Source organism: Kitasatospora sp. NPDC091276 (genome assembly GCF_040684355.1).
In the GTDB taxonomy this organism is placed as follows: domain Bacteria; phylum Actinomycetota; class Actinomycetes; order Streptomycetales; family Streptomycetaceae; genus Kitasatospora.
In genome coordinates this window covers 1-86239 of the sequence record NZ_JBFBFU010000036.1, presented here as the reverse complement: position 1 = coordinate 86239, position 86239 = coordinate 1, and the positions used below count along the sequence as shown (strand labels likewise).

At 74.6% G+C, this 86239-nt stretch carries 71 protein-coding genes and 2 pseudogenes; 37 read left to right on the top strand and 36 right to left on the bottom strand.

Annotated elements, in window-relative coordinates; genetic code table 11:
- The first annotated feature begins 488 nt into the window (after positions 1–488).
- A complete protein-coding gene (locus tag AB0O19_RS32935) occupies positions 489–938 on the top strand; it encodes a PTS glucose transporter subunit IIA (RefSeq protein ID WP_363586840.1) in 450 nt (149 codons plus the stop codon).
- A gap of 99 nt (positions 939–1037) precedes the next feature.
- Complete coding sequence (gene ptsP / locus AB0O19_RS32930) at positions 1038–2708, top strand: phosphoenolpyruvate--protein phosphotransferase (protein WP_363586841.1); 1671 nt, start codon at positions 1038–1040, stop codon at positions 2706–2708.
- Between the two features lie 66 nt (positions 2709–2774).
- On the opposite strand, the gene AB0O19_RS32925 is transcribed toward ptsP, so the two are convergent.
- The 3 genes from AB0O19_RS32925 to AB0O19_RS32915 all read right to left on the bottom strand — a co-directional run bounded on the left by AB0O19_RS32925 (position 2775) and on the right by AB0O19_RS32915 (position 6438).
- Positions 2775–4799 (bottom strand): acetoacetate--CoA ligase, encoded by a 2025-nt coding sequence (locus AB0O19_RS32925; RefSeq protein WP_363624839.1) that lies wholly within the window; start codon positions 4797–4799, stop codon positions 2775–2777.
- A gap of 130 nt (positions 4800–4929) precedes the next feature.
- A complete protein-coding gene (locus AB0O19_RS32920; RefSeq protein ID WP_363624838.1) occupies positions 4930–5502 on the bottom strand; it encodes an NUDIX domain-containing protein in 573 nt (190 codons plus the stop codon).
- A gap of 33 nt (positions 5503–5535) precedes the next feature.
- Positions 5536–6438, bottom strand: coding sequence for an NUDIX domain-containing protein (locus AB0O19_RS32915; protein ID WP_363624836.1), 903 nt, complete (start codon positions 6436–6438; stop codon positions 5536–5538).
- 161 nt (positions 6439–6599) lie between these two features.
- Here AB0O19_RS32915 and mmuM point away from each other — a divergent pair, with 161 nt between their 5' ends.
- The 5 genes from mmuM to AB0O19_RS32890 all read left to right on the top strand — a co-directional run bounded on the left by mmuM (position 6600) and on the right by AB0O19_RS32890 (position 12882).
- Positions 6600–7544, top strand: coding sequence for a homocysteine S-methyltransferase (gene mmuM / locus AB0O19_RS32910; protein WP_363624834.1), 945 nt, complete (start codon positions 6600–6602; stop codon positions 7542–7544).
- A gap of 171 nt (positions 7545–7715) precedes the next feature.
- Positions 7716–8480: an IclR family transcriptional regulator gene (locus tag AB0O19_RS32905; protein WP_363586846.1), complete on the top strand. Its 765-nt coding sequence runs from the start codon at positions 7716–7718 to the stop codon at positions 8478–8480.
- Positions 8481–8778: 298 nt separating this feature from the next.
- A complete protein-coding gene (locus tag AB0O19_RS32900) occupies positions 8779–9498 on the top strand; it encodes an MIP/aquaporin family protein (protein ID WP_363586847.1) in 720 nt (239 codons plus the stop codon).
- A gap of 94 nt (positions 9499–9592) precedes the next feature.
- Positions 9593–11113, top strand: coding sequence for a glycerol kinase GlpK (gene glpK, locus AB0O19_RS32895; protein WP_363586848.1), 1521 nt, complete (start codon positions 9593–9595; stop codon positions 11111–11113).
- Positions 11114–11286: 173 nt separating this feature from the next.
- Positions 11287–12882: a glycerol-3-phosphate dehydrogenase/oxidase gene (locus AB0O19_RS32890; RefSeq protein WP_363586849.1), complete on the top strand. Its 1596-nt coding sequence runs from the start codon at positions 11287–11289 to the stop codon at positions 12880–12882.
- Positions 12883–13235: 353 nt separating this feature from the next.
- Here the strand turns inward: AB0O19_RS32890 and AB0O19_RS32885 are convergent, their stop codons facing one another.
- Together AB0O19_RS32885 and AB0O19_RS32880 are read right to left on the bottom strand one after the other, a co-directional pair.
- A complete protein-coding gene (locus AB0O19_RS32885; protein ID WP_363624848.1) occupies positions 13236–14624 on the bottom strand; it encodes a gluconate:H+ symporter in 1389 nt (462 codons plus the stop codon).
- A 2-nt stretch (positions 14625–14626) separates the two neighbouring features.
- Positions 14627–15181 (bottom strand): gluconokinase, encoded by a 555-nt coding sequence (locus tag AB0O19_RS32880; protein WP_350884259.1) that lies wholly within the window; start codon positions 15179–15181, stop codon positions 14627–14629.
- A 166-nt stretch (positions 15182–15347) separates the two neighbouring features.
- Between AB0O19_RS32880 and AB0O19_RS32875 the strand changes: the two genes are divergently transcribed.
- Entirely contained in the window at positions 15348–16043 is a 696-nt protein-coding gene (locus AB0O19_RS32875; RefSeq protein ID WP_063350185.1) for an FCD domain-containing protein, read from the top strand.
- A gap of 174 nt (positions 16044–16217) precedes the next feature.
- Positions 16218–16568, top strand: a complete 351-nt coding sequence (locus AB0O19_RS32870) for a hypothetical protein (RefSeq protein ID WP_350884255.1) — start codon at positions 16218–16220, stop codon at positions 16566–16568.
- 24 nt (positions 16569–16592) lie between these two features.
- Here AB0O19_RS32870 and AB0O19_RS32865 read toward each other — a convergent pair whose 3' ends face one another.
- The 4 genes from AB0O19_RS32865 to AB0O19_RS32850 form a co-directional block, all read right to left on the bottom strand.
- Complete coding sequence (locus AB0O19_RS32865; protein WP_363624832.1) at positions 16593–17357, bottom strand: metallophosphoesterase; 765 nt, start codon at positions 17355–17357, stop codon at positions 16593–16595.
- Positions 17358–17367: 10 nt separating this feature from the next.
- On the bottom strand, positions 17368–21960 hold the full coding sequence (locus AB0O19_RS32860) for a hypothetical protein (protein ID WP_363624830.1): 4593 nt from the start codon (positions 21958–21960) through the stop codon (positions 17368–17370).
- Positions 21961–22003: 43 nt separating this feature from the next.
- Positions 22004–22879 carry a hypothetical protein gene (locus AB0O19_RS32855; protein ID WP_350884249.1) on the bottom strand — a complete coding sequence of 292 codons (876 nt, stop codon included), beginning with the start codon at positions 22877–22879 and terminating at the stop codon, positions 22004–22006.
- 66 nt (positions 22880–22945) lie between these two features.
- Positions 22946–24490 carry a hypothetical protein gene (locus AB0O19_RS32850; protein WP_363624846.1) on the bottom strand — a complete coding sequence of 515 codons (1545 nt, stop codon included), beginning with the start codon at positions 24488–24490 and terminating at the stop codon, positions 22946–22948.
- Between the two features lie 194 nt (positions 24491–24684).
- Here AB0O19_RS32850 and AB0O19_RS32845 point away from each other — a divergent pair, with 194 nt between their 5' ends.
- From AB0O19_RS32845 to AB0O19_RS32825, 5 genes are all read left to right on the top strand, one after another.
- Positions 24685–25725 (top strand): IPT/TIG domain-containing protein, encoded by a 1041-nt coding sequence (locus tag AB0O19_RS32845; RefSeq protein ID WP_363624828.1) that lies wholly within the window; start codon positions 24685–24687, stop codon positions 25723–25725.
- Between the two features lie 234 nt (positions 25726–25959).
- Positions 25960–26496: a hypothetical protein gene (locus tag AB0O19_RS32840; RefSeq protein ID WP_363624826.1), complete on the top strand. Its 537-nt coding sequence runs from the start codon at positions 25960–25962 to the stop codon at positions 26494–26496.
- Between the two features lie 140 nt (positions 26497–26636).
- Positions 26637–27413, top strand: a complete 777-nt coding sequence (locus tag AB0O19_RS32835) for a 5-oxoprolinase subunit PxpA (RefSeq protein WP_244293516.1) — start codon at positions 26637–26639, stop codon at positions 27411–27413.
- On the top strand, positions 27410–28036 hold the full coding sequence (gene pxpB / locus AB0O19_RS32830; RefSeq protein ID WP_363624824.1) for a 5-oxoprolinase subunit PxpB: 627 nt from the start codon (positions 27410–27412) through the stop codon (positions 28034–28036). The genes AB0O19_RS32835 and pxpB overlap by 4 nt, the downstream gene beginning before the upstream one ends.
- 88 nt (positions 28037–28124) lie before the next feature.
- The gene (locus AB0O19_RS32825) at positions 28125–28988 is read left to right on the top strand and encodes a biotin-dependent carboxyltransferase family protein (protein WP_363624822.1); all 864 of its coding nucleotides are present in this window, start codon (positions 28125–28127) and stop codon (positions 28986–28988) included.
- An 83-nt stretch (positions 28989–29071) separates the two neighbouring features.
- Here AB0O19_RS32825 and rox read toward each other — a convergent pair whose 3' ends face one another.
- From rox to AB0O19_RS32810, 3 genes are all read right to left on the bottom strand, one after another.
- The gene (gene rox, locus AB0O19_RS32820; protein WP_363624820.1) at positions 29072–30499 is read right to left on the bottom strand and encodes a rifampin monooxygenase; all 1428 of its coding nucleotides are present in this window, start codon (positions 30497–30499) and stop codon (positions 29072–29074) included.
- 220 nt (positions 30500–30719) lie between these two features.
- A complete protein-coding gene (locus AB0O19_RS32815; protein ID WP_363624818.1) occupies positions 30720–31661 on the bottom strand; it encodes an aminoglycoside phosphotransferase family protein in 942 nt (313 codons plus the stop codon).
- Positions 31662–31690: 29 nt separating this feature from the next.
- Positions 31691–32455 (bottom strand): alpha/beta hydrolase, encoded by a 765-nt coding sequence (locus tag AB0O19_RS32810; protein ID WP_363624845.1) that lies wholly within the window; start codon positions 32453–32455, stop codon positions 31691–31693.
- Between the two features lie 130 nt (positions 32456–32585).
- On the opposite strand from AB0O19_RS32810, the gene AB0O19_RS32805 reads away from it, so the two are divergent.
- The 3 genes from AB0O19_RS32805 (at position 32586) to AB0O19_RS32795 (ending at position 35059) form a co-directional block, all read left to right on the top strand.
- Positions 32586–33122 (top strand): PadR family transcriptional regulator, encoded by a 537-nt coding sequence (locus AB0O19_RS32805; RefSeq protein WP_363624816.1) that lies wholly within the window; start codon positions 32586–32588, stop codon positions 33120–33122.
- Positions 33123–33228: 106 nt separating this feature from the next.
- Entirely contained in the window at positions 33229–33942 is a 714-nt protein-coding gene (locus tag AB0O19_RS32800) for a class I SAM-dependent methyltransferase (RefSeq protein WP_363624814.1), read from the top strand.
- 271 nt (positions 33943–34213) lie between these two features.
- A complete protein-coding gene (locus tag AB0O19_RS32795; protein WP_107452967.1) occupies positions 34214–35059 on the top strand; it encodes an undecaprenyl-diphosphate phosphatase in 846 nt (281 codons plus the stop codon).
- A gap of 125 nt (positions 35060–35184) precedes the next feature.
- On the opposite strand, the gene AB0O19_RS32790 is transcribed toward AB0O19_RS32795, so the two are convergent.
- Complete coding sequence (locus tag AB0O19_RS32790) at positions 35185–36696, bottom strand: HEAT repeat domain-containing protein (RefSeq protein WP_363624812.1); 1512 nt, start codon at positions 36694–36696, stop codon at positions 35185–35187.
- Between the two features lie 286 nt (positions 36697–36982).
- Between AB0O19_RS32790 and AB0O19_RS32785 the strand changes: the two genes are divergently transcribed.
- Complete coding sequence (locus tag AB0O19_RS32785) at positions 36983–37513, top strand: hypothetical protein (RefSeq protein WP_363586865.1); 531 nt, start codon at positions 36983–36985, stop codon at positions 37511–37513.
- A 129-nt stretch (positions 37514–37642) separates the two neighbouring features.
- On the opposite strand, the gene AB0O19_RS32780 is transcribed toward AB0O19_RS32785, so the two are convergent.
- Complete coding sequence (locus AB0O19_RS32780) at positions 37643–39124, bottom strand: hypothetical protein (protein ID WP_363624811.1); 1482 nt, start codon at positions 39122–39124, stop codon at positions 37643–37645.
- A 473-nt stretch (positions 39125–39597) separates the two neighbouring features.
- On the opposite strand from AB0O19_RS32780, the gene AB0O19_RS32775 reads away from it, so the two are divergent.
- Complete coding sequence (locus tag AB0O19_RS32775) at positions 39598–40815, top strand: phosphotransferase (RefSeq protein WP_363586867.1); 1218 nt, start codon at positions 39598–39600, stop codon at positions 40813–40815.
- 36 nt (positions 40816–40851) lie between these two features.
- Here the strand turns inward: AB0O19_RS32775 and AB0O19_RS32770 are convergent, their stop codons facing one another.
- The 3 genes from AB0O19_RS32770 to AB0O19_RS32760 all read right to left on the bottom strand — a co-directional run bounded on the left by AB0O19_RS32770 (position 40852) and on the right by AB0O19_RS32760 (position 43894).
- Complete coding sequence (locus AB0O19_RS32770; protein WP_363624809.1) at positions 40852–42123, bottom strand: acyl-CoA dehydrogenase family protein; 1272 nt, start codon at positions 42121–42123, stop codon at positions 40852–40854.
- 318 nt (positions 42124–42441) lie between these two features.
- Positions 42442–42936 (bottom strand): hypothetical protein, encoded by a 495-nt coding sequence (locus AB0O19_RS32765; protein WP_063350170.1) that lies wholly within the window; start codon positions 42934–42936, stop codon positions 42442–42444.
- Positions 42937–43654: 718 nt separating this feature from the next.
- Entirely contained in the window at positions 43655–43894 is a 240-nt protein-coding gene (locus AB0O19_RS32760; RefSeq protein ID WP_350884291.1) for a DUF397 domain-containing protein, read from the bottom strand.
- 467 nt (positions 43895–44361) lie between these two features.
- Between AB0O19_RS32760 and AB0O19_RS32755 the strand changes: the two genes are divergently transcribed.
- Positions 44362–44769, top strand: coding sequence for a PTS fructose transporter subunit IIA (locus tag AB0O19_RS32755; RefSeq protein ID WP_363586889.1), 408 nt, complete (start codon positions 44362–44364; stop codon positions 44767–44769).
- 119 nt (positions 44770–44888) lie between these two features.
- Here the strand turns inward: AB0O19_RS32755 and AB0O19_RS32750 are convergent, their stop codons facing one another.
- The 3 genes from AB0O19_RS32750 to AB0O19_RS32740 form a co-directional block, all read right to left on the bottom strand.
- Positions 44889–45377 (bottom strand): NUDIX domain-containing protein, encoded by a 489-nt coding sequence (locus AB0O19_RS32750; RefSeq protein WP_363624807.1) that lies wholly within the window; start codon positions 45375–45377, stop codon positions 44889–44891.
- A 73-nt stretch (positions 45378–45450) separates the two neighbouring features.
- Positions 45451–45960, bottom strand: coding sequence for a sugar transferase (locus AB0O19_RS32745; protein ID WP_363624805.1), 510 nt, complete (start codon positions 45958–45960; stop codon positions 45451–45453).
- Between the two features lie 323 nt (positions 45961–46283).
- Positions 46284–46556: a hypothetical protein gene (locus tag AB0O19_RS32740; RefSeq protein ID WP_350884215.1), complete on the bottom strand. Its 273-nt coding sequence runs from the start codon at positions 46554–46556 to the stop codon at positions 46284–46286.
- Positions 46557–46928: 372 nt separating this feature from the next.
- Between AB0O19_RS32740 and AB0O19_RS32735 the strand changes: the two genes are divergently transcribed.
- Complete coding sequence (locus AB0O19_RS32735; protein ID WP_363624803.1) at positions 46929–47954, top strand: polysaccharide deacetylase family protein; 1026 nt, start codon at positions 46929–46931, stop codon at positions 47952–47954.
- 339 nt (positions 47955–48293) lie between these two features.
- Here the strand turns inward: AB0O19_RS32735 and AB0O19_RS32730 are convergent, their stop codons facing one another.
- Positions 48294–49079, bottom strand: a complete 786-nt coding sequence (locus AB0O19_RS32730; RefSeq protein WP_363586872.1) for an aspartate/glutamate racemase family protein — start codon at positions 49077–49079, stop codon at positions 48294–48296.
- A 57-nt stretch (positions 49080–49136) separates the two neighbouring features.
- On the opposite strand from AB0O19_RS32730, the gene AB0O19_RS32725 reads away from it, so the two are divergent.
- The gene (locus AB0O19_RS32725; protein WP_363624801.1) at positions 49137–50285 is read left to right on the top strand and encodes a glycosyltransferase; all 1149 of its coding nucleotides are present in this window, start codon (positions 49137–49139) and stop codon (positions 50283–50285) included.
- Positions 50286–50342: 57 nt separating this feature from the next.
- A complete protein-coding gene (locus tag AB0O19_RS32720) occupies positions 50343–51089 on the top strand; it encodes a class I SAM-dependent methyltransferase (protein ID WP_363624799.1) in 747 nt (248 codons plus the stop codon).
- A gap of 54 nt (positions 51090–51143) precedes the next feature.
- Here the strand turns inward: AB0O19_RS32720 and AB0O19_RS32715 are convergent, their stop codons facing one another.
- Together AB0O19_RS32715 and AB0O19_RS32710 are read right to left on the bottom strand one after the other, a co-directional pair.
- Positions 51144–51818: a thiol:disulfide interchange protein DsbA/DsbL gene (locus AB0O19_RS32715; RefSeq protein ID WP_363586875.1), complete on the bottom strand. Its 675-nt coding sequence runs from the start codon at positions 51816–51818 to the stop codon at positions 51144–51146.
- 163 nt (positions 51819–51981) lie between these two features.
- Positions 51982–53232 carry a glycosyltransferase family 4 protein gene (locus AB0O19_RS32710; protein WP_363624797.1) on the bottom strand — a complete coding sequence of 417 codons (1251 nt, stop codon included), beginning with the start codon at positions 53230–53232 and terminating at the stop codon, positions 51982–51984.
- Positions 53233–53555: 323 nt separating this feature from the next.
- Between AB0O19_RS32710 and AB0O19_RS32705 the strand changes: the two genes are divergently transcribed.
- The 5 genes and pseudogenes from AB0O19_RS32705 to AB0O19_RS32685 all read left to right on the top strand — a co-directional run bounded on the left by AB0O19_RS32705 (position 53556) and on the right by AB0O19_RS32685 (position 60254).
- Complete coding sequence (locus tag AB0O19_RS32705) at positions 53556–54686, top strand: glycosyltransferase family 4 protein (protein WP_363586877.1); 1131 nt, start codon at positions 53556–53558, stop codon at positions 54684–54686.
- A gap of 206 nt (positions 54687–54892) precedes the next feature.
- Entirely contained in the window at positions 54893–55342 is a 450-nt protein-coding gene (gene mscL, locus AB0O19_RS32700; protein WP_363624795.1) for a large conductance mechanosensitive channel protein MscL, read from the top strand.
- A 345-nt stretch (positions 55343–55687) separates the two neighbouring features.
- Positions 55688–55960 (top strand): annotated as a pseudogene (locus AB0O19_RS32695) (DUF6643 family protein); the annotation flags it as partial.
- 718 nt (positions 55961–56678) lie between these two features.
- On the top strand, positions 56679–57557 hold the full coding sequence (locus AB0O19_RS32690; protein ID WP_363624793.1) for an MOSC N-terminal beta barrel domain-containing protein: 879 nt from the start codon (positions 56679–56681) through the stop codon (positions 57555–57557).
- 243 nt (positions 57558–57800) lie between these two features.
- A complete protein-coding gene (locus AB0O19_RS32685; protein ID WP_363624791.1) occupies positions 57801–60254 on the top strand; it encodes a right-handed parallel beta-helix repeat-containing protein in 2454 nt (817 codons plus the stop codon).
- A 51-nt stretch (positions 60255–60305) separates the two neighbouring features.
- Here the strand turns inward: AB0O19_RS32685 and AB0O19_RS32680 are convergent, their stop codons facing one another.
- Together AB0O19_RS32680 and AB0O19_RS32675 are read right to left on the bottom strand one after the other, a co-directional pair.
- A complete protein-coding gene (locus tag AB0O19_RS32680; RefSeq protein WP_363624789.1) occupies positions 60306–61487 on the bottom strand; it encodes a PLP-dependent cysteine synthase family protein in 1182 nt (393 codons plus the stop codon).
- Positions 61488–61628: 141 nt separating this feature from the next.
- Positions 61629–62807, bottom strand: a complete 1179-nt coding sequence (locus AB0O19_RS32675; protein WP_350884287.1) for an ROK family protein — start codon at positions 62805–62807, stop codon at positions 61629–61631.
- 116 nt (positions 62808–62923) lie between these two features.
- On the opposite strand from AB0O19_RS32675, the gene AB0O19_RS32670 reads away from it, so the two are divergent.
- Together AB0O19_RS32670 and AB0O19_RS32665 are read left to right on the top strand one after the other, a co-directional pair.
- Entirely contained in the window at positions 62924–64195 is a 1272-nt protein-coding gene (locus AB0O19_RS32670; RefSeq protein WP_363624787.1) for an MFS transporter, read from the top strand.
- 108 nt (positions 64196–64303) lie between these two features.
- Positions 64304–64885: a HutD family protein gene (locus AB0O19_RS32665; protein WP_363624785.1), complete on the top strand. Its 582-nt coding sequence runs from the start codon at positions 64304–64306 to the stop codon at positions 64883–64885.
- 96 nt (positions 64886–64981) lie between these two features.
- Here AB0O19_RS32665 and AB0O19_RS32660 read toward each other — a convergent pair whose 3' ends face one another.
- Positions 64982–65806 (bottom strand): alpha/beta fold hydrolase, encoded by an 825-nt coding sequence (locus AB0O19_RS32660; protein ID WP_363624843.1) that lies wholly within the window; start codon positions 65804–65806, stop codon positions 64982–64984.
- 276 nt (positions 65807–66082) lie between these two features.
- Between AB0O19_RS32660 and AB0O19_RS32655 the strand changes: the two genes are divergently transcribed.
- On the top strand, positions 66083–67513 hold the full coding sequence (locus AB0O19_RS32655) for a helix-turn-helix domain-containing protein (RefSeq protein ID WP_363624783.1): 1431 nt from the start codon (positions 66083–66085) through the stop codon (positions 67511–67513).
- 51 nt (positions 67514–67564) lie between these two features.
- On the opposite strand, the gene AB0O19_RS32650 is transcribed toward AB0O19_RS32655, so the two are convergent.
- Complete coding sequence (locus tag AB0O19_RS32650) at positions 67565–68320, bottom strand: DapH/DapD/GlmU-related protein (protein ID WP_363588732.1); 756 nt, start codon at positions 68318–68320, stop codon at positions 67565–67567.
- Between the two features lie 168 nt (positions 68321–68488).
- Here AB0O19_RS32650 and AB0O19_RS32645 point away from each other — a divergent pair, with 168 nt between their 5' ends.
- Entirely contained in the window at positions 68489–69250 is a 762-nt protein-coding gene (locus AB0O19_RS32645; RefSeq protein ID WP_363624781.1) for a maleylpyruvate isomerase family mycothiol-dependent enzyme, read from the top strand.
- A 114-nt stretch (positions 69251–69364) separates the two neighbouring features.
- Here AB0O19_RS32645 and AB0O19_RS32640 read toward each other — a convergent pair whose 3' ends face one another.
- Positions 69365–70138 carry an enoyl-CoA hydratase family protein gene (locus tag AB0O19_RS32640; RefSeq protein ID WP_063350153.1) on the bottom strand — a complete coding sequence of 258 codons (774 nt, stop codon included), beginning with the start codon at positions 70136–70138 and terminating at the stop codon, positions 69365–69367.
- A 169-nt stretch (positions 70139–70307) separates the two neighbouring features.
- Positions 70308–71555, bottom strand: coding sequence for an MFS transporter (locus AB0O19_RS32635; protein WP_363624779.1), 1248 nt, complete (start codon positions 71553–71555; stop codon positions 70308–70310).
- 100 nt (positions 71556–71655) lie between these two features.
- Between AB0O19_RS32635 and AB0O19_RS32630 the strand changes: the two genes are divergently transcribed.
- The 3 genes from AB0O19_RS32630 to AB0O19_RS32620 all read left to right on the top strand — a co-directional run bounded on the left by AB0O19_RS32630 (position 71656) and on the right by AB0O19_RS32620 (position 75415).
- Complete coding sequence (locus AB0O19_RS32630; RefSeq protein WP_363624777.1) at positions 71656–71802, top strand: hypothetical protein; 147 nt, start codon at positions 71656–71658, stop codon at positions 71800–71802.
- 112 nt (positions 71803–71914) lie between these two features.
- On the top strand, positions 71915–72901 hold the full coding sequence (locus tag AB0O19_RS32625; protein WP_363624775.1) for an ArsR family transcriptional regulator: 987 nt from the start codon (positions 71915–71917) through the stop codon (positions 72899–72901).
- A gap of 210 nt (positions 72902–73111) precedes the next feature.
- Positions 73112–75415, top strand: a complete 2304-nt coding sequence (locus AB0O19_RS32620) for a glycosyl hydrolase family 18 protein (RefSeq protein ID WP_363624773.1) — start codon at positions 73112–73114, stop codon at positions 75413–75415.
- Positions 75416–75578: 163 nt separating this feature from the next.
- Here the strand turns inward: AB0O19_RS32620 and AB0O19_RS32615 are convergent, their stop codons facing one another.
- Entirely contained in the window at positions 75579–76730 is a 1152-nt protein-coding gene (locus AB0O19_RS32615; RefSeq protein WP_363624841.1) for a geranylgeranyl reductase family protein, read from the bottom strand.
- 553 nt (positions 76731–77283) lie between these two features.
- Between AB0O19_RS32615 and AB0O19_RS32610 the strand changes: the two genes are divergently transcribed.
- The gene (locus tag AB0O19_RS32610; protein WP_363624772.1) at positions 77284–78648 is read left to right on the top strand and encodes a dipeptidase; all 1365 of its coding nucleotides are present in this window, start codon (positions 77284–77286) and stop codon (positions 78646–78648) included.
- Here the strand turns inward: AB0O19_RS32610 and AB0O19_RS32605 are convergent.
- Together AB0O19_RS32605 and AB0O19_RS32600 are read right to left on the bottom strand one after the other, a co-directional pair.
- Positions 78624–79463: a DUF4184 family protein gene (locus AB0O19_RS32605; RefSeq protein ID WP_363624770.1), complete on the bottom strand. Its 840-nt coding sequence runs from the start codon at positions 79461–79463 to the stop codon at positions 78624–78626. The genes AB0O19_RS32610 and AB0O19_RS32605 overlap by 25 nt on opposite strands.
- 144 nt (positions 79464–79607) lie before the next feature.
- Complete coding sequence (locus AB0O19_RS32600; protein WP_363624768.1) at positions 79608–80675, bottom strand: NUDIX domain-containing protein; 1068 nt, start codon at positions 80673–80675, stop codon at positions 79608–79610.
- Between the two features lie 465 nt (positions 80676–81140).
- On the opposite strand from AB0O19_RS32600, the gene AB0O19_RS32595 reads away from it, so the two are divergent.
- Complete coding sequence (locus AB0O19_RS32595; protein ID WP_363624766.1) at positions 81141–82043, top strand: PfkB family carbohydrate kinase; 903 nt, start codon at positions 81141–81143, stop codon at positions 82041–82043.
- A gap of 105 nt (positions 82044–82148) precedes the next feature.
- Here AB0O19_RS32595 and AB0O19_RS32590 read toward each other — a convergent pair whose 3' ends face one another.
- The 4 genes and pseudogenes from AB0O19_RS32590 to AB0O19_RS32575 form a co-directional block, all read right to left on the bottom strand.
- Positions 82149–83081 (bottom strand): C40 family peptidase, encoded by a 933-nt coding sequence (locus AB0O19_RS32590; RefSeq protein ID WP_363624764.1) that lies wholly within the window; start codon positions 83079–83081, stop codon positions 82149–82151.
- 311 nt (positions 83082–83392) lie between these two features.
- Positions 83393–84811, bottom strand: a complete 1419-nt coding sequence (locus AB0O19_RS32585; RefSeq protein WP_363624762.1) for an acyl-CoA synthetase — start codon at positions 84809–84811, stop codon at positions 83393–83395.
- A 180-nt stretch (positions 84812–84991) separates the two neighbouring features.
- Complete coding sequence (locus AB0O19_RS32580; RefSeq protein ID WP_363624760.1) at positions 84992–85954, bottom strand: electron transfer flavoprotein subunit alpha/FixB family protein; 963 nt, start codon at positions 85952–85954, stop codon at positions 84992–84994.
- A gap of 45 nt (positions 85955–85999) precedes the next feature.
- Positions 86000–86239 (bottom strand): annotated as a pseudogene (locus tag AB0O19_RS32575) (electron transfer flavoprotein subunit beta); the annotation flags it as partial.

Genomic DNA, 86239 nt, shown 5'->3' with positions numbered 1-86239 from the left:
CGCTGTTGAGTTCTCAAGGAACGGACACTTCCTTCGGACCGCCTTCCAGCGGGCCCTCCGGGCGCTTCGTTCTTTCGTGTTCCCAGCTTACCAGACGTTTTCCGCCCCGTTTACCGGAGGTTTTCGCATCTGAAATCTGGTGTTAACCGCCAAGTCGCGGCGACTCGGCCAACCATAGCGGGTCGCCCGCCGGAGTGCGAATCGGGGCGCTCCCGGTGTCACCCGGTCGGCGGCATGATTTGTTGCTCTCGCGAGCATATACAGCAATGGTCCCGATTCGCCAAGATGCCTGTAGAGTGCGGCGCATCGACTAAGAGGACTAGACCACTAAACGGTCGGTGAGCCGCCGGACGACGAGCCGGACTGGGTGTGGGTCTTCGCCCGGGAATGTCAGCAGATGTCCGAAGTTGACATGATTTAGGCTTCAGTCGATCGTCCTGCCGCTGCTCGCGGCCGCTCGCTGTACCGCTCACTTGGGAGGCAGAACCATGACCACTGTGACGTCGCCGCTGACCGGCAAGGTCGTCGGGCTCGCCGGCGTGCCCGACCCGGTGTTCTCCGGCGCGATGGTCGGCCCCGGCACCGCGATCGACCCGGAGCGCCGGCCGACCGAGGCGGTCGCTCCGGTGGACGGCGTCGTCGTCTCCATGCACCCGCACGCGTTCGTCGTGGTGGACGCCGAGGGCCACGGTGTACTGACCCACCTGGGGATCGACACCGTGCAGCTGAACGGCGAGGGCTTCGAGCTGCTGGTCAACAAGGGCGACACGGTGACCCGCGGTCAGGCCGTCATCAAGTGGGACCCGGCCGCCGTCGAGGCCGCGGGCAAGTCGCCCATCTCGCCGATCGTGGCGCTGGAGGCGAACGCCGACTCGCTCGGCGACCTGCGGGAGGACGGCGAGGCCGTCTCCGGCGAGGCCCTGTTCAGCTGGAGCTGACCTCTTACTTTGCACACACCCGCCCCGCAGGAGTTGTCGGGGCGGCCCGGCACACAGCGGTTCCCGGCGGGGCCGCTCCTCTCAGCGGAGACAGGTGACATGAAGAAGACGCTGCGCGGCGTGGGTGTCAGCCACGGGGTCGCGATCGGCCAGGTGCGGCACATGGGGACGGCGGTGCTGGAGCCCCCGGCCACCCAGATCCCGACCGAGGACGCCCCCCGCGAGCAGGCCCGTGCCCAGGCCGCCGTCGAGGCGGTCGCCGCGGACCTGATCGCCCGTGGCAACCTGGCCGGTGGCGAGGCGCAGGCCGTCCTGGAGGCCCAGGCGCTGATGGCTCAGGATCCGGAGCTGATGGCCGACGTGTCCCGCCGGATCGCCGTCGGCAGCAGCGCCGAGCGCGGTGTGTACGACGCCTTCGCCGCCTACCGGGCCCTGCTCGCCTCCGCCGGCGACTACCTGGCCGGGCGGGTCGCCGACCTGGACGACGTCCGCAACCGCATCGTGGCCCGGCTGCTGGGCGTGCCGATGCCGGGTGTGCCGGACAGCGACGAGCCGTACGTGCTGTTCGCGCGGGACCTGGCGCCGGCCGACACCGCGCTGCTCGACCCGACGCTGGTGCTCGGCTTCGTGACCGAGGAGGGCGGGCCGACCAGCCACAGCGCCATCCTGGCGCGGGCGTTGGGCGTGCCGGCCGTGGTCGCGCTGCCCGCCGCGACGGACGTCGCCGAGGGCACCGTCGTCGCCGTGGACGGCAGCTCCGGTGACGTGCTGCTGGACCCCTCGCAGGAGAAGCAGGACGAGCTGCGGGCGGTCGCCGCCCAGCGCAAGGCCGCGCTGGCCGCGTCCTCCGGCCCGGGGCAGACCTCCGACGGGCACCGCGTGCCGCTGCTGGCCAACGTGGGCGGCCCGGCGGACGTGCCGGCCGCGCTGGAGAACGGCGCCGAGGGCGTCGGCCTGTTCCGGACCGAGTTCCTCTTCCTGGACGACTCCGCGAAGGCGCCCACCGAGGAGAAGCAGGTCGAGGCGTATCGCAAGGTGCTGGAGGCGTTCCCGGAGGGCCGGGTCGTGGTCCGGGCGCTGGACGCGGGCGCGGACAAGCCGCTGGACTTCCTCACCCCGGCCGACGAGCCGAACCCGGCGCTGGGCGTGCGCGGTCTGCGCACCCTGCTGGAGCACCCGGAGGTGCTGCGGACGCAGCTGCGGGCGCTGGCCAGGGCCGCCGAGGGCCTGCCGGTGCACCTTGAGGTGATGGCCCCGATGGTGGCCGACCGCAAGGACGCCAAGGACTTCGCCCAGGCGTGTCGCGAGGCGGGGCTGGAGGCCAAGTTCGGCGCGATGGTGGAGATCCCGTCGGCCGCGCTGCGGGCCCGGTCGATCCTCCAGGAGGTCGAGTTCCTCTCGCTGGGGACCAACGACCTCGCGCAGTACACCTTCGCCGCCGACCGTCAGGTGGGCGCGCTGGCCCGGCTGCAGGACCCGTGGCAGCCGGCGCTGCTGGACCTGATCGCCGCGGCCGCCGAGGCGGCGCAGGCCACCGGCAAGAGCTGCGGCGTCTGCGGTGAGGCGGCCGCCGACCCGCTGCTGGCCGTGGTGCTGACCGGTCTGGGCGTCACCAGCCTCTCGATGGGCTCGGCCTCGATCCCCTACGTGCGGTCGACGCTGGCCAAGTACACGCTGGCGCAGTGCCGCCGGGCGGCCGAGGCGGCCCGGGCGACGGACAGCGCCGAGGAGGCGCGGGCCGCCGCACAGCAGGTGCTGTCGGGCGAGTAGGACAGGTGAACAGCAGGAAGGGGTGCTCCCACCGGGCCGGTGGGAGCACCCCTTCGGCGTGCCCGGTCAGGCGGGGCTCTGCCGGTCGCGGCGAAGCTGCTCGAAGAAGCGCAGGTGGTCGATGTCGTCGACGGAGCCGGGGTTGACGGCCTGCTCCAGCGGGGTGCCGGAGAGGATCCGCTTGACCGGGACCTCGATGCGCTTGCCGGTGAGGGTGTGCGGGAGGCCGCGCACCGCGATGACCTCGTCGGGGACGTGGCGCGGGGAGAGTTCGGTACGCAGCGAGGTGCGGATGCGGCCGATCAGCCCCTCGTCGAGCTCGGCGCCGGGGGCGAGGACGACGAACAGCGGCATCCAGTAGCCGCCGTCGGGCTCCTCCAGGCCGATGACCAGGGATTCGGCGATCTCGGGGAGGCGCTCGACGACCTCGTAGATGTCCGAGGAGCCCATCCGGACGCCCTGCCGGTTGAGCGTGGAGTCGGAACGGCCGTGGATGACGACGGTGCCGCGGGAGGTGACGGTGATCCAGTCACCGTGGCGCCAGACACCGGGGTACATGTCGAAGTAGCTGTCGTGGTACCGGGTGCCCTCGGGGTCGTTCCAGAAGCCGGTGGGCATGGACGGGATGGGCTTGGTGACGACGAGTTCGCCGACGGTGTCGGTGTGCGGGTGGCCCTGGACGTCCCAGGACTCGACGGCGGCGCCGAGGCAGGGGGCCTGGATCTCGCCGAGGTGGACGGGCAGGGTGGGGACGCCGCCGACGAAGCAGGAGCAGACGTCGGTGCCGCCGCTGACGGAGGCGAGCCAGACGTCCTCCTTGACCTCCTCGTAGATCCAGCGGAAGCCGTCGGGCGGGAGCGGGGAGCCGGTGGTGCCGATGCAGCGGACGGCGGAGAGGTCGAGGTCGCGGCCGGGGTGCAGCTCGGCCTTGCGGCTGGCGATCACGTAGGCGGCGGAGGTGCCGAGGACAGTGGCGCGGGTGCGGGCGGCGACCGACCAGAGGGCGCCGGTGTCGGGGTGGCCGGGGCTGCCGTCGTAGGTGACGATCGTGGCCCCGACCAGGAGGCCGGCCAGCAGGAAGTTCCACATCATCCAGCCGGTGGAGGTGTACCAGAGGAAGCGGTCCTGGGGGCCGAGGTCGAGGTGGAGGCCGGCCTGCTTGAGGTGTTCGAGCAGGATGCCGCCCTGGCTCTGGACGATGGCCTTGGGCAGGCCGGTGGTCCCGGAGGAGTAGAGCACCCAGAGCGGGTGGTCGAAGGGGACGGCCTCGTAGACCGGCTCGACGTCGTCGGCGACCAGGTCGTCCCAGTGCAGGGCGCCCTCGGGGGCGGGGGCGCCGAGCAGCGGGACGTGGACGACGGTGCGCAGGGTGGGGAGTTCGCGGCGCAGTTCGGCGACGACCTCGGTGCGGTCGTGGTCCTTGCCGCCGTAGTGGTAGCCGTCGACGGCGAAGAGGACGGCGGGTTCGATCTGCTGGAGGCGGTCCAGGACGCTGCGGGCACCGAAGTCGGGAGCGCAGCTGGTCCAGATCGCGCCGACGGCGGCGGTGGCGAGGAGGGCGACGGCGGCCTGCGGGATGTTGGGCAGGTAGGCGCTGACGCGGTCGCCGGGGCCGATGCCCCGGGCGCGCAGGGCGGCGGCCAACGAGCCGACCTGGCGGCGCAGTTCGGACCAGGTGAGGACGGCCGGCTGCTCGGTGGTCTCGTCGAGGTGCAGGACGGCCGGGCGGTCGGCGTTGGCCGGGTCCTCGGCGGCGCGCAGGGCGTGTTCGGCGTAGTTGAGGCGGGCGCCGGGGAACCAGCGGGCGCCGGGCATGGCGGGGTCGGCGAGGACGGCCTCGGGGGCCTGGGTGAAGCGGACGTCGAACCACTGGGTGATCGCGGTCCAGAAGCGGTCGAGGTCGGCGGTGGACCAGGCGTGCAGGTCGGCGTAGCGCTGGGCGGCCTGCTGGTCGTCGGCGGCCGGGGCGAGCGGGGCGGCCGGGGCGCCGTGGTGTTCGGCGGCCCAGGCCTGGAAGGCCACCAGGCTGGTGGCTGCGGCGCGAGCGGGGTTGGGGCGCCAGAGCGGTTGGTCCTGGGGTGGGGTGCTCACGGTGGTGGTCTCCCGGCCGGTGGTGGGGACGGGAGTGCTTGTGGCAGGCCCGTCCGGTTGGGCTGTCGGTGCAGACCATGCCATGCGAGCGGCCGCCGCGCCAGGGTCCGCCCGGTGGGTGCCGGGCCGGTCAGCGGCCGGAGATCCCGCCGCCGGACTCACCGCTGAACTCGCCGCCGAACCAGGAGCGGGAGACCCGGGTGTGGAAGGGGAAGGCGAGCGGGGTGTCGGGGGCGGCGAGCTGCCAGCCGTCGGTCTCGTCGGTGGGGCGCGAGGGCGGGAGTTCGGCGAGCGGACGGGCCGGGAGCAGGCCGAAGAGGCAGAGGAAGCCGCCCCTGGCGTCGGAGTCGGTGGCGACCAGGGTGATGTCGGCGGCGTCCGCCAGGATGCCGGTCTCCTCGCACAGTTCGCGCACGCACGCCTGCTGCCAGCTCTCGCCGTAGTCCACGTAGCCGCCGGGGAAGGCGAGTTGGCCGTAGCCGGGCTCGATGGTGCGGCGGATGACGACGAGGGTGGGGTCGGCGTCGGGGCGGGTGACCGGGAGGAGGGTGACCACGACGGGCAGCGGGTTGCGGTAGCTGATCTCGGCGCAGCCGGGGCAGGTGCGGGGCCAGTGGTCGGTGCCGGCCGGGTAGGGCGTGCCGCAGAAGTGGCAGTGGGAGAACGGCTGGTTGACCGCGCGTGTCGGGTCGTCAGTGGTCATGGCCGGATGGTAGCCGGGTGCGCGCGGCCGCCGTCAGCGGAGCTCGCCGTCGCGGGTGGGGCGGAGCAGGGCGGGGTGCAGGAGGCTGGCGTCGCCGGCGCGGTACGTGCGGGCCCGGGGGCCGCCGCGGGCGCCGCCGCGGGCGGTGGTGGCGCCGGTGCTCTCGACGAAGCCGGGGACGGAGAGGACCTTGCGGTGGAAGTTGCCGGGGTGGAGCTTCTCGTCCCAGACGGCCTCGTAGACGGCGCGCAGGTCGGGGATGGTGAAGTCGTAGGGCAGGAAGGCGGTGGCGAGCGGGCTGTACTCGAGTTTGGCCCGGACGCGGTCGAGGCCGTCGGCGAGGATGCGCGCGTGGTCGAAGGCGAGCGTGCGGGAGGACTGGCCGGTGGGCCCGCCGACACCACCCCCGTGGGTGTCGGCGGGCCCACCGGCGGCTCGGGGTCGGCCGCAGGGCCGTATGCCCAGGTCGAGGTCGGCGACGGGGTGCCAGGTGGCGGCCGCGGCGTCCGTGCCGGCCTGCGGGTCGGGCAGGTCGGGGGCGAAGGCGAGGTAGGCGACGGAGACGACGTGCATGCGCGGGTCTCGCTCGGGGGCGCCGTAGGTGCCGAGCTGTTCGAGGTGGACGCGGCAGAGCGCGGCCTCGACCTCGGAGCCGCCGAGCAGGCCGGTCTCCTCGGCGAGTTCGCGGGCGGCGGCCTCGTCCAGGCTCTCCTCCCCGGCGCGCAGGAAGCCGCCGGGCAGAGCCCAGCAGCCCTGGTGGGGCGGGGCGCCGCGCTGGACGAGCAGGACGTGCAGGCCGCCGTGGCGCAAGGTCAGGGCGACCACGTCGACGGTGACGGCGATCGGGGCGTAGGCGCGCGGGTCGTAGGCGGCGAGCCACTCCTGCTCACTCGCGGGCGTGGTCGGGGGCGGGGTGGACGGGTCGTCCGCTTCCATCACCGGCTCCTCTCCGCGCTCGCCGCCGTACGGGGTGCTGTCGTTCTCTGGCTGAGCACAACGTAGCGATTCCGTTCCCCGTCGGCAAATGGTTTTCCGGGTCCGCGGGGATGCCCGGCTTCTAGGCTGTGACCAGGAACGACCGCGCCCGAGGAGGCCCCATGCCCACTGCTCCCCCGCCGGACTTCGCCGCGGCGCTGGCGGCCGGTCCGCTGGTGCTGGACGGCGGGATGTCGAACCAGCTGGCGGCGGCCGGGCACGACCTCCTCGACGAGCTGTGGTCGGCGCGGCTGCTGGCGGACGCGCCGGAGGCGGTGGTGGCGGCGCACCGGGCGTACTTCGCGGCCGGTGCGGACGTCGCCATCACGGCGAGCTACCAGGCGAGCTTCGAGGGCTTCGCCCGGCGCGGAACGGGCCGGGCCCAGGCCGCGCGGCTGCTGGCGCGCAGCGTGGAGCTGGCCCGGGAGGCGGCGCGGGCCGAGCCGGGCGGGCGGCGGCGCTGGGTGGCGGCGTCGGTGGGGCCGTACGGGGCGGTGCTGGCGGACGGTTCGGAGTACCGGGGCCGGTACGGGCTGAGCACCGCGGAACTGGTGGCCTTCCACCGGCCACGGCTGGAGGCGCTGGCGGCGGCCGGGCCGGACGTGCTGGCGCTGGAGACGGTGCCGGACGCGGACGAGGCGCGGGCGCTGCTGGAGCTGGTGCGCGAGCTGGGCGTGCCGGCCTGGCTGTCGTTCAGCGTGGCGGGCGACCGGACCGGGGCGGGCCAGCCGCTGGCGGAGGCGTTCGCGCTGGCGGCCGGGGTGGACGAGGTGCTGGCGGTGGGCGTGAACTGCTGCACCCCGCAGGACGCGGACCGGGCGGTGGCGCTGGCGGCCGAGGTGACCGGCAAGCCGGTGGTGGTGTACCCGAACAGCGGGGAGGAATGGGACGCCACGCGCCGGGACTGGCGCGGCGAGCCGACGTTCCGCTCGGCCCGGGTGGGCGGCTGGCTGGCGGGCGGCGCACGGCTGGTGGGCGGCTGCTGCCGGGTGGGGCCGGACGGGATCGCCGCACTGGCGGCGGAGGTCGCGGTGCGGCGGGCGCGCTCGAGCGGCGTCGAGGAGTGAGGGACGTCCGGGGGTGAACGGCCCGGCGGGTCGGCGGGCGGGCGGAGGTTAACAAACGGCCGAGCGCGGGTTACCGAGGGGGAAGGTGCACGGACCGGCGACGGCCTGGCAGACTCGTCCCGTTACCACTGCGGTCGACAATGTCGACCGCCTGTCAGCGCGGAGGTCCCCATGCCCGGCCCGATCCAGTCGCTCTCCCGGGCCGCCGCGATCTTGCGCCTGCTGGCGGGCGGTGAGCGCCGCCTGGGCCTGTCCGAGGTCGCGACGTCGCTGGACCTCGCCAAGGGCACCGCGCACGGCATCCTGCGCACGCTCCAGCAGGAGGGGTTCGTCGAGCAGGACCCGGAGAGCGGCAAGTACCAGCTGGGCGCCGAACTGCTGCGGCTGGGGCAGAGCTACCTGGACGTGCACGAGCTGCGGGCGCGGGCGCTGGTCTGGGCGGACGACCTGGCCCGGGCGGCCGGCGAGACCGTCTACCTGGGGGTGCTGCACCAGCAGGGCGTGCTGGTCGTGCACCACGTCTTCCGGCCGGACGACACCCGGCAGGTGCTGGAGGTCGGCTCGATGCAGCCGCTGCACAGCACCGCGCTGGGCAAGGTGCTGGTGGCCTACGACCCGGTCGCGCGCGGCGAGTTGGGCGACGGGCCGTACGAGTCGTACACCCTGCGGACGCTGACCGAGGCGGCCGACGTGGACGCCGAGTGTGCGCTGATCCGCGAGCGCGGCTGGACGGACTCGATCGAGGAGACCTGGGAGGGCGTGGCCTCGATCGGCGCGCTGATCCAGGACCGGCGGCGCAACCCGGTGGGCGCGGTGTGCATCAGCGGCCCGGTGGAGCGGGTCTGCGAGGACGGCTTCGTGAAGCCGTCGCTGGTGGCCTCGGTGCGCAGCGCGGCACGGGCGATCTCCCGCGATCTGGGCGCCGGGCGCTTCTGAAACCCGAGGCCGCACCGGCGGCCACATCGTCACGCTGAGGCGCGGACGGGCATCGGCCTGTCCGCGCCTTGGCGTTTTGCCCCGGTTTGTCCCGCTCCGCTGGGTAACTTCGGGGGAAGGGTCACAGCTCCGTAACCCTGCCTTGACGTGAGGGCAACCAGGGGAGGAAGCTTCCGCATAACGGTCGACATTGTCGAACGATGGCCGGGAAGATCACTCCCCCGATGCGCTCACCCGCACAACGATCGGCCGGCCGCCCCCACCCACACCTCCGGGCCATATGGACAAGGGAGTCTTTGTGTCCGCGTTCTCCAACGGCGACGTCTTCGTCGGCGAAACCCTCGGCACCGCCGCCCTGATACTTCTCGGTGGCGGCGTCTGCGCCGCCGTGACCCTCAAGAAGTCGAAGGCCCTCAACGCCGGCTGGCTGGCGATCACCTTCGGCTGGGGCTTCGCGGTCCTGATCGCCGCGTACATCTCGGCTCCGAAGTCCGGCGCCCACCTCAACCCGGCCGTCACCGTCGCGCTCGCCATCAAGAGCGGTGACTGGAGCCAGGTGCCGCTCTACCTCGGCTCCCAGTTCCTCGGCGCGATGATCGGCGCCGTGCTGGTCTGGCTCACCTACCTCGGCCAGTTCCAGGCCAACGAGGAGCCCACCCTCGGCATCTTCTCGACCGGGCCCGAGATCCGGAACCCGATCCAGAACGTCGTCACCGAGGTCATCGGCACCTTCATCCTCTGCATGGCGATCCTCACCCTCGGCAAGAACGACGGTCTGGCCGCCGGCGGCCTCAGCACCCTGATCGTGGCCCTCACGGTCGTCGGCATCGGCCTCTCGCTGGGCGGCCCCACCGGCTACGCGATCAACCCGGTCCGCGACCTCGGCCCGCGCATCGTGCACTCGCTGCTGCCCATCCCGAACAAGGGCGGCTCCGACTGGTCGTACGCCTGGGTGCCGGTCGTCGGCCCGCTGATCGGCGGCGCACTGGCCGGCGGTCTGTACAACGCGATGTTCTGACGGGCCGGGTTCGAACCCGCCGAGCACGGGGACCGACCACTGTGTCGGGCCCACCCACCCCGTAACCCCCGAATCCTGAGCCGAGGACCCTCTGATGACCTCCACTGGCAACTACATCGCCGCGATCGACCAGGGCACCACCTCCAGCCGTTGCATCATCTTCGGCGCCGACGGCCGGATCGTCGCCGTCGACCAGCAGGAGCACCGGCAGATCTTCCCGCAGCCCGGCTACGTCGAGCACGACGCCGCCGAGATCTGGACCCGGGTGCAGTCGGTCGTCCGCGGCGCGCTGGAGAAGGCCGGCCTGACCAAGGACGACATCCGCGCGATCGGCATCACCAACCAGCGCGAGACCACCGTCCTGTGGGACAAGAACACCGGCGAGCCGGTCCACAACGCGCTGGTGTGGCAGGACACCCGCACCGAGGGCCTCTGCCGCGAACTCGGCCGCAACGTCGGCCAGGACCGCTTCCGCCGCGAGACCGGCCTCCCGCTCGCCAGCTACTTCGCCGGCCCGAAGATCCGCTGGCTGCTGGACAACGTCGAGGGCCTGCGCGAGCGCGCCGAGGCCGGCGACATCCTGTTCGGCACCATGGACACCTGGGTGATCTGGAACCTCACCGGCGGTGTCAACGGCGGCAAGCACGTCACGGACGTCACCAACGCCAGCCGCACCATGCTGATGAACCTGCACACCCTGCAGTGGGACGAGAAGATCGCCGAATCGATCGGCGTGCCGATGGCCGTCCTGCCGGAGATCCGCTCCTCCGCCGAGGTCTACGGCGAGGCCGTCGGCGACCTGGCCGGCGTCCCGGTCGCCTCCGCGCTCGGCGACCAGCAGGCCGCGCTGTTCGGCCAGACCTGCTTCGACGAGGGCGAGGCCAAGTCCACCTACGGCACCGGCACCTTCCTGCTGCTCAACACCGGCGAGAAGATCGTCAACTCGTACCACGGCCTGCTGACCACCGTCGGCTACCGGATCGGCGACCAGGCCCCGGTCTACGCCCTGGAAGGCTCGATCGCCGTCACCGGCTCGCTCGTCCAGTGGCTGCGCGACCAGCTCGGCATCATCTCCACCGCCGCCGAGATCGAGACCCTCGCCAACACCGTCGAGGACAACGGCGGCGCCTACTTCGTCCCGGCCTTCTCCGGCCTGTTCGCCCCGTACTGGCGTTCCGACGCCCGCGGCGTGATCGCCGGCCTGACCCGGTACGTCACCAAGGGCCACCTGGCCCGGGCCGTCCTGGAGGCCACCGCCTGGCAGACCCGCGAGGTCGTCGACGCCATGCAGAAGGACTCCGGCGTCGAGCTCACCGCCCTCAAGGTCGACGGCGGCATGACCAGCAACAACCTGCTCATGCAGAACATCGCCGACGTCCTGGACGCCCCGGTCGAGCGCCCGTACGTGGCCGAGACCACCGCCCTCGGCGCCGCCTACGCGGCCGGACTCGCCGTCGGCTTCTGGAACGACCTCGACACCCTGCGGGCCAACTGGCACCGCGCCGCCGAATGGACCCCGCGCATGGACGAGGCCACCCGGGAGCGCGAGTACAAGAAGTGGCTCAAGGCCGTGGAGCGCACCATGGGGTGGGTGGAGGAAGAAGAGACCGACTGACCGACAAGCCGGTCGGGGCCCCGAGCCCCGACCGGCCGCCCGCCGTTCCGGCAGCGGGTGTCACCGCGTTTCACCGGCCCGCCGCACCGGGCCGACCGGCCTCTCAGCAGAGGCCGCACCGCACACGAGAGGAGTAACGGCGCCGCCTGACCCGCGCGCCGTACACAACCACCATGGCAACCATCCCGACCCTGGGCGCCGAGCGCACCGCCGGCCACACCGCCTCCCGCGCCGAGACCCGTGAGCTGCTCGGCAAGGCCACCTACGACCTGCTGGTGATCGGGGGCGGCATCCTCGGCACGGCCGTCGCCTGGACCGCCTCCCAGGCCGGACTCAAGGTCGCCATGGTCGACGGCGGCGACTTCGCCGGCGCCACCTCCAGCGCTTCCTCCAAGCTCGTCCACGGCGGTCTGCGCTACCTGCAGACCGGCGCGGTCAAGCTCGTCGCCGAGAACCACAAGGAGCGCCGCGCGCTCGCCACCGATGTCGCGCCGCACCTGGTCAACCCGCTGACCTTCTTCGTGCCGGTCTACAAGGGCGGCCCGCACAGCGCGCCCAAGCTCGGCGCCGGCGTCTTCCTGTACTCCGCGCTGTCCGCCTTCCGCGACGGCATGGGCCGGGTCTCCACCGCCGCGCACGCCGCCCAGCAGGTGCCCGCGCTGCGCACCGAGGGACTGCGCTCGGTGGCCGTCTACGGCGACCACCAGATGAACGACTCGCGCGTCGCCGTGATGACGGTGCGCGCCGCCGTCGACGCCGGCGCCGTGGTGCTCAACCACGCCGAGGTCACCGGCCTGCGCTTCACCGCCGGCCGGGTCACCGGCGCCGAGCTGCGCGACCGCCTGGACGGCACCGAGTTCGGCATCGACGCCCGCCTGGTGCTCAACGCCACCGGCCCGTGGGTGGACCACCTGCGCAAGATGGAGGACGCCGGCGCCGCGCCGTCGATCCGCCTCTCCAAGGGCGCGCACGTCGTCGTCAAGCGCCGCTCGCCGTGGCGCGCCGCGCTGACCATCCCGATCGACAAGTACCGCGTCTCCTTCGCCATCCCGTGGGAGGACCACGTCCTGCTCGGCACCACCGACGAGGAGTACACCGGCGACCCGAAGGACGTCCGGGCCACCGAGGCGGACATCGACCAGATCATGGGCGAGGCCGCGCACGCCATCCGTGACGAGCACCTCGACCGCGACCTGATCACCTACTCCTTCGCCGGCCTGCGGGTGCTGCCCGGCGGCCCGGGCGACACCGCCGCCGCCAAGCGCGAGACGGTCGTCACCGAGGGCAAGGGCGGCATGCTGTCGGTCGCCGGCGGCAAGTGGACCACCTACCGCCACATCGGCCGCACCGTGCTGGAGAAGCTGGCGCACGTGCCCGGCACCAGCCTCGGCGAGGACATGTCCCCGATCGCGGCGACCGTGCCGCTGCCGGGCGTCGGCGCGCCGAACGCCGTCGCGCACCGGCTGCTGATCGACCGCGACCCGGGCTCCCGGATGGAGCCGCTGGTGGCCAAGCACCTGGCCAGCCACTACGGCACGCTGTCCTTCGAGATCGCCCGCATGATCGACGAGAACCCGGAGCTGGGCCGGCCGATCCACGAGGACGGCCCGGACGTCTGGGCGCAGGTCGCCTACGCGGCCGACAGCGAGTGGGCGTACACGGCGGACGACGTGCTGCGGCGCCGCACCACGATGACCGTGCGCGGGCTGGACACGCCGGAGATCCGGGACGAGGTCGAGGCCTTCCTCGCGAAGCGCGGAACCAAGTAAGCACAGCCTCGCGAAGCGCGGAACCAAGTAAGCACAGCCTCGCGAAGCGCGGAACCAAGTAGGCACAGCCTCGCGAAGCGCGGAACCAAGTAGGCACAGCCAGCTAGGCAGAGCCTCGCGAAGGGCGGGCACCCGGGTTCTCCGGGTGCCCGCCCTTCGTGCGCCCGGCTCGCGGGCGGGGTACGAAGGGCTCCCGGTCGGCCGCTCAGATCGGCGTGCCCGCCTTGATGACGTGGCGGAGGCGGCGGTCGGGGCTGCCGGGCTGAGTCCCGGTCGTCGGACACGCCCGAGGGGCGGCACCCGTACGGGTGCCGCCCCTCGGCGGATGTCGGCGGCGGCGGGCGCCGTCCGGCCTAGATGATCAGGCTGAGCGGCATGATCAGGGCGATGGCGACGACCGAGATCACCGTCTCCATCACCGACCAGGACTTCAGCGTCTGCCCGACGCTCATCCCGAAGTACTCCTTCACCAGCCAGAAGCCGGCGTCGTTGACGTGCGACAGGAAGAGCGAGCCGGCGCCGATCGCCAGGACCAGCAGGGCCGCGTGGGTGGAGGACATGTCGGCGGCGAGCGGGGCGACGATCCCGGCGGCGGTGATGGTGGCGACCGTCGCCGAGCCGGTGGCCAGGCGGATCAGCACCGCGATCAGCCAGCCGAGCAGCAGCGCCGAGATGTGCCACTTGCCGGACCACTCGCTCACCGCGTTGCCGACGCCCACGTCGATCAGGGTCTGCTTGAAGCCGCCGCCGGCGCCGACGATGAACACGATGCCGGCGATCGGGCCGAGCGACTTGCCGACGGTGTCGGAGATCCGGGCCTTGTCGAAGCCGGCCGCCTTGCCGAGGGTCAGCATGCCGAGCAGGGTCGCGGCGAGCAGCGCGATCAGCGGCGAACCGATGAAGTCGAAGACCCGCTGGGCCATCGCCTTCGGGTTGTCGACCACCACGTCGGTCAGGGCCTTGCCGAGCATCAGCACGACCGGCAGCAGGATCGTCGCCAGCACCGCGCCGAAGGACGGCGTGTGCTCGGGCTTGGTGGTCTCCTCGGGGGCGGTGGCCTTCGGGATCTCCAGCGGGCCGACCCAGCGCTCGGCCAGCCGGGAGAACAGCGGGCCGGCCACGATCAGGGTGGGCACGGCGATCAGCAGGCCGAGCGCCAGGGTGATGCCGAGGTCCGCCTTCAGGGCGTCGACGGCGACCAGCGGGCCCGGGTGCGGGGGCACCAGGCCGTGCAGCACGGACAGGCCGGCCAGCGCGGGGATGCCGATCCGCATCAGCGGCACGTTGCCGCGGCGGGCGACCAGCAGCACGATCGGGATCAGCAGGACGACGCCGACCTCGAAGAACAGCGGCAGGCCGAGGACGGCGGCGATCAGCGCCATCGCCCAGGGCAGCGCCTTGTTGCCCGACCGGGCCAGCACGGTGTCCGCGATGATGTTGGCGCCGCCGGAGTCGGCGAGCAGCTTGCCGAGCATCGCGCCCAGCCCGATCAGCAGGCCGACGCCGGCCACGGTGGAACCGAAGCCCGTGGAGAAGCTGTTGAGCAGCTTGTCGAACGGGGCGCCCGCGACGGCGGCCAGCAGGCCGGAGCCGAGCGTGAGGGCGAGGAAGGGGTGCAGCTTCAGCTTGGTGATCAGTAGGACGATCACACCGATGCTGAGCAGGACCGCGATCAGCAGTTGGGAGTCGCTGCTGGTGTGCGGCAGGGCCGGTGGGGCGGCCGCGAGCAGAGTGGGGGCAATACTCACGCGAGGTCTCCATTGACCGGCCGCAGCAGCGCCACGGCCATCTCGACGAGTTCTTCGGGGGACGGACCGACGTCCAGGACGGCGCCGCGCTCGTGCGCGCCCAGGGGTTCCAGGGCGGCGTACTGCGAGTCGAGCAGCGACGGCGGCATGAAGTGGCCGGTGCGGTGGGCGAGCCGGTCCTCGACCAGCTCGTGACCGCCGCTGAGGTGCAGGAAGTAGGCACCCGGGCAGGCCGCGCGCAGGGTGTCGCGGTAGCGGTGCTTCAGCGCCGAGCAGGTGACCACGCCGCCGGTGCCGTCCTCGGCCCGCTCCTTGAGCCAGGCGCCGAGGGCGCGCAGCCAGGGGGCGCGGTCCTCGTCGTCCAGCGGGATGCCGGCCGACATCTTGGCGATGTTGGCCGCCGGGTGGAAGTCGTCCGCCTCCGCGTAGGGGAGGTCGAGGCGTTCGGCCAGCAGGCGGGCCAGGGTGGTCTTGCCGACACCGGAGACGCCCATCACCACGATGGTGAGAGGAGTGTCCGGGAGGTCGTGGTTCTCGACGCTGAGAGCCATGGGTGGTGCTCCTTCGTTGCCTGGCCGCCACTATCGCCTCAAAGATATGACGTATTCAAGTGGCGGAAACCAAATCGTCATACTTTTGGACTGTGGGGTAGATCGCAGGGCGCAGGACCCGGTACGCGCCGGTGGTGGTGGCGGGGTGGGCGTCTACGCTGGGCGGATGGAGATCCAGGGGCTGCCCGGTCGGCTGCTTGACGAGCTCGGGCCGGCGATCGCGTCGGGGGAGATTCCCGAGGGCGCGGTGCTGCGCGGCGAGGAGCTGGAGGAGCGGTTCGGGGTGTCCCGGACGGTCGTCCGGGAGGCGGTGCGGATCCTGGAGGGGATGCGCCTGGTGGCGTCCCGGCGGCGGGTCGGGATCACCGTGCAGCCCAGGTCGCTCTGGGACGTCTTCGACCCGCTGGTGATCCGCTGGCGGCTGGCCGGCGCGGACCGCTCGGCCCAGCTGCGCTCGCTCGGCTCGCTGCGGGTGGCCGTCGAGCCGGCCGCGGCCGCGCTCGCCGCGGTGCACGCGAGCGACGACGACCGGCGCCAACTCGGCTCTCTGGCCGTGGAGTTGACCGTCTCGGCGCGGGCCGCCGACCTCACCACCTTCCTCCGGCACGACATCGACTTCCACGCCACCGTGCTGCGCGCCTCCGGCAACGAGATGTTCGCCCACCTCGGCGACACCGTGGGGGCGGTGCTCACCGGGCGGACCGAGTACCATCTGATGCCCCATCAGCCGGAGCCGTACGCGATCCGGCTGCACCGCGAAGTCGCCGACGCGATCTGCGCGGGGGACGCCGTCCAGGCCGAGCAGGCCATGCGGACGATCGTGGCGGGCGCCCTGGAGGAGCTCAACCAGCAGTTGGGCTGACCTCCCCCGGCGGCGGGCCGCCCGCTGCCTGCTGCCCGGATCACGCGCTTTGACGGCAGTTCGGTGGATTCGGACGCATAGTCCTGGTTCGACGGGGCAGAGTGAGGCGAGGGGGCGCTTTTCGCGTGCGCCCGTCCCGTGTCCGCCGCCGAGTCCGCGCCTGGGGGTCGATCGATGTCCGTGCCACGCCGCCGTCGCCGCCTGCCCGACGAGGTGCGCGCCGCCGCCGTCCGGGCGGTGCTCTGCCTGTCCTTCACCCTGGTCGGCGTGGTCGTCGCCACGCTCGCCTCGTACGCGGACAGCTGGCTGATGACGCCGGCGCTGATGGCGATGGGGCTCGGGGTGTTCGGCACGATGTGGTGCCTGCTGGAGATCCTGATCTCGCGCCAGGTCGCCGCCCAGCGGCAGCGCGCGCCCGGCTCCGCGCACCCGATGGCGGGCAGCCGGGCGCCCGACCCGCTGGCCGCCCGGCCGCTCCCCCGCCCCGGCGGGCCGCAGCGTCAGCCGCGGCTGCCGGCCGCGTAGGACACCCGCGGCCGGCGCCGCGGGTCAGTCCTCCGGGACGGCCCGGTAGTGGGTGGTGAGCCGGCCCGTGTCGTCCAGGACGTGGAAGGCGAGCATCGGCGGCTGGGTGAAGGAGATGCCGGGCCCGCCCTCGCAGGGCAGCGTGACGGTGGAGACCACCCCCGGGGCGACCAGCAGGGGCAGTCCGGCGAAGGTGGTGGCGGCGCCGGTGTGGGAGTGGCCGCAGAGCAGGCCGGCCACCCGCGGGTGCCGGGCCAGCACCGCGCCGAGCGCCTCCTCGCCGAACTGGCGGATCGGGTCGACGTTCGGCAGGTGCAGGACGGCCGGCGGGTGGTGGAAGGCCACCAGCGCGGGCAGGTCGGCGCGGCCGGCCGCCAGTTCGGCGTCCAGCCAGGCCAGCGTCTCCTCGTCCAGCAGGCCGTCGTCGCGGCCCGGGATCGAGGAGTCCAGCATCAGCACGTCGGCGCCGGGCAGTTGGTGCAGCCGGTTGGCCGGGCCGTCCACGGGGGCCTCGCCGAGCAGCACCTCCCGGTAGGGCGCCCGGCGGTCGTGGTTGCCGGGGCAAGTGAGCACCGGGTACCGGGAGTCCAGCACCTTGGCCACCTGCTCGTACTCGGCGGCCAGGCCGTGGTCGGCGAGGTCCCCGGTGACGAGCACGGCGTCCAGCGGGCCGGGCAGGGCGTCGAGGTACGCCATCACCTGCCCGGCCCGCCGCAGGGCGCGCCTGCCGCCGTCCCGGCGGTGCTCCTGCCCGAGGTGGATGTCACTGAAGTGCGCGATCGTCAGCATGGACGCCACGCTAGTCAGTTGCGGACTGCACCGGAACCTCGGCCGGACGCTTGAACATCCGGGTGGCGGTGATCTCGCCGTGGATGGCCGGGCCGTCCGGGTCCTGCGGGGCGGGCAGGCCGGGGCGCAGGTGCTCCTCGACCGAGATGTACTTGAGGCCCGCCCGCAGGTCGGCGTCGTTGCGCAGCCGGATGACCAGCGGGAACTCGGCGAGCGCGGTGGTGTCGAACAGACCGGTGGTGTAGATCAGTTGGACGCCGAGCGCATCGGCCACGGCCCGCTGGAGCTCCAGCAGGTAGGTGGCGTTCGCGCGGCCGATCGGGTTGTCCAGGAACAGCGTGCCGGCGTGCCGCAGCTGGGACTGGCCGCGGTCGTTGGCGCGCAGCGCGGCCATCGTACAGTACAGCGCGATGGCGGCGGTGAGCAGTTGGCCGCCGGAGAAGACGTCGGACATCTGGCCGACGCCGACCCGCTCGGCGCGCAGCACCGCGTCCGGCTTGAGGATCTCGACGCTGACGCCCTTCGGGCCGATCGCGGCGGCGACCCCGCGCAGCAGCAGGGACATGCCGTCGCGGCGCAGGTCGCTGTTCTTGCGGACGGCGGCGCGGGTGGCCTCGTCGATGACCTCGCCGAGGCGCTCGACCAGGGTGGCGTGGTCCGGGTCCTCGAAGCGGATCCGCAGGAACTCCTGGCCGGACCACTCCCCCAGGCCCTCGGGCAGCCGGGAGAGCCGCTGGGCGGCGCGCAGGGTGGTGAGCGAGGACTCGACCAGGCCACGCAGGCGGTCGACGATCGAGCCGCGGTTGCGCTCCAGCTGGGCGAGTTCGTCGGTCAGCACGCGCAGCCGGGGCGCGAAGGCGGCGGCCCAGGCGGCGGCGTGCTCGGGCAGCGCGGCGGCGGGCAGTTCGCGGATCTGCTGGCGGGCGGGGGTGCGGACGGCCTCGTAGCGGGCGGCGTTGGCGTGCCGGACGAGGGCGTCGGAGGCGTCGCGGACGGCGAGTTCGGCGGAGGACAGCTCGCCGGCGGCGGTGCGCAGGGCGCGGCGGGCCTCGGCGGCGGTGCCGCGCGCCTCCGGCAGCGAGCCGAGGTAGGGCTCGACGGACTGGCCGTCGTCCTCCTGCTGCTCGCGCAGGCCGTCGCGCAGCTGGCCGGCGAGTTCGTCGAAGTCGGCGGCGGCCGACTGGGCGGCGTCGAAGGTGCGTTGCAGGTCGGCGTGCGCGGTGCGGGCGGCGTCCAGGGCCTCCCGGCGCTCGGCGAGCCGGCTGGTGGCGGTGCGCAGCAGGACCTGGGCGTGCTCGGGGTCGGCGGGGACGAGGTCCTCGGGCAGTTCGGTGTGCGCCTCGCCGTCGGCGGGGGCGGAGCGCTCGGCCTCGCCGCGCAGGCGTCCGAGCTGCTCGCTGGCGGCGGCGGAGCGGGCCTCGATGGTGGCGACCAGGTCCTCGGCGCGGGCGGCCGCGGCCTGGCGGGCCGGGCCGTCGGCGCCGTCGGGGCTGCCGAGGAGTTCCTCGGCGCGGGAGCGGACCTTGTTGGTGAGGCGGTCGAGTTCGGTCGCGGCGGCGGCCTCGTCGCCCTCGGCGCGGGCCTGCTCGGCGCGCAGGTCGGCGCCGACGCCGACCTTCTCGTACAGCTGGGAGGCGGCGCGGTAGGCCTCGCGCAGGGCGGGCAGTGCGGCGGGGGCGGTCTCGGAGGGCTCGTCGGCCTGTTCGGCGGCGGGGATCTCGGCGCGTTCGGCGCGCACGGTACGGGCGGTGCGGCGGGCGTCGTCGGCGGCGCGCTGGGCGGCGCGGCGGTCCTCGTCGCAGGTGCGGGCGCGTTCGGCGCAGACGGCCTGGCGGCGGTCGCACTCGGCGGCGTCCTCGGCGAGTTCGCGCTGGCGGCGGGCCCAGTTGGCGCGCTCGCGCAGCCGGAAGGCGAGGCCGGAGAGGGCGTCGGCGCGGCGGCGGGCGCGCTGGGCGGCCTCGCGGTGCTCCTCGTGGGCGGCGGCCGCGGCGGCGTGGTCGGTCTCGGCCTCGTCGTGGTCGGCGCGCAGGGTGGCCAGGGCGGCGGCGGCCTGCTCGGCGTGCTCGCGGGCGGCCTCGGCGGCGGCGGCGAGTTCGGCGAGGGTGCCGGGCGGGCAGCTGGCGTGCCAGGAGGCGAGGCGGGCGGCGAGGGCGCGGTCGGCACCGAGGCGGGCGGCGAGTTCGCGGATGTGCTCCTCGCGGGCGCCCGCCCGGGCGCGCAGTTCGCGGCGCTCGTCGTCGGCGGCGGACTCGTCGTGCATGGCCGGGTTCGGCGGCACCAGGAAGAACGCGGGCTGGTCGGTGATCGGGGCGATCAGGGAGGCGGCGGCGCCGACGGCGACGGTGGAGCGGGGCAGCAGGGCGGCGGCCTGCAAGGCCTCGCGGGCCCGCTCCAGCGAGGCGGGGTCGGTGACGACGACGCCGTCGACGAGTTCGGGGCGGGCGGCGAGGATCGCCTCGTGGTCGGCCGGGTCGACGGACTGGGCGAGGTAGCGCCAGCCCGGCAGGGCGGGGATGCCGTGCTCGGCGAGGTACTCGACGGTGGCCAGGACGTCCGGGCCGGGCGGCAGCAGTCCGCCGTCGCCGAGGGCGGCGAGGATGCGGGAGTCGTCGGCGGCGGCGGTGCGCAGGTCGAACAGGGTGCGTTCGGCCGTGGCGATGGACTCGTCGAGGAGTTCGCGCAGGTACTCGGCGTTGCGGTCGAGGACGGCGGGGGTGAGGAAGCCGGCGTCCTCCTCGGCCCCCGACCCGTCGTCGCTCCAGTCGGTGGGTGCGGGGGTCAGGGAGAGCAGGTCGGAGAGGCGCTGCTCGGTGGCGAGCAGGGCGGCGGTGCGCTGCTCGGCGGCGAGGGCCCGGGCGGCGGCCGTGCGGGCGTCGCCGGCGCGCTCGGCGGCGAGTTCGGCGCGGCCGGTGGCGGCGGCGGCCTCGCGCAGCCTGGCGGCGCAGGCCTCGGCGGTCGTACGGGCCTGGGCGAGGGCGGCGCCGGCGGCCTTCTCGACGTCGGCGGCGTGCAGGGCGGCGCGGGCCGGGTCGACGTCGCCGTCGGCGTCGATGAAGCCGGCCTCGACGGCGGCGGCGGTCTCCTGCTCGACCTCGGCGAGGCGCTGGCGCAGGTGGTCGACCTCGCTGCGGGCCTTCTGGGCGGCGGTGGCGGCCTCGGTGGCGTCGGACTGGGCCTTGGCGCCGTCGTCCTGGAGCTCGCCGGCGCGCTGCTCCTCGGTGTCGGCGCGGGCCTCGGCGGCCGCGGCGGCGGCCTCCAGGGCGCGGGCCAGGGCGGTGGCGGCGCGGGCGCGGGCGGCGAGCGCGGGGGCGGCGTCGAGTTCGGCCTCGCGGATGGCGGCGGCGACCCGGGTGACCCGGTCGGCGGCGGCGCGCTGGCGCAGGACGGTCTCGGCGGCCTGCCAGGCAGCGTGCAGGGTGCGGGCGTCGATGAGTTCGCGGCGCAGCGCGGCGGCCTCGGCGGTGGCCGCCGCGAGGCCCAGGGTGGCGTGCCGGTGGGTGAGTTCGGCGGTGATGAGGGTGTGCCGGGTGCGGTCGGCCTCGGCGGCGGTGACGGCGCCCGCGGCGGCGGCGACCTCGATGGCGAGGTCCTGGGCGCGGTCGCGTTCGGCGGCGGCGCGGGAGGTGAGGGCGTGGGCGAGGCGGCGGGTGCGGCGTTCGGCGGTGCGGTGGGCCTCGCGGACGCTCTCGCGGGCGCCGGTGGCCTCGACGATGCGTTCCAGCAGGTCGAGGGAGCCGGCGGTGAAGTCGCGTTCGGCGGTGAGTTCGGCGCGGCGGCCGAGCTTGGCGGCGAAGCCGTGGACGAGGTCGGCGAGGCCGTCGGTGTCCCGGGTGTCGGTGACGGCGCGCAGCAGCAGGTCGGTGAAGTCACTGTCGTGCTTGACCGCGAAGAGGCCGGCGGCCTCGCCCTCGTCGGCGTTCATCTCGCGCTGGTAGCGGAAGAGTTCGGGGTCGAGGCCGAGTTCGCCGAGGTGCTCGGTCCAGCGGTCGTGGCCGTCCTCGAAGACCAGGTCGAGGTGCGGGTGGGCCTTGCCGGCCTCGGTGAGGGCGTCGCGGAAGCCCTTCATGGTGCGGCGGCGGCCTCGGGCCTTCTGGTCGCCGGCCAGGCTGATCCGTTCGGCGACCGGCAGCGAGTCCAGGGTGAGGCCGGGGCCGGGGCGGAAGGAGTACCAGGTCTCGGCGAACTTGCGCGGGTCGGAGGAGACCTGGCGGCCGCGCCACTCGCTGACCTTGCCGACCACGATCAGCTCGCCGGTGACGGTGTGCTGCCACTCCAGCGCGACGTGGCCGCAGTCGTCGGCGAGCAGGAACTTGCGCAGCACGCCGGAGCTGGCGCCGCCGAGGGTGTTGCGGTGGCCGGGGAGCATCACCGAGAAGATCAGCTTGAGCAGGACGGACTTGCCGCCGCCGTTCTCCAGGAAGAGCACGCCGGCCGGGGCGGGGCGGCGGACCGGGCCCTCGGCGTCCTCGCCGAACAGGCCGATCTGCTGCGGGGCCGGGTCGGCGACGGGCTCGCCGACGCCGCGCAGGTCGAGCACCGTGTCGGCGTAGCGGGCGCCGGCCGGTCCGATCGAGTAGAGGCGGACCCGGTTGAGCTCGTACATGTGCGGCGGTTCTCCGTGGCTGGGGGGTGGTCGGGACTCGGGCTCAGAGCGAGTGGAACGGCAGGCCTGCGTCGGCCACCAGTTCGTCGCCGGTGTCCGGCGGCAGCAGGCTGGCGGTGCCGTCGGAGACCGGGACGATGCCGAGGTCGAGCAGTTCGGCCATGGCCGCGCTGCCGGCCAGGTCGCGGACCTGGAGCTGGTAGCGGGCGGTGGTGCGGTAGGTGCCGCCGGCGTCGTCGGAGACCTTCTGCAGGAAGCCGGAGTCGACCAGGAACAGCACGGCCTTGGCGACGATGCCGATGGTGGAGCCGGAGAGCCGGCGGGCGTCCTTGGTGGCGCCGGTGGCGGTGCGCCGGGCCCACACCCGCCAGGCGGCCTCCAGGCCGGGGGCGTCGGACTGCGGGTCGGTGTTGTCGCCCTCGGTCGCGGCCTGCTCCTCCAGGCGGCGGCAGGCCTGGCGGACGAAGGCGTCGACGCCGTTGACGGTGATCCGGCCGAGGTAGCCGTCGTCGGCGAGGTCCTCGGGCCGGGGGAAGGCCATCGCGGCGACGGCGAGGTGGGCCAGGCCGTGCAGGAAGCGGTCGGTGGACTCGGTGGCGGCGCGGCGCGAGTAGTCGCCCATCCGGACGGCGAACAGCGAGTCCTCGGCGGCGGCGACGGCCATGCCGGCGCGCGGCGAGACCTCCAGGACGACCAGGCCCATGCCGGTGGCGACGGCGTCGGCGAGCCGGGCGAACGGCGGGTCCTCGCGGTGGCGGCGGACGAGTTCGGCGTACTCGGCGTCGCGGGCGGGGAGCAGCTTGGCCTGGAGGCCGAAGGAGACCAGCCGGGCTGCGTCGGCGACGTCGCCGGGGGTGATCGGGGCGGGGGCCGCGGGTTCGGTCTCGGCCGCCCAGGACGCGTCGTGGTGGGTCGTCACGGGCGGTGCTCCTCGGGGCTGTTGCTGGTACGGGCGATCTGGTGGTGCGTCAAGGCGGCGGCCTGGTCAGCCGGCGTCCTTGCGGTCGGCGGCCATGCCGGCCGCGTCGAGCAGGGCGCTGCCGACGATCAGGTCGGCGCCGCCGAACTGCGGGTCGCGCAGCGGGGTGCCGTCGTCCACGGCGAACAGCAGCCGCTCCTCGCCCTGCCGGTAGGCGGTGCCGACCGGCGGGCTGGCCGCGTGGACGGCCAGCAGGGCGACGAGGTACGGCAGCTCCGGGTCCTGCTCGCGGGCCTCGGCGAGCAGGCCGGAGAGCCGGCGGGGGGCGTCGGCGGGCAGGTCGAGCAGGAGCAGCGCGGCCTCCAGCTGGGCTTCGGAGAAGCGGCTGTCGTCCGGGGTGGCGACCAGGTCCGGGTCGGGCAGTTCGGCGCCGAGGTGCTCGCGCTCGACCGGCGGGGTGAGCAGCAGGTCGACCAGGTCGGCGATCCGGACGGAGACGGGGGTGCGCAGGCCGGCGCCGCGGGCGAAGAAGGCACCGGTGGGGCCGACGGCCTGCTCGACCGGCAGCCGCAGCACGGGGGCGAGCAGCTGGCCGTAGAGGTCGATGCCGCTGCGGGCGCCGGGGGTGGCGAAGGCCTGCCGGTCCTGCTCGGCGCGGAACAGCGGGCCGGCCTCCAGCAGGCGGGTCTGCAGCTTCGTGTGCCGGCGGATGCAGTCCTTGACGATGTCGAGCAGCTCGGCGGCGCGGCGCTTGTGCTCGGCCCCTTCGGGGGTGTGGGGCTCGGCCTCGTCGCGGGCCTTGCGGATGTTGGTGAGAATCGCGTTCTCGTGCCGGTAGCGGTCGGCGATGTGGTCCAGCGCCTCGTCGATGAGGTCGGGGATGGCGCGCATCCAGTCGACGGCGCGGACGTTGCGCCGGGTCGCGTCGAGGGCGCGGCGCAGCGTCTCGGCGTACTGGACGGTGCGGTAGCGGGCCTGCTCGGCGGCGAGCTGGGCGTCGGCCAGGCGGCCGCGGCGGATCAGCACCTCCAGCTTGACCTCGGCGGCGATCTGGGCCGAGGTGACGTCGGTGTCGAGCGCGCCGACCAGGACGTTGACCGCCTCGTCGGTGGTGCGCAGGTAGACGCCGCCGTCGGGGCCGGGGACCTCTTCGATCAGCTTGAAGTCGTAGTCGCGCCGGACGTACGCGCCGTCCGCGCCGAAGGTGCCGTAGACGGCGCGGAAGCCCCGGTCGACGCTGCCGACGTTGATCAGCGACTCCAGCACCCAGCGGGCGACCCGCTCGTGCTCGGCGGCGGGGCGGTCGGCGGCCTGGGCGGCGACCCGGGGCAGCAGGCGGGCGAGCACTATGTCGCGGTCGGCGCCGGTGTCGAAGTCCATGTGCAGGGTGACCAGGTCGATCGCGGCGAGACCGACCTCGGCCATCGCGTAGCCGCCGTACTCGCCCGCCAGGTTGACCTTGCGGTTGTCCAGGTCGTGCAGGGGGGCGGTGCAGGCCAGCGCCTTGAGCCGGCGGGCCAGGCCCTCGTCGGCGGCGGGGCCGGGCGCGGGCCTCGCCGCGACGGACCCGGCGGGCGGCCGGGGGCCGGGCAGGGTGGGCGGGTCAGCGATGGCGGTCACGGTGGACAAGATTAGAGGTTCGCACCGACATCGACCGAAACGGGCCTTGTGGGCGGGCTGCGCGGCAGGCCGGAGGGCGTGTCGGGGGTGAATTCAGAACGGGATTTCGACGGGATTCCGCCAAATCCGAACCGATATTCGGCAAACCCGTGAAGGTGGCGCGTCGCTACCGTGATGATCGGCCTATGATCACTCGACTGGTCAAAGCAGGCTTCGCCGCCGCGCTGTCCGTGACCACCCTCGCCACCGGTGCCGCTGCCTCGTCAGCCGCCCCCGCCGACGCCCCCGCCGTTCAGGGGCAGCACGTGACCGCGGCCCTGAACGGCTTCCTGCCGGGCACCACCCCTCCCGGACCGGGCAAGCTCTCGGTCGGCTGGACCTCCGCCGGCACCCAGGACCTCACCGGGCCGACCCACATCACCGTCGACCTGCCGCCCGGGCTCACCACCGAGCTCGGCATGTTCTTCTCCACCCCGTACGACTACACCTTCACCGAGTCCGTCTCGCCCGACGGGCGCCACCTGGACGCCGTCCTCATCGGCACCCGCAGGCCCGGGCGCTACGAGTTCATGAAGCTGAACGTGGGCCGCGACTACACCCGGCAGCTGACCGGCCAGATCGTCGTGACCGTGTCCAATCCGAACGACACCGACCCGACCGGCCACGTGACGGCCCTGTCGGTCGACGGGACCACCCCGGCGCCGGTCGTCCAGGCGCCGCCCACGGTCGACGGCCTCGACACCACCACCGGCCCGGGCGCGGGCGGCACCGCGGTGACCGTCAGCGGCGGCAACCTGGCGCACGGCATGGTGCTGGTCGGCGGCGTCCCGGCGGCCGGCACCTGCACCGACACCGCCTGCACGGTGACCACGCCCGGCGGCTCGGGCAGCGCACCCGTCTCCGTGGTGACCCCCGGCGGCACGGTCGCGGCGCCGGCCGCCTTCGACTACACGGGCGCCCCGCCCCCGCCGCCGCCCGCGCCGGCGGTCGGCAATCTGACCAACGCCGGCGGCCCGGCCGCCGGCGGCACCCAGGTGTACCTCCAGGGCACCAACCTGACGTACGGGACGGTCGCGTTCGGCGGGGTGCCGGCCGCGCACGTCTCCTGCGGCCCGTCCTTCTGCTCGGCCACCTCCCCGGCGGCGGCGGGCCCCGGCCCGGTGGACGTCACGGTGACCACGGCGGGCGGCACCAGTGCCCCGGTGACCTTCACGTACACCGCGTAGTCCCGACGTACACCGCGCGGTCCCGGCGGTTCCGATGCCCGGGTGCTCCGGCACCCGGGCATCGGCGTGTCCGGGGGCGCGCCGGCCCGGCGTCCGGGGGTGCGCGCCCGCCCGGCGTCCGGGGCGTGCCCGCACGCCAGGGGCAAGTTGAACGCGTTCAAAAGCAGGGTCTAGAGTCGGTTCCGTACAGACGGGACAAGGCCCCGCCTGCTCTTCGGCATGGAGGTTCGCACCATGGACACCAATCCGGGCACCGGTCCCGCGGCGGTACTGCGCAGAGTCCGGCGCTGGCTCTGGATCTTCGTGGTCTGCCTGGTGCTGAGCGGCCTGACGGCCTTCCCGCTGGAGACCGAGACCCGCTGGCTGGCCGACCTCGCGACCGGGCCGGCCGCGCCGCTGGCCGACCGCTTCCCGGCCGCACTGGACTGGATCGAACGCGTCCGCACCGGCGTCGCGGAGACCAATGACCGCTACCCCTTCCTGGCCTACGGCACCGACTGGCTCGCCTTCGCCCACCTGGTGATCGCCGCCGCCTTCTGGGGCCCGATCAAGGACCCGGTCCGCAACATCTGGGTGATCCGCTGGGCGGTGCTCGCCTGCGGCGCCGTCATCCCCCTGGCCCTGGTCTGCGGACCGCTGCGGGGGATTCCCCTGAGCTGGCGATTCATCGACATGTCGTTCGGAATCGTCGGCGTCGTCCCGCTGCTGATCGTGCTGCGGGCGCTGCGCCCGCTGGAACGTTCCTTCCAGGGGCCGGTGGCCGCGAGCTGAGCCGGAGCCGCCCGGCGCCGCCCCAGGGCGTGTGACCAGGGGTCGCACGCCGGTGGGCCCCCCGGGCCCGGGTCACGGGCAACGGCCTTCATCCGCAGGCCCTACCATCTGGCTCAACAGCTGCTGGAAGGCGGACGGGCGTGGCCGATGCGGTGATCGATCTCAATGCGGACCTCGGTGAGGGGTTCGGACGCTGGACGCTGACCGACGACGAAGCCCTGCTGTCCGTGGTGACCAGTGCCAACGTCGCCTGCGGCTTCCACGCGGGAGATCCGTCGACGATGCGCCGGGTCTGCGCGCTGGCCGCCGAACGCGGCGTCCGGATCGGCGCCCAGGTCTCCTACCGTGACCTGGCCGGCTTCGGCCGCCGGGCCATGGACGTCCCCCCGGAGGAGCTCGCCGACGAGATCGCGTACCAGATCGGCGCCCTCCAGGTCTTCGCCCGCGCGGCCGGCTCCCGGGTCTCCTACGTCAAACCGCACGGCGCCCTCTACAACCGGGTGGTCACCGACTCCGAACAGGCCGAGGCCGTGGTGGCCGGCGTGCTGCGGGCCGGGGCGGTCTGCGACGGACCGCTGCCGGTGCTCGGACTGCCCGGCTCCCGGCTGCTCGCCGTCGCCGAGGGCGTCGGCCTCGCGGTCGTCGCCGAGGCCTTCGCCGACCGCGCGTACACCTGGGCCGGCACCCTCGTCCCGCGCCGCGACCCGGACGCCGTGGTGCACGACCCCGAATCGGTGATCACCCGCGCCGTCGGCATCGCCCGGGACGCCTCGGTGGAGGCCGTCGGCGGCGAACGGATCGCCGTCGAGGCCCGCTCCCTGTGCGTCCACGGCGACACCCCCGGCGCCGCCCAGCTCGCCTGGCGGATCCGCGGCGCCCTCGCCTCCGCCGGGGTCCGGGTGGAGGCGTTCACGTGACGCCCGCCGCCGTCCGGCGGGTCGGCGAGCGGGCACTGCTGGTCGAACTCGACGACACGGCGCAGGTCGCCGCGCTGTACGGATGGCTGCGCGAGCGGCAGGAGAGCGGGGCGCTCGGCGCGGTCGAGGAGATCGTGCCGGCCGCGCGCACGGTACTGCTGGACGGCGTCGCGGACGTCGACGCGCTGGCGGCCCTGCTGCGCACGGCCCGTCCGTCGGCGGCCGCGGCGGCGACCGGGCCGCTGGTGGAGGTGCCGACGGTGTACGACGGCGCCGACCTCGCCGAGGTCGCCGCACTGTGGGGGGTGTCCGAGGAGGCCGCCGTACGGATCCACACCGGGCCCGAGTACGTGGTCGCCTTCTGCGGGTTCGCGCCCGGCTTCGGCTACCTGACCGGGCTGCCGCCCCGCTACGAGGTCCCGCGCCGGGCCACCCCGCGCAGCAGCGTCCCGGTCGGTTCGGTCGCCCTGGCCGGCCCGTACACCGGCGTCTACCCGGGCTCCTCCCCCGGCGGCTGGCAGCTGATCGGGCGCACCGGGCTCGTGCTCTGGGACACCGGGCGCGAGCCGGCGGCGCTCCTGGCGCCCGGGGTGCGGGTGCGGTTCACGGCGGAACGGGCGTAGCGGGGGTGCGGGCCCACGACGGGCGGCGCGCGGGCCCCGGACGGCGGGGGACGGGGCGGCGAGGGACGGGGCGGACGGGGTGGGGGCGTTGAGCGGTTTGCTGGTGGTGCGGCCCGGACCGTTGACCACCGTCCAGGACCTCGGACGGCGCGGCGTCGCCCACCTCGGAGTGCCCAGGGCCGGGGCGCTGGACGAGCCCGCGCTGCGGGCCGCGAACCGGCTCGTCGGCAACGAGCCGGGCTCCGCCGGACTGGAGACCACGCTCGGCGGGGTCGCCCTGCGCGCTCTCGGGCCGGTGGTCGTGGCCGTCACCGGAGCACCCTCGCCCGTCCGGGTGGACGGGCGGGCGGCCGCGTGGGGTGCGCCGGTCGCGGTGCCGGCCGGGGCGGTGCTGGAGGTGGGGGCGGCGACCGCCGGGGTGCGCGGCTACCTGGCGGTCGCGGGCGCGATCGCCGTCCCGCCGGTCCTGGGCAGCCGCTCGACGGACCTGCTCTCCGGGCTCGGACCGGCCCCGCTCGCCGCCGGCGACCGGCTTCCGGTCGGCCCGCCTCCGCCCGACCGCCCCCGGCCCGACCTGGTGCCGCTGCCCGCTCCCCCGGCCGAACTGGTGCTGCGGCTGCGGCTGGGCCCGCACGCGGACTGGTTCGAGCCTTCGGCGCTGACCCGGCTGGCCCGCGACGGGTACCTGGTCTCCCCGGCCGGCAACCGGATCGGACTGCGCACCGAGGGCCCGCCGGTCACCCGCGCCCGGGCGGGTGAACTACCCAGTGAGGGCATGGTGTTGGGCGCGGTGCAGATCCCGCCGGACGGGCGGCCGGTGGTCTTCCTGGCCGACCACCCGACCACCGGCGGCTACCCGGTGATCGGCGTCGTCCCCGCCGCCGACCTCGCGGCGGCCGCCCAGGCACGCCCGGGCACGCCGGTGCGCTTCGTGCCGCTGCGGGAGCGCTGAGCGTCCGCCCGCACGCCTCCCGGCGCTCCCGGCGCTCCCGGCGCGACGGCTGTTCGCACGCCGCCGAGGCCGCGGCGGTGCACTCAGGCGGCGGGGGCGCCGAACCACCTGGACAGGTGGCCGCGCAGGCCCTGCTGGTCCTCGCCGACCCACGCCACGTGGCCGTCCGGGCGCAGCAGCACCGCGGGCACGTCCAACTCGTCGCTGACGTCGACGACATGGTCGACCCGGTCCGCCCAGCCCGCCACCGAGAGCCCGCCGGTCTGGTCGAGCAGCAGCCCGCGGCCGCCGTGCATCAGCCCGTAGAGCCGGCCGCGCTTCAGCTCCACGTCGCGCAGCCGGCGGCCGAGCAGTTCATGCCCTTCGCCGAGGTCGTAGCGGACCCCGATCGCGATGATCTTCTCGATCAGGTACCGGTTCACCTCCTCGAATTCCGTCAGTTCCGCCAGCAGCCGGCGCACCGCCTGGGCTCCGGGTTCCAGGGACATCAGGTGGATCTGCGCGCGGGTGTTGTCCAGCACGTCGGCGGCCACCGGGTGCCGTTCCGCGTGGTAGCTGTCCAGCAGCCCCTCCGGCGCCCAGCCATCGACCTCGGCGGCCAGCTTCCAGCCGAGGTTGAACGCGTCCTGGACACCGAGGTTGAGCCCCTGCCCGCCGGTCGGCGGGTGGATGTGCGCCGCGTCGCCGGCCAGCAGCACCCGGCCGACCCGGTAGCGCTCGGCCAGCCGGGTGGCGTCGCCGAAGCGCGACAGCCAGCGCGGTGAGTGCGCCCCGAAGTCGGTGCCCGCGACGGCCCGCAGCTGCTGCTTGAACTCCTCGAAGGTCGGAGCGGCCGTCCGGTCCTCGGCCACCCCCTCGGCGGGCACGATGACGCGGTACCCCCCATCCCCCTCGCGAACGGCGCCGAACCGCAGCTGGGTCTTGCGGACCTCCGCGATGACGGCGGCGATCGTCTCCGGCTCCTCGGCCAGCTCCATGTCGCCCAGCAGCGTCTCCACCCTGGAGGGCTCGCCGGGGAAGCCGACGCCGAGCAGCTTGCGCACCGTACTGCGGCCTCCGTCGCAGCCGACGAGGTAGCGCGAGCGCAGCCGTGTGCCGTCGGCCAGTTCGGCGCTCACCCCGTCCTCGTCCTGGCTCAGCCCGACCAGTTCGCAGCCGCGCCGGAGCTCGGCGCCGAGTTCGGTGGCGTGCTCGGTCAGCAGCCGCTCGGTGACCGCCTGCGGGATGGCCAGGACGTACGCCTGGGTGGTGTCCAGCCGCTCCGGCCACTCCTTGCCGATGCCGGCGAAGAAGCCGCCGACCGCGAACTTCCGGCCGAGCGGGAGGAACCGCTCCAGCAGCCCGCGCTGGTCCATCACCTCAAGACTGCGCGCGTGCAGTCCGCGCGCCCGGGCCGGCAGGGGCGGCACCGTCTCCTTCTCCAGCACGAGCACCTGCACGCCGTGCAACCGCAACTCGCCGGCCAGCATCAACCCGGTCGGCCCGGCACCGACCACGATCACGTCAATCATCACAAACCCCCAGGTATGCCCGCAGATCCCGGCTTCGGCCGGTCATTCTGCGGCACGACCGGGGCCTTGCGGCAAGCCCCCCGGCGCGCTATACCTTGAGAGTGGCAAGGAGAGTCGACGACCTCCTTGCCTTCGTTGTTTGCCGGTCATTGTTTGCCGGTCATTGTTTGCCGGTCGCTGTTTTCCGCTCGCTGTTTTCCGCTCGCTGCGTGCGCTCCGCTCAACGCCCCGACAGCAGTTCCGCCACCGCCCGCTGCCCCGGGTCGAGCGCCGACTCCCCGTCCTCCGCCGCCCATACGGCGTTCTGCAGCACCCGGGCGAGCGTCCAGGCGAGCGCCGCCTCGCGGTCCAGTTCCAGTGCCTCCACCAGGACGTCGAACCGCCACCGCAGCGCCCGGGCGACGTCGCCGGTGGCCAGGACGTCGGCCCAGCGGTTGCGCAGCGCCGGAAGGAGTTCGAAGCCGGGGTGCCCGACGAGCGGTTTGGGGTCGATGGCGAGCCAGGGGGCGCGGCCGCCGCTTTCGGGCGGGGCGAGGACGTTGCCGTAGTGCAGGTCCCAGTGGAGCAGCCGGTCGCCGGGCTCGGTGCGGACCTCGCGCAGGGCCGCGGCGCAGTCGGCGAGCAAGCGCCGCTCGGCCGGGTCGGCGAGGGCCGCGGCCGCTACCGGGGCCCGCGCGAGCAGACCGTCGGCGAGGTCCGCCAGCCGGCGCAGGTCCGGGACTTCGACCTGAGGTCCAGTCAATTCCCTGAGCAGGCCTGCGATAACGTGCAGCGCCCCCCGGTCGTCCGCGACATCCAGCAGCGAACGCCCCGGGTCGAGGCGTTCCAGCAGCATCGAGCCCGAGGCCGGTTCGTGGTCGAGGAGTCGAACGGCCCCTCGCCCGTCCCAGGCCCGGAGGGCGACCGGCTCGCCCTCCGTCTCCTCGTCCACCGGCTGGAGCTTGAGCGCCGCGGGCGTGCCGTCGGCGCGCCGCACGGGCAGCACCAGCGCGTGAATGCCGTGCGCGGGCGGGCCGTCCAGGCGCAGCTCCCAGTGGTCGAGCAACTCGTCTGCCAGAGCGGGGAGTCGGGCCACCCAGGCGCGACCGTCCGGGCCGAGGGACTGCTCCAGCGACGCGGCCAGCCCGGGCGGGACCTCAACAGGCGGGACTTCAAAGGGCATTGTGCGGGCTCCTCTCCGGCTCCCCCAGCCTACGGTCGAGGTTCGAGGCCGGCCGCCGAAACGAAGCCGTCGAGGTTGTCGAGCATGATGTTGTGCCCGCAGTCCGGGACGGCCGCCAACCGGACGCCCGCCTCCCGGAGTTGGTCGGCGCCGCGCGGCTCGCCGCCCGCCTCCGGGTACAGGAAGGTGCGCGGGAGGTCGAGGCCGAGCAGCAGTTCGCGCATCGTCGGCACCGTCGCCCGGGCCAGGTGCACGGCACTGCGGTACAGCGCCTCGGGCCCGGCGAGGCGCATCGTGGACCACCAGGACGGGCCGACCCACGTGGCGACCTCGTCCCGGCCGCCGGCCAGGAACTCCTCCTCGGTGAAGCTCGCGATACCGCTGCTGCCGGGGCCGCGGCCGGGGGTGACCGGGTCCAGGTTGGCGTCGACCAGGACGAGCCGGGAGACCAACGCCGGATGCCGGTGGGCGAGGACGACGGCGATCGCGCCGCCCATGCTGTGGCCGATCACCTCGACTCCGGCGAGCCCGGCCTCCGCCAGGGCCTCGGCGACGGCGTCGGCGTGCCCCTCCAGGGTGTATCCGAAGTCGGCGGGTCGGTCGCTGAGGCCGAAGCCGAGCAGGTCGAGCAGCAGCGAGCGGCGCCCGGCGAGCCCCGGGTGGGCGGCAGCGGCCGCGAAGTAGGCGGGCGAGCTGGCGCCGAGGCCGTGCAGGTAGAGCCGGGCGGGCTCGACTCCAGGCAGCTCGACCCATCGGATCCGGTCGCCGTTCGGGGTGACGGGGGCGTGGCGCAGCACGGGGACTCCTCCTCCAGCGGGGGCTGGGACATCAGGGGCTGGGAACGCCCAGACCATACCTCGGCATCGAGGTATCACGGAACCGATATACCGAGGCTTCGAGGGACGAATCTGCGAGAGTGGCCCCATGCTGAAGCTCGCGATCCTCGGATTCCTCTACGACCGCCCGCTGCACGGCTACCAGCTGCGCCGCCACCTCGCCGCACTCACCGGGCACGTCCGCCCGATCAGCGACGGCACGCTCTACCCGGCGATCAAGCGCCTGGAGGCCGACGGCCTGCTGGTCCGCGAGACCGAGCCCGGCAGCGCCGCCGCACCCCGGCACACCCTCCACCTCACCGCGGCCGGCCGCACCGCACTGCTCGACCAGCTGCGCGCGCCCGAGCCGCTGGACATCAGCGACGAGAACCGCTGGTTCACCCTGCTCGCCTTCCTGCGCCACCTCGCCGACCCCTCCGCCCAGGCCGCCGTGCTCCGCCGCCGCCTGGCCTTCCTCTCCGAGCCGGCGAGCTTCTTCTACGACGGCGACCGCCCGGTCGGCGCCGAGGAGTTCGCCGACCCGTTCCGCCGCGGCCTGCTGCTGATCGCCCGCGCCACCAGCGAGGCCGAACTCGCCTGGCTGCACTCGACCCTGACCGAACTGGAGGACGTACCGACGGCCTGACGGACCCACGGGCCAACGAGACTCACGGGCTGACGGACTGACGGACTGACGGAAAACCCGCTGCGGCGCCTTCCCTCCCCGCCCTGCCCGTGTTCCGATGACGCCCATGGGTAACGACACGCACACCGGCAACGTACGACGCGAGGGGCACGACGGAACGGGCCCGGGCGCGATCACCCCGGACGGCTGCGCCGTCGAGCTCTGGGCCCGGCTCCCCGTCGGCGACGCCCCGGACGTGATCGAGGCCGCGGTGCCGGCCGGCGCCACCATCCTCGAACTGGGCTGCGGCGTCGGCCGGATGACGCACCCGCTGACCGACCGCGGCTTCACCGTGACGGCGGTGGACGAGTCCGCCGAGATGCTGGCCAGGGTGGGCGCGGGCATCCGCACCGTGCGCAGCCCGATCGAGCGGCTGAACCTCGGCGAGCGCTTCGACGTCGTCCTGCTCGCCTCCTTCCTGATCCACGCGGGCGACGAGGCGGTCCGCCAGGGCCTGCTGGAGACCTGCCGCCGCCACGTCGCCGCGGACGGCTGCGTGCTGATGCAGCGGGAGGGCGAGGACTGGCACCTCAACGTGCCGCGCGAGGGCAGGCTCGGCACCGACGGCGTGTCGCGCATCGTCTCCTCGACGCCGGTAGGGGACGGCGTGAACTCCGTCCACGCCGAGTACGAGTTCCCGGACGGCCGCTGGACGCACACCTTCCGCTCCCGGCCGCTCACCACCGCCGCGTTCGACCGGGCGCTGGCGGACGCCGGTCTGACGGTCGAGAGCTACCTGACGGAGGACCGCACCTGGGTCCGCGTCCGACCCGCCGGCTGAGCGGCGGAAGGGCAGGCGAAAGGGCAGGTGGAAGGGCAGGTGGAAGGGCAGGCGGACGAGTCGGCGGGGCATGGAAGCGCCGGCGGGCAAAGCCGGGTCAAAAGGTGAACAAAGAATAGTCATCTTCACCCCGTACCATCGGCCGCGCGCCCGCCCGTGCGCGGCCCGAGGGCCGTGCGGGTCGCGGCCTGCCCGCCTGCCCGCACGCCCGCTCCGACCTGCGAGGACCGCACATGTACGACGACCAACGGATACCCCCGGTGGGTCTCTGGTGATCGACTGGTTCCACGGGGCCGTCCTCGGCCTGATCCAGGGACTCACCGAGTTCCTGCCCGTCTCCTCCAGTGCCCACCTGCGGGTCTTCTCCGCCCTGCTGGGCTGGGACGACCCGGGTGCGGCCTTCACCGCCGTGACCCAGCTCGGCACCGAGACCGCGGTGCTGATCTACTTCCGCCGGGACATCGTCTCGATCGTGCGGACCTGGACGCTGTCACTGTTCCGCCCGGCGCTGCGCTCGGACCCGGACGCCCGGATGGGCTGGTTCGTGATCATCGGCACGCTGCCGATCGGCATCCTCGGCAAGCTGTTCCAGGACACCATCGAGACCCACCTGCGCGATCTGCGGATCATCGGCACCACGCTGATCGTCTTCGGCCTGCTGCTGGCCTTCGCCGACCGCACCCGCGCGGTCCGGCACGCCCGGCCGATCACCGACCTCACCCTGCCGCACGCGGGCGTCTACGGCCTCGCCCAGGCGCTCGCACTGATCCCGGGGGTGTCCCGCTCCGGCGGCACGATCAGCGCGGGCCTGCTGCTCGGCTACAGCCGGGAGGCGGCGGCCCGCTACTCCTTCCTGCTGGCGATCCCGGCGGTGCTCGCCTCGGGGGCGCTGGAGCTGTTCAAGATCGGCGAGGGCCCGGCACCGGCGTGGGGGCCGACCATCCTGGCCACCGCGATCGCCTTCGCGGTCGGCTATGCGGCGATCGCCTGGTTCCTCAAGTACATCTCGCACCACAGCTTTCTGCCGTTCGTGGTCTACCGGGTGCTGCTCGGCGTCCTGATCATCGGACTGGTGGCCGGCGGCGTGCTGGCCCCGGACGCGGGCGTCGTGAAGTAGAACCGCGTTCCACCAGGACCGCGTTCCAGCACGCCCCCGGAACAGCAGTGGGCCGGGACACCCGAGGGGGTGTCCCGGCCCGTCGTTCGCCAGAAGCGGGGAGGCAGCCACCGGACTACCGGGACCTACCGCCCGAACTCCCGGGCGGCGGTCAGCCGGCCGCGGACGGCGGCGTGGACCTCGGCCTCCTCGGCCGGATCGGCGGCGAGCCGGCGCAGGCGCTCCAGCACGCGCGCGTCACCCGTGGTGGCGACATGGCGCGCGGCGAGCTCCCGCGTGGACTCCTCGCAGTCCCAGAGGCACTCGACAGCGGGGCCCTCGGGGAAGTGCACATCGGTCACGGCGAGCGCCCGGGCGGCACGACCGCGCAGTTCGGAGGAGGCGGCCTCCCCGTAGATGTGGCGCAGCACGGGGACGGCGTCGGCGGCGACCAGCCGCCCCGCACCGTCGACCAGCGAGCCGAGCCCGGTACCGCTGACCCCGCGGACGGATACCCAGCGGCGCAGGCCGTCGACGACGAACGGCGCGTCGGCCGGCTCCCCGGCGTCGGCGAGCAGTTTGACGGCGGCCTCGCCGAGCGCGCTGTCCGCGCCCCCGGTGGCCGGGTCGGCCCAGCGGCGGGCCTGCGCCAGGACCTCGGGGCCGCGCATCCGGCCGACCAGTTCCAGGGCCGCGCGCACGATCCGGTCGTCGACGTCGACGGCGGCGGCCTCGATCAGCTCGACGGCGGCCGGGTCCCGCTGGTCGACCAGGTAGCGCAGTGCCGCCCGGCGGGCGCCGGGCAGGCCGCCGCGGGCGGCTTCCAGCACGGCGGGGCGGTCCTCGGGCCGGACGACGGCGGTCAGGCAGCGGGCGGCGGCGGCGGCCCGGCGGTCCACGGCGTCGGGCGCGGCCGGATCGGCGGCGTCGGGCGCGGGCTCGGGCCGGCTGTCGGCTCCGCCCAGGAAGGCGCCGGCCCCGAGGGCGCCCAGGCTCCCCTGGTCGGCCCAGGCCAGGACGTCGGCGGTGGACCAGCCCGGGGTGACGCCGCCGCGGTTGAGCTGGCGCTGCCAGAGGTCGAAGGGTGACTGCTCGCTGGCCGCCGCCACTCTCGGGTGGTAGGCCGCCCACAGCCGCCAGGGCCGGGGCTCGTAGGCGTTGCGGATGAACTCGCGCAGCTCGGCGTCGCCCTCGGGGCCCGGGGCGAAGCGGTCCAGGACGGCGGTGCCGAGCAGCAGCAGGCCGCGGTCGTCGTCGCGCAGGGCGAGCTCGTCGAGGGCCCAGGCCCAGTTGGCACCGGTGGCGGTGTACTCGCGCAGCATCAGCAGCGCGTCGCGCCGGCCGTACGCGGCGAGGTGGCCCAGGACGGAGAGGGCGAGGCCGGTGCGGTTCTCGTCGTCGCTGACGAGGTCCTCGGCGGAGTGGAGGTGGTCCTCGATGCCGTCGAGGGGCGCTTCCAGCTCCATGTAGAGGCGGGCGTAGTAGAGGGAGCGGCTCTCGACCTGCCAGTCGGCTCGCGGATCCCTGGTGACGCACTCCTCCAGCGCGGCGATGGCCTCGGTACGGTCGGCGGCCAGCGCGTGGAGCTGCCCGTCACCGCGGCCTCGCTGCAGGAGGCCGAGGAGGCTGGCACTGGGTGCTATCACTGGCTCGAACATGAGGTCAGCATCCGTTGCGGCGGTCGTAGTGGCAACGGGATTTCCGTCGCCGGGGTCTCTGGTCGGTACTGCGGTGGGCGCCCGGGCGCCGGAATCACCGAAGGTTACCGCCTCGCGCCCCCTTCCGCACACAGGGCGACTACGGCTGCTGCCACAGTGGCATATGCCAGGGGAATTTTGCCTGCGTTATGTCCAAATCGCCCGCAGGGGCGAGGGCGCTGTGCCACAGTCTTCTCACCACCGACGGCCCGCACGCGGCGGGCCACCCCCGAGCGATGGACCCGCCATGAAGATGCCCACAGGCGCCGCCCGCCCGCCGGACACCGCCACGGTGGACGGCGCCCCGGCGAGCGCGACGGACGACGGCGCGCGCGGCGAGCCGAGCGGCGACGCCGACAGCGGAACGGACGGCAGAGTGGACGGCACGGCGCAGGAGCCGTCCAAGAACCCCGACCTCGGCGACGGACCCGACGCCGGCGGCGTCCGCGACCACCTCATCGGCTCAGCCGAATGGGACCTCCTCACCGACCGCGTCCACTGGAACGCGGACACCTACCAGCTCCTCGGCTGCGACCCGGGCAACGGCCCGCTCAGCCTCGACCGGCTGCCCGACCGCCTCCCCGAGGCCGACCGGCCCGTGCTGCGCCGGATGATGACCGACGCCCTGGTCCACGGCCGCACCTCCGCCGGCACCCTGCGGATCCGCCGCGACGGCGCCCCGCACGCCAGCGTCGAGTGCGCGGGCGAGCCCGTCCTCGGCACGGACGGCACCGTCACCGCCCTGCGCATGCTGCTGCGGCCGGCACCCCCGAACTGACCGGGGCCCGCCGGGGCCTCAGAACCTCCGGGCCTCAGAACCTCCGGGCCTCGGGACCCCCAAGGCTCAGGACACCCAAGGCTCAGGCCTCCGGGCCTCCGGGCCTCCGGGCCTACGGGCCTCCGGGCCTCAGGACCGCTTCGGCCGCTTCTTCGCGTCCGCCGCCCGCAACTCCCGCCCCAGCTCGGCCCGCAGCTCGTCCACCACCGGCAGGCCCCGGTAGCGCGCGGTCAACCGGTACATCTCGCGCAACCGGTCCCAGGTCCGGTGCGAGGAGTTCTGGCCGATCAGGTTCATCACCATCTTGGCCTGGAACTCCGCCGCGTCCGGCTCGCCGCTCAGCCAGTGCACCGAGGCCAGGGTGATCCGGTCGAACAGCGCCGAGCGCAGCTGCCCGGTGCCCTCCCGCAGGGTGATCACCCGCTCCGCGTGCCGCTGCGCCTGCGCCGCCGCCGAGGGGTCGTGCTCCGCCAGCGTGCGCAGCACCAGCGCCTGCATGCCGCGCAGTTCGGCCTCGTCGAACACCTGCATCCAGGACGGCGGCGGCTCCGGCGCGCCCTCGGCGAACAGGTCCTCGGCCTCGCCGAGCAGCCGCCAGGTGTCCTGGGAGTGCCCGATCGAGGCGTGCGCCCAGGCCTCGACGGTGTTCAGCATCGCGCGCGTTCTCGGCAGCACCCGGCCGCCGGCCGCCTTGGCCGCCGACATCAGGTCGATCGCGTCGTCGGCCCGGCCCAGGTGGACCATCTGCCGTGCGGCCCGGGAGATCGCCTCGCCGGCCCGCGGCCGGTCGCCGGCCTCCTTGGCCGACTCCGCCGCGATCATGAAGTACCGCTGGGCGGTGGGCTCCAGGCCCACGTCGTGCGACATCCAGCCCGCCAGCACCGCCAGGTTGGCCGCGACCAGCCACAGCCGCTGCTCCACCGCCGGAGCGTGCCGGTGCGTCAGCAGGCCTCCCACCTCGTTCAGTTGACCGACCACCGCCTTGCGCTGGAGCCCGCCGCCGCGCGCCGCGTCCCAGGCGCGGAACACCTGGACCGAGCGCTCCAGCGACTCCACCTCGTCGAGCCCGACCGGGCCCGCGTCGTACACGTCCACCGCGGGGCGCGCCCCGCCCTGGGTGATCACCTGGCGCGGCCCGGGGACCGAGGCCGCGTACGCGACCGCGTCCCCCCCGAGCCAGCCCTTCAACGAATCGGCGATGACCGTTCCGGCCGTGAGCGCGGCACCCGCGCCCACCAATCCACGTCGGTTCAGCATGAGGTCCATTCCCGTGAACTCGGTGAGGACCGCGGCCGTTCGATCCGGCGACCATGGCACTGCTGCGGGCTGCGCCGCTCCGGACCTGGTGGGCCGGTGTCGTTCCAGACCGAGGTCCTCAGTGGTGACGACACGGCCGAGCCGCTCCGTGAACACGGCCGCCAGCACCCTCGGCACCGGATCCCGGGGGATCTCCCCCTGCTCGATCCAGCGCCGTACCCTCGACGTGTCGGTGGACAGCTGCTGCTGTCCCATCGCGGCACCCCGACGGTTGACCAGCCGCGCGAGTTCGCCCTTCGACCAACCGGTCAGGACGAACAAGTCAGCGAGTCGGGTGTTGGGTTCCCTGCTCAACGAAGCCCCCAGGTTCCTCGGCTGATTCGAGGCTAGAGGCTCCGGCAAGTGCCAGGCGAGCATTCGCCACCGTTCGCCAGGGCCCGCCAGACTACTAAGCCAGTGCGCCGCGGGTGTGTTGTAGGGGTGCGCCACCTCGCCCCCGGGTCGGGCGGCGTCCCACCGGCGTCGGGGCAGTCCCCCGACCGTGGCACGGGACGCTCCCGGTCCTCACCCGAGGGGGTGGCGCGGCCGGGTGGCGCGGGGGCGCCGGGCACGGCCACGGCAGTCCGGCCGACCGTACTCCCCAGGGTGCGGACGGCCGGAGCACCGCCGTCGTCCGGGTCTCACGACCCCGCGTCCGTGCCCGGCGCCCGCGCACCACCCACCGCACCGAGTCAGGGCCGCCGTCACGCCAGGAAGCACGCGGCACCGGCCCTCCCCGCACCGCGGGGCGCACCTGCCGACGGACAGAAAGGGACCACCCTCACCCCATGTACTCCTCAGCGACGACCCCCTCGCCGACCGCGACCCGCACCGCGCTGCGCCCCCCCACCGCAGCCGCCGGGCGCCCCGGGCCGAAGCAGGTGCCCCCGTCGAGCCGCCCGGTGGCTCCGCACGGCACCGACGGCCGGTCCACGGACGCCCGGGTCCCGTCCGGCCGTACGGCGCTGGGGCTCCGCGGCCCCGAAGCGGCCCCGCCCGTCGGCGGCCGGCTCCCGCTCGCCCGCCAGGCCGACGGCCGGGTGCTGCGCCCGCCGCACCGGCCCGGCCAGGTCGGCGCCGGCCCCGAGCGGATCGACCCGTCGGCGCTGCAGACCCCGGCGGTGCGGGCCGCGCTGGCGAGTGTCGCGCGGATATGTCCCGCGTTCACCCCGCGCCAGGTGCTGCGCGAGGGCAGCCGCCACATCCTGGTGGCGGGCACCATCGGGCGGGCCCCGGTGGTCGCCAAGTGCCTGGCGCCGCAGGCGGTGCGGAGTGGGTACTTCGAGCAGTTGGTGGCCGACTTCCACCACGAGGTCGCGGTCTACCGGGCATTCGTCCGGCACCGCCCGCCGGTGCGGCTGCCCCGGCTGGTCGCCGCCGACCACGACCGCTGCGTGCTCGTCATGGAGCGCGTTCCCGGGCGCCCGGCGGCGCGGGAGCGCCACCCGGTCAACGCGCCCACCCCGGGCGAGGTGCGGGCGCTGCTGACCGCCGTCCGGACGCTCAACCTGTGGCGGCCGCCGACCGACGTGTTCCAGCCACGCATGGACTACCCGATGGAGATCGCCCGTTACCACTCGGTGGGCCAGCTCACCGACCGGGACGCCGGCGACCTGCGCGGCCTGCTGCACGGCCTCGGCCACACCCCGCTCCAGCTCTGCCACGGCGACGCCCTGCTCAGCAACATGCTGCTGGCGCCGTCCGGCCCGGTGCTGGTCGACTGGGAGCAGGCCGGCTGGTACCTGCCCGGCTACGACCTGGCGGTGCTGTGGAGCGTGCTGTCCGGCGACACCGCGGCGCGCCGCCAGATCAGCCAACTCGCCCAGAGCGGCGGCACGCTGGCCCGGGACGCGTTCCTGGTCAACCTGGTGCTGGTGCTGATGCGGGAGATCCGGCTGTACGACGTGCCGGGCGCCGGCGAGGAGCAGCGGATCATGATCCGCCGGCTCTACGACGACGCCGCGCTCGCCCGCCGGGCCGTCCGGGCCGCGGTCGGCACCCGCTGAGATTCCGGGCCCCGAGCCCCCGGGGCCCGGAATCCGCTACGGCCGGCCGCCGCGCTCCAGGGCGGCCCGGCCGGCGGCCTCCAGGACGGCCTCGTCCGGGGCGAGGTGCACCCGGCTGCTCAGCACGTCCCGCAGGTAGCGCTCCAGCGGGTGACGCCGGCTCAGACCGGGGTTGCCGGTGAGCGAGACGGCCTGCTGGACCGCCGCCGTCGCGGCCCGGGTGGCCAGCAGGTGGGCCGGGCCGGTCCGCGCGACCGCGTCCGGCTCTCCCCGGTCCACCCGGGGGGCCAGCCCCTCGACCAGTTCCTCGGCGCCGATCAGCTGGGCCTCGATCTCGCCGAGGGCGCAGCGGTAGCGGGGCAGGGTGCCGAGCGGCTCGGTCAGATTGGCCGGAGTGCGCTGGTTGAGGAAGCGGATCAGCCAGGACTGGGCGGCGCGAGCCACCCCGATCGCCACCGCGGAGAGCGCCAGATCGTGCCAGGCGAGGGAGAGTTCGGCGGCCCCGGCCGCGTCCGCCGCGCCGCCCTTGGGAGCGGTGAGGCCGAGCGCGAGCTCGGCCGGCACCCGGACCTGCTCCAGCACCACGTCGTGGCTGGCGCTGGCCCGCAGGCCGACCTGGTCCCAGGTCGGGTCGATCTCCAGGCCCTCGCTCTCGCCGCGGACCAGGAACGTCCCGACCCTCGGCTCCGCCTCGTCGGTCCGCGCGGTCACCGCCATCCAGGCCAGCGCCTCGGCGCCGGTGCAGTACGTCTTCCGGCCCGTCAGCGACCAGCCCTCGCCGTCCCGCCGGGCCACCGTGTCCGGCAGCGCTCCGGGCCGGCCGCCGGGCTCCGCGCGCAGCGTGTTGACCAGGGCGGGCCCGCGCCGGGACTCGGTGAGCAGCCGCCGGTAGCCCGCCGTCGGCCAGGCCGCCCGGCGGGCCTGCTCGGCGTGCTGGAGCAGCGTGAAGGCGGTGACCACGGCCACCGAGGCGTCCCCGCGCCCGAGTTGGGCCAGCACCCGGACGGTGTCGGCGAGCGTGCCGCCCGGTCCGCCGTACCGCTGGGAGACGGTCAGGGTGAGCAGTCCGGCCTCGTGCACCGCCTCGATGCCCTGGTACGGGAAGGTGGCGTCGCGGTCGTGCTCCTCGGCGCGGGCGGAGAGCAGGTCGACCACCCGGGGCAGTCCGGCGAGGGCGGCGACGACGGCCGAGCGGTCGGGCGCGGGATCGGGCGCGGGGTGGCCGGAATCCGACGCTCCCGCGGCGGCGGCGGCCGCGGTGTCGGACGGGCGGTCCGCGGGCGAACGGTCAGCGGCGGTGGTCGTCATGGTGCTGGGGCCTCCGGGCGGCAGCGTGGGCGCGGCAGATGCGGGCGGCACGCCGGACGGGCGCGCGGTACCGGACGGGCGGCCTCGGAGGTCGGTTCACGGCCCGCCCCCGGATTCGGCGCCGGCCACGAACGGCCGGCCGCCCGCCGCCTCGGGGACGAATTCCCCCTCAGCGGCCCGGACACACCGCGCTGGCGGTGCGCCGCAGGTCCAGATAGCTGCGCCGGGTCAGCAGCGGGAGACGGCACGACATGTTCGCGACTGTACGAACCCGTGATCGAAACCGTCAAGCGACGTCCGAGCCCTGGTCGAGGCCGGTCAGCCCTGCTGGAACATGTCGGCCGGGAGCGGCTTCAACAGCTGATACAGGTCGTCCGAAATCGGTCGGTCCCAGGACGCGATGGTGACCTGGACGCCGTCGCTGCGCCCGAACTGGGCGCAGAACACCCGCTCCTCGCTGACCTTGACCTTCTTCACGATCAGCAGGTCGTCCCCGAGCATCACCGGGAAGTCCTCGGCCGAGACGAAGTCGACCGGCTCGTCGTTCTCCAGCGCCGCGAGCAGCTGCCGCACCTCGAAGGGCACGCTGTCGCCGGTCTCCCGGGCGGGCGAGCCCTCGGGGAGGTTGCCGATGAACATCGCCGGGCCTCTGCCGCCGAACAGGTCGTAGCGCAGGAAGATCCCCTGGCAGGAGCCGTCCGGGCCGGTCATCATGGCCGCACCGAAGTCGCCGGGCCAGTCACCCGGGTCCATCGCGAGCACGTCGAAGTCCGGGCCGGCGGGCTGTCCGGAGCGACGGCGGAGAAAAGACATGGGAACATCGTACGTGCCCGGCACACCACGCTCGCGAGGTGGGTGGGGCACCGTCGGGAGATCGACGCTCAGAGACCAATGTTGACTCTGAGCAACCGTCCGGGCTACGTTCGGTTCAGCACGACAGCCGTTCTGGGTTTCACCCTCCGGGGGGACGGCATGTCGCAACGCGGCCCTACACGCGTTTCCCTCACTGTGCACATTGTCGTGCCGAACTGCCGAGCACCCAGCTTCGTCGTCGCACACAGCACAGCACACAAGCCAACAGTTCCATCACCACAAGCCAGATCCGCGGGGCCCCGGCCCGTCGCTCCCGCGGATCTTGCTCGGGACGCCGCCGCGTGGGGGCGTGCGGGTCCCGAGCAAACGGTGTCGCCGCCGAGTCGCTCTCGGCGTCGACGCCAGCCTCCCGGCGACTGCCGGCCCCTCGTGGGCCGGGACCGGCCGACGCACCCCGGTGCGCAGGGGATGACTGGGAGGATGGCCTGGCAACACTGCCGGGTCGCACAGCAGGCGCCGTGTCTGGCCGCGTGGGGGCGGTGGGCACGGCGTCTGCCTGTGCTCATACTCTGAGCTGCGTTTGTCTAACAGTCAACAGAAATTCTGACGGGGCACGTTCAATAGATCATCAGTTGTGATGTTCGGGGCCGAAATCGACCGCGGAGCGGGCCCCGTTCCGACGGGGCCCGCTCCGCGGTCGTGCGACGGTCGCTCGGGCTCAGGTGAGGTCGAACTCGCCGTCCCGGGCGCCGAGCACGAAGGCCCGCCACTCCCCCGGCGTGAACACCAGGACCGGACCGTCCTCCTGACGGCCGTCCCGCATCCCGATGTACCCGTCCACGAACGCGATCTGGACATCCCCGACGCCCTGGCTGCTGCACAGCCACTTCGCCCCGGTGAAGTCCACCTTCGGCTTCCCGCTCGGCGCCAGCTGCGGCTCCGCGCCGCCCGCCTCCACGTCGATCCCGCTGTTGACTGCCACTACCCGGTCTCCTCCCGACGGCTTTCCGGGCCAGCCTAACCACACCCGCCCGCCCCGGTCAGCGGGTTGACGAGGACTCCACCAGCCGGGCCCGGACGCCGCCGGAGGCCCGCTCAACGCGTGTCCCGCCCGACGGGGACCACCGGAGCTGCCAGAGTGCTTGGCAACGCGGGGGACCACCCCCCGCCGGCCGTACGCGGGCCCTCGACGGCCCGTCCCGGCCCCGCCCCGGCCCCGCGGAACCCGATGCGCACCGGATGCGGCCCGCACCACCTCGCCCAGCACCGCCCACCACCGCCCAGAGGGAGCAGCCGATGAGCCGCCGGGACGGCACCCGCGCCGATGTCATCCCCATCTCCGACGCCCCCTCGGCCCACCCCCCTGCGCCCCGCACGCCACCCGCGCCCGCCACGCTGCCCCGGCCCGCCTCCGGCCGGCCCCCCGTGCACGGCCGGGTCGGGATCGTCCTGGTGTCGCACAGCCAGGAACTGGCCATCGCGGTGCGCACCCTCGCGCTCTCACTGACCGGATCCGACTCCCCCGCCCCGATCGCCGCGACCGGCGGGGACCAGGGCGGTCCCGGCATCAGCGCGGTCCTGGTGGCCGCCGCCACCCGCCGGGTCGACCAGGGCCACGGGGTCGTGGTGCTCGCCGACCTGGGCAGCGCCGTCACCACCGTGCGCGCCCTGCTGTCCGACGCCGACGAGCACGGCCTCCCGTTCCCGGTCCGCTTCGCGAACGCGCCGTTCGTCGAGGGCGCGGTGGCGGCCACCGCCACCGCCACCGCGGGCGGCGACCTCGCCGCCGTCCTGGACGCCGCCGAGGAGGCCTACCGGCAGCGCAAGGGCTGAGCGGCCTCGCGAACTCCCCCCACCTGGGGTGACCGGGCCGCCACCATCGGCTAAGGGCCCGGGCTCCCGGCCCGCCCGGGGTGGGGAGGCGGGGATGCGGGCCGTCCGCCGTGCGCCGGTCAGGGGCGCTCCTTGCCCTCCCACACGAAGACCGTCGACCCCTCGTACTCCAGCGCGTGGCGCAGCCGCTCGTGCTCGACCTCGATCATCGGCGGCAGCCCGTCCAGCGGGTACCAGCCGACCTCCAGCGACTCGTCGTCGTTCACCCTCGCCTCGCCGCCGACCGCCCGGCACCGGAAGGTCAGCACCAGGTACTGCGTCACGTCGCCGTTCGGGTAGGTGACCTGCGGCGAGACGGTGACCGAGGCGAGCAGTTCGGGCACCGCCACCACCCCGCTCTCCTCCAGGCACTCGCGCACCACGCCGTCGGCGGGCTGCTCTCCGGGGTCGAGGATGCCGCCGACCGGCGCCCACCTCCCGTCGTCGGCCCGTCGGGCCAGCAGCACCCGGCCGCGGTCGTCCAGGACGACGGCGACGACGGCGGTCAGCCAGAGCGGGCGGGTGCCCACCAGGGCTCGGAGATCGGCGAGGAACGGGGGAATGGCCATGCGCCGCAGCCTAGGCCCTGTCCGGCGGAGCACCGGGCCGACGCCACCGACGGGCGGCCCGCGGCGCGCAGGCTCATCGCGCGAGACCGCCCTCCGGGCGCAGCACGGCCAGCACGGTCAGCCCGAGGATCCGCAGGTCGAGCCGGAGCGAGCGGTGCTCCACGTACCAGAGGTCGAGTTCGGCCCAGTCCGGCCGGGCGAGCGGGTGGCGGGCCTGGAGTTGGGCCCAGCCGGTCAGTCCGGGCCGGACGTCGAGCCGGCCGCGCTCGCGGCGGGAGTAGCGGACCGCCTGGTCGGGGCGGACGGGCCGGGGGCCGATCACTCCCATCTCGCCGCGGGCGACGTTCCACAGCCGGGGCAACTCGTCCAGGCCGGTCCTGCGGAGCAGGGCGCCGAGCCGCCCTCCCCTGCTGGTCCGGAAGCGGAGGACCTGGAACTCCCGGCCGTGCCGTCCGGCCCGGGTCAGCCGCAGGAGCACCGGGCCGCGCGCCGTGCAGCGCAGCAGGGCGGCGATCACCAGGGCCAACGGGAGCGCGACGATCCCCGCCAGGGCGGCGAGGGCGAGGTCCCCGCCGCGCCTCATCCGGCGGGCACGGTGGTGCGCGGTGCGCCGTCCGGCTTCCCGCCGGGTCCTCCGCCCGGATCTCCGCCCGGATCGGACGTGGCGCTGCCGCCCATCTCTTCCCCTCCACGGCACCGTCGAGCCGCAAGAACGCATTCACAGTAGGGGCGCCTCGGAGCCGTCGCCCGGGAATGGTGAAAGAAGTGGGCAGAGGATTGTCCGACAGGCCGAAATTCGGTCGATCTGACCAATATTGCTCGATCTGCTGCTCGACCTGCCGCTTGGAATGCCGAGGGCAATCGAAGTACAGCCGTCCACCGAAGGCCGGCCGGCCGCCGAGGCGGTCAGAGCGCGGCGCGGCGGCGGTACCGCAGCAGCCCGAACGCGATCCGGCCGAGCAGCAGCACTCCCGCGGCCAGACAGCCCGCCACCGCCATCGCCCAGGCCGGACCGTCACTGTCCGGAACGATCACCGCCACCACAATGCCCAGCGCGAGGCAGGCCAAACCCACCATCGCCAGCGGAAGCTGGTGGGTGACCAGGGCACCACCACTCCACGCACGGGCCATCCTGGTCGCGCCGTGCAGGTGGAAGGGATCACGGTCCGCATCTGCCATGAGCCCAAGGTACCCCCGGCGAACGCCGGAGGCAGCCCGCGGGGAGTGAACGTTCGACCACCCGGTGCGACCGGCCCGCCGACCTCGCCCGAGCCCCCGCGGCCCGGCCCCGGTCGTGCATTCCGGCTCCACAATCAGTCCACATCAGTTCACATCAGTCCACGAAAAATCCTCGTCCCCCCGGTACAACCATCCGCTCGGTGCAGCGGTCTCAATGGCATTGAGCGATCCAGGAGCCGTTCGCGGGAAGGGTGCGAGCCCCCCACCGCGGACCGGAATACCCAGGAGGCGGAGCCGCCGCCTCCTGGGGTCGGAGGCCGGGCTCCGTCCTCCGGCGGTACCGCCACGCCGCTCGGCGACCGAGGGGGAACCGTGCCGCAGTCCCAGTCCACCACGTCGATCTCCATGGCCCCCACCAGGCCCGTCCCGTTCGTGCGCCCGCTGCCGACGGCCACCCGCCGCCACCCGACCGCCGACCGGGGCCGGGCAGACGCGCGGGGCGAATGGTTGCGGTTCGCCCCCGTCCAACCCCTGTTCCGCGCCCGCGCCGCACAACGCCTCGCCGTCCTCGCCTACCACGGCGTCACCGACCACCGGTCCTTCGGCGCCCAGCTCGACCGGCTCCGAAGACTCGCCACCCCGGTCTCGCTCACCGCCGTCCTCCAAGCCGTCACCGAACAACGGCCACTGCCGCCCCGCAGCGTCCTGGTCACCTTCGACGACGCCGACCGCAGCGTCCTCACCCACGCCCTGCCCGCCCTCGACGCCCGCGGCATCCCCGCCACCGCCTTCGTCATCTCCGAGCTCATCGGCACCGAACGCCCCTTCTGGTGGCACGAGGCCGACTTCCTCGCCCGGCACGGCGGCCGTGCCCGCTCGCTCGACTGCGGGCACCCCTCCCAGCTACTGCCCCGACTCAAGGCCATGCCCGACCCCGACCGGCGGCGCAGCCTGCACGAGCTCCGGGTGAGCGCCGACCGCCGCCCACCCCGCCAGGAGCAGCTCACCCCCGCCGACCTGCTCGCCCTGCGCGACGGCGGCGTCGCCATCGGCAACCACACCCAGGGGCACCCCTGCCTCGGCCGCTGCGACGACGCCACCGTCCGCGCCGAGATCACCGGCGCCCACGAAGCCCTCACCCGCTGGCTCGGCGAACCCCCCACCGCCTTCGCCTACCCGGACGGCGGGCACGACCCGCGTGCCGAAACCGTCCTCCAGGAACTCGGCTACCGCCTCGGCTTCCTCTCCGACCACCGGCTCGGCCCCCGCATCCCCTCCCACCCGCTCCAGATCAGCCGCCTCCAGGTCGACTCCACCACCAGCACCCGCCGCTTCGACACCATCCTCTCCGGCCTCGAACCCGCCTACCGCCGCTGGCGCCGCCAAGCCGTCGCCTGACCGGCCGGGGCACGCAAGGGGGACGCAGGGGCACTCAAAGACATTCGGGGGCAAAAATGAGCCCCGCCGGGGACCGGAACGGGACCTCTGGGGGCGAAATTTGGCCCTGCCTCAGCGGCCAATTACCCGCCCGTGGGGCAAAGCCCTGCCCCACGGGCATAGAGGGGCTCCTCGACCAACCCCCGGAAGTTGGAGGGCGAAGATTTGCCCCTCAACTCCTGACAGAGAACCTGCCCGCGGCTGCCCCGGATGGGGATCAGCCGCGGTGGCCTTCCGCCCGGGGCTGAAGGGCTGACCGCCGGCGGGCGAAACTTGGCCCGCCGGCGGTGAGGGTGGCGGTCACGCCGGCAGCGTGCTGCGCATCAGGGCGGCGAGGGTGCGCCCCTGGGGGTAGAGGAGTGCGGCCGGGGGGAGGGCGGCGGGGGCGCCGGCGTGGAGCACCGTGATGGTGCCGGCGCCGGTACGGGTGGGGTCGGTGACGCGGCGCAGGGCCTGGGCGGCGACGGCGTCGGCGGAGCCGTGCAGGGTGAGCGCCGGGGAGGCGGTGGGGGCGACGGCGGCACGGATGCGGTCGTCGACCAGTTCGTAGTGCGTGCAGCCGAGGACGATCGCCGCGGTGCCGGCGGGGGTGCGGGCGGCGGCGTCGGCGATGGCGTCGGTGATGCCGGCGTCGTCGCCGTGTTCGATGGCGTCGGCGAGGCCGGGGCAGGCGACCTCGGTCACGTCCGCGGTGCCGCCGAAGTCGCGGATCAGGCCGCGCTGGTACGCGCTGCCGGTGGTGGCCGGGGTGGCCCAGATGGCGACGGAGCCGCCGAGGGCGGCGGCGGGCTTGATCGCCGGGACGGTGCCGACGACGGGCAGCCCGGGTTCGAGTTCGGCCCGGAGGGTGGCGAGCGCGTGCACGGAGGCGGTGTTGCAGGCGATGACCAGCGCGTCCGGTTCGAGCTCCGCGGCGGCGAGCGAGCAGCCTCGGGCGAGGTCGGTGACCTCCTCGGGGGTGCGCGGCCCCCAGGGCATCGAGGCCGGGTCGGAGGAGAGCACCAGATCGACGTCCGGGCGCAGCTTCCGAAGGGCGGCGGCGGCGGCCAGCAGGCCGATTCCGGAGTCCATCAGTGCGATCTTCACGGGGCAAGACTTTAGTCGATCCGCCCGATCCGGCCGGTTCTGCGGCAAACTGCGGGAGTGACCGTCCTGTTGTGGATCGCCGCGTTCTCCCTGCTGGTCTGGCTCTGGTTGGCGTGCTGCCACGGGCTGTTCTGGCGCACCGACGTACGGCTTCCGCCGCGCCGTCCGCCGGTGCGCTGGCCGCGGGCGGTGGTGGTGGTGCCGGCCCGGGACGAGGCGCAGGTGCTGCCGGTGAGCCTGCCGACGCTGCTGGGGCAGAAGTACCCGGGGCGGGCCCGGGTGATCCTGGTGGACGACCACAGTTCGGACGGCACGGGCGCGGTGGCGGCGGAGCTGCGGACGATGGACGGGCTGGAGCTGACCGTCACGACTCCTCCCCCGCTGCCCCCGGGGTGGACGGGCAAGTTGTGGGCCCTGCGGCACGGGGTGGAGCTGGCCGGTCCGGACGTCGAGTACCTGCTGCTGACGGACGCGGACATCGCGCACGGGCCGGACTCGCTGGCGGAGCTGGTGGCCGCGGCGGAGAGCAACGGGCTGGACCTGGTGTCGCAGATGGCCCGGCTGCGGGTGGAGACCGGCTGGGAGCGGCTGATCGTGCCGGCCTTCGTCTACTTCTTCGCGCAGCTGTACCCGTTCCGCCGGAGCAACCGGCCCGGTGGGCGGACGGCGGCCGCGGCGGGCGGCTGCTCGCTGGTGCGGCGGGAGGCGCTGGAGCGGGCCGGCGGGGTGGCCGCGATCCGGGGCGCGGTGATCGACGACGTGTCGCTGGCGCGGGCGGTGAAGTCCTCGGGCGGGCGGACCTGGCTGGGGCTGGCCGGGGCGGTGGACAGCGTCCGGCCGTACCCGCGGCTGGAGCAGTTGTGGCGGATGGTGTCGCGCAGCGCCTACGCCCAGTTGCGGCATTCGCCGCTGCTGCTGCTCGGGACGGTGCTGGGGCTGGGGCTGGTGTACCTGGTGCCGCCGGTGGCCGTGGCGGCCGGGCTGGTCGCGGGGGCGCCGGCGGTGGCGGTGGCGGGCGGGGCGGCCTGGGCGCTGATGGCGGGCACCTACCTGCCGATGGTGCGGTACTACCGGCAGCCGGCGCCGGCCGTGCTGCTGCTGCCCTTCACAGCGGGGCTGTACCTGCTGATGACGGTGGACTCGGCGGTGCAGCACTGGCGGGGCCGGGGCGCGGCGTGGAAGGGCCGGACGTACTCACGGGCCTGAGCGTGCCGGGGCCCGAATTCGCGGGCGCGGCAGTCCGGTCGGCTCCATACTGCTCGGATGGACCGTCAGAGGATCTCTCGTCTCGCCCATGCCCACCACCCGATCGCGGCGCCGCTGACGGACGAGTCGGTGGCCCTGCTGCTGGAGCGCGCGACCGCCGGGGCGGCGGACGGCCGGGCGCTGGACCTCGGCTGCGGCGAGGGGGCGTGGCTGGTCCGGGCGCTGGCGGCGCGTCCGCGCTGGCGGGCGGTGGGGGTGGATCTGGACGCGGCGGCGCTGACCCGGGCCAGGGAGGCGGCGACCGCGCTCGGCGTGGTGCGCCGGATCGGCCTGCACCACGTGGACGCACGGCAGTTCAGCTCGGTCGAGCCCTTCGACCTGGTGCTGTGCGTGGGTGCCACCCACGCCTTCGGCGGGCTGCTGCCGACGCTGGCGGCGGCCCGCGAGCACCTGGCCCCGGGCGGGCGGGTGCTGGTCGGCGAGGGCTTCTGGGAGCGGGAGCCGTCCCGGGCGGCCCTGGACGGGCTGGGCGCGGCCCGGGACGACTACGCGGACCTGGCGACCACCACCGACCGGGTGCTGGCGGACGGTTGGACGCCGGTGTCCGGGTACGTGAGCAGCCGGCAGGAGTGGGACGACTACGAGTTCGCGTGGACGGGCGCGCTGGCCGAGTGGGCGCTGGAGCACCCGGAGGACCCCGACGCGGCGGCCGCCCGGGAGGCCGCGGACCGGCACCGGCGGGAGTGGCTGCACGGCTACCGGGGGACGCTCGGCTTCGTGACGTACCTGCTGCGCCGGGACTGACCGCCCGGCGGGGCGGGCCGCCGGAGGGCTGTTCGGTCCCGGCCCGCGGCGGGCTCAGTGCCCGCGCAACTGCTCCTGCTGGACCAGGTAGTCCAGCACCTCGGGCATCGCCTCGACGCCGCCGGCCTTGCTCGGCGAAGTCCGGTACTCGCCCTGGACGACCACCGTCGGCAGCTCGTTGACGCCGTAGCGGACGAACTCGACGGCGGCCTCGTCGACCGACCGCGCCACCTCGTCGGAGCGGTACGTCCGGCGGAAGAGCTGCGCGTCCACGCCGTGGCGCACCGCCCAGTCGGTGGCGGTGGCCTCGGTGGTGAGGTCGGTCTGGTCGGTGTGCACCGAGCGGAAGACGCTGCTCTGCAGGCGCTCGACCAGGCCCAGGCGCTCCAGCGTGTAGTACAGGCGCGCGTGGCCGCGCTGGGCGCCCTCGTCCGGGCTGCCCGGCCAGATCGCCGGGACGCGCCGCAGGGCGACGTCCGCGCGGTGCTTCTCGGCCCAGGCCTGCAAGGGCTGTTCGAGCTGCTGGGAGTGGACGCAGTCGTACCAGAAGAACTCGGCCGCCTCCGTGCGGACGCTCTCGCGCACCGGCTGCGGATGGTCGAGCTTGACGAACTGGGATCCCTCGGAGGGGGGTTGGTGACTCACCGCGCCGGCCTGGAGGGGGGATACGGCGATCCCGGCGGCGATGGCGAACAGGACGGTGGACCGCAGCAGCGACTTCGAGTTCACACCGGGCAGTGTGCTGGCGGCGGTTCGTTACCGTCGAGTTCGGCCGGGCGCACTGGCCCGGATTCGCCCGATCGGCCCAGCCCGGCGCCCGGCCCGGCGCCCGGCCCGGCGCGCGACTCGACGCCCGGCCCAGCCCGACGCCCGGCCCGCCGCCGCGGGTCTGTCACGGACCGGTGCGCACCCCCGGGCCACCCCCCGCCCACACCTCGGCGACCAGCCCCTGCCAGGCGTCCACCACGGCGCCGAGCTCGAAGTGCTCCAACGCGTGCGCCCGGGCGGCCGCGCCGAGGCCCGCACGGTTGCACGCCAGCACCTTGGCCAGCGCCTCGGCGAGGGCGAGCGGGTCCCCGGGGGCGACGAGCGCGCCGGTGGCACCGTCCCGGACCACCTCGCGCACCCACCCGACGTCGGTGGCGACGGCGGGCACGCCGGCCAGCGCCGCCTCGATCAGCGCGCCGGGCACGCCCTCGCTGTCGCTGGTGAGCAGCAGCGCGTCGGCGGCCCGGTAGAGCGGCGCCGGGTCGGGCAGGGCGCCGAGGAAGTGAGCGCGGGCGGCGGCCGGGTGGCGGGCCAGCGTCTCGCGCAGCGGGCCGTCCCCGGCGATGGCCAGCCGGACGTCCGGCAGCCGGTCCAGGACGTCGAGGGCGAGGTCGAGCCGCTTCTCCGGGGCAATCGCGCCGATCCAGGCGACCAGCAGGACGTCGGCGGGCAGGCCGAGCGCCCGCCGGGCGGCGCGCCGGTCGGCCCGGCCGTCGGCGGGCGGATAGCTCTCGGCAGCCCGGGAGTTGGAGATCACGTGGACCTTGCCGTCGGGCAGCCGGAACTGCCCCTCCAGGACGGCGCGGGCCTCGTCGGTGAGCGTGGTGACGGCGGCCGCGCGGTGCATCAGCGCGCCGCCGCGCACCCTGCGCAGCCGGTTCGCCGTCCAGTAGCGGGGGTGGCCGACGGAGACGTAGACGAAGGGGGTGCGGGTGCCGGCCAGGGCGAGGGCGCAGGCCGCCAGGGTGTCGGAGCCGTGGGCGAGGACCACGTCGGCGCCGCGGGCGGCCGCGCGCAGCGCCCGCAGGGTGCCGGGGCGCAGGCGGCCGGAGCCGAGGACGGCGGCGCGTAAGTCCTCCTCGTCGACGCAGGCGCCGGGGTGCGGGTCGGGCTGCCGGTCGAGCCCGTCGGGGCGGGCGCCCGGACCGGCGCCGGCGCGAACTCCGGTGCGGTCCGCGGCGCGGGGCCCGGGGAGGGCGGGCCCGGCGGCCGGGTGCGGGGCGAGGGCGCACAGCGCGGAGGCCTGGCCCCGGCGGCGCAGTTCCCGGTGGAGGTCACGGGCGAAGTTCTGGGCGCCGCCGCGGCGTGGATCACTGATCAGGTGCAGGACGCGGGGACGGGTTCCGGCCGGGTCGGCCGACGTATGGTCGGGCATGGACCGACCTTGGCACAGCGCCCCGCGCCGTACAGCCCCTTCGCGCAACCTGGTGGTGGCCCGTGCGCCCGCGTGAATACACCTGATGTGCGCTGGTCGACTGCGGCCGTGCGCCGGTTGCTCCCGTCGTACGCCCTGTTCCGCCCCCTCTCGCCCTGCCTCACCCCGCCTCGCCTCGCCGCACCCCGGCGTCCGACCCCGGCCGCCGTACGGCTGGCGGGCCTGACGGCCACCTGCGATGCTGATCACCAGTCAGGGGGCGTCCGGCACGGGAGAACGGACGCGCCCGCAGCGGGCGGGGGTGGCCGGTGCAGGTGCTTCTGGTGGTCGACAGCGTGAACCGGGCCGGCGGGGCGGAGCGCGCCCTGGTCTCGATGGCTCCCCAACTGGTGCGCGCCGGCGTCACGTTGGACGTCGCCTACCTCTACGACTCCCCCGGCGGCTGGCAGCCGGAGCTGACCGCGGCGGGCGCCGCCGTGTTCGGCGTCGGCCGACCGACCGGGGCCGCCACCGCCGCCGCGCTGCGCCGGCTGATCCGCGAACGCCGGCCCGATCTCGTCCACACCGCCCGCCACGCCTCGGACGTGCTCGGCCGGGCCGCCGCCCTGGCCGCCCGCACCCCGGTGGTTTCCAGCTTGCTCGACCCGGCGTACGGACCGGAGCAGTCGGCGGCGCACGGGGCGAGCCCCTGGCGGATGCGCACCGCGCAGGCCCTGGACGCGGCCACCGCCCAGGGCGCCCGCCGCTTCCACGCGCTCACCCGGCACGTGGCCGGCACGATGGCGCGGCGGCTGCGCATCCCCCGGCGGCGGATCGACGTGGTGCCGCGCGGGCTCGACCCGGAGCTGCTGGGCACGGCCACCCCGGAGCGGCGGGCCGCCGTGCGCGGTGCCCTGGAGCTGGCGCAGGACGTGCCGGTGGTGCTGGCCGCCGCCGGCCAGCACCACCGGAAGGGCCTGGACGTGCTGTTGGCGGCCTGGCCGGCGGTCCGGCGCGCGCAGCCGGGGGCCGTCCTGCTGCTCGCCGGCGCGGCGGGCCCGGAGAGCGCACGGCTGCGGGCGCTCGCCGAGTCCGCCGGGAGCGTCCGCCTGCTCGGGCCGCGCGAGGACGTGGCCGATCTGATGGCCGCTGCCGACGTGCTCGCCGTGCCGTCCCGCTGGGCGGGCCAGGGCGGCACGGCGATCGAGGCGATGGGCGTCGGGGTGCCGCTGGTCTGCGCGGACGTGCCGGCGTTGCGCGAGACGGTCGGCTCGGAGGACTACGCCCGGCTGGTGGCACCGGAGCGGCCGGCCGAACTGGCGGCGGCGGTCGTCGACACGCTGGACGACCGGGCGGCGGCGCGGGTGCGGGCGAAGGCCGCGCGGGCGCGGTTCCTGGCCTCGTTCACGCTGTCCCAGGTGTCCGCGCACATGGTCGAGTTCTACGAGCGCGCGCTGCGGGTGCGGCCGCTCTGACCCCTCCGGCCCGGCGGCGGCCGGATCGACCCGTACGCGGAGCGCCCGGGCTCCGCCCGGAACCGGCCGGCGCGTCCTGCGGCCCGTTACGCGGATCGGGTGAACGCGGTTGGACCTCGGCCCGGCCCGGTCGGCAGGATGTCCGGCCGGGGCGCCCGTCACGCTGCCTCATCTCCCCTTTCCCCGTACGGATTTGGAGTCACCCGGTGTTCAAGGGATTCCGCAGCTTCCTGCTGCGCGGCAACGTGGTGGACCTCGCAGTCGGCATCGTGATCGGCGCGGCCTTCACCGCCGTGGTCACCGGGTTCGTCACCGCCTTCCTCACCCCGCTCATCGGGGTCGCCACCGGCGCCGTCGGCGACTTCACCCAGAAGACCTTCGAGGTGGCCGGCGCCCGGTTCCCGTACGGGGTCTTCGTCAACGCGCTGATCGGGTTCGTGCTGGTCGCCGCGGTGATCTACTTCGCCGTGGTGCTGCCGGTCGGCAAGCTGCAGGCGCGCTTCGAGTCTGCCAAGCCGGCGCCGGTCGTGAAGATCGACTGCCCGGAGTGCCTGAGCCCGATTCCGGCCGCGGCGACCCGCTGCTCCTTCTGCACCTCGGAGGTCTCGGGCCGGCCGGGCCTCCCGGCGCAGGCGCAGGCGTTGCAGGCGAGCTGACCACGGGCCCGAGGCCGCTGACGGGGACTTTATTCCCGAAACATTCACGAGCCCTCGTCGGACCGTCGGCGGGGGCTCGAATGCGCCGGCGCACGCCCTGTCCGCAAAAGTTTCTCCGGCGGGCCCCGAACCGTCCACCGCCCGGTCACCGCAAGGGTTCGCCGCGCCGCCGTCCGGGTACTGTTCGATCACTGACGGCACGCCAAGGTTGTCCGGAACTGAACGCCGGTATGTCCGTTCTTCCTACTTTCGAAACCTTTGTGCGAGCGAAGACTGTGTAAACAGTCGAACTGCTCCCCCTCCCGCTCTCCTCAGCAGGCGCGTTGTGGGCTTACCGTATGCCCCATGACCTCGCCCCGCTCCTACGACGGAGTCGGCTACCCCTCTCCGTCCTTCTCCTCCGGCACGCCGATCTACGACAGCCTCGTGGCTGAGCGCGGCGTCCCCCAGATCGCACCCATCAACGTGCCGGCGGCCCTGCCGCCGGCCATGTCGTCCGGTTACGGGGCCAGCGCCGGCCCGTCCTACGAGAACCGGTACGGCAACGGGTACGAGAGCGCCGGCAGCAACCTCCCCGCGCTGCCGCCCGCCCGCCTCGCCCTGGGCCCCGGCCCGAGCAGCGGCCCCTCCGCCGGTCCCGCCACGGCGTACATCCCCGCGCAGCCGGCGCCGGCGTACGCCTCCGCGCCCCAGCCGCCCGTCCCCGGCTACGGCGCCCCCCAGCAGTACCAGCGGCCGCAGCCCGCCGCACCGGCCTTCGCGCAGACCGCCAGCGGCGGCTACCAGCCGACCGGCGGCCAGAGCTTCGGCGGCCAGAACACCTTCATCGGCGGCCAGGGCGGCCAGCAGTCCTTCGGCGCGCAGCCGATCGGCGGTCCGGGCGCGTTCGGCCCCGGGCAGCCGGGCGGCCAGCCGCAGGCCGGTCCGCAGAGCTTCGGCGGCCCCGGCCCGGCCGGCCCCGGCTTCCAGGGCCAGGGCGGCGACCAGGGCTTCGGCGGCGCCCAACTGCGCCCGGCCATGGCGCCGGTCCGCCCGATGCAGCCGCAGCGCCCGGGCCCGTACGGCGAGCCCGGCAACAACGCCTACAACGCGGGGGGCCAGCAGGGCGGCTACCAGCAGCAGGGCCAGGGCTACTGAGCCACTGACCTCCAGGGCCGGACCCCACCCGGCCCGCACCCGCACCACCTGAGCACCACCCGGCGCGCTCCCCGCGCCGGGCGTACGGAGAAACGGGTCATCCACGGACCGCCCGGAACGCCCCCCACGGCGTCCCGGGCGGTCCGTGCGCGTACGGGGCTCCTGCGGACCGCCGGGAACCGGCTGGCAGGATGGGGGGATGCAGCTCACCGGACTCCACGTCTACCCCGTCAAGTCCATGTACCGCCTGAGCCCGGACACCGCCGCCGTCGAACCCTGGGGCCTGGCCGGAGACCGCCGCTGGATGCTCGCCGACGCCACCGGACGCTTCGTCAGCCAGCGCGAGAACGCCGCCCTCGGCCAGATCAGGCCCGACCTGCTGCCCGACGGCGCGCTCTCCCTCACCGTCCCCGGCGGCTCCCGGATCGAGGTCCCCGCGCCCGCCGTCGCGGCCGGCGACCCGCTCGCCGAGGTCGAGGTCTGGGGCACCCGCTTCCGCGCCGCCGAGGCCGCCAAGGAGGTGCACCGGTGGATCGCCGAACACCTCGGCGACTACCGCCTGGTCCACCTGGACGACCCGCACGCCCGGCCGGCCGACCCCGACTACGCCGAGCCCGGCACCACCGTCTCGATGGCCGACGGCTTCCCCCTGCTGCTCACCACCACCGCCTCGCTGGAGCGGCTCAACGAGCTGATCGCCGCCGAGCACCCCGACGGCCACGAGTCGCTGCCGATGGAGCGCTTCCGCCCCAACGCCGTGGTGGGCGGCGCCGAGCCGTGGGCCGAGGACGGCTGGCGCCGGATCCGGATCGGCGACCTCACCTTCAAGGTGGTCAAGCCCTGCGGCCGCTGCGTCATCACCACCACCGACCAGGAGAGCGGCGAGCGGCGCGGCCCCGAACCGCTGCGCACCCTGGCCCGGCACCACCGGCTGCTGAAGAAGGCCGCGTTCGGGCAGAACCTGATCCCGGAACGGCCGGCCGGCACCACCGGCGACGTGCTCGGCACGCTGCGCGTCGGCGACCGGGTCGAGGTGCTGGAGGACGGGGCGCAGTGGCCCGCCGACGCGCGGGGGTGAACCGGCGGCGCGCCGGTTCACCGGCTCCCCCGGCCGCCCCCGCGGCGCCACCCCGGCTCGGAACCACGGGTGTGCGCGCTCGTTGAACATGTGGTCGGAACCTGTGGCGAAGGCGCGAGCCCCCGGTGCCCGCGCGACCGCGGCCGACCGGACCACCCGTGGAGGCGCGCTACGGTGGGCGGGCGGCCCGCGCGTACGGCCCGTTGAACGCCGGCTCGACGAAGGTGGGGACGACAGACCGTCATGGCAGAGCACAGGGTCCGGGTCACCCAGGACAGCGCATCCCGCTGGCGCCGCCGCGCAGGCGAGTACGACACCCTCGCGGAGGCCCTCGCGGCCGCCGAACCGGGCGACACCGTGACCGTCCGGCCGGGGACGTTCCGGGAGAACGTGCTGCTGGACAAGGCCGTGACGATCGTCCCGGCCCAGGGCCCGGGCACCGTCCGGATCGACCCGCCGTCCGGAGTGGCGCTGACCGTCACCGCCGACGCCACCGTCCGCGACCTCGTCGTCGAAGGCGGCGACAGCTCCACCCCGGCCGTCCTGATCACCGGGCCGCAGACCGCGCCCGCGCTCAGCGGCTGCCGGATCGAGACCCGCTCCGCCACCGGCATCGAGATCACCGACGGCGCCCGGCCCACCCTGCGCGGCTGCGTCGTGGCCAACCCGGCCGGACTCGGGCTGCGCCTGCGCGGCCCCGGCACCGCCGCCGCCCTGGAGGACTGCGAGGTCGCCGCCGCCGGGCAGGCCGGACTCGCCGTCCTCGGCGGCGCCACCGCCGCCCTCGACCGCTGCCGGGTCCACCACGCCGCCGGCGCCGGCGTCCTGCTCTCCGACCCTGGCAGCGCCGCCGAACTGACCGGCTGCGAGATCTACGAGATCCGCGGCAGCGGCGTCCAGGCCGAGTCGCAGGCCCGCGGGCGGCTCGTCGACTGCGAGATCCACCGGGTCACCGGCAACGGGCTGACCCTGGACGGCGAGGCCGAACTCGTCCTCACCGGCTGCCGGGTGCACGACCTGCCGGAGAACGGCGCCGACCTGCGCGGCCGCTCCCGGCTCAGCCTCGACCACAGCACCGTCCGGGACTTCGGGCGCGGGGCGCTCTCGGTCTGGGACCAGGGCACCGAGGCCGTCGCCGAGTCCTGCCAGATCCACGGCTCCACCGGCGAGTACCCGGCGCTGTGGGTCAGCGACGGTGCCCGGCTCACCCTCACCGACTGCTCGCTGTACGACCTGCCGGACGCGCTGTTCGTCCTCGACCGGGACTCCGCCGCGATCGCCGCGGACTGCTCCTTCAGCCGGATCCGCAGCTCGGCGGTATCGGTCAGCGGCGGCGCGGCGGTGACCCTCACCGGCTGCCGGGTCCAGGAGGCCGGCACCGGCCTGTGGTTCCGCGACCACGGCAGCGGCGGCCTGCTCACCGGCTGCGAGATCTCCGACGTGGCCACCGGGGTGATCGTCACCAAGGGCGCCGACCCGGTGCTGCGCGACTGCACCGTCCGGGCCAGCACCGACGCCGGCGTATACGTCTCGGCGCAGGGGCGGGGCACCTTCGAGGACTGCCGGGTCTCGCACGGCAAGGGCTTCGGCTTCCACATCATCGACGGCTGCCGCACCCAGCTGACCCGCTGCCGGGCCGAACAGAACGAGCGGGCCGGCTTCGAGTTCTCCGAGCCCGGGCCGGTCGCCGAGGGCTGCACCTCGGACGACGTCGGACCGGCGGCCGGCGCGGCCGAGGTACCGGGCCCGCGGACCGCCCAACTGGCCTCTGCCACCGCCCCGTTGGCCGGGAGGGCCGGTGTGGGCGGGGTGGCCGGCACCGCCGTCGCGACGTCCGCCGCGGCTGCCGCCACCTCGGCGATCGCCCCGATCCCGGACTGCCGGCCCGCCGACGAGGCGCTCGCCGAACTGGACGCACTGGTCGGGCTGGCCACCGTCAAGCAGGAGGTGCGCACGCTCATCGACCTGATCTCCGTCGGCAAGCGCCGCCGCCAGGCCGGGCTCAAGGCGCCCTCGCTGCGCCGGCACCTGGTGTTCACCGGCGCCCCCGGCACCGGCAAGACCACCGTCGCCCGGCTCTACGGCGAGATCCTCGCCTCGCTCGGGGTGCTCCAGCGCGGACACCTGGTCGAGGTGGCCCGGGTCGACCTGGTCGGCGAGCACATCGGCTCCACCGCGATCCGCACCGCCGCGGCCTTCGACCGCGCGCGCGGCGGGGTGCTCTTCATCGACGAGGCGTACGCGCTCGCCCCCGAGGACGGCGCGCGCGACTTCGGGCGGGAGGCCATCGACACCCTGGTCAAGCTGATGGAGGACCACCGGGACGAAGTGGTCGTCATCGTGGCCGGCTACACCCTGGAGATGGAGCGCTTCCTCTCCGCCAACCCCGGCGTCTCGTCCCGCTTCTCACGCACCATCACCTTTCCCGACTACACGGCGGACGAGCTGCTGGAGATCGCCCGGGCCCAGTGCGCCGAGCACGAGTACGCGCTCGCCGAGGCGACCGAGGGCGTGCTGCTGGACCACTTCGCCCGGCTGGAGCGCGGCCCCAACTTCGGCAACGGGCGCACCGCGCGGCAGGTCTTCGAGACCATGGTCGAGCGGCACGCGATGCGGGTCGCCCACCTCGCGGACCCGTCGACGGAGGAGCTCCAACTCCTCGTCCCGGCCGACCTGCCGGGCGCACCGCTGCCCTGACGCCGGGGACTCGGCGCCGTGGCGTCGGGCGGGCGGGCGACGACCTCGGCGTCAGCCCGCCCAGGCGCCGCCGGCGAGGAAGGACTCCAGCACGGCCCGGTACGGCGCGATGTCGATCCGCTCGTCGGCCAGCCAGTCGTCCGAGTAGTACTTGTCCAGGTAGCGGTCGCCCGGGTCGCAGATCAGACCGACCACGCTGCCCCGCCGCCCCGCCGCCCGCATCTCGGCGACGATCTTCAGCGCGCTCCACAGTCCCGTCCCGGTGGACGCCCCCGCCTTCTTCCCGAGCACCTGCTCCAGCACCCGCACGGCGGCGACGGAGGCGGCGTCCGGCACCTTCATCATCCGGTCGATCGCCCCCGGGACGAAGCTCGGCTCCATCCGGGGCCGTCCGATGCCCTCGATCCGCGAGCCCCGCTCGCAGACGGCGTCCGGGTCGTGGTGCACCCAGCCGTCGAAGAAACAGGAGTTCTCCGGGTCGGCGACGCAGATCCGGGTGTCGTACTGCATGTAGTGCACGTACCGGGCGATGGTCGCCGAGGTGCCGCCCGTCCCGGCGGTGGCGACGATCCAGGCCGGCTCGGGGTGCGGCTCCAGGCGCAGCTGGGCGAAGACCGACTCGGCGATGTTGTTGTTGCCGCGCCAGTCGGTGGCCCGCTCGGCGTAGGTGAACTGGTCCATGTAGTGCCCGCCGGTGCTCTCGGCGAGCCGGGCGGAGGCCTCGTACACCTCGTCCGAGCGGTCGACCAGGTGGCACTCGCCGCCGTGGAACTCGATCAGGTCGATCTTGGCCTGGCTGGTGCTCTTGGCCATGACCGCGATGAACGGCACCCCGACGAGCTGCGCGAAGTACGCCTCCGAGACGGCCGTGGAGCCGCTGGAGGCCTCGATCACCGGCTTTCCGGGGCGGATCCAGCCGTTGCAGAGCCCGTGGAGGAAGAGCGAGCGGGCCAGGCGGTGCTTGAGCGAGCCGGTCGGGTGGGTGGACTCGTCCTTGAGGTAGAGGTCGATCCCCCACTCACCCGGCAGCGGGAAGCGCAGCAGGTGGGTGTCGGCGGAGCGGTTGGCGTCGGCCTGGACCTTGCGCACCGCCTCCTTGAGCCAGGCGCGGTACTGCGGGTCGGTCCGGTCGACGTCGACGGTCGGCTCGACGCCCGCAATCGGCTCGACGCAGACGGTCGGCTCGATGCCGCCCGCTCCGCCGGACTGGGTCCCGCCGGGTTGGGTGCTCATGGCCACTCTCCCTCGTTACGACCCCCCACTGCTCACTACGAGTGTAGGAGAATCACGATAAGTGACCGTTTTCGCAGTCCCAGCTTCCGCTTATCGCCCTGGTCCGACCCGTCGCCCCCAGCCCGACGCCCGGCCCCGGAATCAGCCCGCCGTCACCGACTGCGGGTCCGCCAGGTACGGCCCCCAGCCCAGCTCCGCCGCACCCGCGAGTGCACCGTGCGCCAGCTCCGCGCCGACGATCGGCACCCGTCCGCTGCGCCCCCACAGGCTGCGCTCGGCGACCACCGCGCGCAGCCGCTCGGGCGCGGCCTCCAGCAGGTCGAGGTGGAGCCCGCTGAGGACCACCCGGTCCGGGTTGAGGATGTTGGCGACGCCCGCGAGTCCGAGCCCGAGCCGGTCGATGACGTGTTCCACGGCGGCCCGCGCGCGTTCGTCGGTGGCGGCCGCCCGGCACAGCTCGCGCGCCTGGTCGAGCAGCGGGCGCCCCGGTTCGGGGGTGAGCCCGGCGGCGGCGAACAGGGCGTCGGGGTCGGTCTCGGAGTTCAGGCAGCCCCGGTTGCCGCACGGGCAGAGCCGACCCTGCGGGTCGACGGTGAGGTGGCCGACCTCCAGGGCCAGCCCGGCGCTGCCGGTGTGCAGGTGGCCGTCGATCACCAGCGCGCCGCCGACGCCGCGATGGCCGGAGGTGACGAGGAGCAGGTGCCGGGCGCCGCGCCCGGCACCGTGCCGGTACTCGGCGAGCGCGGCGAGGTTGGCGTCGTTGGCGAGGGCGGTGGGCAGCGGCCGACGGGCGCCGGGGCCGTGGTCGGCACGGCCCACCTCGACGTCGTACAGGTCGGCGACCGGGGTGCCGCTGGGCCAGGCGAAGTGCAGGGCGGCGAGCGCGGCGCCGTCGGGTTCGGTGACCGGGTTGGGCAGGGCGAGCGCGGCGGCGAGGCAGCGCCGGCTGGTCGCGCGGGCGAGTTCGGCGCCCGCCTCGGCGACGGCGCGCAGCATCCGGACCGGGTCGGTGGCGGCGGGCAGCGGCAGGTGGACGGGCGGGTCGAGCAGCCCGCCGAGGCCGGCCAGGGTGACGCTCAGCCCGTCGGCGTGGATCTGCCCGGCGACCACGACCGGGCCTTGCGGGTCGATCGCCAGCCGGTGCGAGGGGCGTCCGCGTCCGCCGCCGGCCGGGCGCGAGTCGACGGTGATCAGCCCGAGCGCCTCCAGTTCGGCCGTGACGGCCCCGGCGGTGGCCCGGGTGACGTCCAGCGCGCGGGTGAGCGCCGAGCGGGTGGGCGTCTGTCCGGTGTGGATGAGCGAGAGCGCGGGGCCGAGCAGCGTCCGACCGCGATCGGGGGCCGCGCGGCGGTGGGCGTCGCGCTGCGCTTCGAGGTCGGTTCCGGAACCTGGTCGCGGACTTGAAGGTGAGAGCTGCACGCCCCTATTGTGACTTTGTGCCGCTTCGAAACAAAATCCGCCCGCGTCCTCGACCCGACCAGACCTCCCCCCAGTCTCGCAGCACACCCCCCGGAACGGACAGCCCCTGGGGCTCGGCACGGCTCGCGCTCACCGCGTTCTTCGCCGTCGACGGCTTCCTCTTCGCCGCCTGGGTGGTCCGCATCCCGGACATCCGCAGCCAGGTCAACGCCTCGCACAGCGCCCTCGGGCTGGCCCTGCTCTGCCTGTCGATCGGCGCCGTCCTCACCATGCCGCTCGTCGGACGGCTGTGCCTGCGGTACGGCTCGCGCCCGGTGACCGTCGGCTCGCTCGCCCTGCTCAGCCTCGCCGTCCCGCTGCCCGCACACGCCCACTCGGTCGCCGCGCTCGGCGGCGTGCTGCTGCTCTTCGGCGCCGGATACGGCGGCGCCAACGTCGCGATGAACAGCGCCGCCGTCGACCTGGTGGCGCAACTGCGACGGCCCGTCATGCCGAGCTTCCACGCCGGGTACAGCCTCGGCGGCCTGCTCGGCGCGGGCCTCGGCGGGCTCCTCGCCGGTGCGCTGAGCACCGCCTGGGCGCTCGTGCTCGGCGGTCTGCTGGGCCTCGCCGTCACCGCCGCCGCGGGCGTCGTCCTGCTGCGCAGCCCGGCCGCGCCGCTGGTCGCGCCCGGCCGCACGGGCGACGGCGGCACCACCGGCGACACCACGAGCGACCACGGCACCCGCACCACGGCCGGCCGCGCCGCCCCGCACCTGCGGCTGCTCGTCCTGCTGCTCGGCCTCACCGCCCTGTGCACCGCGTACGGCGAGGGCGCGATCGCCGACTGGACCACCCTCCACCTCACCGACGACGTCCACGCCAGCCCCGGGACGGCCGCCGCCGGGTACGCCGCGTACGCCTTCGCCATGACCAGCGGACGGGTCGGCGGCACCTGGCTGTCCATCCGGCTCGGCCAGACCCGGCTGATGCTGCTCGGCGGCCTGACCGCGGCGGCCGGCATGCTGGTCGCCGCCCTCGCCCCGGTGGTGCCGCTGGCCGTCTGCGGGTTCGTCCTGGCCGGCCTCGGCCTCGCCAACCTCTTCCCCCTCGCGATCGCCCGGGCCGGTGCGGCGGGCGGCCCGCAGGGCGTCGCGTTCGCCTCGACGCTCGGGTACGGCGGCATGCTGATCGGCCCGGTGGTGATCGGCTTCCTCGCCGACGCGGCGGGGCTGCCGATGGCCCTGACCACCGTCGCGGTGGCGGCCACGGCGGGGGCGCTCCTGCCGCTGGCCGTCCGTCGGCGCTGACGGGAGCGCCCGGGTCGTCGGCACGGCCGGTCCGGCCGACCCCACCGCCGACGGCCCCGGGCGGCTCCCGACGCGGCCGCGCGCGGACGTGGTGGCAGGATGCGGGCCATGACGAGCAGCGGACGGATCCAGGTACTGCGGGCGGACGAGCGCCCGGCCACGGCGTGGCTCAACGGGGGCGGGGTGACCAGGGAGGTCGCCGGTTTCCCGGCCGGGGCCGGGCTGGACGCCTTCGACTGGCGGGTCAGCCTCGCGGACGTCGCGTCGGCCGGGCCGTTCTCGCCGTTCCCCGGCGTCGACCGGGTGATCACCCTGGTCGAGGGCCCCGGCATGACGCTCACCGTCGACGGCGCCGAGCACCTGGTCGACGAACCCTTCCGCCCCTTCGCCTTCTCCGGTGACGCCGTGACGGACTGTCGACTGTCGGCCGGCCCGGTGGTCGACTTCAACGTGATGACCCGTCGCGGCCGGATCGACGCCGCCGTGGGCGTGCTGACCGCACCGGCCGCCGTGGATGTCCCGCCGGGGGCGACCGTCCTGCTGGTCTGCCTCACCGGTTCGGCCGCCGTCGACGGCGACGCGGCGCTGGAGCGCTACGACGCCGCCCTGCTGGAGGGGGCCGGCCCGCGCGAGGTGCGGGTCCGGACCGGCGGCGTCACCGCCGTGGTCACGCTCCGCCCGTCGCGCTGACGCCGGGGAAGCGGGGCGCGCGCGAGCGCCCGGACACCGGAACGCCGCGGCCCGGGAGGTCTCCCTCCCGGGCCGCGGCGTTCCGACGGGTGTGGCTCAACCGCAGAACACGGGTGTGGCGTGCGCCGGATCCAGGGCGTTGGTCACCAGGTGCAGCGCCGTCGGCGAGAACGCGATCGCCACGTGCTCGGCGAGCGTGATCGGGCAGTGGTTCTGCAGCACCTCGTTGTCGACGGCCGGGCCGGTCAGGAACTGGGTCCGCCACGGGGTGACGACCTCGTCGTACACGGTCGAGATCACCGTGTAGGTCACGCCCGGCACGGTGTCCGGGCGGGAGGCCATCGTGCGGTTGAAGTCGGAGCCCACCGCCTGGTCGCGGCAGGCCTGGCAGACGGTGTAGATCAGGTCCGCGACGCCGGGGAAGTACGGCACGAGCTTGGTGATCCCGTCGAGCGTCGTGCCGTGGTTGGACGGCGCCAGGCCGACCAGCCGGCCGACCTTCGCGGCGCCGCCGAGGAACTTCAGGTAGTAGTTCGGCAGCATGCCGCCCTGCGAGTGCCCGACGATGTCGACCTTGGCCGCGCCGGTCGCCTTCAGCACCAGGTCGACGAACCGCCCGAGTTGGGCGGCCGACTCGGGCACCGGACCCAGGCCGCCGATCGGCAGCAGCAGGCCGCTGCCGCTGGAGGTGACGCCCGGGATGGTGCCGTAGTCGAGCGCGAAGACGCAGTACCCGAGGCCCTTCAGCAGCGGGGAGAGGGCGAGCCAGTTCTCGTAGCGGTTGGCGAAGGTGCCGTGCACGAGGACCACCGGATCGGGGTGCGCGGCGCTCGGGCGGCAGTTCCAGTCGTTGGCGCCGGGCGGCGAGGCCACCGAGTCACCGTCGGGCGGCAGTTCGGCGGAGGCGGCGGCGGGGGTGATGGAGCGGGCGGCGGCGGGCACGACGGAGGGGGACGTCGCGGCGCTCGCCGGGGCGGCCGACGCGCCGGCCAGCAGCGCGCCCGCCAGGACGGTAGCGCCGATGGCCCCGCCGAGCCTGTGGCGCACGGGAGTTGCGGAGAAGCGGAGAAGTGGGGTTCTCAACTGTTGCCTCCACGGCGGAAGTTTGTTACCAACAGGTAACCCGAGTGGCTCCATCATGCGGTCGCCCCTCCGGCCCGGCCCTTGGGCGTTCCCCAGACCTGGACGGTGTTCTCTGTGACCGGTCACAACGCACCCGCCGCCTCGCCCGGCCGCTCACCCGACGCCACACCCCGCTCCGAGCCGCACTCCGCGCCCACCGCCACCCCCGACCGCATGCCCGACCGCACACCCGTCCGCGCGCCCGACCACACCGCCGACCGGACGCCCGGCTGGCGCGTCCCGGTGATCGGCGGCCGGCCCGCCGACCAGCGACTCCTGGGCGGTGTAAGCGAGTTGGCCGAGAGCGTGGTCGCCGCGCTGCTGGACCGCGTGCCCGTGTACCACCGCCTGCCCCGCGAACAGCTCACCGGCGAACTCACCCGCGACACCGAGCGCCGGATCCGCGCCCTGGCCCACGCCGTCCGCACCGGACTCCCCTCCCCCGACGAGGAGTTCGCCGCCGTCCGGGAGGCCGCCGCCCGCCGCGCCGAGGAGGGCCTGCCGCTGGACGCCGTCCTGCTCGCCCACCACCTCGGGCTGGAGGTCTGCTGGGAGTTCGTCACCCGGCACGCCCGCGACGGCGACGCCGCCGACCTGCTCGTCCTCAACCGGCTGCTGCTCGACCAGCTCCGCCAGGCCACCACCGCCGCCGGCGCCGGCTACCTCGACGAACGCCGCCCGGCCGGCGACCGGCACGCAGCCGCCCGGCAGTCGCTGCTCACCGCACTGCTCGCCGGCGCCCCGGCGGACGAGGCCGCCGCCCGGGCCGGACTCCGACTACCGCCCCGGTACGCCGTCCTGTGCCTGTCCGTCGCCGACCACCCCGACGAGCACGACCCCGGCGTCGACCCGGGCATCGCCGGCCGCCGCAAGCTCCGCCGGCTCGTCGCCGAACTCGACCACCGGACGCGGCAGTCGGCGATCACCGCGCTCACCCCCTCGGGCGGCCTCGCGCTCGTCCCGCTCGACTCGCCCCCGCAGGCCCGGCCGGAGCGAGCGCCCGGGCGACCCGGCACGCCCGCCGAGCTCCCGTGGCAGCACCTGGCCGCCACCGTCGCCGCGGCCGCCCGGGCCGGGGGCGTCCCCGTCCTGGCCGCAGCGGCGGTCGCCGCACCTGGCGAAGTGCCGAGCGCGGCCGCGCTCGCGTACGAAGTCCTGGACGTGGCCCGCGCGTTCGACCGTCCACCCGGCCTGTACCGGCTCGACGACGTCCTGCTCGAATACCAGCTCACCCGCCCCAGCCAGGCCCGCTCCCGGCTCGCCGCACTGCTCGAACCGCTGGCCGACGGCGGCGAGTTGCTCACCACCCTGCGCACCCACCTGGCCGGCGGGCTCAACCGGCGACACACCGCGGGCGCCCTGCACCTGCACCCGAACACCGTCGACTACCGGCTGCGCCGGATCGCCGCCCTCACCGGCCTCGACCCCGCCCGCCCCGCCGACGTCCTGCGGATCACCGCCGCCATCGCCGCCCGCGCCGCCGAACAGGCCCCCGCAGTCCGCTAGGGCGTGTCCGGCCGACGACACCCGCGCCACCGGGACGGCGGCGCGGGTGCATCAGTCCCGCTCCCCCGGCAACCGCAGGTCCCACCCCACCAGGGCCCGCAGTTGCTCCGCCGTCACGCCGTCCGGCACCGGCTGGGGCGCGTCGTGGCGCAGCGGCGGCTGCCAGCCCTCCTCGGCCGTCCACCGGCGGACCACCTTGGCCGGCGCTCCGGCCACCACGCTGTGGTCGGGCACCTCGCCGCGCACCACCGCGCCCGCCGCGACCACCACGTTGCGGCCGATCCGGGCCCCCGGCAGGATCACCGCGCCGGTGCCGATCCAGCTCCCGGCGCCGATCTCCACCGGTTCGTTGCGCGGCCACTGCTTGCCGATCGGCAGGTCGGTGGACCGGTACTCGTGTGCCTGGTCGGAGATGTAGACGCCGGGCCCGGTCCACACGTCGTCGCCGAGGACGATCGACTGGTGGCCCACGATGTGGCTGTCCCGGCCGATCACGCAGCCGCCGCCGATCCGCACGATCGGCTCGGGCCCGAGGTCGAGGCCGGGCAGGAAACCGGCGCTGATGGTGACCCGCTCGCCGATGATCGAGAACGGCCCGATGGTGATCCACTGCTCGTTGAAGACCGCGCCGAGCGGGAACGCCAGTGTCGTACCGTCGCCCAACTCGCCGAACCGGTACGGGCCCGGGCTCTGCCGGGTGACCGCGCCGGTCCGCTGTACCCAGCGCCAGCCCCGGTGGACGAGGCGGCCGGCGGCACGGCGGCCACCGGCTCGGACCGCGGAGAGCAGCGAACGGGTTATCGGCATGAGCTCACGTTACCGGCCCGTAGGGTCCGACCGGCGGCCGGGCGGTCAACATCACACCGGTCCCGCACCCGCCCTGGCCTGCGGCCTCCCACGGCCAGGCCTGGCCCTCCGCCCGGGCGGGTCCGAAAACCGCGACCGACGGCGGGCTCCGGTGCCACACTCCCTCCCATGGAGATCACCGAACACATTGACGCCCTGCGCCGCGAGGGCAGCCTGCTCGCCGAGGCGGCCGCCCGGACCGACCTCGCCGCCCCCGTACCGACCTGCCCGGACTGGAGCCTGAACGACCTGCTGAGGCACGTCGGGAACGTCCACCGCTGGGCCGCCGCCTACCCCTCCCAAGGCCTGCGCGCGCCCCTCGACGAGGACGGCAGCCGGGCCGTGATCGGGCCGGCGCCGTCCGACGCGGCACTGCTGGACTGGTTCCGCGAAGGCCACGCCGCCCTGGTGGACACGCTCACCCGGGCCCCGGCCGACGTCGAGTGCTGGACCTTCCTGCCGTCGCCCAGCCCGCTCGGGTTCTGGGCCCGCCGCCAGGCGCACGAGACCGCCGTCCACCGCGCCGACGCCGACGCGGCGGCCGGCACCGAGGGCCCCCGGGTGGACACCGCCCTCGCCCTCGACGGCATCGACGAACTGCTGAGCGGCTTCGTGGCCAGCAGCCGCTCCCGGCTGCGCAGCGAACGGACCCGCACCATCGGGGTCCGGACCACCGACGGCCCCGGCTCCTGGCAGCTGACCATCACCCAGGAGCCGCCGGCCGTCGGCACGGGCGGCGCCGCCGAACCGGCCGACCTCACCCTCACCGGCCCCGCCCACGACCTGTACCTGCTGCTGTGGAACCGGCTCCCGGTCGGGCCCGCGCAGGTCGAACTCGACGGCGACGAGGCGCTGCTCGAACTCTGGCGGACCAGCGCGGTCATCGGCTGAGGCCGCGCCGCACGTAGCTCGCGGCGCGCCGCGCGCTGGGAGCGGCCAGGGGTGGAGTGGCCCGGGGTGCGCAGTGGCCAGGGGTGGAGCGGCCCAGGGTGGAGCGGCCCGGGGTCAGCGCACCCAGCGCGCGGGCCGCTTCTCCAGGAACGCCCGCATTCCCTCCTGCGCCTCCGCCGACCCGAACAGCCGCGCCGACAGCTCCACCAGCCCCTCCGCGTCCCGCTCGAAGGACCGCACCACCTCGGCGTTGGCCAGCCGCTTGGACTCCGCCAGCCCCTGCGGGGAGCCCTGGCGCAGCGCGTCCAGCAGGCCCTTCAACGCGACCCCGGTGTCCTCGGCGGACTCGGTGGCGCGGGTGATCAGGCCGATCCGGGCGGCCTCGGCGGCGTCGAAGACCTCGCCGGTGAGGTAGTAGCGGGAGGCGGCGCGCGGGTCCAGCTTGGGGCGCAGCGGCAGCGAGATCACGGCGGGCGCGAGGCCGAGCCGGACCTCGGTGAACGCGAAGGTCGCGGCCGGCCCGGCGAGGGCGAGGTCCGCCGCGCCGATCAGGCCGAGGCCGCCGGCCCGGGCGTGCCCGTCGATCACGGCGATCACCGGCTTGGTGCAGTCGACGATCGCCCGCTGCAGCTCGACCAGGCCGCGCGGGCCGACCGTCGGGTCCGCGCCGGTCGCCTCGGACAGGTCCGCACCCGCGCAGAACACCTTGCCGGTGTGCCCGAGCACCACGGCCCGGACCTCCGGGTCGGCCGCGGCGACCGCCAGACCGGCGTGCAGTTCGGCCATCAGCCGGGTGGAGAGTGCGTTGCGGTTGTGCGGCGAGTCGAGGGTGATCGTGGTGACGGCGTCGGCGGTGGTGACGCGGACGAGGGGCTCTGCGCTGGTCATCGGCGGGGCCTGCCTTCCGGCTGAGGGTGGGTCGGACTGCGGTGCCGCCCGGGTGCCCGGGCCGCGCCCGGACGACTCTGGCACGCCCACCCGCCCCTCGGCCAGAGCCAATCCTGCCCGAGGTGCCGATCGGGATCGAGGCCCTCGCGCCCGTCCGGGAGCAGCCGTGTCACCGGCCCCCGGCGTACCCTCCCCGTCGCCCGGCCCACCGGACGGCGGGGCCCATCGCCAGGCCCGCCGCCGCCAGCACCGCGCCCAGGACGACCCAACCGGCCAGACCGAACCCGATCACGGCGGTGCTGACCAACGCCGGACCGGCCATCATCGCCGCCGCCGAACCCGCGTTGTACACGCCCTGATAGGCGCCGTGGTCACGCTCCCCCGCGAGGTCGTAGCTGAGCGCCCAGCCGCCGGCCTGGCCGAACACCTCGCCCAGCGACTGCAGCGCGATGCCGCCGAGCACCACCACGGCGGCGACGATCGCGGGCAGGCCGTGCGCGAGGCCGATGACCAGGCACGAGGCGGCGAGCAGCAGCCCCCCGCGGCCGCAGAGCCGGGCGGCCGTCGACCGGTCCTCCGTCCCCCGGGTGGCCCGCACCTGGAGGGCGATCACCAGCAGGGTGTTGACGATCAGGGTGCCCGCGACGGTGATCCGGGGCGCCTCGGTGTCATGGATGATCCACAGCGGCACGCCGACCTCCAGGACGGCGAACTGCAGGGCGAGGACGGCGTTCAGCACCGTCACGACCAGGAACGGGCCGTCCCGCAGCGCCGGATTGCGCCGCTTGCCCCGCCCGGCACCGTCGGCCTCCGGTCCCACGGGCGGCGCGACCGGGGCCGCATGCGCGAGGACGGGGAGACGGTGGAACAGCACGGCGACGACCACGAAGGAGGCGGCGTCGGCCAGAATCGCCGTCAGATAGGCCGGCCTGGTGTCCACCTGGAGCGCGATCGCGCCGACGGCCGTCCCCAGGCAGAGGCCCACGTTGGTCACCACCCGCAGGTAGGCCCGGCCCGCCACCCGGCGGTCGGGCGGCAGCACCTCGGCGTAGAGCGCGTTCCGTACGGCTGCGGACCCGCGGTCGGCGGCCGAGACCCCGCAGGCCAGCACCACGAAGGCCGGATAGCTGTGCACGAGCGTGTACCCGGCGGTGCCGACCGCCTGCGCCGCGACCAGCACGACCAGCACCGGCCGGGCGCCCCAACGGTCGGCGGCCCGCCCGGCCGGCACGCTCGCGACGACCCCGCACAGGCCGGCGGCGGTCAGCCCGAGCCCCAGCTGGCCGGCGCTCAGACCGAGCACCCGGGTGAAGAACAGCACCGCGACGGACAGGGACAGGCCGCTGCCCACCGTGTTGACCAGGGTGAGCCCGGCCAGCCGCCGGACCATCGGGTCGGGGTGCAGCCGCCGTCGCACGGCGCTGACGAGCCCGCCGCCGGCCCGCGGGCCTGCGGGGTCTCCTGGGCCCGCGACGTCTCCGGGGTCCGCGGTCGTTGCGGTGCTTCCGGTCGTTGCGGTGCTTGCGATCGTTGCGGTGCTTGCGATCGTTGCGGTGCTTGCGATCGTTGCGGTGCTTGCGGTGGTTGCCGTGATGGCGGCGCCTCCGGGCATGGCGGGGCCGGGTCCGGACGTCTCCGCCGGCAAGGTGGTGGTCATGTGCTGATCACACCGCCTGGCGGCCCGGGTCCGGTACTCCTTTAGGCTCTGGCTAAAACCACGCGCCCCACGCGCCCCAGCCCCGGCGCCCATGCGCCGCGTCGCAGGAGACCGCCCCCGTGCACCGCTTCACGCTCGGCCTGGCCGACCTCGCCACCACCTGGTTCGCCGTCTCCCCGATCCAGGAGGCCTCGCTCAGCCTGCGCATGTGGACCCACCCCGGCGTCTACCAGCTCCAGACCCCGGCCTTCGAACGGCTCCGGCCCGCCTTCGAACGGCTGGACTCCACGCTGCTGCTGTCACTCATCGCCGGGAACCGCTGGATCCCCGACTTCCTGACGCCTCGCCCGGCCTCGCCCGCCGCCGACTTCCGCACCGAGCTGGCCACCGTCCGCGCGCTGCCGCCGGAGCGGCTGCGCCCCGAACTGGAGCAGGTCTTCCTGCCGCACGGGCGGCCCCTGCCCGCCGCGCTCGCCGCCGGACTGGCCGACCCGGCGCGGCTGTTGCAGCGGATCGCCGACGCGCTGGAGGAGTACTGGGAGGTCTGCCTCGCGCCGTCCTGGTGGCCGCAGGCCCGTGCGGTCCTGGACGCCGACCTGGTCTACCGGGCCCGGCTGCTCTCCCGGCACGGCGCGGCGGCGCTCTTCGCCGACCTGGACCACCGGCTGCACTGGGAGGACGGCGTCCTGTCGATCAACCGCCGGTGGACGGACTGGGACGCGGAGACCGCCGTGGACGGCCGCGGCCTCGTCCTCATCCCGACCTTCTTCGCCCGCGGCGCGATCACGATGATCAGCAACGAGCGTGCGCCGCAGATCAGTTACCCGGCGCGCGGCCAGGCGGGCATGGCCGGCCCGGGGACGCCGGTGCCGCCGCGCGCTCTGGAGGCGCTGGTCGGCGCGCCGAAGGCCCGGCTGCTGGCCCTGCTCACCGAACCCGCCTCCACCACCGACCTCGCCTACCGGCTGGGCGTCACCCCCGGCGCGGTCAGCCAGCACCTGTCCGTCCTCGCCGCCACCGGCCTGGTCACCCGGGCCCGGCACGGCCGCTCGGTGCTGTACCTGCGCAGCCCGCTCGGGGACGAGCTGACGGGGGCGAACAGGTGACGGAGTTCACCCCCGCCATCCCCCCGACCGGCCCGCACCACCGCGACTGATCACTCAACTCCCAAGTGGTACAGACCTGTTGACGCATTGGTCCAGTCCTCCTACAGTGCCCATGCCCCGCCTCCCCACGGCGCGGGCACCCATCGCACACGCACCAAGCACCGCGGTTCTACGTCACCCTGTCCAACCCCCACAGCCACAGGGAGAACCATGTCCGCTCGATCCCGGGCCAGGCGCCCGCGCGTGCGCAGCAGACTGCTGGCACTGCTCTCCGTCCTGCTCCTGCCCCTCGCCGCGCTCACCGCGCTGGCCGCCCCGGCGAACGCCGCCGGAAAACTCACCGCCTCCTTCACCACCGCCGACAACGGCTCCTGGTGGCAGGGCACCTACATCGTCCACAACGACAACGCCACCGCCGTGACCGGCTGGACCCTGGAGTTCGACCTGCCGGCCGGCGTCACCATCGGCAACAGCTACAACGGCACCGCCACCGTCAACGGCCGACACGTCACCGCGACCAACGCGTTCTACAACGCCACCGTCAACGCTCACAGCACCACCGAGCCGTACAGCTTCTGGTTCGTCGGCAACGGACCGGTCGCCACCCCCACCAACTGCCGCATCAACGGCGACAAGTGCGACGGCACCGCCGACGTCCCGCCGTCCGCGCCGGGCACCCCGGCGGTCACCGAGTCCACCGCGCACACGCTCGCCCTGACCTGGCCGGTCGCCACCGGCGGGGACTTCCCGGTCGCCTCCTACGACGTGCTCAACGGCGCCGTCGTGGTCGGCTCCAGCACCACCACCAGCGTCCTGCTCACCGGGCTCACCCCGGCCACCACCTACACGCTGACCGTCCGGGCCAAGGACAGCCGCGGCAACACCGGACCGCTCAGCGCCCCCGTCACCGCCGCCACCTTCGACCCGTCGACCGACCCGGTCCCGCCCACCGCGCCGACCGACCTCCGGACCACGGCGATCAGTTCGTCGGACGTCACGCTCGCGTGGAACGCCGCGACCGACAACGTCCGGGTCGCCGCGTACGACGTCTACCAGGGCGGCACGCTGGTGGCGACGGTCAGCGGCAGCACCCTCACCGCGACGGTCGGCAGCCTGTCCCCGTCCACCACCTACACGTTCACCGTGAAGGCCCGCGACCCCGCCGACAACGCCTCTCCCGCCTCCGCCCCGCTCACCGCCACCACCTCGGACCTGGTCGGCGCCGGAAAGTACGCCCGGGTCGGCTACTTCGTCCAGTGGGGCATCTACGGCCGCCAGTACTTCGTCAAGAACCTCGACACCTCCGGCAGCGCGGCCAAGCTCGACGTCGTCAACTACGCCTTCGAGAACATCGATCCGGTCAACCTGACCTGTCTGGCGGGCGTCACCAAGGGCACCACCGCCAACCCGCAGGACCCGGACCAGGGCACCGGCGCCGGTGACGCCGACGCCGACTACGCCCGCCCGATGAGCGCCGACCAGTCGGTGGACGGCGTGGCCGACGACGGCTGGGGCAAACTCCGCGGCAACCTCAACCAGTTGAAGAAGCTGAAGGCCAAGTACCCGAACCTCAAGGTGGTCGTCTCACTCGGCGGCTGGACGTACTCCAAGTACTTCTCGGACGTCGCCGCCACCGACGCGTCCCGCCAGAAGTTCGTCAAGTCCTGCCTCGACGTGTGGATCAAGGGCAACCTGCCGGTCTACAACGGCGCCGGCGGCGACGGTGTGGCGGCCGGGATCTTCGACGGCATCGACCTCGACTGGGAGTGGCCCGGCTCCGCCGACGGCCACGCGGGCAACCACTGGAGCGCCAACGACAAGGGCAACCTGACCCTGCTGCTGGCCGAATTCCGCAAGCAGCTCGACGCGTTGGGCGGCTCCCACAAGCTGCTCACCGCCTTCACCCCGGCCGACCCGGCGAAGGTCGCCGCGGGCTGGGACCTCACGAAGATCTTCAGCTCGCTGGACATCGCCAACGTCCAGGGCTACGACTTCCACGGCTCCGGCAGCGACAACTCCTGGGAGCCCAACCGCACCGGCCCCCAGGCCAACCTCTACGCCGACCCGAACGACCCGTACAACTTCCACTTCAGCGTGGACGCGGCGGTCCAGACCTACCTCGGCGCCGGGGTCAACCCGCGCAAGCTCACCATCGGCTTCCCGTTCTACGGGCGCGGCTGGCAGGGCGTGGCGGACGGCGGCGCCTCCGGCGTGTGGCAGTCCGCGAACGGCGCGGCCCCGGGCCAGTTCAGCGAGGAGGCCGGCACCCGCGGCTACAACAACCTCATCACCGGCGTCCCCAACCTGACCGTGTACCACGACCCCAAGTCCGTTGCGACGTACGGCTACACCGGAGCCGGCGGCCAGTGGTGGACCTTCGACGACGCCTGGTCGATCGCCCAGAAGACGGCCTACCTCAAGTCGAAGAACCTGCTCGGCGGCATGATCTGGGAGATGTCCGGCGACACCCCCTCCGGCACGCTCATCAACGCACTCGACTCCGGGCTCAAATAGCCGGAGGGCATGGCCCGTTGGGCCGGTAGGGCAGCAAGGGCCGGCGCTCCGAGAACGACGGAGCGCCGGCCCGCACCTCAGGTGCCTCAGGTGCCACAGGTGCCACACGTACCTGGCGGGCCTGACGGGCCTGACGGGCCTCCAGAGCCGAATGCGCCTCCCGTCACCGGGACGCCATCGCCGCCAGCTTCCGGGCCGCCCGGTACTGCCGGAGCACCTGCGCGAAGGAGGTGTGCCCCTGGGTGGTCCGGGCGAAGGCCCGCCAGGCCGGCGCCACCAGGCAGACCGCCGCGTGGAACAGGTACGGGCGCCGCTCGAAGGCGCCCAGCAGCTGCTTGCCGGCGCGCATCTCCACGCCCAGCCCGGCCTTGATGGCGAACGCGTAGTTCAGCGCCTCGCGCCGCACGTCCGCCGCCTTGCCCGCCTCCGCGACCTTCACCGCCCACTCGCCGGCCAGCCGGCCCGAGCGCAGCGCGTAGGAGATGCCCTCGCGGGTCCACGGCTCCAGCAGTCCGGCCGCGTCCCCGGCGACCAGCACCCGGCCGCGGGAGAGCGGCGAGTCCTCGGCCCGGCAGCGGGTCAGGTGCCCGGACTCCACGCTCGGGGTGAAGCCGGACAGCCCCAACCGCCGGATGTAGTCGGCGAGATACTGCTTGGTCCGCTCGCCGTCGCCGCGCGCCGAGATGACGCCGACGGTCAGACTGCTCGACTCGGTCTTCGGGAACACCCAGCCGTAACTGCCGGGCAGCGGGCCCCAGTCGAGGTGGATCCGGCCCGACCAGTCCGCGGCGACCTGCGGCGGGACGGGGATCTCCGCCTCCAGGCCGAGGTCGATCTGGTCGAAGGTGACGCCGACGTGCCGGGCGATCCGGCTCGCGCTGCCGTCCGCGCCGACCACCGCGCGCGCCTCGAAGGTGCGCCCGTCGGCGGCCGTCACCAGCGCCGTCCGGTGCTCGCCGCCACGCTGCTCGACGCCGGTGACGGTCACTCCGGTGACCAGCACCGCCCCGGCCTGCTTGGCCGCCTGCACCAGGCGCAGGTCGAACTCGTCCCGGTTGACCAGGCCGAACAGCATCCGCCGGGACCGACGCGTCCGGGTGAACCGCCCGTCGTAGGCGAAGGTGACGGCGTGCACGCGGTCCTGCAACGGCAGCCGGAAGTCGGGCGGCAGGCTGTCCCGGGACGGGCCGATGATGCCGCCGCCACAGGTCTTGTAACGGGGGTGCTCGGCCTTGTCGAGGAGCAGCACCCGCCGGCCCTGGACGGCGGCGGCGTGCGCGGCCGAGGCTCCGGCCGGTCCGGCGCCGACCACCACGACGTCCCAGACGCCGTCGAGCGGCTCGGGCGCCGACCGACCGACCCTCGGCGCGGTCTCGGCTTCGGCTTCGGTCTCGGCCCCAGCCTCGGTCGCGGCTTCGAACACCGTCTCGGTCCCGGCCTCGGGCACCGTCCCGGTCTCGGACACCGTCTCGGACGCCCCCTCGGACGCCTCGCCTGACGGCTGACCTGACGACCGGCCTGACGGCCGTCCGGGTACCTCGGCGTCGAGCGGCGAGACCTCGGTGTCGAGTGGGCTGCGGGAATCGGAGCTTCCGGAGTCAGTCACGTCGAGCAATCCTATGCGTCCGCCGAGCCCGCCGCTGGCCGCGCCGCCCCGAACGCCAGACCGAACCCGGACCGAACCCGGACCGAACTCAGATCGAACCCGGGCCGATCCATCGGGCCGGTCCACCAGACGGTGCGCCGGGCGGGATCTCCGGGCAGAACCACCCGATCGGACTGTTCGAGTCCGCCTATGATCGGCGGTACCCAAACCGCCCCCTCCGCCCGCACCACCCCTCGGGCGAAGCCTTCCCCTCGGAGCCCCGATGTCACAGCCGCTGGCCGACGCCGTCCGGTCCCTGATGGACCGTGCCCGCACCGACCTCGCCGAACTGGTCGCCTTCCCCTCGGTCGCCGACCCGCGCCAGTTCCCGGTCGAGGAGTGCGAGAAGGCCGCCCGCTGGGTCGCCGACGCCTTCGCCGCCGAGGGCCTGACCAACGTCCAGCTGCTGGACACCCCGGACGGCACCCAGTCCGTCTACGCCGAACTGCCCGGCCCCCAGGGCGCGCCGACCGTGCTGCTCTACTCGCACTACGACGTCCAGCCCCCGCTCGACGAGAGCGCCTGGCTCAGCCCCGCCTTCGAGCTGACCGAGCGTGACGGCCGCTGGTACGGGCGCGGCGCCGCCGACTGCAAGGGCAACATCCTGATGCACCTGACCGCCCTGCGAGCCCTGCGGCAGGTGTACGGCGACGGCTACCCGGTCGGTCTGAAGATCATCGTCGAGGGCTCGGAGGAGCAGGGCACCGGCGGCCTGGAGCGCTACGCCGAGGCCCACCCCGAACTGCTCGCCGCCGACGCCATCATCATCGGCGACACCGGCAACTTCGCCCCCGGCCTGCCCACCGTGACCGCCTCCCTGCGCGGTATGACGGTCGTCGAGGTCGCGGTCACCACCCTGGCCGGCAACCTGCACTCCGGCGCCTTCGGCGGCGCCGCCCCGGACGCGCTGCAGTCGCTGGTCCGGATGCTCGCCTCGCTGCACGACGAGCACGGCGACGTCGCGGTGGCCGGACTGACCGGCGGCCAGACCTGGAGCGGTGTCCAGTACCCGGAGGAGCAGTTCCGCTCCGACGCCAAGGTGCTCGACGGCGTCGCCCTGACCGGCACCGGCACCATCGCCGACCGCCTGTGGGCCCGCCCCGCGATCACCGTCCTCGGCATCGACGCCCCACCGGTGATCGGCGCCACCTCCTCCGTCCAGGCCGCCGCCAAGGCCCTGGTCAGCCTGCGCGTCCCGCCGGGCAGCGACCCGACCGCCGCCCAGGACGCGCTGGTCGCCCACCTGGAGGCGCAGGTCCCGCTCGGCGCCCGTCTGACCGTCGAACGCCAGGGCACCGGCGCCCCGTTCAACGCCGACACCACCGGCCCGGCGTACGAGGCGATGGGCGAGGCCATGGCCGAGGCCTTCGGCACCGAGATGGTCGCCTCCGGCGAGGGCGGCTCGATCCCGCTCTGCAACACGCTGCGCTCGCTCTACCCGAAGGCCGAGATCGTGCTGATCGGCGTCGAGGAGCCGACCACCCAGATCCACGCGGTCAACGAGAGCGTCGACCCGCAGGAGCTGGAGCGGATGGCCCTCTCCGAGGCCCTGTTCCTCCGCCGCTACGCCGAACTGCGCTCGGTCTGACGCACGTTGGTCCGGGGGCCGCCGTCGGCGGTCTCCGGCACCGGCCGCCCGCCCCGGAACCTGCGGGCGGCACCCGCCACCACCGCGTAACCGACCGCCCCCACCGCGAGCCCGGCCCCGGCGCCGAAGCAGAACTCCGGGATCAGGTTCCGCCGCAGCGGGACCAGCCGGTGCAGCACCCCGACCGCCGTCGCCGCGCCCAGGGCCGCGACGGCGGCGCGGCGCGCCCGGGGAGCGAGTGCCACGGCCGGGCGGACCGGCTCCACGCCCCGCGCCGCCCGCACCGCCCAGCCCGCCATCGCGGCCAGGGCCAGCGCGGAACTGCCGTACTGCAGCGCCGAGTAGAGCGGAACCGCGGCCACCTCCCGGTCCAGCACCGGCAGCAGCCGGACACCCAGCCGGCCTTCGTGGGTGAACGCGTCCCAGCCGACGTGGGTGGCCGCACCGATCGCCGCCGACGCCGCGAACCACGCCGCCCCCGCACCCGCCCCGGCTCCGGCGGGCCGCCGGACCGTCAGTGCCTCGGCCGCGCCCGCCCACCGGTCGGGCAGCAGCGCCACCAGCGGCGCGCGCAGCAGACCGTGCCAGCCGGCCACCAGCGCGCCCGCGATCGCCACGTCCAGCGTCGGCACGGCCCACCAGCGGTGCGTCAGACCGCCGTGGCCGTACACCCCGGGCAGCAGCGACTCGGCGAAGAACGGGACGTCGGGCGCCATCGATCCGGCGACCAGCGCCGAGGCGACCAGCGGCCCGCGCTCCCCGGCGGCGCGCAGCAGGGGCAGGACGGCGGCGGGGTGGCTCAGTGTGAACGGCATGCCCCCATCCTCCCGCCCCTGCCGAGCCATCGGCCAACGGCCTGGGCCAACGGCCAACGACCTGGGCCAACGGCCAGCGCCTCTGGACAGCGGCCACCGCCTCTGGACGGCCCGGCACCCGGGCTCGTCAGGCACCCCAGGCGGCTACGCCGCGTCCGCCGTGCTGGCCAGGCCGAGCGCGACCCGGCGGCCCGCCTCCAGGTAGCGCAACTCGCCGCTGCGGCGGGCTTCCAGGGCGGCGGCGAGCCGGCGGTAGCGGCTCGGGGGCAGGAGGTCGGCGGCCTCGTCCAGGGTGACGAAGCGCCAGTCGCGCAGCTCCTCCGCCTGGAGCAGCAGGTTCTGGCGGGAGGCGGCGTCCAGTTGGCCGCCGTCGTACATCAGGCGCAGGCCGCCGCGGCGCGGGCCGGTGCGCGGCTCCCAGTCGACGGCGAGCAGGCGCAGCCCGGTCGGGTCGAGCCGCAGGCCCAGTTCCTCGGCGGTCTCGCGCAGGGCCGCGTCGGTGGGGGCCTCGCCGCGTTCGACCACGCCTCCGGGGAAGTCCCAGTCGGGTTTGTAGACGGGGTCGACCAGCAGGACGCGGTCCTGTTCGTCGAAGAACAGGACGGCGGAGGCCACGGTGTCCCCGGTCGGGTCGGGGGTCTGGACGATCGGGCAGCGGGCGGCACCGACGCGGACCAGTTCGGCGATCCGGTGGGCGGTCTCGCGGGGGGTGAGCTCGCTGGTGTCGAGCATCCGGGCGTCCTCGACCAGCCAGCGCCGGGCGGCCCGGTAGCGGGCCACGTGCTCGAAGCACCACGTGCGGACCCGCTCGCTGGCCTCCGGATCTCCCGGGCACTCGTCGCGGTGGGCGATGCGGTGACGCAGGATCGTTTCTTCTGGGTCCAGGACGAAGTGGTGCACCGCTATGCCGTGAGAGGCGAGGTCACCGAAGATCTCGTCCCGGTAGTCCTCCCTGAGCAGGGTCATCGGGACCACCAGCGGGCCCGCGACCTCACTGAGCAGCGCGGCGGCCGTCTCGGGGACGAGCCGGCGCCAGGCCGCCAGGTCCTGGAAGTCGGACACCGTCGCCAGCCGGTCGGCCGGGAGCATCCGGCGCAGGCCGAAGCCCACCAGCTCGGGATCGAAGAGCACGCTCCCGGGCAGCAGTTCCACCAGCTCGCGGCAGGCACTCGTCTTGCCCGCCCCGAATGTGCCATTGACCCAGACGATCACAACGTCCCCTGCCCTCGACTTGCCCCGATGCCGTTCGCACCGGGCAGCGCCCCCGTCGGCCGAACCAGCGCCACCCGTGGTGGTACCCGCGCCACGCCGCTCCCCATACCTCCCCACCGCGCCCGCCGTTGCGCCCCACTCCGCCCCTTGACAGGGGCATGTGCCCAGGCCAGCCGCCTTCCGGGAGAAATATGTAGACCGGTCTACATCAAAGTTGCACCCTGCTCACACCCTGCGCGCACAGGAAGTCGGCCCGTCCGACTTCCTGTGCGCCATCATCACCCCAGATCACCTCTCATCACCCCCTCCACCCGACTATGTAGACCGACCGACAGATTTCCCCCGGCAATATCTAGACCGGTCTGCATAATTCAGTAGACCGGTCGACATATTCTTCCCCGCGCCCCTCGCGCGCCCCCCGGCGCCTGCTTGCGCCGCGCGCACCCCAGCACGTACAGAGGAACGATGAAGCTGCTCCCAGTCGGCCGCGTCATCGTCATCGGCTCGATCAACACCGACCGCATCCTCCGCTGCCCCGTCCTCCCCGCCCCCGGCGAGACCGTCCTCGCCACCGCCGCCACCCAGGGGTTCGGCGGCAAGGGCGCGAACCAGGCGGTGGCGGCCGCGCGCATGGGCGCCGCCGTCCACCTGGTCGCGAAGGTCGGGCACGACGCCGACGGCGAAGCCGCGCTCACCGACCTGCGCGGCGCGGAAGTCGAGACGGGCTCCGTGCTCACCCACCCCGACGCGCCGACCGGGCAGGCGATCGTCATGGTCGACCCCGCCGGCGAGAACAGCATCGTCGTCGTCCCCGGCGCCAACGCCCACCTGACCGCCGCCGAGGTCACCGCCGCACTCGCCCGCCTGCACCTGCTCCCCGTCGACGTGCTCCTCACCAGCGGCGAGGTCCCCGAGGAGTGCATCCGAGCGACCGCCGCCGCCCTGCCGGCCGACGGCACCCACTGGGTGCACAACGCCGCCCCGGCCGGCTCGCTCCCCGACACCGGTCCGACCGGGCGCCGCCCCCTGGTCGTCGCCAACGCCGTCGAGGCCCGCCAGCTGACCGGCGCCCCCACCGTCGAGGAGGCCGCCCGGGCCCTCTCCCGCCGCGCCGACGGCGTCGTACTCACCCTCGGCGGCGAGGGCGCGCTGGTCGCCGCCGAGGGACGGTCGGCCCGACTGCCCGCCCCCGCCGTCCAGGTCGTCGACACCACCGGTGCCGGCGACGTCTTCTGCGGCGCCCTCGCCGCCGGACTCGCCCGCGGCGCCTCCCTCCCCGCCGCGGCCGCCACCGCCGTGGCCGCCGGCGCCTTCGCCGTCACCGCCCTGGGCGCCCGTGGCGCCCTCCCCCGCCCGACCGACCTCTGACCAGCCGTTTCCCGGCGGGCCCGGGCGGGCCGGGCTCACCCCCACTGGGGGCGCCCGGACCACAACTCCCGAACGCCCCGGCTCACGTGCCTAGCAGCACTCGGCCTACGGCCGCCCCATGTACGACGGGTAGTAGCCGCTGCTGATCCCCGAGATCCGGATCAGCGTGCCCGGCCGCGCCGCCTCGACGTACTGGTTGTTGCCCAGGTAGATCGCCACGTGCTGGATGCCCCGTTTGGTGCCGTTGGGGGACCAGAACAGCAGGTCGCCCCGGCGCAGCTGGCCGGCGCTGATGGGCGTGGTCGCCGCGTACTGGTCGTTGGCCACCCGCGGCAGGTTCACCCCGCCGCGTCGGAAGGCCTGCTGCACGAGGCCCGAGCAGTCGTACCCGTCCGGCCCGTTGCCCGCGGTCCGGAACGGCTTGCCCAGTTGGCTCAGCGCGAACTGCACGGCGGACTCGACGCCCTGGTCCCCCGCCACCGCGCCGGCGGCCGGGCCCGACGAGGACGATCCGGACGAGCCGGACGACGGCGGGGACCCGTCCCCCGTCCGCGCCACGTACACGTCGTAGTGCGTGGTCCAGCGCCACTCCCCCTTGCTGTTCTTGAACCAGTACCGCGACCCGTCCCAGCCCTGCTTGATCCCCCCGCTCGACTTCGTACCCGTCGACGGGGCCTTCGCCGCGGAGGAGGATCCGCCCCCCGTCCGCGCCACGTACACGTCGTAGTGCGTGGTCCAGCGCCACTGCCCCTGACTGTTCTTGAACCAGTACCGCGAGCCGTCCCACCCGGCGTGCGCCGGTGCCGACTCGGCGGCGGCGGGGCTGACGCCGGGGCCAACGCCGATCACACCCGCACCGGCCACGATCACGGCCGCCATGCCTATCCCCCGGCGCACCCGCGCGGCCCGCGAGGGACGGACGGGGCGGACGGGGCGGACGGGGCGGACGGCGGCCGCCCGCTGGTCGACGGTGGCGGCAGCGTGCTGCCCGGTCGGTTCGTCGGCGGCACCCGGCGCGCCGGTGTTGACGGTGGTCATCCTGCTGTCTTCCCTCACTGCTGCGAACTGCCGCCACGGGGGCGGCTGCGGAATCGGCTACGGACACGTACGTCCCGGTGAGACGGCACGTACGGCTCGGCAGACCCCGCCCGGCATGCCACGGCCTCCGGTCGTGCGACCGGGAGCCGCGGCATGCCGCCCAGGGATTCAGTTCTGCCTGCGTGTCACGGTAGGCACGCGTCCGCTCACGGCGCGCAGTGGAGTGAGCCAATGGAAGGGTTCACGGCCGGTGAGCACCGACGGGGCATCAGGGTGAAGGCCAGTCATCGGGCCGCGCGCCCGACGCCCCCTCACCCCTGCTGGTCCGACTCCGCCAGCAGCTGCTTCTTCAGCACCTTTCCCAGCGCGTTCCTGGGCAGTTCGGGCACCAGCACGACCCGGCGCGGCCGCTTGTGCGCGGACAGCCGCTCCGCCACGAAGGCCGTCAGCTGTTCCCCCGTCACGGCGCCGTCCGGGATGACGTACGCGACGACGGCCTGCCCGAGGTCCTCATCCGGCGCACCGACCACCGCCGCGTCGGCGACCGCGGGGTGGTCGCGCAGCGCGGCCTCCACCTCGCCGGCGCCGATCCGGTAGCCGCCGCTCTTGATCAGGTCGACGGAGGAGCGACCGACGATCCGGTGGAAGCCGTCCTCACCGATCACGGCGACGTCCCCGGTGCGGAACCAGCCGTCAGCCGTCCAGGCCTCGGCATCCGCGTCGGGCCGGTTGAGGTACCCGCTGAACAGGGTCGGCCCGGCGACCTGCAACTCTCCGACGCTCTCCCCGTCGGAGGGCACCGGCGCGCCGTCCTCGCCGACCAGCCGGGTGCGCACCCCGTCCAGCGGCAGGCCGACGCTGCCGGGTCGGCGCTCGCCGTCCGCCCGGGTGCTGACGGTGATCAGCGACTCGGTCATCCCGTAGCGCTCGATCGGGGCGTGCCCGGTGAGCGCAGCCAGCTTCTCGAACACCGGTACCGGCAGCGGCGCGCTGCCGGAGACCAGCAGCCGGGCCGAGGCCAGCCGACCCGCCGCCCCGGGGTCGGCCGCCACCCGGGACCAGACGGTCGGCACCCCGAAGTACAGGCTGCCGCCCGCGGCCGCGTACCCCTCCGGGGTGGGCCGCCCGGTGTGCACGAGCCGGCTGCCGGTCCGCAGGGCGCCGAGGACGCCGAGGATCAGTCCGTGGACGTGGAACAGCGGCAGGCCGTGGACGAGGGTGTCCTCGGCGGTCCACTGCCAGGCCGCGGCGAGCGCGTCCAGGTCGGCGGCGATCGCCTGGCGCCGGATCACGGCTCCCTTGGGCGCCCCGGTGGTGCCGGAGGTGTAGAGGACGAAGCCGGTGGCGTCCGGCGCGGGCTCGGCGAACGTGGTGGCGGCGCGGTCCGCCGGGTCGACCGGCAGCCCCTGCACCTCACCCGGCACGGCGTCGCCCACGGCGTGCGCGAGCAGCACCGCACCCGAGTCGCGCAGGATGTGCTCTCGCTCCTTGGGCCCGGAGTCGGGCGGCAGCGGCACCACGGGCACGCCCGCCAGCAGGCCGCCGACCACGGCGACGACCGTCTCGACGGCGGGCCGGGCGAGCACGGCGAGCGCGGGCGCACCGGCCACCCGGTCGGCGACGGCGGTCGCCGCGCCCAGCAGCTCCTCGCGGGACAGCGCCCGCCCGTCGATCCGCAGCGCGTCCGCCGCGTCCCCGTAGTCGCCCTGAAGTGCGGTCAGCAGTGCCATGCTTCCGTCCTCGCCCTCGTCTCGCGCTGTCGCGCCGACTCTACGGGCCGCACCCGGACCGTCCGTGGGCAGCGGTCACCAGCCGCCGCCCACCTGGCTTGTACCGACCTGTGCCGGAAACGCCGGAGGGCGTGGCACCGGGTACCCGGTGCCACGCCCTCCCACTGCCGTGTGCGCGGATCAGCCCTTGCGGGCCTTCACCTCGGCGGTCAGCTGCGGCAGCACGGCGAACAGGTCGCCGACCACGCCGTAGTCCGCCAGCTCGAAGATCGGGGCCTCCGGGTCCTTGTTGACGGCCACGATGGTCTTCGAGGTCTGCATGCCCGCCCGGTGCTGGATGGCGCCGGAGATGCCGGCCGCGATGTACAGCTGCGGCGAGACCTGCTTGCCGGTCTGGCCGACCTGGTTGCTGTGCGGGTACCAGCCCGCGTCGACGGCGGCACGCGAGGCGCCGACGGCCGCGCCCAGCACGTCCGCGAGCTCCTCGACGACGCCGAAGCCGGCCGCCTCACCGACGCCACGGCCGCCCGAGACCACGATCGCGGCCTCGGTCAGCTCCGGACGGCCGGTCGACACCCGCGGGGTGCGCGAGGTGACCTTGGCCGCGTTGCCGGTGAACTCCACCGCCACGTTCTCCACCGCGCCCGCGCCCGCAACGGCCTCGGGGGCCACCGCGTTCGGCTTGACGGTGATGACCGGCACGCCCTTCGTCACCTTCGACTTCACCTGGAAGGACGCGGCGAACACCGACTGGGTGGCGACCGGGCCGCCGTCACCGGCCTCCAGGTCGATGGCGTCGGTGATGATGCCGGAACCCAGCCGCAGCGCGACGCGGGCGGCGACCTCCTTGCCCTCACCGGAGGAGGTGACCAGGACGGCGGCGGCGTCGTTGGCCTTGGCGATCTGGGTGAGGGCGTCCACCTTCGGGACGACCAGCCGGTCGGTGAACTCCGCGCCGTCGGCGACGTACACCTTGGCCGCGCCGTACTCGGCGGCCTTGGCCGCGAGGTCGGCGGCGGCGGCACCAGCGCCCAGCACGACCGCGGACGGCTCGCCGATCCGGCGGGCCAGGGTCAGCAGTTCGAGGGCCGGCTTGCGGACCACACCGTCGGCGTGGTCCACCAGAACCAGGATCTCAGCCATGATTCGTTGCTCCTGATCGATCGTTGGATGCGCGAACGGGGGGGACTAGATGAACTTCTGGTCGGCGAGGAAGCCGGCGAGCTGCCTGCCGCCCTCGCCCTCGTCCTTGACGACCGTGCCCGCGGTCCGCGCCGGACGCGCCGCCACCGACTCCACCGCCGTCCACGCACCCGCCAGACCGACCTCGTCGGCCCCGATGCCCAGATCGTCCAGGTCCAGCGACTGGACCGGCTTCTTCTTCGCCGCCATGATCCCCTTGAACGACGGGTACCGGGCCTCACCCGA

What these genes read in the sequence shown, in the direction of transcription:
- AB0O19_RS32935 (WP_363586840.1), top strand. Translation starts at nt 489, where the DNA reads ATGACCACTGTGACGTCGCCGCTGACCGGCAAGGTCGTCGGGCTCGCC.
- ptsP (WP_363586841.1), top strand. Translation starts at nt 1,038, where the DNA reads ATGAAGAAGACGCTGCGCGGCGTGGGTGTCAGCCACGGGGTCGCGATC.
- AB0O19_RS32920 (WP_363624838.1), bottom strand. Translation starts at nt 5,502, where the DNA reads ATGACCACTGACGACCCGACACGCGCGGTCAACCAGCCGTTCTCCCAC.
- AB0O19_RS32915 (WP_363624836.1), bottom strand. Translation starts at nt 6,438, where the DNA reads ATGGAAGCGGACGACCCGTCCACCCCGCCCCCGACCACGCCCGCGAGT.
- mmuM (WP_363624834.1), top strand. Translation starts at nt 6,600, where the DNA reads ATGCCCACTGCTCCCCCGCCGGACTTCGCCGCGGCGCTGGCGGCCGGT.
- AB0O19_RS32905 (WP_363586846.1), top strand. Translation starts at nt 7,716, where the DNA reads ATGCCCGGCCCGATCCAGTCGCTCTCCCGGGCCGCCGCGATCTTGCGC.
- glpK (WP_363586848.1), top strand. Translation starts at nt 9,593, where the DNA reads ATGACCTCCACTGGCAACTACATCGCCGCGATCGACCAGGGCACCACC.
- AB0O19_RS32890 (WP_363586849.1), top strand. Translation starts at nt 11,287, where the DNA reads ATGGCAACCATCCCGACCCTGGGCGCCGAGCGCACCGCCGGCCACACC.
- AB0O19_RS32880 (WP_350884259.1), bottom strand. Translation starts at nt 15,181, where the DNA reads ATGGCTCTCAGCGTCGAGAACCACGACCTCCCGGACACTCCTCTCACC.
- AB0O19_RS32875 (WP_063350185.1), top strand. Translation starts at nt 15,348, where the DNA reads ATGGAGATCCAGGGGCTGCCCGGTCGGCTGCTTGACGAGCTCGGGCCG.
- AB0O19_RS32870 (WP_350884255.1), top strand. Translation starts at nt 16,218, where the DNA reads ATGTCCGTGCCACGCCGCCGTCGCCGCCTGCCCGACGAGGTGCGCGCC.
- AB0O19_RS32865 (WP_363624832.1), bottom strand. Translation starts at nt 17,357, where the DNA reads ATGCTGACGATCGCGCACTTCAGTGACATCCACCTCGGGCAGGAGCAC.
- AB0O19_RS32860 (WP_363624830.1), bottom strand. Translation starts at nt 21,960, where the DNA reads ATGTACGAGCTCAACCGGGTCCGCCTCTACTCGATCGGACCGGCCGGC.
- AB0O19_RS32845 (WP_363624828.1), top strand. Translation starts at nt 24,685, where the DNA reads ATGATCACTCGACTGGTCAAAGCAGGCTTCGCCGCCGCGCTGTCCGTG.
- AB0O19_RS32840 (WP_363624826.1), top strand. Translation starts at nt 25,960, where the DNA reads ATGGACACCAATCCGGGCACCGGTCCCGCGGCGGTACTGCGCAGAGTC.
- rox (WP_363624820.1), bottom strand. Translation starts at nt 30,499, where the DNA reads ATGATTGACGTGATCGTGGTCGGTGCCGGGCCGACCGGGTTGATGCTG.
- AB0O19_RS32815 (WP_363624818.1), bottom strand. Translation starts at nt 31,661, where the DNA reads ATGCCCTTTGAAGTCCCGCCTGTTGAGGTCCCGCCCGGGCTGGCCGCG.
- AB0O19_RS32805 (WP_363624816.1), top strand. Translation starts at nt 32,586, where the DNA reads ATGCTGAAGCTCGCGATCCTCGGATTCCTCTACGACCGCCCGCTGCAC.
- AB0O19_RS32800 (WP_363624814.1), top strand. Translation starts at nt 33,229, where the DNA reads ATGGGTAACGACACGCACACCGGCAACGTACGACGCGAGGGGCACGAC.
- AB0O19_RS32790 (WP_363624812.1), bottom strand. Translation starts at nt 36,696, where the DNA reads ATGTTCGAGCCAGTGATAGCACCCAGTGCCAGCCTCCTCGGCCTCCTG.
- AB0O19_RS32785 (WP_363586865.1), top strand. Translation starts at nt 36,983, where the DNA reads ATGAAGATGCCCACAGGCGCCGCCCGCCCGCCGGACACCGCCACGGTG.
- AB0O19_RS32775 (WP_363586867.1), top strand. Translation starts at nt 39,598, where the DNA reads ATGTACTCCTCAGCGACGACCCCCTCGCCGACCGCGACCCGCACCGCG.
- AB0O19_RS32770 (WP_363624809.1), bottom strand. Translation starts at nt 42,123, where the DNA reads ATGACGACCACCGCCGCTGACCGTTCGCCCGCGGACCGCCCGTCCGAC.
- AB0O19_RS32765 (WP_063350170.1), bottom strand. Translation starts at nt 42,936, where the DNA reads ATGTCTTTTCTCCGCCGTCGCTCCGGACAGCCCGCCGGCCCGGACTTC.
- AB0O19_RS32750 (WP_363624807.1), bottom strand. Translation starts at nt 45,377, where the DNA reads ATGGCCATTCCCCCGTTCCTCGCCGATCTCCGAGCCCTGGTGGGCACC.
- AB0O19_RS32745 (WP_363624805.1), bottom strand. Translation starts at nt 45,960, where the DNA reads ATGAGGCGCGGCGGGGACCTCGCCCTCGCCGCCCTGGCGGGGATCGTC.
- AB0O19_RS32740 (WP_350884215.1), bottom strand. Translation starts at nt 46,556, where the DNA reads ATGGCAGATGCGGACCGTGATCCCTTCCACCTGCACGGCGCGACCAGG.
- AB0O19_RS32720 (WP_363624799.1), top strand. Translation starts at nt 50,343, where the DNA reads ATGGACCGTCAGAGGATCTCTCGTCTCGCCCATGCCCACCACCCGATC.
- AB0O19_RS32710 (WP_363624797.1), bottom strand. Translation starts at nt 53,232, where the DNA reads ATGCCCGACCATACGTCGGCCGACCCGGCCGGAACCCGTCCCCGCGTC.
- AB0O19_RS32690 (WP_363624793.1), top strand. Translation starts at nt 56,679, where the DNA reads ATGCAGCTCACCGGACTCCACGTCTACCCCGTCAAGTCCATGTACCGC.
- AB0O19_RS32685 (WP_363624791.1), top strand. Translation starts at nt 57,801, where the DNA reads ATGGCAGAGCACAGGGTCCGGGTCACCCAGGACAGCGCATCCCGCTGG.
- AB0O19_RS32680 (WP_363624789.1), bottom strand. Translation starts at nt 61,487, where the DNA reads ATGAGCACCCAACCCGGCGGGACCCAGTCCGGCGGAGCGGGCGGCATC.
- AB0O19_RS32665 (WP_363624785.1), top strand. Translation starts at nt 64,304, where the DNA reads ATGACGAGCAGCGGACGGATCCAGGTACTGCGGGCGGACGAGCGCCCG.
- AB0O19_RS32650 (WP_363588732.1), bottom strand. Translation starts at nt 68,320, where the DNA reads ATGCCGATAACCCGTTCGCTGCTCTCCGCGGTCCGAGCCGGTGGCCGC.
- AB0O19_RS32645 (WP_363624781.1), top strand. Translation starts at nt 68,489, where the DNA reads ATGGAGATCACCGAACACATTGACGCCCTGCGCCGCGAGGGCAGCCTG.
- AB0O19_RS32640 (WP_063350153.1), bottom strand. Translation starts at nt 70,138, where the DNA reads ATGACCAGCGCAGAGCCCCTCGTCCGCGTCACCACCGCCGACGCCGTC.
- AB0O19_RS32620 (WP_363624773.1), top strand. Translation starts at nt 73,112, where the DNA reads ATGTCCGCTCGATCCCGGGCCAGGCGCCCGCGCGTGCGCAGCAGACTG.
- AB0O19_RS32610 (WP_363624772.1), top strand. Translation starts at nt 77,284, where the DNA reads ATGTCACAGCCGCTGGCCGACGCCGTCCGGTCCCTGATGGACCGTGCC.
- AB0O19_RS32605 (WP_363624770.1), bottom strand. Translation starts at nt 79,463, where the DNA reads ATGCCGTTCACACTGAGCCACCCCGCCGCCGTCCTGCCCCTGCTGCGC.
- AB0O19_RS32595 (WP_363624766.1), top strand. Translation starts at nt 81,141, where the DNA reads ATGAAGCTGCTCCCAGTCGGCCGCGTCATCGTCATCGGCTCGATCAAC.
- AB0O19_RS32590 (WP_363624764.1), bottom strand. Translation starts at nt 83,081, where the DNA reads ATGACCACCGTCAACACCGGCGCGCCGGGTGCCGCCGACGAACCGACC.
- AB0O19_RS32585 (WP_363624762.1), bottom strand. Translation starts at nt 84,811, where the DNA reads ATGGCACTGCTGACCGCACTTCAGGGCGACTACGGGGACGCGGCGGAC.
- AB0O19_RS32580 (WP_363624760.1), bottom strand. Translation starts at nt 85,954, where the DNA reads ATGGCTGAGATCCTGGTTCTGGTGGACCACGCCGACGGTGTGGTCCGC.